At 65.9% G+C, this 98,162-nt stretch carries 82 protein-coding genes, 3 tRNA genes and 1 pseudogene; 46 read left to right on the forward strand and 40 right to left on the reverse strand.

The features are described 5' to 3' along the window. Nucleotides 1-582, reverse strand: a 582-nt coding sequence (locus AAHB16_RS25350; protein WP_342052291.1) for an FUSC family protein, incomplete at its 3' end; no start/stop codon positions are given. A gap of 125 nt (nt 583-707) precedes the next feature. On the opposite strand from AAHB16_RS25350, the gene AAHB16_RS25355 reads away from it, so the two are divergent. Further along, nucleotides 708-1,613: a LysR family transcriptional regulator gene (locus tag AAHB16_RS25355; protein ID WP_342052292.1), complete on the forward strand. Its 906-nt coding sequence runs from the start codon at nt 708-710 to the stop codon at nt 1,611-1,613. Between the two features lie 29 nt (nt 1,614-1,642). Here the strand turns inward: AAHB16_RS25355 and AAHB16_RS25360 are convergent, their stop codons facing one another. Then, the gene (locus AAHB16_RS25360) at nt 1,643-3,196 is read right to left on the reverse strand and encodes an acetyl-CoA hydrolase/transferase family protein (RefSeq protein ID WP_342052293.1); all 1,554 of its coding nucleotides are present in this window, start codon (nt 3,194-3,196) and stop codon (nt 1,643-1,645) included. A gap of 230 nt (nt 3,197-3,426) precedes the next feature. Between AAHB16_RS25360 and AAHB16_RS25365 the strand changes: the two genes are divergently transcribed. The 4 genes from AAHB16_RS25365 (at nt 3,427) to AAHB16_RS25380 (ending at nt 10,059) form a co-directional block, all read left to right on the forward strand. Then, on the forward strand, nt 3,427-5,496 hold the full coding sequence (locus AAHB16_RS25365; RefSeq protein ID WP_342052294.1) for an FUSC family protein: 2,070 nt from the start codon (nt 3,427-3,429) through the stop codon (nt 5,494-5,496). Nucleotides 5,497-5,685: 189 nt separating this feature from the next. After that, entirely contained in the window at nt 5,686-7,329 is a 1,644-nt protein-coding gene (locus AAHB16_RS25370; RefSeq protein ID WP_342052295.1) for a hypothetical protein, read from the forward strand. A gap of 1 nt (nt 7,330) precedes the next feature. Next, complete coding sequence (locus tag AAHB16_RS25375; protein ID WP_342052296.1) at nt 7,331-9,334, forward strand: hypothetical protein; 2,004 nt, start codon at nt 7,331-7,333, stop codon at nt 9,332-9,334. Between the two features lie 38 nt (nt 9,335-9,372). Continuing rightward, nucleotides 9,373-10,059: a hypothetical protein gene (locus tag AAHB16_RS25380; RefSeq protein WP_342052297.1), complete on the forward strand. Its 687-nt coding sequence runs from the start codon at nt 9,373-9,375 to the stop codon at nt 10,057-10,059. A 53-nt stretch (nt 10,060-10,112) separates the two neighbouring features. Here the strand turns inward: AAHB16_RS25380 and AAHB16_RS25385 are convergent, their stop codons facing one another. Further along, complete coding sequence (locus AAHB16_RS25385) at nt 10,113-10,367, reverse strand: translation initiation factor 1 (protein WP_342052298.1); 255 nt, start codon at nt 10,365-10,367, stop codon at nt 10,113-10,115. A 185-nt stretch (nt 10,368-10,552) separates the two neighbouring features. Between AAHB16_RS25385 and AAHB16_RS25390 the strand changes: the two genes are divergently transcribed. From AAHB16_RS25390 to AAHB16_RS25420, 7 genes are all read left to right on the forward strand, one after another. Beyond that, entirely contained in the window at nt 10,553-12,028 is a 1,476-nt protein-coding gene (locus AAHB16_RS25390) for an argininosuccinate lyase (protein ID WP_342052338.1), read from the forward strand. A gap of 176 nt (nt 12,029-12,204) precedes the next feature. After that, on the forward strand, nt 12,205-12,564 hold the full coding sequence (locus tag AAHB16_RS25395; RefSeq protein WP_342052299.1) for a Zn-ribbon domain-containing OB-fold protein: 360 nt from the start codon (nt 12,205-12,207) through the stop codon (nt 12,562-12,564). 8 nt (nt 12,565-12,572) lie between these two features. Next, nucleotides 12,573-13,718, forward strand: coding sequence for a thiolase family protein (locus AAHB16_RS25400; protein ID WP_342052300.1), 1,146 nt, complete (start codon nt 12,573-12,575; stop codon nt 13,716-13,718). Between the two features lies 1 nt (nt 13,719). Next, a complete protein-coding gene (locus AAHB16_RS25405) occupies nt 13,720-14,475 on the forward strand; it encodes an SDR family NAD(P)-dependent oxidoreductase (protein ID WP_150371790.1) in 756 nt (251 codons plus the stop codon). An 8-nt stretch (nt 14,476-14,483) separates the two neighbouring features. After that, nucleotides 14,484-15,287: an enoyl-CoA hydratase/isomerase family protein gene (locus AAHB16_RS25410; protein ID WP_342052301.1), complete on the forward strand. Its 804-nt coding sequence runs from the start codon at nt 14,484-14,486 to the stop codon at nt 15,285-15,287. Nucleotides 15,288-15,339: 52 nt separating this feature from the next. Next, on the forward strand, nt 15,340-16,329 hold the full coding sequence (locus AAHB16_RS25415) for a Bug family tripartite tricarboxylate transporter substrate binding protein (RefSeq protein ID WP_342052302.1): 990 nt from the start codon (nt 15,340-15,342) through the stop codon (nt 16,327-16,329). A gap of 13 nt (nt 16,330-16,342) precedes the next feature. Continuing rightward, nucleotides 16,343-17,542: a CaiB/BaiF CoA transferase family protein gene (locus AAHB16_RS25420; RefSeq protein WP_342052303.1), complete on the forward strand. Its 1,200-nt coding sequence runs from the start codon at nt 16,343-16,345 to the stop codon at nt 17,540-17,542. Between the two features lie 52 nt (nt 17,543-17,594). On the opposite strand, the gene gcvA is transcribed toward AAHB16_RS25420, so the two are convergent. The 4 genes from gcvA to AAHB16_RS25440 all read right to left on the reverse strand — a co-directional run bounded on the left by gcvA (nt 17,595) and on the right by AAHB16_RS25440 (nt 23,912). Continuing rightward, a complete protein-coding gene (gene gcvA / locus AAHB16_RS25425; protein ID WP_150371787.1) occupies nt 17,595-18,479 on the reverse strand; it encodes a transcriptional regulator GcvA in 885 nt (294 codons plus the stop codon). A 66-nt stretch (nt 18,480-18,545) separates the two neighbouring features. After that, nucleotides 18,546-19,427 (reverse strand): glutathione-dependent disulfide-bond oxidoreductase, encoded by an 882-nt coding sequence (gene yghU / locus AAHB16_RS25430; RefSeq protein ID WP_342052304.1) that lies wholly within the window; start codon nt 19,425-19,427, stop codon nt 18,546-18,548. A gap of 133 nt (nt 19,428-19,560) precedes the next feature. After that, on the reverse strand, nt 19,561-22,746 hold the full coding sequence (locus AAHB16_RS25435; protein ID WP_342052305.1) for an efflux RND transporter permease subunit: 3,186 nt from the start codon (nt 22,744-22,746) through the stop codon (nt 19,561-19,563). Beyond that, nucleotides 22,743-23,912, reverse strand: a complete 1,170-nt coding sequence (locus AAHB16_RS25440; protein ID WP_342052306.1) for an efflux RND transporter periplasmic adaptor subunit — start codon at nt 23,910-23,912, stop codon at nt 22,743-22,745. The genes AAHB16_RS25435 and AAHB16_RS25440 overlap by 4 nt, the downstream gene beginning before the upstream one ends. A 225-nt stretch (nt 23,913-24,137) precedes the next feature. Between AAHB16_RS25440 and AAHB16_RS25445 the strand changes: the two genes are divergently transcribed. Beyond that, nucleotides 24,138-25,046 carry a LysR family transcriptional regulator gene (locus AAHB16_RS25445; protein ID WP_223851438.1) on the forward strand — a complete coding sequence of 303 codons (909 nt, stop codon included), beginning with the start codon at nt 24,138-24,140 and terminating at the stop codon, nt 25,044-25,046. A 90-nt stretch (nt 25,047-25,136) separates the two neighbouring features. Continuing rightward, the gene (locus AAHB16_RS25450) at nt 25,137-25,952 is read left to right on the forward strand and encodes a TlpA disulfide reductase family protein (RefSeq protein WP_342052307.1); all 816 of its coding nucleotides are present in this window, start codon (nt 25,137-25,139) and stop codon (nt 25,950-25,952) included. On the opposite strand, the gene AAHB16_RS25455 is transcribed toward AAHB16_RS25450, so the two are convergent. Next, entirely contained in the window at nt 25,949-26,497 is a 549-nt protein-coding gene (locus tag AAHB16_RS25455; RefSeq protein WP_342052308.1) for a type 1 glutamine amidotransferase domain-containing protein, read from the reverse strand. The genes AAHB16_RS25450 and AAHB16_RS25455 overlap by 4 nt on opposite strands. A gap of 201 nt (nt 26,498-26,698) precedes the next feature. On the opposite strand from AAHB16_RS25455, the gene AAHB16_RS25460 reads away from it, so the two are divergent. The 4 genes from AAHB16_RS25460 to dapA all read left to right on the forward strand — a co-directional run bounded on the left by AAHB16_RS25460 (nt 26,699) and on the right by dapA (nt 31,641). Continuing rightward, nucleotides 26,699-27,289, forward strand: a complete 591-nt coding sequence (locus AAHB16_RS25460) for an RNA polymerase sigma factor (protein WP_342052309.1) — start codon at nt 26,699-26,701, stop codon at nt 27,287-27,289. A 20-nt stretch (nt 27,290-27,309) separates the two neighbouring features. Further along, complete coding sequence (locus AAHB16_RS25465) at nt 27,310-28,140, forward strand: FecR family protein (RefSeq protein ID WP_342052310.1); 831 nt, start codon at nt 27,310-27,312, stop codon at nt 28,138-28,140. A 100-nt stretch (nt 28,141-28,240) separates the two neighbouring features. Then, nucleotides 28,241-30,691, forward strand: coding sequence for a TonB-dependent siderophore receptor (locus tag AAHB16_RS25470; RefSeq protein WP_342052311.1), 2,451 nt, complete (start codon nt 28,241-28,243; stop codon nt 30,689-30,691). A 74-nt stretch (nt 30,692-30,765) separates the two neighbouring features. Then, nucleotides 30,766-31,641, forward strand: coding sequence for a 4-hydroxy-tetrahydrodipicolinate synthase (gene dapA, locus AAHB16_RS25475; RefSeq protein ID WP_342052312.1), 876 nt, complete (start codon nt 30,766-30,768; stop codon nt 31,639-31,641). Here dapA and AAHB16_RS25480 read toward each other — a convergent pair. From AAHB16_RS25480 to AAHB16_RS25515, 8 genes are all read right to left on the reverse strand, one after another. Continuing rightward, complete coding sequence (locus tag AAHB16_RS25480; RefSeq protein WP_342052313.1) at nt 31,618-32,304, reverse strand: Fe2+-dependent dioxygenase; 687 nt, start codon at nt 32,302-32,304, stop codon at nt 31,618-31,620. The two genes, dapA and AAHB16_RS25480, sit on opposite strands and share 24 nt — an antisense overlap. A 35-nt stretch (nt 32,305-32,339) precedes the next feature. Further along, nucleotides 32,340-34,562 (reverse strand): TonB-dependent receptor, encoded by a 2,223-nt coding sequence (locus AAHB16_RS25485; RefSeq protein ID WP_150371776.1) that lies wholly within the window; start codon nt 34,560-34,562, stop codon nt 32,340-32,342. A 289-nt stretch (nt 34,563-34,851) separates the two neighbouring features. After that, nucleotides 34,852-35,508 (reverse strand): 3-isopropylmalate dehydratase small subunit, encoded by a 657-nt coding sequence (gene leuD, locus AAHB16_RS25490; protein ID WP_342052314.1) that lies wholly within the window; start codon nt 35,506-35,508, stop codon nt 34,852-34,854. Further along, on the reverse strand, nt 35,501-36,919 hold the full coding sequence (leuC, locus tag AAHB16_RS25495) for a 3-isopropylmalate dehydratase large subunit (protein WP_150371774.1): 1,419 nt from the start codon (nt 36,917-36,919) through the stop codon (nt 35,501-35,503). The genes leuD and leuC overlap by 8 nt, the downstream gene beginning before the upstream one ends. A gap of 37 nt (nt 36,920-36,956) precedes the next feature. Beyond that, nucleotides 36,957-37,919, reverse strand: a complete 963-nt coding sequence (locus tag AAHB16_RS25500; RefSeq protein WP_342052315.1) for a tripartite tricarboxylate transporter substrate binding protein — start codon at nt 37,917-37,919, stop codon at nt 36,957-36,959. Between the two features lie 130 nt (nt 37,920-38,049). Then, the gene (locus AAHB16_RS25505) at nt 38,050-38,979 is read right to left on the reverse strand and encodes a dihydrodipicolinate synthase family protein (RefSeq protein WP_342052316.1); all 930 of its coding nucleotides are present in this window, start codon (nt 38,977-38,979) and stop codon (nt 38,050-38,052) included. Then, entirely contained in the window at nt 38,976-40,316 is a 1,341-nt protein-coding gene (locus AAHB16_RS25510) for an MFS transporter (RefSeq protein ID WP_342052317.1), read from the reverse strand. Before AAHB16_RS25510 ends, AAHB16_RS25505 begins: the two co-directional genes overlap by 4 nt. A 53-nt stretch (nt 40,317-40,369) precedes the next feature. Next, on the reverse strand, nt 40,370-42,112 hold the full coding sequence (locus AAHB16_RS25515; RefSeq protein WP_342052318.1) for an IlvD/Edd family dehydratase: 1,743 nt from the start codon (nt 42,110-42,112) through the stop codon (nt 40,370-40,372). 130 nt (nt 42,113-42,242) lie between these two features. Here AAHB16_RS25515 and AAHB16_RS25520 point away from each other — a divergent pair, with 130 nt between their 5' ends. Next, nucleotides 42,243-43,190 carry a LysR family transcriptional regulator gene (locus tag AAHB16_RS25520; RefSeq protein WP_150371770.1) on the forward strand — a complete coding sequence of 316 codons (948 nt, stop codon included), beginning with the start codon at nt 42,243-42,245 and terminating at the stop codon, nt 43,188-43,190. Between the two features lie 6 nt (nt 43,191-43,196). On the opposite strand, the gene zigA is transcribed toward AAHB16_RS25520, so the two are convergent. Continuing rightward, a complete protein-coding gene (gene zigA / locus AAHB16_RS25525; RefSeq protein WP_342052319.1) occupies nt 43,197-44,390 on the reverse strand; it encodes a zinc metallochaperone GTPase ZigA in 1,194 nt (397 codons plus the stop codon). Between the two features lie 232 nt (nt 44,391-44,622). Here zigA and AAHB16_RS25530 point away from each other — a divergent pair, with 232 nt between their 5' ends. Continuing rightward, nucleotides 44,623-44,964, forward strand: coding sequence for a helix-turn-helix domain-containing protein (locus tag AAHB16_RS25530; RefSeq protein WP_223851437.1), 342 nt, complete (start codon nt 44,623-44,625; stop codon nt 44,962-44,964). A gap of 37 nt (nt 44,965-45,001) precedes the next feature. Beyond that, entirely contained in the window at nt 45,002-46,345 is a 1,344-nt protein-coding gene (locus AAHB16_RS25535) for a type II toxin-antitoxin system HipA family toxin (protein ID WP_342052320.1), read from the forward strand. A gap of 24 nt (nt 46,346-46,369) precedes the next feature. Here AAHB16_RS25535 and AAHB16_RS25540 read toward each other — a convergent pair whose 3' ends face one another. Next, on the reverse strand, nt 46,370-47,056 hold the full coding sequence (locus AAHB16_RS25540) for a ProQ/FinO family protein (RefSeq protein WP_342052321.1): 687 nt from the start codon (nt 47,054-47,056) through the stop codon (nt 46,370-46,372). A gap of 220 nt (nt 47,057-47,276) precedes the next feature. Between AAHB16_RS25540 and rpoD the strand changes: the two genes are divergently transcribed. Then, entirely contained in the window at nt 47,277-49,292 is a 2,016-nt protein-coding gene (gene rpoD / locus AAHB16_RS25545; RefSeq protein WP_342052322.1) for an RNA polymerase sigma factor RpoD, read from the forward strand. A 43-nt stretch (nt 49,293-49,335) separates the two neighbouring features. Here the strand turns inward: rpoD and AAHB16_RS25550 are convergent, their stop codons facing one another. Beyond that, nucleotides 49,336-50,952, reverse strand: a complete 1,617-nt coding sequence (locus AAHB16_RS25550) for a GMC family oxidoreductase (protein ID WP_263364774.1) — start codon at nt 50,950-50,952, stop codon at nt 49,336-49,338. A 192-nt stretch (nt 50,953-51,144) separates the two neighbouring features. On the opposite strand from AAHB16_RS25550, the gene AAHB16_RS25555 reads away from it, so the two are divergent. Beyond that, nucleotides 51,145-52,053 (forward strand): LysR family transcriptional regulator, encoded by a 909-nt coding sequence (locus tag AAHB16_RS25555; RefSeq protein WP_150371763.1) that lies wholly within the window; start codon nt 51,145-51,147, stop codon nt 52,051-52,053. Here the strand turns inward: AAHB16_RS25555 and AAHB16_RS25560 are convergent. The 3 genes and pseudogenes from AAHB16_RS25560 to AAHB16_RS25570 all read right to left on the reverse strand — a co-directional run bounded on the left by AAHB16_RS25560 (nt 52,050) and on the right by AAHB16_RS25570 (nt 55,011). After that, nucleotides 52,050-52,826: a substrate-binding domain-containing protein gene (locus tag AAHB16_RS25560; protein WP_342052323.1), complete on the reverse strand. Its 777-nt coding sequence runs from the start codon at nt 52,824-52,826 to the stop codon at nt 52,050-52,052. The two genes, AAHB16_RS25555 and AAHB16_RS25560, sit on opposite strands and share 4 nt — an antisense overlap. A gap of 55 nt (nt 52,827-52,881) precedes the next feature. Continuing rightward, a pseudogene (locus AAHB16_RS25565) lies at nt 52,882-54,039 on the reverse strand (class II fumarate hydratase); the annotation flags it as partial. 6 nt (nt 54,040-54,045) lie between these two features. Further along, entirely contained in the window at nt 54,046-55,011 is a 966-nt protein-coding gene (locus tag AAHB16_RS25570; RefSeq protein WP_342052324.1) for a LysR substrate-binding domain-containing protein, read from the reverse strand. Nucleotides 55,012-55,128: 117 nt separating this feature from the next. Between AAHB16_RS25570 and AAHB16_RS25575 the strand changes: the two genes are divergently transcribed. From AAHB16_RS25575 to AAHB16_RS25585, 3 genes are all read left to right on the forward strand, one after another. Continuing rightward, nucleotides 55,129-55,752: an isochorismatase family protein gene (locus AAHB16_RS25575; protein ID WP_342052325.1), complete on the forward strand. Its 624-nt coding sequence runs from the start codon at nt 55,129-55,131 to the stop codon at nt 55,750-55,752. Between the two features lie 238 nt (nt 55,753-55,990). Then, nucleotides 55,991-57,064, forward strand: coding sequence for an alkene reductase (locus AAHB16_RS25580; protein WP_150371759.1), 1,074 nt, complete (start codon nt 55,991-55,993; stop codon nt 57,062-57,064). Nucleotides 57,065-57,217: 153 nt separating this feature from the next. Beyond that, nucleotides 57,218-57,694 carry a nuclear transport factor 2 family protein gene (locus AAHB16_RS25585; protein WP_342052326.1) on the forward strand — a complete coding sequence of 159 codons (477 nt, stop codon included), beginning with the start codon at nt 57,218-57,220 and terminating at the stop codon, nt 57,692-57,694. Between the two features lie 240 nt (nt 57,695-57,934). Here AAHB16_RS25585 and AAHB16_RS25590 read toward each other — a convergent pair whose 3' ends face one another. Then, a complete protein-coding gene (locus tag AAHB16_RS25590; protein ID WP_150371757.1) occupies nt 57,935-58,225 on the reverse strand; it encodes a hypothetical protein in 291 nt (96 codons plus the stop codon). A gap of 81 nt (nt 58,226-58,306) precedes the next feature. On the opposite strand from AAHB16_RS25590, the gene AAHB16_RS25595 reads away from it, so the two are divergent. Then, nucleotides 58,307-59,179 carry a LysR family transcriptional regulator gene (locus AAHB16_RS25595; protein WP_121490896.1) on the forward strand — a complete coding sequence of 291 codons (873 nt, stop codon included), beginning with the start codon at nt 58,307-58,309 and terminating at the stop codon, nt 59,177-59,179. Nucleotides 59,180-59,190: 11 nt separating this feature from the next. Here the strand turns inward: AAHB16_RS25595 and AAHB16_RS25600 are convergent, their stop codons facing one another. The 8 genes from AAHB16_RS25600 to hpnD all read right to left on the reverse strand — a co-directional run bounded on the left by AAHB16_RS25600 (nt 59,191) and on the right by hpnD (nt 66,600). Further along, entirely contained in the window at nt 59,191-60,132 is a 942-nt protein-coding gene (locus AAHB16_RS25600) for a VOC family protein (RefSeq protein ID WP_150371756.1), read from the reverse strand. 24 nt (nt 60,133-60,156) lie between these two features. Then, the gene (locus AAHB16_RS25605; protein ID WP_150371755.1) at nt 60,157-60,969 is read right to left on the reverse strand and encodes an SDR family NAD(P)-dependent oxidoreductase; all 813 of its coding nucleotides are present in this window, start codon (nt 60,967-60,969) and stop codon (nt 60,157-60,159) included. Then, on the reverse strand, nt 60,966-62,351 hold the full coding sequence (locus AAHB16_RS25610; protein WP_191002209.1) for an MFS transporter: 1,386 nt from the start codon (nt 62,349-62,351) through the stop codon (nt 60,966-60,968). The genes AAHB16_RS25605 and AAHB16_RS25610 overlap by 4 nt, the downstream gene beginning before the upstream one ends. 54 nt (nt 62,352-62,405) lie before the next feature. Further along, complete coding sequence (locus AAHB16_RS25615; protein WP_109581080.1) at nt 62,406-63,140, reverse strand: GntR family transcriptional regulator; 735 nt, start codon at nt 63,138-63,140, stop codon at nt 62,406-62,408. 43 nt (nt 63,141-63,183) lie between these two features. Further along, nucleotides 63,184-64,206, reverse strand: a complete 1,023-nt coding sequence (locus tag AAHB16_RS25620; protein ID WP_109581079.1) for a zinc-binding dehydrogenase — start codon at nt 64,204-64,206, stop codon at nt 63,184-63,186. An 11-nt stretch (nt 64,207-64,217) separates the two neighbouring features. Then, nucleotides 64,218-65,162, reverse strand: coding sequence for a fumarylacetoacetate hydrolase family protein (locus AAHB16_RS25625; RefSeq protein WP_342052327.1), 945 nt, complete (start codon nt 65,160-65,162; stop codon nt 64,218-64,220). 19 nt (nt 65,163-65,181) lie between these two features. Next, a complete protein-coding gene (locus AAHB16_RS25630; RefSeq protein ID WP_109581077.1) occupies nt 65,182-65,643 on the reverse strand; it encodes an SRPBCC family protein in 462 nt (153 codons plus the stop codon). A gap of 114 nt (nt 65,644-65,757) precedes the next feature. Next, on the reverse strand, nt 65,758-66,600 hold the full coding sequence (hpnD, locus tag AAHB16_RS25635; RefSeq protein ID WP_150371477.1) for a presqualene diphosphate synthase HpnD: 843 nt from the start codon (nt 66,598-66,600) through the stop codon (nt 65,758-65,760). Between the two features lie 270 nt (nt 66,601-66,870). Here hpnD and AAHB16_RS25640 point away from each other — a divergent pair, with 270 nt between their 5' ends. The 5 genes from AAHB16_RS25640 to AAHB16_RS25660 all read left to right on the forward strand — a co-directional run bounded on the left by AAHB16_RS25640 (nt 66,871) and on the right by AAHB16_RS25660 (nt 73,393). Beyond that, entirely contained in the window at nt 66,871-68,049 is a 1,179-nt protein-coding gene (locus AAHB16_RS25640) for an efflux RND transporter periplasmic adaptor subunit (RefSeq protein ID WP_342052328.1), read from the forward strand. Between the two features lie 10 nt (nt 68,050-68,059). After that, nucleotides 68,060-71,182 (forward strand): efflux RND transporter permease subunit, encoded by a 3,123-nt coding sequence (locus tag AAHB16_RS25645; protein ID WP_342052329.1) that lies wholly within the window; start codon nt 68,060-68,062, stop codon nt 71,180-71,182. A 45-nt stretch (nt 71,183-71,227) separates the two neighbouring features. After that, nucleotides 71,228-72,163: a LysR family transcriptional regulator gene (locus tag AAHB16_RS25650; protein ID WP_342052330.1), complete on the forward strand. Its 936-nt coding sequence runs from the start codon at nt 71,228-71,230 to the stop codon at nt 72,161-72,163. A gap of 86 nt (nt 72,164-72,249) precedes the next feature. Further along, complete coding sequence (locus AAHB16_RS25655) at nt 72,250-72,681, forward strand: CidA/LrgA family protein (protein ID WP_342052331.1); 432 nt, start codon at nt 72,250-72,252, stop codon at nt 72,679-72,681. A gap of 1 nt (nt 72,682) precedes the next feature. After that, a complete protein-coding gene (locus tag AAHB16_RS25660) occupies nt 72,683-73,393 on the forward strand; it encodes an LrgB family protein (protein ID WP_150371482.1) in 711 nt (236 codons plus the stop codon). A gap of 7 nt (nt 73,394-73,400) precedes the next feature. Here the strand turns inward: AAHB16_RS25660 and AAHB16_RS25665 are convergent, their stop codons facing one another. The 7 genes from AAHB16_RS25665 to AAHB16_RS25695 all read right to left on the reverse strand — a co-directional run bounded on the left by AAHB16_RS25665 (nt 73,401) and on the right by AAHB16_RS25695 (nt 80,848). After that, nucleotides 73,401-73,811: a DUF3830 family protein gene (locus AAHB16_RS25665; protein WP_150371483.1), complete on the reverse strand. Its 411-nt coding sequence runs from the start codon at nt 73,809-73,811 to the stop codon at nt 73,401-73,403. A 55-nt stretch (nt 73,812-73,866) separates the two neighbouring features. Beyond that, nucleotides 73,867-75,189, reverse strand: a complete 1,323-nt coding sequence (locus tag AAHB16_RS25670; protein WP_446718136.1) for an amidase — start codon at nt 75,187-75,189, stop codon at nt 73,867-73,869. Beyond that, nucleotides 75,087-76,112 (reverse strand): ABC transporter ATP-binding protein, encoded by a 1,026-nt coding sequence (locus tag AAHB16_RS25675; RefSeq protein ID WP_342052332.1) that lies wholly within the window; start codon nt 76,110-76,112, stop codon nt 75,087-75,089. Before AAHB16_RS25675 ends, AAHB16_RS25670 begins: the two co-directional genes overlap by 103 nt. A gap of 15 nt (nt 76,113-76,127) precedes the next feature. Beyond that, nucleotides 76,128-77,210, reverse strand: coding sequence for an ABC transporter ATP-binding protein (locus AAHB16_RS25680; RefSeq protein WP_342052333.1), 1,083 nt, complete (start codon nt 77,208-77,210; stop codon nt 76,128-76,130). Between the two features lie 2 nt (nt 77,211-77,212). After that, complete coding sequence (locus tag AAHB16_RS25685; RefSeq protein WP_150371487.1) at nt 77,213-78,100, reverse strand: ABC transporter permease; 888 nt, start codon at nt 78,098-78,100, stop codon at nt 77,213-77,215. A gap of 31 nt (nt 78,101-78,131) precedes the next feature. Beyond that, nucleotides 78,132-79,082 (reverse strand): ABC transporter permease, encoded by a 951-nt coding sequence (locus AAHB16_RS25690; RefSeq protein ID WP_150371488.1) that lies wholly within the window; start codon nt 79,080-79,082, stop codon nt 78,132-78,134. Between the two features lie 71 nt (nt 79,083-79,153). Beyond that, nucleotides 79,154-80,848 (reverse strand): ABC transporter substrate-binding protein, encoded by a 1,695-nt coding sequence (locus AAHB16_RS25695; RefSeq protein ID WP_411859811.1) that lies wholly within the window; start codon nt 80,846-80,848, stop codon nt 79,154-79,156. 146 nt (nt 80,849-80,994) lie between these two features. On the opposite strand from AAHB16_RS25695, the gene AAHB16_RS25700 reads away from it, so the two are divergent. Further along, the gene (locus AAHB16_RS25700) at nt 80,995-82,242 is read left to right on the forward strand and encodes a Zn-dependent hydrolase (RefSeq protein ID WP_342052334.1); all 1,248 of its coding nucleotides are present in this window, start codon (nt 80,995-80,997) and stop codon (nt 82,240-82,242) included. Between the two features lie 40 nt (nt 82,243-82,282). Here AAHB16_RS25700 and AAHB16_RS25705 read toward each other — a convergent pair whose 3' ends face one another. Further along, complete coding sequence (locus tag AAHB16_RS25705) at nt 82,283-83,056, reverse strand: IclR family transcriptional regulator (RefSeq protein WP_342052335.1); 774 nt, start codon at nt 83,054-83,056, stop codon at nt 82,283-82,285. A 246-nt stretch (nt 83,057-83,302) separates the two neighbouring features. Here AAHB16_RS25705 and AAHB16_RS25710 point away from each other — a divergent pair, with 246 nt between their 5' ends. The 6 genes from AAHB16_RS25710 to AAHB16_RS25735 all read left to right on the forward strand — a co-directional run bounded on the left by AAHB16_RS25710 (nt 83,303) and on the right by AAHB16_RS25735 (nt 88,246). Next, nucleotides 83,303-84,013, forward strand: a complete 711-nt coding sequence (locus AAHB16_RS25710) for a GntR family transcriptional regulator (RefSeq protein ID WP_150371493.1) — start codon at nt 83,303-83,305, stop codon at nt 84,011-84,013. 32 nt (nt 84,014-84,045) lie between these two features. Continuing rightward, the gene (locus tag AAHB16_RS25715) at nt 84,046-84,723 is read left to right on the forward strand and encodes a DUF2848 domain-containing protein (protein WP_150371495.1); all 678 of its coding nucleotides are present in this window, start codon (nt 84,046-84,048) and stop codon (nt 84,721-84,723) included. 45 nt (nt 84,724-84,768) lie between these two features. Next, nucleotides 84,769-86,100 carry an amidase gene (locus AAHB16_RS25720; RefSeq protein ID WP_342052336.1) on the forward strand — a complete coding sequence of 444 codons (1,332 nt, stop codon included), beginning with the start codon at nt 84,769-84,771 and terminating at the stop codon, nt 86,098-86,100. A 99-nt stretch (nt 86,101-86,199) separates the two neighbouring features. Continuing rightward, nucleotides 86,200-87,525, forward strand: coding sequence for an MFS transporter (locus AAHB16_RS25725; protein WP_150371499.1), 1,326 nt, complete (start codon nt 86,200-86,202; stop codon nt 87,523-87,525). Nucleotides 87,526-87,620: 95 nt separating this feature from the next. Then, nucleotides 87,621-87,707, forward strand: a tRNA-Leu gene (locus AAHB16_RS25730). 179 nt (nt 87,708-87,886) lie between these two features. Further along, nucleotides 87,887-88,246: a VanZ family protein gene (locus AAHB16_RS25735; RefSeq protein WP_150371500.1), complete on the forward strand. Its 360-nt coding sequence runs from the start codon at nt 87,887-87,889 to the stop codon at nt 88,244-88,246. Here AAHB16_RS25735 and AAHB16_RS25740 read toward each other — a convergent pair. Further along, nucleotides 88,243-89,091 (reverse strand): 23S rRNA (adenine(2030)-N(6))-methyltransferase RlmJ, encoded by an 849-nt coding sequence (locus AAHB16_RS25740; protein WP_150371502.1) that lies wholly within the window; start codon nt 89,089-89,091, stop codon nt 88,243-88,245. The two genes, AAHB16_RS25735 and AAHB16_RS25740, sit on opposite strands and share 4 nt — an antisense overlap. A 112-nt stretch (nt 89,092-89,203) precedes the next feature. Between AAHB16_RS25740 and mnmC the strand changes: the two genes are divergently transcribed. The 7 genes from mnmC to AAHB16_RS25775 all read left to right on the forward strand — a co-directional run bounded on the left by mnmC (nt 89,204) and on the right by AAHB16_RS25775 (nt 98,075). Further along, the gene (gene mnmC, locus AAHB16_RS25745) at nt 89,204-91,273 is read left to right on the forward strand and encodes a bifunctional tRNA (5-methylaminomethyl-2-thiouridine)(34)-methyltransferase MnmD/FAD-dependent 5-carboxymethylaminomethyl-2-thiouridine(34) oxidoreductase MnmC (protein ID WP_342052337.1); all 2,070 of its coding nucleotides are present in this window, start codon (nt 89,204-89,206) and stop codon (nt 91,271-91,273) included. A gap of 187 nt (nt 91,274-91,460) precedes the next feature. Next, entirely contained in the window at nt 91,461-92,816 is a 1,356-nt protein-coding gene (tig, locus tag AAHB16_RS25750; RefSeq protein ID WP_150371506.1) for a trigger factor, read from the forward strand. Nucleotides 92,817-92,923: 107 nt separating this feature from the next. Then, nucleotides 92,924-93,574: an ATP-dependent Clp endopeptidase proteolytic subunit ClpP gene (clpP, locus tag AAHB16_RS25755; RefSeq protein ID WP_150371508.1), complete on the forward strand. Its 651-nt coding sequence runs from the start codon at nt 92,924-92,926 to the stop codon at nt 93,572-93,574. A 164-nt stretch (nt 93,575-93,738) separates the two neighbouring features. Further along, the gene (clpX, locus tag AAHB16_RS25760) at nt 93,739-95,019 is read left to right on the forward strand and encodes an ATP-dependent Clp protease ATP-binding subunit ClpX (protein ID WP_150371510.1); all 1,281 of its coding nucleotides are present in this window, start codon (nt 93,739-93,741) and stop codon (nt 95,017-95,019) included. Between the two features lie 287 nt (nt 95,020-95,306). Continuing rightward, complete coding sequence (gene lon / locus AAHB16_RS25765; protein ID WP_150371512.1) at nt 95,307-97,718, forward strand: endopeptidase La; 2,412 nt, start codon at nt 95,307-95,309, stop codon at nt 97,716-97,718. Nucleotides 97,719-97,895: 177 nt separating this feature from the next. Continuing rightward, nucleotides 97,896-97,971, forward strand: a tRNA-Val gene (locus AAHB16_RS25770). A 27-nt stretch (nt 97,972-97,998) separates the two neighbouring features. Further along, nucleotides 97,999-98,075: transfer RNA gene (locus AAHB16_RS25775), tRNA-Asp, on the forward strand. Nucleotides 98,076-98,162 lie beyond the last annotated feature (87 nt).

Below are 98,162 nucleotides of genomic sequence, written 5' to 3' on the forward strand. Positions count from 1 at the left end.
CCCCCCCCCCGCGCCGGGATTTCCCGCGGCGATATCGCGTGCCCATGCGTTCGCATCGTCGAGCCACTGCTGCGCGCGCGCCCGCAGCGCCGGCGCCACGCGCGCGGGAAAGACGATAGCCCCCACCAGCGACGCGCACACGATACCGATGACGATTTCCTCGACGCGCGAGACCGCCACATCGAAGATGTCTGCCGGATGCATGACGGTCGGCAGCGCGACGATGGGCAGCGTATAGGCGGCCAGCAGAAAGACGTAGCTGCGCGGCGATCGCTGCAGCAGCGACAGATAGACCAGCAGCACGATCCATAGCCCGATCGCGCCGGTCAGCACGATCGGCATATTGACGAGCTGCGGTACGGTGATCACCGCCGCCGCCGCGCCGAGCACGGTGCCGGCCACGCGGTAGGCGGCCTTCGACCGCGTTGCGCCCGTGAGCGGATTCGCGACGAAGTAGACGGTGGCCATGGCCCAATGCGGGCGAGGCAGACCGAAGTAAAGCGCGATGTAGAGGGCCAGCATCGCGGCCACGAATGCCTTCAGCGAGAACAGCCACTGTCGGGCATTTGGCCAGTGCGCCATAACGAGTCACGCGCCGGCGGTCCGGCGCGATTGCGGGGGTCGAGATGGGAAGTGTAGTTGCCGTGCGGACATTCCCAGCATGATTTAAGATTCGGCGATCCAGTCGAAATTTTCATAGAATCGCCATGCCCATCGACATCCGCGCGCTGCGCTATTTCGTCGAGACCGCGCGCCTCAAGAGCTTTACGCAGGCGGCTTCCTCGCTCTATGTCACCCAGTCCACCATCAGCAAGATGGTCCGGCAACTGGAGGACGAGGTCGGGCAGCCGCTGCTGATCCGCGAAGGCAAGTCCGTGCGGCTGACCGATGTGGGCAAGGTCGTCTACGACCGGGGTCAGGAAGCGCTGGGCGTGGTGCACCGGCTGACGCTGGAAGTGGCCGACCTTTCGTCGCTGGGCCGTGGCCAGCTCGAGGTGGGCATTCCGCCGATGGTCAATCTGTTCTTCTCGCCCGCTGTCAGCACGTTCCGCAAGCGCTATCCGAATCTGCAACTCACGCTGGCCGAACATGGCGGGCAAGTGATCGAGCAACGCGTCGCCAGCGGCGAGATCGAGGTCGGGGCGACGGTGCTGCCCGGCGACAGCGGACTGGCGCTGGAGACGCGGCAGTTCGCCAAGTACCCGATCTGGGCCGTGGGACCGCGCGATGCGGCATGGGCCAGGGGCCGCACCGTGCGGCTGCAGGCACTGAGCGAGGAGCCGCTGGTGCTGCTGACCGACGCGTTCTCGCTGACGCGCATGCTACGGCAGGCGTTTCTGGAGGCGCGCATCGAGCCGCGCGTGGTGGCGCAAAGCGGCCACTGGGACTTCCTCGCGTCCATGGCGGCCGCCGGTCTGGGCACGACATTCCTGCCCGAACCCCTGCTGGCGCGGCTGGAGTCGCGCGACGGGCTCGCCGTTGCGCGCCTGATCGAGCCGAACGTGGACTGGGCAATGGCCCATATCTGGTCGCCCGGCCGTTACCTGTCGCATGCGGCCAGAGCGTGGCTGGAGGTCTGCAAGGAAGTCATGGGACCCGCGCCGAAAAAGTAGGCCCCCGCCGTGGCCCAGCGAGGACAGCGTCAGGCCGCGAGCGGTTCCACGGCTGTCAGCAACGCGGCGTCGCGTACGGGTACGACCGCCGGTGCCGGCAGCATTGTGCCCGTATCCCGATACCGCAGATGCATCGCAAAGGCTTCTTCCAGCAAGTGCGGGGTCTGGCCGCCTCGCGCGCAGGCCCGATCGAAATAGTCCTGCAACGGCCCCCGGTAGCTGGGATCGACGCAGTTCGCGATGATCGCGCGCGCCCGTTCCCGGGGCGCAAGGCCACGCAGGTCCGCCAGCCCGTGCTCGGTCACGAGGATATCGACGTCATGCTCGGCATTGTCCACGTGCGAGACCATCGGCACGATGCTCGAGATCTTGCCGCCCTTCGCCACCGATTTGGTGACGAACACGGACAGCGACGCATTGCGCGCGAAGTCGCCGGAGCCGCCGATGCCGTTCATCATATGCGTGCCGCCCACGTGCGTCGAATTGACGTTGCCGTAGATATCGCATTCGAGTGCCGTGTTGATGGTGATCAGCCCAAGCCGGCGAATGACTTCCGGATGATTGCTGATCTCCTGCGGCCGCAGGACGATGCGCGACTTGTACCGCTCGATATCGCCGAGCACCTTCTGGTAGACCGGCGCCGACAGCGTCATCGACGAGGCCGAAGCAAAACGCAGCTTGCCGGCATCGAGCAGCGCGATCGTGCTGTCCTGCAGCACCTCCGAGTACATCGTCAGGTCATGGAACGGCGAATCGGCAAGACCGTGCAACACCGCGTTGGCGATGGTGCCGATACCGGCCTGCAACGGCTGCAGCGACGACGGCAGGCGGCCGGCCTCGACCTCTTTCACGAGCAGGTCGATAAGATGGCGCGCGATGCGGCGCGTGTCGTTGTCGGGCGCCGATGCATTCGACGGGCTGTCGTCGCGCTGCGTGATGACGATCGCTGCAATCTTTGCCGGATCCACGGGGATATACGGCAGGCCGATGCGCTGCTCCACCGCGATCAGCGGGATCGGCTGGCGGTAAGGCCGCGCCACGGGCAGTGCCACGTCGTGCAGGCCTTCGAGGCCGGCCGGCATGTTCATATTGATCTCGACGATCACCTTGCTGGCCTGCATCGCGAAGCTGGCCGAGTTGCCAACCGAGGTGGTCGGCACGATGCCGCCCGACTCCGTGATGGCGCAGGCCTCGATCACGGCGACGTCCACCGGGGCGATCTGGCCGCTACGCAGCAGTTCGGCGGTTTCTCCCAGATGCTGGTCGATAAACATCACCTCGCCGTTGTTGATCTTTTCGCGCAGGGTCGCATCGGACTGGAACGGCAGGCGCCGCGCGAGCACATGGCTTTCCGCGAGCACCTTGTCGACGTCGTTGCCCAGTGAAGCACCGGTGATCAGCGTGATCTGCAGCGGGTCGGTTTCGGCGCGCCGCGCCAGGGCGAATGGCACGGCCTTGGCGTCGCCCGCGCGGGTGAACCCGCTCATGCCGACGGTCATGCCGTCCTGAATGAGGCCGGCGGCCTGTTCCGCCGACATGACCTTGTCCTGGAGGTTCGCCAGCCGGATCCGATCGCGATACATCTTGTCTCCTTCTGCGGCGCGGGGGCGCCTTTTGCATGAGTTGAGTGTAGCGAGGGCGATGTATTCCGGCGGCGACATAAACGACTGGAAAGCAGTCGGGATTTTCATGGTTGGGGCGGATCGCGCGGGGGCGGGGCACCCCCGACCATGGTCGAGCTTGCCGGAATGCTTCAGGTATCTAGAATGAGGTAACAGCCACATCGCCCCCCTCCCGACACGCCAAAGGTTCCATGGCCCTCATCGGCAAGCTCGTTTCCCTGGTCAGCCGTCGCACGCTACGGTCGGAGGGGCATGTCTTTGCCGTGACGCCCGAGCGCATTGCCGTGGCGGAAGGCATTCACACCGCGCTGGCGATGGCCCCGATGCTTTGCGCGGCCGTGCTGCTCGCGCGTCCCGAGATTGCATTCGGGGCGGTCGCCGCGTTCTGGAACGTCCTGTGCGACCCGCAGGGGCCGAAGGATGAACGGCTTCGGACGATGGGCATGTTCACCGCGCTGGGTACCGTGGTGCTGCCCGCGTCCGCGTACCTCGCGCACTGGGGTTATGGCGTCAGCCTCGCGACGCTGTTCGTGCTGGTCTTTCTCTGCGGGCTCACGCGCTCGTACAAGCCCGCGCTGGGACCGATGCCCGCGCAGGCAGGCCTCATTGCCTCGCTTGCGGTGGTCATCGGCATTGCCTCGCCCGCGGAACTCTCCGGCGCCCTTGCGCAGGGCGGCTACTTCCTGCTGGGTTCGTTATGGACGATGCTGTTCTGCATCGTGCTCTGGCCGCTGCCGTTCCGGCAGTCCGCCTGCCTGACGCTCGCCACGATCTTCGCGCGGCTCGACGATATGGCTGCCCATCTGGAGTCGCTCGACGCGCGGCCGGGCATGGATACCGAAGGCTGGGACGAGTTCGATACCGTCTATCGCCGTGGCGTGCGCATGTCGATCGAGCGTGGCCGCGCGCTGGCGGCGCATGACCCGCGCACGGGCCCCGTGCTCGGCCCCGGTATCGATGCGGCGGGCCGGGTCTTCTCCGCGCTGATCGCGCTGGGGCATTCGCGGCGCAATCCCGAGGTGGCCATTCGAGACGACTGGCGGTCGCTGCTCCAGAGCCTGCGGCAACTGCTGCAAAGCCTGAGCGATCTTGCGCAGCAGGAGATGCCGATGGCCGACGTGCCGATCGCGCAGGCCCATGCCCTCGTGCGGCAGACGGCGGGCCGCAACGATCAGGCCGCGCGCGCGGTGTCGTTTGCCGCGCGGGCCATCGCGCGGCTTGGCGACCGTGGTCCTGTGCCCGTGCCGGTAACGAGCCACGCGGCAACGGCGGCCCCCACTGTGGCGTCCCCCAGCGCCGCACCCGTGGCCCCTCCCTCGGCAACCTTTCATCTCGACGCGCTGGTCTGGCGTCATGCGTTGCGCGTGGCTACCGCGTCGGTGCTGGCTTATCTGATCTGCACCGCGTTCAACGTGACGTTCGCCTACTGGGGCGCAATCGCCGCGATCGTCGTCACGCAGCCGATCTCGGCCAATACGTGGATACGCGTGGTCGAGCGCGCGTGCGGCAGCTTTCTCGGCGGGATCCTCGCGGCCTACCTGCTGACGCATGTCTCCACGCCGCTGGCGATGACGCTCGCCATCCTGCCGCTGGCGGCCATCACGGTATCGCTGCGGCTCGTGAACTACGGCCTGTTCGTCGTGTTCCTCACGCCGATGTTCATGCTGCTGTCGGATTTCATCCGCCCTACCGAGGGGTTGATCCTTGCGCGGCTGACGAACGAGTTCGTCGGCGCATGCGTCGGTGTCGCCGCGAGCTTCCTGCTATGGCCGGGGCGCGCCGGCAACGGACTGCCCGAGGCGATCTCGGCGGTGATCTCGACAAACATGGCATTTGCGGCCGCGGTAGCGCGCCTTGGCCCGAGCCACGCGGCCAAGCTCGACCAACTGCAACGCGAGGCCGGCATGGCGAGCACGCGGCTGGAAACCGCGCGTGAACGCATGCTGCTGGAGGGGCGCTGGCGGTCGGCGCGGCTGGACCGCCTGCACGAGTTGATTCACGCGGCGCGCGTGGTGTGCGGCGCGGCGGCCGTGATCGAAGTGCTGCGCACCGGCGAACCCGACGTGCGCGACCGGCAGCGTGCCGATCACTACGACGCCATCGCGGCCAGCATGCTCGGTGCGCTGAATGCCGCCGATAGCGGTCCGCCGCGCGTGGATCTCGACGCCCCCGCCGACGACCTCGACCACGCGGTGCGCAACCTCATCACGGCATTCGACGGCTATATGCGTTCTGCAGTGCAAACCGCTGCAACCGTTTGATTGCAGGCCTAATCGGCAGCGATCGCGGATTCCGCGCCCCACTCTAGTGGGGCGCATAAAGCACACGAAAACCGTATCATCACCGCGCACACAGCGCCGAAACCACACTCCCGGAAACGCCCTGCAAATCAGCCAGCACGACTGGTTGTGGCGGCGCTCGTCCCTCCATTCGTAAAACCATCCTGATCAATGAACGCATTCCAAAAAACGCTGCTCGCAACGGCCGCGTCATTCGTGCTGACCGCGCCCGCCGCACAGGCGATGGATATCGAGGCGCGTGGCGTCGGCACCGCGACGATCACCGACGATCTGGCATCGGTTCGCACGGCAGCGATGCGGCAGGCGAAGCGCAACGCGGTACTCGCGGCGCTGGACAAGGTCGTGGGTGCGGGCACGAGCAAGAACCCCGACGTACAGGCCAAGCTCGACGACCTCGTCGTGCAGGTGGGCGAGGAATCGTTCTACAGCCCCGTGCCGAGCTCGGTGGACGGGCAGTTCCGCGTCAGCATCACGCTGCGCATGGACGACAAGGAACTGCGCACGCAGATCAGCGATCTCGGCCTGGCCCTGAACACGACCGCGACGCGCAGCCAGCCCATCCTCGTGATGATGGACGAGTTTTTCACCACGCCGACGAACCTGCGCGCGCCGCTGGAAGAACTGACCGAGTTCCGTCACGAGGAAGGCAGCAGCTATAGCGACAAGGAAGCGGCATCGAGCTCGCGCAAGGCCGCCTATGCCGCGAACAGCAGCTCCGCCTATGCCTCGAAGGAACAGGCCGCTTTCGCCGTGAAGGAAGCATCGGCCGGCCGCGTGAGCGCGGCGCGCGATACGCAGGTGGCCGGTGCCGCGCGCGACGGCTACGGTGGCGAAGCGGCCGTGGCCGGCCGCGATACCGCGCGCTACGACGCCGCCAGTGCCAGCAGCCGCCAGGCCGCCGGCGCGGCATCGCGTCAGGTCGCCGCGGCCAGCACCAGCAGCGTGGCATCGGCGTCGTCGTCGCAGTCCGCCTACTCGCGCAACGTCGCCGCCGAGGACCACAACAACACGTACTTCCGCAAGCTGGTCAAGTACCAGCCGCAGAACACGGGTCCGGACAGCAAGAACTACACGTACAACGAGCTCAAGGGCCAGCTTGGCGACCTCGACATCAAGGTCATCGACAACGCGCTGTTCAAGAGCAAGTACTTCGGCAATCGTGCGATCACGCTCGACCAGCTCGAGAACGGCGCGGAACTCGCCAGGTACACGGAGTTCGCGCGGCAGGAAGCGACCGCGGACTACCTGATGATCGGCTCGTCCGTCATCTACGACGTGGGCGTCGACCGCAACTCGGGCCAGCCGGCCTGCACGGGCGTGGCCAGCACCAAGACCTTCTCGACGAAGACCGGCGAGGACATCGGCTCGGCCACGCAATCGGAGGCCGCCATCGGTATCTCTTCCGACGACTGCCGCGCGAAGCTGGCGGGCAAGCTCGCCGCGAGCCTCGGCAATCAGGTGGGCAAGCGCATCCAGGACTTCGTCAAGCGCCGCACGATGTACGGTGCAGAGTACGTGATTCGGCTGACCGGCGGCACGCTGACGCTGATGAACCGTACCGCGTTCAATCAGGCACTGAAGAACGTGCCGGGCCTCGAGAAGCCCACGCAGCGTCAGGCCGGTACCGACAAGCTCGAGGTGGTGGCCACCTACCGCGGCACCGATCCGCTGGACCAGGCCGTGGCGATGGCGCTCGGCGGCAATCCGATGTTCGCCGGGCTCGACTCGATGGTCGACGGCAATATCGTGACGCTGTGCATGAATGGCTGCGTCAAGACGAAGGCGGCACGCTGAGATGCGCAAGACATCGCTGACAACGACGGCGGCCGTCGCCGCGCTGCTGCTCGCCAGCGGCGGCGCATCGGCCGCGCCGGGCGTGGGACTGTACGTGGTGCCCGGCATTTTCTTCGACGATGCCGGCACCGGCAGCAGCAAGATCGATCCCGCATTCCGGCCCGCGCTCGATATCCGGCAGAGCGTGGCGCAGCTACAGCAGCGCGCGCAGGCCCACTTCAGATCGCTGGCGCCGACCATCGACAGCAAGAACCGCCTGCGGACGCTGGCGCTGTCGGTACAGGTCACGCGCGCCTCGCGCTACCAGATCGACAAGTCCGACGGCACGACCGATATCTATCTGCCGGTCACGCTGAGCCTGTACTTCAGCAATCCGATGACGGGCGAGGTGCTGCAGTCGTTCAGCCAGACGCGCTACGACGTGTTGACCGCGTCGCGCGCGCTGGGCCAGCCCGCCATCGAGGCCAGCGTGGCCAATGCCTATCGCAATGGCTTCACGACGCTGCTGGACACGATGCTCGCTTCCGCCGCGCGCCAGTTCAACCCGTACGTCGTGGAGACGCGCGTCGCCGATACATGGCGCGGATTCGTGATTCTCGACAAGGGCTACCGGGCGGGCATCGGCAAGGGCGACGTCATGAACGACGGCGCCAGCGAGATCCGCGTGGAGCATGCCGGCGCCGACTATGCGGTGGCCGTGCCCGTGCTGGGCAACCCGAAGGACGGTGCGGTATTCAGCCGGGCCGGCACGATGGCGCTCTCCGATGTGAAGAAGCCGCGCGTGCTGGCGCTCGTGAGCGACGGCAACAACGACCTGTCGGATGCGGTGAGCACGCAGTTGTTCACCGACAAGCTCGGCAGCGGCGCGCCGTTTGCCACGCTGCCTCTCAATGCCAACTTCAGCCAGGTGCAGGCATCGATCGACAGCAATACCGGCATCGGCCACGACGTCAGCGGCAAGCGCGCGCTGCCCGACTACTTCATCCGCATGGTGGTGCCGCCCGCGCGGCAGTACACGCTGCCGACCAACCTCGCCTACAAGACGCAGCAAAGCTATCAGGCCTGGGCGTTCGCGGAGCTGTTGTCGCGTGACGGCCGCGTACTGTACGCGGCGGACGTCACGCAGCGTATCGACGACACCGTGACGGACAAGGCCGGCTTCAATGCCGCGGACCGCCGCGAGGTGGTGCTCAAGAATGCGCTGAACGATCTGGCCGACCGCTTCGGCAAGGAAGTCCGCTTCCAGCCGCTGTCGCTGAAGGTGACGGCCGCGGCCGCCGATAGCTTCCAGATCGACGATGCGGCCGGCGCGCTGCAGAACGGCGACACCATCCGCGTGTATCACGGCATCGGCAAGCCGGGTCCGTTGACCGAGGAGGCGCTGGTGCCCACGTGGGATGCCACGGTCACCGGCCGCGACGGTTCACGCGTGACCGCCACCCCGGTACTGCCGATCGCCGGCAAGCCGCCGCGCCCCGAGGCCGGTGACGTGGTGCTGGCGGAAAGCGTCGCGGGCGCCGGCGGCGGCGGCCAGCGTCTGGCCTATTGCCCCGCCGAGAAGAGCCAGATCGGCTCGGTGGCGATGGACCGCTTCAATCTGCTGGCTTACGCGGGCGCGGCATCGGCCAGGGTCGTGATGATCAATCCCGCGCTGGCGGACCTCGTCAAGGGACGCGTGGGCGGTCAGTCGGGTTTCGCGCGCGACCTGTCGCTGCGGCCGGGCACGTATGACCGCTGCATCGAGGCGCTGTATCGCATCGATCCACGCGAGCGCAAATGCGAGGACGGCTCCTGCGCGCAGGGCTACAACGTCCGCCTCGCCTACCGGCAGCGTGCCGGCGGCAGCGTGGTGGGACAGGCGATCCTCGAGCATGGTTTTGTTTCGAACGGCTATCCCGCCGCCGCCGATGCAGGCGACGTGGCGGCATTGCAGGCCATGGACCTGGACCGCGATACCCGCACGAGCCTCGACGGCGTCATGACGCAACTGTTGAACCCCAACTGAAATTGATCCACCCGAGAACGAAAGAAGGAAACGTCAACGTGAAGAAGACCTCTGTAGCACTGGCCGCGCTCGTGAGCGGCGCCCTGTTCGTGTCCGCGCCTGCCGCCATGGCGTTCGGCCTTGGCAATATCACCTCGGCGATTCCGGGCGTGGGCGGCGGCTCCGCCGCGGCTGTGTCCGGTGGCGACATCGACGCATTCATCCAGACCGCGAACGACGCGAACCAGATGATCAGCACGTCGTCGGCGCACATCTTCAAGGCACTGGCAAGCAAGGAAGAGATCGCCGAGCTGGAAGCGCGCATGGCCGCCGCCAACGCGATTGCCGATCCGGCCGAAAAGGCGGCGGAAGTCAGCAAGATCAAGAGCGATGAAGCCACGGCCGTGCAGAAGGTACTCGCGAGCAAGGATGGCGAGGCCAAGCTGGCCTCGATGAACAAGGCGCAGATGGCCTCGTTCGGCAACGCCGCCTTCACGTTCATGCTGGGCGTGCTCAAGGACAAGCAACTGGCGGACGGCAGCACGGCGCTGGTGTCCGGCGTGTCGTCGAACCCCACGCTGCTTCCGCGTCTGGGCGCGCTGAAGGATGTGGCGTCGTCGGTGAGCTCGCAACTGAGCAACACCGCGAAGATTGGCGAAGGCCTGGTCAAGCTCGCCAAGGCAGGCAAGATCGCCTCGCTGCCGACGTCGGCTTCCGAAAAGCCGAAGAAGGTCGAGGAGATCTAAGCGTCGGGAAAGGCATGGCTCGGCAGAGCCGTGCCTTTTTTGATGCGGAGAGACTAGATACGGAAGGCCGGGTCGCCGTAGCGCTGCAGCAGCGCGGCGATGTGATCGAGGTCGGTCGTATGCGGCGAGCGCACTTCCACGACTTCCGACTCGCCACCGTAGGTCGCCGTCACGCGGCGGCGTGCCGTGAGCACGCGGTTTTCAGGCGCTGGCGCGGTCACTTCGGACCACGGTTCGACGCGATGTGTACCACTGATCCAGCCGTCGGCCGTCAGGTGCAGTTCTTCCCACTCTTCGATTTTAAGCATCGCGGATTCTAACACGCCCCCCTCCTTGCCGCCCGGGCCATCCATACGCGCAACATATGGATAACGACCCCATCGATATTTGTCATCGAATGTGGATGCGATATAGTCCTACGCTACCTTCCAAGGCTTTGCGCGCGCCGCACTCCCCCATGTTCAAATCGAAAATCATCGCTCTTGCCACGCTGATGCTGGTGCAGGCGATCCCGGTCCACGCCCAGCAGGCCAAAGACCGCGACGAGTTCTACTGGCTCGGCGAGATCAACAAGGCGACGGCCGTCATCAATTCCGAGCAGGGCCTGCTGGACAGGCAGACCGCGCAGCGCATCGCCGTGGGCCTCGACAAGGTTCTCAAGGACGGCGACCAGCCGGGCGGCAAGCGCCCGTCCACCGTCATCACGTTCGAGCCGCTGCTGATCAAGGCCGGCGGTGTGGAAGTCACGCTGCTGCATGCGGGCCGTTCGAGCCAGGACATGCATGCCACGTACCGCGCGGCCATCCTGCGCGACGACATGCTGAAGCTCGCGGCGCAACTGAATACCACGGCGACCACCGTCGTGCGACTGGCGGAGCAACATGCCAAGACCATCGTGCCGAACTACACCAATGGCGTCGCGGCGCAGCCCAACAGCTATGGCCATTACCTGCTCGGTTTCGCTGCCGCGCTGGATCGCGATGCGCAGCGCATTCGCGAGGCCTATGCGCGCCTCGACCAGTCGCCGATGGGTACGACGGTCCTGAACGGCACGAGCTGGCCGCTCGATCGCGCGCGCATGGGCAACTACCTCGGCTTCTCGAAGATCGTCAACAACGCTTACGACGCCCACCAGATCGCGGCCGTCGACCAGCCCGTGGAAGCCGGCGCGATCGTCACCAGCATCGCGCTGCATGCGGGCAGCTTTATCGAGGACGTGATGGCGCAGTACGCCAACTCGCGTCCGTGGATCCTGCTGCGGGAAGGTGGCGGCAATACCTACGTGTCCAGCGCCATGCCGCAGAAGCGCAATCCGGGCCTGCTCAACGGCACGCGCGCCGAAGCCTCCACCGCGATCACGCTGGCCATGGGCCCCGTCATGCGCGCGCACAACCTGCCGCCGGGCATGGCCGATGCCAAGGAGGTCAAGCCGAACAAGGAGATGGTCCAGAGCGCCATCAAGGTGCTGCAGGGCTGGGACCGCATCCTCAACGCGCTGGTCATCGACCGCGACCGCGCGCTGGACGAGCTGAACAGCGACTGGACGGCCTCGCAGGAACTGGCCGACGTGCTGATGCGCAAGTACAAGCTGCCGTTCCGCGTGGGCCACCACTTTGCCTCGGAAGTCGTCGACTACGCGAAGGCGAAGAACATCCGCCCGAGCGATTTCCCGTATGCGGAGGCGCAGCGCATCTACGCACAGGCCATCAAGGAGTTCGATACCGCGAACGGTCCGGCGACCCTGCCGATGAGCGAGCAGGAGTTCCGCGAGACGCTCGACCCCGTGGCCATCGTCAACCATCGCGCGACGGCCGGCGGTCCGCAGCCCGCGGAGATGGACCGCATGCTGAAGGAAGCGAAGCAGACGCTTGCCGAACAGGCCGCGTGGATTCAGGAGAAGCGCACGAAGATCGATGCGTCGCTCGCGCGGCTCGATCGCGACTTTGCGAAGCTGGCCGGCCAGCCCTGAGTGGCCGCGGCCATCCGCCTGAAGCCCGCCTCGCGCGGGCTTTTTTACGCGCATCGATTGCGTTTTTCTCAATCGAAGGCGGCAGAAATCTCGTTTGTCGGCATGGCGTCCGGCCACCAATATCGAGTCAACGCACGGCACCCGCCGCCCGCAAAGACCGATAAAGGAGACCGCCCATGTCAGCCTCAGCCGTCCCGCCCAACCTGTGGAGCGCCGACGCCCCGCCCACGCTGCTCGCCTCCCGCGACCATGCCACGGGCGAGTATGTATTCCCCGCCCTGCCCGATCACTCGCCGCTGGCCTCGCGCCATGCCACGGTGCCGGTGACGGGCGCGGGCACCGTGTACAGCTACACGATCATTCATCCCTCGGTGAAGACCGGACTCCAGCCCTATGCGCTCGGTTACGTCGACTTCGACGGTCCGGTGCGGATCTTTGGCCGGCTGGTCGGCAAGGACCGTCCCAGCATCGGCGACCGGTACATGGCGCGGGCCGACGATACGTTCGGCTACGTGTTTGTGGCAACTCAGGAGTGATGGCGATCATGCAAGACATCTACATTTCCGGCGGCGCCATGACGTCCTTCGGCCGGCACACGGGCGTGCTCGCCCCCGAGCTGGCGCAGCAGGCCATTCTCAAGGCCGTCGATGACGCGGGCGTCGCCCTCGACGGTATCGAGGCCGTGTACTGCGCCAACGTGCTGGGCGGCATGATCCTCGGCCAGCTGATCGCGCGCGATCTCGGCCTGCGCGGCATTCCCGTCTACAACGTCGAGAACGCCTGTGCCAGCGGTGCCACGGGCGTGCATCTGGCGCGCCATGCGCTCATGGCCGGACAGTATGCGACCGTGCTCGTGTTCGGCATCGAACAGCTGACCGCGCTTGGCGGCGGCACGATTCCGATGCAGCGCAACGATATCAAGACCGACCTCTACGCCACGGCCGGCATGGTGCTGCCTGCGGTCTACGCGATGCGCGGCACGCGCTTTCTGCACGAGCGCGATGCCACGCGCGAAGATCTGGCCGCGGTGGCCGTCAAGAATCGGCACCACGGCTCGCTCAACGAACTCGCACAGCAACGCACCGAGACCACCGTGGACGAGGTGCTGGCCTCGCGCATGATCGCCGATCCGCTAACGCTGCTGCAGTGCTGCCCGTCGCAGGTGGATGGTGCCGCGGCCGTCGTGATGACCACGCGCCGGCCGACGCAGCGGAAGCCCGTCAAGGTGCTCTCCTCCGTAGTGGTGTCGGGCGTGCGCGAGCAGGCCGACGACGACATCCTCGATGCCGAGATCACCGCGCGCGCCGCGCGGCAGGCGTACGACCAGGCCGGCGTGAGCCCGCGCGACGTCAACGTGGTGGAGTTGCACGATGCGTTCACCATCGCCGAACTGCTCTACTACGAGGCACTGCAACTCGCCGCGCCCGGCGATGCGGTGCCGCTGCTGCGCTCGGGTGCCACGCGCCTGGGTGGGCGCGTGCCCGTCAATCCGAGCGGCGGCCTGCTCGCCAAGGGGCATCCGCTCGGGGCCACGGGCATTGCGCAGATGGTCGAGGTGATGTGGCATCTGCAGGACCGCGCCGGCAGCCGGCAGGTCGCCGATGCGCGCATCGGCCTGACGCAGTGCACGGGCGGCGGTATCGCGGGCGTCGATCATGCCGCGTCGTCGGTGCATATTCTGGGAGTGTGAGATGAACGCGGACATCCAGCAGGTTGCCGTCGTCACCGGGGCGGCACGCGGTATCGGCCTTGGCATCGCCACGCGGCTCGCGTCACAGGGCATGGCTGTGGCGCTGCTCGATCGCGACGCCGCCGCGCTCTCCGATGCCGTGGCGGGCCTGATCCAGGCGGACTGCCGCGCAATGGGCGTGACCGTCGATCTGACGGACTCGGCCGCCGTTAACGGCGCGTTCGCGCATATCGAAGCGACGCTTGGCCGCATCGACTGCCTCGTCAACAATGCCGGCGTCGTCCGCGACATGCGCTTTCTGAAAATGCGCGACGAAGACTGGGACCTCGTCGTCGATACGAACCTGCGCGCGCCGTTCCTATGTTGCCGTGCCGCCCTGCCCGGCATGGTCGACCGTGGCTATGGCCGCATCGTCAATATCTCGTCGCGCGCGTGGCTCGGCGGCTTCGGCCAGGCCAACTATTCGTCCGCCAAGGGCGGCGTGGTCAGCCTGACGCGCTCGCTGGCCATCGAGTTCGCGGGCAAGGGCGTCACGGTCAATGCGGTGGCGCCGGGCATCGTCGATACGCCGCTGTTCCGCAACTTCGCGCCGGACGTGCAGGCGCGGCTGCAGAAGTCGGTGCCCGTGCAGCGCATCGGCACGGCCGAGGACATCGCCAACGCGGTGAGCTTCTTCGCGAGCGCCGACGCGTCGTACGTGACGGGCCAGACGCTGTACGTCTGCGGCGGCCGCAGCCTGTCGTCGCCGAGCGTGTAGGAGCCGCCATGACCGTACACCTACATATCGACGGCGCCGTGGCGCTGCTGACGATCGACCGGCCCGATGCGCTCAACGCGCTGAACGTGGCCACGCTGCATACGTTGCGCGACATACTGTGCGAGGTGCGCGACCGGTCCGAGCTTCGGGCGATCGTGCTCACCGGCAGCGGCACGCGCGCGTTCTGCGCGGGCGCGGATCTCAAAGGCACGCAGTCATCGCCCGCGTCGTACGCCGAAGCGTTGTTCCACGCACCGGATCCCGCGGCCGAGCTCGGGCTCTATCTGCGCCTGATGGACCTGAGCGCGCTGCAATGCTGGAAGCCGATGATCGCGGCCGTCAATGGCCATTGCCTGGGCGCGGGGCTGGAGATCGCGCTGCAGTGCGACCTGCGTATTGCGTCGGCGGAAGCCAGCTTCGGGCTGCCCGAGGTGCGCGTGGGATCGATTCCGGGCGTATCGGGCCTGCACCGGCTGCTCAAGGCCGTGCCGTCGGCGCATGCGATGCAGATGGTGCTGACCGGCGAACGTATCGATGCGGCCGAGGCCGCGCGCATCGGCCTGATCTCGGAGGTGACGGCGCCGGGGCAACTGGTCGATCGCGCGATGGCGCTGGCCTGCAAGATCGCCGGCAATGCACCGCTGGCGGTGCAGGCGGTCAAAAAGCTCGCGCGCCAGACCGCGCACCTGAGCGACACCGATGCGCAGGAGCTCACCGAACTCTACTGGGGCGCGCTGCGCGATACGGCGGACCGGATCGAGGGGCGCGCGGCGTTCGCCGAGAAGCGTCCGGCGGCGTTCTCGGGACGCTGAGTCGCACGCGCATAGCCGCCGATACAAACCTATACCCATACCGGAGACAACCATGAACACCCTTCCGCGCATGGCGCGCGCACTAGCCTGCTGCGCCGTTGCAACGCTCGTCTGCACGACGATGCCCGCCTCGGCACAAGGCAACTATCCGAACAAGCCGATCACGCTCGTCGTACCCTTCGCCCCCGGCGGCGGCAACGACATCCTCGCCCGCCTCATCGCCCCGAAAATGAGCCAGCAGCTGGGCCAGCCCATCGTCATCGAGAACAAGCCCGGCGCGGGCGGCAACCTCGGCGCCGACTACGTCGCGCATGCGGCGCCCGATGGCTATACGGTGGTCATCGCGTCGAGCCAGATCACGATGAACCCGTATCTCGGCATGAAGGTGCCCTTCAATATCGAGCGCGACTTCGAGGCCGTGGGCAAGATCGGATCGGTGCCGCTGATGCTGGTGTCGAACCCCGAGCAACCGTACCGCACGCTCAAGGAGTTCATCGACTACACGCGCGCCAATCCGGGCAAGGTCAGCTACAGCAGCCCGGGGCCGGGCACGCCACAGCATCTGGCGGGCGAGGTCTTCGCACGGCTCAACAAGACCGAGCTGCTGCATGTGCCCTATCGCGGCACCGGGCCGTCGATCGCCGATCTGATGGGCAATCAGGTGCAGGTGTCGTTCGCCACCTATGCCTCCGCCTCGCAATACGTCAAGACGGGCAAGCTGCGCGCGCTCGGTATCGCGGGCCAGCACCGCACCTCGCTGATGCCGGACCTGCCGACCTTTACCGAAGCGGGTCTCAAGGGCTACGACGTCGAGCTCTGGTATTGCATGCTCGCCCCGGCCAGGACCCCGCGCGCCGTGGTCGACAAGCTCAATGCCGCGTTGCTGAACGCGCTGAAGGCGCCCGACCTGGCCGAACAGTTCCGTAACCAGGGCTTCGAGGTCAAGGGCTCCTCGCCCGACGAGCTCAAGGCATATATCGGCCGGGAGTTGCAGCGCTGGCAGCGCGTGATCTCGGAGAACAACATCAGGGTCGCGATGTGACCGGGAGCCCATCATGCTAGGCAATGCACTGGACGGCCTGACCGTGATCGACTTCACGCAGATCGCCGCCGGCCCGATCTCCACGATGCTGATGGCGGACATGGGGGCGCGCGTGATCAAGGTCGAGCCGCCCGGCGGCGAGCTGGGCCGCGGCCTCGGCCCGGGCTGGCTCGGCGACGACAGCACGCTGTTCCATGCGTTCAATCGCAACAAGTCCGGTATTGCGCTGGACCTGAAGACGCCCGAGGGCGTGGCGGTGGCCCGGCGGCTGATCGCGGAGGCCGATATCGTGGTGGAGAGCATGCGGCCCGGCGTGATGGATCGGCTCGGCCTTGGCTATGCGCAACTGGCCGCCGATCACCCCGCGCTGATCTATTGCTCGATCTCGGCGTACGGCCAAACCGGCCCCTATGCGGATCGCGCGGGCGTCGACGGCATTCTGCAGGCGGACTCGGGGCTGATGAGCCTGATCGGCATCGATGGGCTCGAACCCTGCAAGGTCCAGTCGCCCGTGGTGGACGTGATGACGGGCTATGTGGCGGTGATGGGCATCCTTGCCAAGCTCGCGCAGCGGCAGCGGGATGGCAACGGCGGCCACCTCGACGTGAACCTGCTCAATGCGGCGCTGGCCCTCCAGCAATCGGCCCTGGCCGGGTATCTGGCCGATAGCGAACTGCCCGTGCGTGCGGGCAGCGCGGCGCCCTATTCCGCGCCCAATCAGGCGTTCCGGACGCGCGATGGATGGATCATGGTGGCGGCCTATATGCCGGCGCGATGGCGGAGCCTGTGCAGGGTGCTCGACGTACAGGCGCTCACCGACGATCCGCGTTTCGCTACCTCGCCGCTGCGGGTCGCGAACCGCGCGGCACTCGTCGGCGCGCTGACCGCCGTGTTCGTGACCAGAACGACGGACGAATGGCTGCCCGTGTTGCAGGCCGCGGATATCCTCTGCGCGCGGGTGGCCACGTATGCCGACGTGGCCGCGCATCCGCAGGTGGCGGCCAACCGCATGATCGCCGAGGCGCGGCATCCGGTCTTAGGCACGATTCGCATGCCCGGGTTTCCGGTATGCAGCGCCGAGGTCAACGATCGGCCGCATCGGCATGCGCCGGCGTGCGGGCAGGATACGGTGGCCGTGTTGCGGGCGTTTGGATTCGCCGAGGCCGAGATCGACGCGCTGGCCGATCGGCGGGCCATTCAGTGCGCGGCGTGACCCATGATGTGGCGCGACCCATGAGGTGGCGTGACTCATGAGGTGGCGTGACTCAGGCCTGCGCGAACTGCGCCAGCAGCCACTTGCGGAACGTGGCCATGCTGGCGCTCTCCGCGCGATCGGCCGGGGTCAGCAGATAGTAGGTGTAGTCGCCCATATCGACGACCTTCCTGAACGGCGTCACGAGCTTGCCCGACGCGAGGTCGTCCTCGACCAGAAAGCGTTGCGCGATCGCGAAGCCCTGCCCTTCGAGCGCGGCCGCATACGCCATCGCCGAGCTCTGATACGTCATGCCGCTGCGCGCATCGACCCGATCGCCGGCCTTCGCGGCCGTGAGCCAGCAGGCCCAGTCGTCGGGCCGCGCGATGGAGTGCAGGAGCACCTGCCGCTGCAGATCCGCTACGCCGCGCACGCCCCTGGCAACGGCGGGACTGCAAACTGGCACGAGCAGATTCGATACGAGGCGGTAGGCATTGGCCCCGGGCCATTTGCCGTCGCCGAGCCGGATCGCGCCATCGATATCCTCGCGCCGGAAGTCCACGGGGTCGAGCGAGGCGGTCAGCAGGACCTCGATGCCCTTGTTGGCCGCATGAAAGCTGGAGAGCCGCGGAATCAGCCAACGCATCGCAAACGTGGTGTAGGCCCGCACCTTCAGCTGCGTGCGGCGCGTGCGATGCGTGAGCCGGCTGGTGGCGCGCCGCAGCCCGTCCATGGAACTGGTAACGGCGCGGTAGTACTCCTCGCCCTCGCGCGTCAGCGTGATTTCGCGATGGCCGCGTACGAACAGCGGCACGCCCAGCGCTTCCTCGAGCGTGCGGATCTGCCGGCTTACCGCGCCAGCGGTCACGTGCAGCTCGGTGGCGGCAACGGTAATGCTGAGGCGGCGCGCGACGATTTCGAAGGCGCGAATGGCGTTGAGCGGCGGCAGGCGGTCCATGCCGGGATTCTGGTCCCCGCTTGAGAAAATCTCAATCGAGGGAAACCCGGCCCGGATGGCCCGGTGCTATGCCAGCCCCAATGCCGAGAAGTCCGACGCGTCGTGCCGCTCGCGCAATTGCTGATCGGCCGGCCCATTGGTCCGATTGACGAGGCGCCCGCGCTTGACGGCCGGGCGCGCCGCGACCTCGTCTTTCCATCGCTGCACATGGCGATAGCTTTCCGTCGAGAGAAACTTGCCGCCCTCGCCGTAGAGTTCGTTCTGCGCCAGCGCGCCATACCAGGGCCATACCGCGATATCGGCGATGGAGTATTCATCGCCGGCAAGGAACCGGTGGTCCGCGAGGTGACGGTCGAGGACATCGTACTGGCGCTTGACCTCCATCGCGAACCGATCGATCGCGTACTGGATGCGGATCGGCGCATACGCATAGAAATGCCCGAAGCCGCCGCCCAGATACGGTGCCGCGCCCACCTGCCAGAACAGCCAGTTCAGCGCTTCCGTATGGGCCTTGTGGTCCTTCGGCAGGAACGCGTCGAACTTGCGCGCGAGATAGAGCAGGATGGCGCCGCTCTCGAACACGCGCGTCGGCGTGGGGGTCGAGCGGTCCACCAGCGCCGGAATCTTGGAGTTCGGATTGACCTCGACGAACCCCGAGCCGAACTGGTCGCCATGGAAAATATTGATCAGCCACGCGTCGTACTCGGCGTCCTGGCGCCCGAGCGCCAGCAGCTCCTCGAGCAGGATCGTGATCTTCTGGCCGTTCGGGGTCCCCTGCGAGTAAAGCTGCAGCGGATGCCTGCCGACGGGCAGCGCCTTCTCGAAGGTGGCGCCGGCGGTCGGCCGGTTGATATTGGAGAACTGCCCGCCGTTCTCGTTCTCCCAGGCCCAGACCTCGGGCACCACGTATCCGGCCGGGAAATTGTTCATGCGTTCGTCATCGCTCATGTCAACTCCTGTTCAATGGGTCTCACGATATCAGTTCGGGACAAAAAAGTTCGGCCAGCCTCGCATATGGGCGATAAAGCGTTCGCTCAGGCCGCCCTTGCGGAGGTAGTCGGTCGTGACCGCATGCGATGGCTCATGCCTGCCCCTCCGAAGATGTCAGCACGGGCGCTTCGTGATGCGCGGCCGAGTGCAATGGCTTGCCGCCGCCCAGCACGCGCACCATGACATAGAACAGCGGCGTCAGGAACAGCCCGAACAGCGTGACGCCAAGCATCCCGAAGAACACGGAGATGCCCATCGCCTGCCGCATCTCCGCGCCGGCGCCCGTCGAGGCGACCAGCGGAACGACGCCCATGATGAACGCCAGCGACGTCATCAGGATCGGGCGCAGCCGCAGGCGGCTGGCCTCGATCACGGCCTTGACCGTCGCCATGCCCGCCATCTCCAGCTCGCGCGCGAACTCGACGATCAGAATGGCGTTCTTGGAGGCGAGCCCCACCAGCACGATCAGGCCGATCTGCGTGAAGATATTGTTGTCCCCCTTCGTCAGCCACACGCCAAGCAGCGCGGAGAAGATGCTCATCGGAATGATGAGAATGACGGCCAGCGGCAGCGTCAGGCTCTCGTACTGCGCGGCCAGCACGAAGAACACGAGCAGCACGCACAGCGGCAGGATCCAGACCGCGCTGTTGCCGGCGATGATCTGCTGGTACGTCAGGTCCGTCCATTCGTAAGTCATGCCCGGCGGCAGCGTTTCCGCGGCAATGCGATCGATGGCGGCCATCGCCTGGTCCGACGAATAGCCGGGCGCGGGCGCGCCGCTGACGTCGGCGGCCGTAAAGCCGTTGTAGCGGAGCACCTGGTCGGGCCCGTAGGTCTGGCCGATCTTCGCGACCGAGGCGAGCGGCACCATCTGGCCCGACTCGCTGCGGATATGCAGCTGGCCGATATCGTCCGGACGCGAGCGGAACCTGCCGTCGGCCTGCATGCGCACCTGATACACGCGGCCAAGGAAATTGAAGTCGTTCACGTAGTACGAGCCGAGGAATGCCTGCAGCGTGCTGAACACCGCGGGTGTATCGACGCCGAGCTGCTGCGCCTTGGCGCGGTCGATATCGACCTTGAGCTGGGGCACGTTCACCGTGTAGGTGGAGTACAGCGGGCTCAGCTCCGGCGCTTCGGCGGCCTTCTTGATAAAGGCCTGCGTCGCCGTGTAGAGCGCCTCGTAGCCGAGGTCCCCGCGGTCCTCGATCTGCAGCTTGAAGCCACCGAGGGTACCGAGCCCATAGACCGGCGGCGCCGGGAAAATCGCCGCGAAGGCATGGCCGATCTGGCCGAACTCGCGCGTGAGGTCGGCGGCGACCCGGTCGGCGCTGATGCCCTTGCGTTCCGCGAATGGCTTCAGCAGGACAAAACTCAGCGCCGTGCTTGAGCTCTTGGTCACGCCATTGATCGACAGGCCGCTGTAGCTGGACGTGCCCATGACGGCCGGATGCCTGAGCGCGATGGCGTTCATCTGGTTCATGGTCGCTTCCGTGCGGTCCAGCGTCGACCCTTCGGGCAGCTGCGCCAGGCTGACGAGGTACTCCTTGTCCTGCGCGGGCACGAAACCGCCCGGCACATGGTTCGTCAGCCACCACGTGCCGGCCAGCAGCACGCCGTAGACGACGAGCATGGCGCCCTTGTGCCTGACGATGCGGCCGACACGGCCGCCATACCCTTCGGAGGTACGGTCGAATATGCGATTGAAGCGCGTGAAGAAGCGGCCGAACAGCTTGTGCGTGAAGCGGGTCACGGCGTCGGGCGCGTCGCCATGGGCCTTCAGCAGCAGCGCGGACAGCGCCGGCGACAGCGTCAGCGAGTTCACCGCGGAGATCAGCGTGGAGATGGCGATGGTGACGGCGAACTGCTTGTAGAACTCGCCGGTCAGGCCGCTGAGGAACGCCAGCGGCAGGAACACGGCCGACAACGTGAGCGCGATGGCGACAATGGGCCCGCTGACCTCCTGCATGGCGCGGTAGGTCGCCTCGCGCGGACCGAGGCCGCGCGCGATATTGCGCTCCACGTTCTCCACGACCACGATGGCATCATCGACCACGATGCCGATGGCCACCACAAGGCCGAACAGCGACAGCGTGTTGATGGAGTACCCCGCGAGCATCAGGAACGTCAGCGTACCGACGATGGAGATCGGCACCGCGAGCAGCGGGATGATCGATGCGCGCCACGTTTGCAGGAACAGGAACACGACCAGCACCACCAGCGCGACCGATTCCAGCAGCGTTTCCAGCACGGCGTCGATACCGGTCTGCACCGCGCGGCTCGGCTCGTAGACGACGCGATAGGCCAGGTCGTCCGGGAACTCCTTCTCCAGCTCCTTCATGAGCTGATGCACCTCGCGCGAGATCTGGAGCGAGTTCGCGCCCGGCGCTTCCTGCACGGCCAGCGCGATGGCGGGCGCGTTGTTCAGCGTCGCGCGAATGCCGTAGTCCTCGGCCCCGAGTTCCACGCGCGCCACGTCGCCCAGGCGCGTAATGGCGCCGCGCGCGTCGGACTTGATGACGATGCGCCGGAACTCCTCGGGCGACTTCAGGCGCCCGTCGGCGTTGACGGTGAGCTGGAACGCCGTGTCGGGGGATGCGGGCGAACTGCCGATGGTGCCGACCGCCGCCTGGATGTTCTGGCGCCGGATGGCGCTGGCGACATCGCTGGCGCTCAGGCCACGCTCGGCCAGCGCGGCCGGATCCAGCCACACGCGCATGGCGTAGCCGCCGGGGCCCCACAGCACGACGTCGCCGACGCCCGCAATCCGCGCCAGGCGGTCCCTGACGTGCAGGATTGCGTAGTTGCTGATGTAGCTGTCGTCATAGGTCCCTTTCGGCGACACCATATGGACCGCGATGGTGATGACGGGCGAACTCTTGACCGCGGTGACGCCAAGCCGCTGCACGTCCTCGGGCAGCCGGGGCAGCGCCTGTGAGACACGGGTCTGCACGAACTGCTGGGCCCGGTCCGGATCGGTGCCGAGCTTGAACGTCACGGTAAGGAACAGGTGGCCATCGGCGCTGGCCTTCGAGTCCATGTAGAGCATGTCCTCGACGCCGTTGACGGACTGCTCGAGCGGCGCGGCAACCGTTTCCGCGATGGTCTTGGCGTTGGCGCCCGGGTACTGCGCGTGCACGACGACCGAAGGCGGGATGACCTGCGGGTACTCCGACACCGGCATATGGAAGGCCGATACGATGCCCGCGAGCAGGATCAGCGCGGACAGCACGCACGCGAAGATCGGCCGGTCGATAAAGAACTTCGAGATATTCACGACGCGCTCCCGTCGGTGGCGGGCGCAACCGGCGCCTCTGCCGCCTCGACAGCCGACACGGCCGTGCCCGGCGGCGCGCGGAAGGCCCCGTCAACGATCACCTTCGCGCCGGGTGCCACGCCACTGCGCAGCACGCGCTCCTTGCCCTGCAGGCCGCCCAGTTCGACAAAGCGCCGTTCGACCTTGTTCTGCGCGTTGACCACGAGCACATACTTGCGGTCCTGATCGGTCCCGACCACGGCGTCGTCCACGGTCACGGCATCGTAGGGCTTGCCGCCCTGCAGGCGGACGCGCGCCTGCAGCCCCGGCAGCATTTCCGGGCTGACCTTGTCGATGCGCGCGCGCACGCGGACCGTGCCCGAGCGCGTATCCATCTGGTTGTCGAGCGCGACGATGGAGGCCGAGTACGAGAAGGCGTTGTCGTCGGCGAGCCCGACCCGGACCACCGGCTGCGCGCCGGCGCGCAGCGAGGGCGCGATGAGCCGGAGGTAGCTCTGCTCGTCGACGTTGAACGCGGCGTACAGCTTGCCGTCGGACACGATACGCGTCAGCGGCGCCGCGTCGCCGCCCGCGCCCACGACATTGCCGGCCGTGATTTCCGCGCGGGACACGCGTCCGGCGATCGGGGCGCGTATCTGCGTATAGCCGAGCTGCAGTTGCGCATGGGCCAGCGCGGCCTGCGCGCCTTTCAGCGCGGCGGCCGCTTCGCGCGCGCCGTTGTCGAGCGCATCGAACTCCTTGCGGGCGATGGCATTCGATTCCATCAGCCTGCGCGCGCGGGCCTGCTCGATGTCCGCCAGCCGCCGGCGCTCCTCGATGCCGGCGAGGTTCGCCTGGGCCTGCCGGACCTGCGTCTCGAACGGGGCCGGGTCGATCGTGAACAGCAGGTCGCCCTGACGCACCTGCTGGCCGTCCTTGAAATGCACGGTCAGCAGCGTGCCGGGCACCCTCGGCCGGACATCGACGACGTCGACGGCCTCGAGGCGCCCCGGATATTCCTGCGCGTCGGTGACCGGGCGTTGCAGGGCCGGTCGATAGGTGACCGTGGGCAGCGCGGCGGGCGCCCTGGCATGGGCCTGGGGAGGCTGCCGCCACAACACGGTGCCAGCAACGGCGACTGCGGCGGCCGCGATGGCGGCCAGATGAGATGTCTTGAGGGGGGACATACGACTTGGGGGCAGAGGAAATTGGTTTGCAGTCTGCATCCGCCACGCGTCGTCTTCCAGACCTCGATTTGGCTATGTTTATTGCCTGATATAGAATTATTGCCGTTTGCGGGTAACGGGATGGCTCGATTAAATGTGGCATGAAGCCCGTTTGTCTTTGCGCTTATTGCCTGCTGAGCAATAGATTTCGTCCCTGAGAGAGCTGCCGTGGATCGCCTCCAGTCAATGCAGATCTTCGCCCGCGTGGTCGATATGCACAGCTTCAGCCGCGCCGCGGAAAGCCTGTCCCTGCCTGCGTCGCGGGTCACCCGCGCGGTCAAGGAACTCGAGTCGTTCCTGGGCGTGAGGCTGCTCCAACGCACGACGCGCCATATCAGCCTGACCCCGGACGGCACGCAGTACTACGACCACTGCCGGCGCCTGCTGGCCGATATCGAGGCGGTCGAGGCCAGCTTTCCGGGCAGTGCCGGCCGGCCCCGTGGCCGGTTACGGGTCGATATGACGCTGTCTCTCGCGCGTCTGGTGGTGCTGCCCGCCCTCAAGGACTTTCAGTCGCGCTTTCCCGATGTCGAGCTCACGCTGACGATGAACGACCGCACGGTGGAGCTGATTCAGGAAGGCATCGACTGCGTGATCCGGACCGGCACGCCCGACGACTCCCCCACCCTCGTGGCAAAGCGCATCGGCGCGTTCGACTGGGTCACATGCGCCTCCCCGGAATACCTGGCGCGGCATGGCACGCCCAGAACGCTCGAGGATCTGGCGGACCACCACGCGGTCGGCTATCTGTCGAGCCGCACGGCCCGCACGCTGGACTGGCATTTTGTGGTGGATGGCGAAGACCGGAACATCAGCATGCGCGAGCACCTGATCGTCAACGACACCGACGGCTACGTCGCCTGCGCGCTCGAAGGCCTCGGCATGATTCGCGCGGGCAGCTACATGGTGCTGCACCACCTGGCCAGCGGCCGCCTGCAGCGCGTACTCGGCGAGTTCACGTCGCCCTCGGTACCGCTATCGGTCCTCTATCCGAGAAACCGCCACCTTTCCCCGACGGTCCGCGCGTTCGTGGACTGGGTCGCCGCGCTCGTGCGCGAGGTGGAACCGGGGTGGCATATGGCGGCGGCGCGCTGAGCCGATCGGGCAAGTTTGTGAGACGAACGAGTCGGCGCGCCGTCTGCGTTCCCTCTACACTGCCTCCTCCCCGCACAGGTTGGAAATGCAATGAAGATTGGCTCGCTGTTGCTGCCGGAAGGCCCGCTTATTCTGTTTCTCAGCATCCTCGTCGCGCTGGGCAGCGTGCGGTGTCTGGTGAAGGACACCTCGCGCGTGGAGCGGCTGATCTATCTGGTCGTGGTCTTCGGGCTCGTGGTGGCACGACTGATCTTCGTGCTCAGCTATCTGCCCGCGTACCAGGCGACGGGTCTCGCCGGCGTGCTCGATATTCGCGATCGCGGGTTCGATCTGACGGCGGGCGCCGTCGCGGGCGGCGGTCTGCTCGCGTGGTGGCTATTCCGCAAGCGCGCGCTGCGCAAGCCGCTGCTGGTCGCGGCCGCGGCCGGGGTGGTCACGTGGAGCACGGCGACCGTCGGGGCGAGCATCATGGCGCCCGTGGCGACGCTACCCGCGATGCTGCTTGCCGACAGCGTCGGCAATGCGCAACCGCTGGCGCGCGGCGACGGCAAGCCGATGGTGGTCAATCTCTGGGCCACATGGTGTCCGCCGTGCCGCGCGGAAATGCCCGCGCTGGCGTCGGCGCAGAAGGCCCATCCGGAGCTGAACGTCGTCTTCGTCAATCAGGCCGAACCGCCCGAGGTGGTGCAGGCATTCCTGGAAGACCACGACGTCCGCATTCAGAACCTCATGTACGACGCGCGGCTGTCGCTCGCCCGCGCGACGGGGGTCAAGGGATATCCGACGACGCTGTTTTACGACGCCGAGGGACGGCTTGTGAGCACGCATATCGGCGGTTTCTCGCGCGCGACGTTCGAAGATGCGATCCGGCGTGCCTATCCGTCGCGCACAAAGGAAAAGTCCTAACCGCGCCGGGCGAACGCTTCGATCGCCGCGCGGCTGAACGCGGGGATATCGTCGGGGTTGCGACTCGTCACGAGGTTGCCATCGACCACGGCTTCTTCATCGACCCACTCCGCCCTGGCATTCGTCAGGTCCGTCCGTAGCGACGGCCACGAGGTCATCCTGCGGCCCTTGACCGCGCCCGCTTCGATCAGCGTCCAGGGCCCGTGGCAGATCGACGCGATCGGCTTTTTCGCGTCGACGAATGCCTTGACGAACGCGACCGCTTCCGGCTGCATGCGCAGGGTATCGGGATTGATGACACCGCCCGGTAGCAGCAGCGCGTCGAACTGCTCGGGCTTTGCCTGGGCTAACGGTACATCCACGGGGACGGTCTCGCCCCAATCGGTGAAGTTCCAGCCCTTGACCTGCTTGTCCTGCGGCGACACCACGCTGGTCTGCGCCCCTGCCTCGTCCAATGCCTTGCGTGGCGCGAGCAATTCGACTTGCTCGAACCCGTCGGTGACAAGAATCGCGACCTTTCTGCCCTTCAGTGTTTGTTCGCTCATACGGTGCTCCTGTGGTTAGACGCAGTGTCGTCACGCATCGCGCATGCCAACGCGCCTTACCCGCCAGCGCGCGTGTAGCGACCCCCGATGTCCCCAGCCCGATTGCACTTTGAGGACCAGGCTTTGTAAATCTGGCGGGTCCAGGTCATGGCTTGCAAATGCGAATCATTGTCATTTATACTTCGCGCGGTTCAGACTTCGATGTCTTCCGACCCGGCCGTGCTGCGCGACCCCGCTCACCCTCCGCCCTCCTCGCCCTCGTCACTCTTCGCCGCGCTGCTTCGCCATTACGACGAACTGGTCGATCATGTGCGCCGGCGCTTCGGGGACAAGCACTTCGCGCGCGACGTGCTGCAGGACGTCTGCGTGCAATTGCTCGAGCGTCCGCCGGCCGGCCATGTCGGGAAGCCCCTCGCCTTTCTCCGGCACGTCTCCACGCATCGCGCGATTGACCGCTATCGCGCCGAGTCGACCCGGCAGACCCATGCCGACGCCTGGGAAGCGGACGCGGGCGGCGCGGCAGAAAGCCCCGACATTGCCGACGCCATCGCATACCGGCAGACCGTCGATCGGCTCGAGCAATGCATTGCCACATTGCCGCCCCGCTGTCAGGAAGTGTTTATCCTGCATCGCCTGCATGGCCTGCCGCAGCAGGAAGTCGCGGTAAGATTGGGCATCTCGCGCGGCATGGTGGCGCGCCATATGGCGCGTGCCATGACCCTGCTGGCGCCGGAACTGGCTGCCCTCGGCGAACCGCTACCGACGTCGGCGATGCAGGATCTGCCGTCGTGAGTCGCACAGCTGCCCCATCTATGCCCAATTCTTCCAGGCGGTCGCCCGATCGGCTGTCTCCTTACGAAGACGCCCTGCGCGAACGCTTTCCTTCCGTCGAAGCCATTACGGCCGCCGCCGGCGCGCGCCATCGCAAGCGCCGCCGCCAGACTGCCGCCGCGGCCGCCGCGGTGTTCGTGCTGGCTGCGGGCACATGGGTGGCCGATCCCGTCTATCGCACCGAGCAGTTCACCGCCGAGTCCGCGTCGCGCAACGTCACGCTCGCCGATGGCAGCCGCACGACGCTCGACAAGGACACCCGCCTGACCGTGCAGTGGGGGTTGCGCTCGCGCACGCTGTCGCTCGATCGGGGCGAGGCGGTCTTCACGGTCGCGCATGGCCCGCGCGCCTTCGTCGTGACGGCCGGCGACACCCGTGTGCGCGATATCGGCACGGTGTTCGACGTCCAGCGGCTGCCGCAACGCACGCGCGTCACCGTGCTGGAAGGCGCGGTGGAGGTCGAGGCCGGTGGCCAGATCCGGTCATTGCGGGCAAGCCAGCGCGTCGATGTGTCCGCGGATGGCCGTCCGGGCAAGACGATGACCGTGGACGTCGACCGCGCGCTCGCGTGGCAGCGCGACAAGTTCTCGTTCGATGGCGCGACGCTGGCCGATGCCGTCGCGGAAATGCAGCCCCACGCGCCATCGCCCATCGTGATCGACGACGCGCGCGCGGGCCAGCTGCGGCTCTCCGGCGAGTTCGATCGCGACCAGGTGGCCGCGATTCTGCGGCTGCTGCCGGGCATCCTGCCCGTGACGGTCCGTGGCGATGCGGACGGCAGCACGCACCTGTCTTCGCGGCAGCGCCCCTGACCGGGAAAAAAATTTTTCGATATAGGTGTACAAGCAGGCGGCGACGTACGGCAACTCCATGAACAGGCCGAATGGTTCGGCCCGTCATCAGGGAGTTTTCGTGAAGTCCACCGTCTGCCGCCGGCGCTCTGCCCGCGCTTCCCGTCTCGCGGTCCGCCCGCTTACGGTACTCGTACCTGTGCTCGCGGCGATGCTCGCCGCCGGCGCCATCGCGCAGGGCGTGGCCCGCGCCATCGACATCCCCGCGCAGCCGCTCGCGCAATCCCTCGCGGCCCTCGCGCGCCAGTCCGATACGCAGATCCTGTTTGCCACATCACTGGCGGATGGCCTGAGCGCGCCCGCCGTTCGCGGCACGCTGACGGTGGAAGACGCTCTCGCCCGCATGCTGGCCGGATCGCGCCTGCGCGTCGTCAGCAACGGCCCGCGTACCTTTACCGTGGTGCAGGCGCCCGCCGATACCAGTGCCGCCACGTTGCCGATGGTCACGGTCAGCGCCAGCGCGGCGGATCTGTCCGGGTACGCGGACGGCGTGGTGCCGCTCCGCGCCAGCGGGAGCAAGACGAGCACGCCGCTCATCGACACACCGCAGACCATCAACGTGGTCACGCGCGAGCAGATGGACGAACAGGGCGTGCAGAGCGTCATGCAGGCGCTGCAGTACACGCCGGGCGTGGTCAACCAGTATGGCGACACCGACCTGCGCTACGACTGGCTGGCGGTGCGCGGCTTTGTGCCGCTGCGCTACCTCGACGGCCTGCGCCTGCCCTATGGGGCGCGCGGCTATTCGCAGCCGCGTATCGACCCCTACGCGCTGGAAAGCGTCGAGGTACTGAAGGGGCCAGCGTCGGTGCTCTATGGACAAAGCTCGCCGGGCGGCCTGCTGAATCTGGTCAGCAAGCTGCCGCAGGCGCAGGCCTCGCGCGAGGTCGTGCTGCAGACGGGCAGCCATGACCGCGCACAGGGCGCGTTCGACTTCACGGGCCCCGTCGACGAGGACGGCAAGCTGCTGTATCGCGTGGTGGGGCTCGCGCGCGATACCAATACGGAGATCGACTACATCGACGAGCGCCGCGTGATGGTCGCGCCCAGCCTGACGTGGCGGCCCAGCACCGATACGTCGCTGACGCTGATGGCGCAGTACCAGAAGATCCGCTCCGATGGTGGCGGCGCGCCGCCCGCCCTGCCCGCGGCCGGCACGCTGCTGCCGAACCCGAACGGCAGCATTCCGACCAGCCGCTTTATCGGCGAGCCCGGCTACGACAAGTTCGAGAGCGAGCAGATGATGTTCGGCTACAAGTTCGAGCATCGCGCCAACGATACGTGGCAGTTCCGGCAGAACGCGCGCTACAGCTATATCGATACGGATTCGCGGCGCGTGCAGGGGCTGGCCATGAACCCCGACCTGCGCACGGAGAGCCGATACGGCTGGGCGTTCCCCGAGCGTAGCGGCGTGTTCTCCATCGACAATCAGGCGGAAGCGAATTTCCGTACCGGTCCCATCAGGCATACGTTGCTGATGGGGGTCGATTATCAGTATGAAGATGCGCGTTACGAGGAGTCGCAGCTGGTACTGGTGCGGGCGCTCGACGTGTTCAATCCCGTGTACGGCGCGCCGGTCTCCCGCCCGCCGCTGGGCACGCGCGTGGACCAGTCGCGCCATCAGGTGGGCGGCTATCTGCAGGACAGCCTTGCGATCGACCGCTGGACGTTTCTGCTGAGCGGCCGCTATGACTGGGCCGGCAGCGATACCGATACGCTCACGGCGCAAACGGGCAACACGGTGAGCACGCGGCAGAGCGACAACGCCTTTACGGGACGCGCTGGCGTGAGCTATCGCTTCGACAACGGCATTGCGCCGTTTGCAAGCTTTGCCACGTCGTTCCAGCCGCAGGCGGGCACGGGGCGCACGGGCACGCCGTTCGAGCCCACGCGCGGGCGCCAGACCGAGGTGGGCGTGAAGTACCAGCCCAATGGCATCAACGCGTTCGTCACGCTGTCGGCGTTCGATCTTCGGCAGACCAATGTGCTGACGCCCGATCCGCTGAACACCAACTTCAACACGCAGAGCGGCGAGGCGCGGGTGCGCGGCGTGGAACTCGAGGGCAAGGCCAGCCCGATGCGCGGGCTGGATGTCGTGGCATCGTATGCGTACTCGAATACCGAGGTGCTCAAGGCCAATGCCAATGCACGAGGCGTGACGATCGCCGGCAACGCATTGCCGTTCGTGCCCGAGCATCAGGCTTCGCTGTGGACGTACTACCAGTTCCAGCAGACGCCGCTGCAAGGACTGGGGATGGGTCTGGGCGTGCGGTATATCGGCAGGTCGTATGGCGATGCGGCCAACGTCTATCGCGTGCCGGCCGCCACGCTGTTCGATGCGGCGCTGAGCTACGATCTGAGCAAGTCGGTGCTGCAGCTGCGCGGTGTGAAGGTGGCCGTCAACGCGACGAACCTGTTCGATCGCCGCTACGTCAGCACGTGTATCTCGTCGACCGGTTGCTACTTCGGCAGCCGGCGCACGGTGCTGGGGACGGTCAGCTACAAGTTCTGATCGCCGTCTCGAGCGCCTCCCCTGCTCTGCCGCTTGCCTGTGCGGTTTCCGAATCGGTCGATCCGGAGCAAACAATGCAGGAAGTGGAATCGATTTACGACGGTATCTGGCTGCCTCTCGTCACGCCTTTTCGAAACGACGAGCTCGATCATGCCGCGCTGCGGCGGCTAGTCGGCCATTATCGCGACAGCGGACTGGCGGGGTTCGTCGTGTGTGGCAGCACGGGCGAAGCGGCGGCGCTCGACGAAGCCGAACAACTGGCCGTTCTCGACACGGTGCTGGCCGAGGCCGGCACGTTGCCGGTCATCATGGGGTTGGCCGGCAATAACGTCCGGCATGTGCTGGCCCGTCTGGACCGGATCAACGAACGTCCCGTGGCGGGCATCCTCGCGCCCGCACCGTATTACATCCGCCCGTCGCAGGCGGGATTGCAGGACTACTTCCGGACCCTGGCCGATCGCTCGCGCGCGCCGCTGGTGCTGTACGACATCCCCTATCGCACCGGCGCCACGCTGACCGCGGAAACGATCCTCTCGCTGGCCAGCCACGCCAATATCCGCGCGATCAAGGATTGCGGCGGCAACGCCGGCACCACGCAGACGCTGATCGCCGACGGCCGCCTGGCCGTCCTCGCGGGCGAAGACCATCAGCTGCTTTCCACATTAAGCCTGGGCGGCCGGGGCGCCATCATCGCATCGGCCCACATCCACCCGGAGCGCTTCGTCGCGCTATGGCGCGCGGTCACCGAACAGCAACTCGACGTCGCCAGACACCACTTTCACGCGTTAATGCCGACGATCGGACTGCTATTCGCCGAACCGAACCCGGGCCCGCTCAAGGCCCTGCTGGCGGCACAGGGATGGCTGACGAACGAACTGCGCGCACCGATGACGCCGGCCTCGGCAGCGCTCACCGAGCGGCTGCGCTCAAGTCTCGCTCCACTGGCGTAGCAGGTTGTGATAGCAACCCACCAGGCTGCGCCGCGCGCGTTCGTCAGCGTTGGTCTGGTTCAGCGTCTGGATCGCATTGTCCATGTCGAACAGCAGCGCGCGCTGCGTGTCGTCGCGGACCAGGCTCTGGATCCAGAAGAAGCTGGCGAGGCGCGTGCCGCGCGTGATGGGAGTGACCTGGTGCAGGCTGGTGGCCGGATAGACCACCATGTCGCCGGCGGCCAGCTTGACCGCGTGCACGCCGTAGGTGTCTTCCACCTGCAGTTCGCCGCCGTCGTAGCTCGCGGGATCCGACAGGAACAGCGTCGCCGAGATGTCCGTGCGCAGCTTGCGGCCGTTGTGCGGGTGGATGCGCACGCTGCCATCCACATGCGCGCCGAACGTCATGCCCTCGCTGTAACGGTTGAACATCGGCGGGTAGACGATATTGGGCAGCGCCGCGCTGATAAACAGCGGATTGCGCTCGAGCGCGGACAGGATCAGGTTTTGGCACTGGGCCGCCACCTCGGACCGCTCGTCGATCTGCTGGTTGAACTTGACCGGCGCCCCCGAATAGCCCGCGGTGACGCGGCCATCGACCCATGCATCGCCCGCATGTTCGAGCTGCTGGACGAGGACGGCCAGCTGTTCGGAATGGAGGACCTTGGGAATGCAGACGAGCATGGGTTGTTCCTGGTACCGGGGGTTCGCCCGATACTTTACATCCGATACGTGAAGGACAACATGGCGGTGCGGCCCGTTCCCGGTACCGAACGGCCGCCATCCGACTGGATCAGCGCATCGTAGTACTTCTTGTCGAAGATATTGAACAGGTTCAGGCGCACATCGTACTTCGGCTGGTGGAACGCGATCATGCCGTCCCAGCGCACGAACCCGCCGACCTGCACGGTGTTGGTGTTGTTGGCATAGCGCTGCGACATGTAGAACGCCCCGCCGCCCACCTCCCAGTTCGGCAGGACCGAATAGCTGGTCCATGCCGTGGCCGTGTGCTTGGGCGTGTTGGTCGGCACCTTGCCCTGCGTGTTGGCCGCGATACCGTCCTTGATCTCGGCATCGAGGTACGTGTAGCCCGCGAACACCTGCCACTTCGGCGTAATGCGACCCGTGACGCCGGCACGGAAGCCATCCACCTGGATCTTGCCCGTCAGCGCATACGTGGTGGCATCGATCTGGCTACGCGCATTGTCCTTCGTGATGCGGAAGATAGCCGACGTCAGCGACAGGTCGCCGCCCATCAGATCCCACTTGCCGCCCGCCTCGTAGGCCTTGTTCTTTTCCGGGTCCAGCGATTGCTGGCCGACCGTGCCCACCAGCTGCTCCAGCGACGGATTGAACGACGTGCCGTACGACACGTAGTACGACTGCTGCTCCGTCGGCTGCCAGATGCCGCCCAGCCGCACGCTCGTGAAGTGGACGTCCTGGTTCGCATTGGCCAGCGCGGTACTGGCCGCCGTGTTGAGCGAGTTGACGGAGTTGCTGATGCTGGCGATGTACTTGTCGTAGCGCACGCCGGCCACCGCCTTCCACTGCTTGGTGAACTCGATGGAGTCGTTGGCGTAGACCGCCACCGTATTGGCCGAGCCGCCCTGCAGGTTGCCGGTTCGCGTGGGCACGCTGCCCGGCGAGTCCTGATACGTCGGATCGACGACCGGCGTACAGGCGACAAAGCCCGACGTACCCGTGGCCGGGTTCAGCGGCGTCGCGCCGCAGCTGCCGTTCCGATAATAGTTCTGGTTGTTGTAGCCGTCGTGGCCAAACTCCACGCCGGTCAGCAGCGTGTGATTGACGGGGCCGGTGTCGAACTTCGCGGTCAGCTCGGTCTGGTTGTAGATCGAGTAGTCGCGGATGCTGCGGTCATGGCTCTGCTGGCGCACGTAGAGCTGCGACAGCGGCAGATTCGTCGTGGTGAGCGCGGTAAAGGCGCCTGCCCCATTGATCGTGCCGACCGCATTCGGCGCGGTCTCGCGCGCATCGGTCTCCACGTAGTTGAACGCGGTGTAGTTGCGCAGCCGCAGGTTCGGCGAGAACTTGTGATCGATGCCGCCGTTCAGCGACACGATGTTCTGGCGCGTATGGTCGTTGTTGAAGCCGTAGTACGTGTTGCGGTCCACCTTGACCGGATGGCCGTTGATCGCGGGCAGGCCGTAGTCGGGCATGTCCTCGTTGTGCTGGAGCAGCGCGGACAGCGTGATCTCGGTCGAGGTGCCGATGCCATAGCGCCACGACGGCGCGATACCGAAGTCCTGCACGGTCATCTCGTCGCGCGTGCTCGGCTTGCCATCCTGCGCCATCGCCGAAATGCGGAAGGCCGAGGTATCGCCGGTCGGCGTGTTCACATCGGCCGTGGCCCGCACGAGGCCGTTGGTCGTGACCGAGCCGGTCACTTCCGTGGCCGCCTGCAGCTTCGGCTTCTTCGTGACCTGATTGATCACGCCACCCGTGGACCCGCGCCCGAAAAGCATCGACGACGGCCCCATCAGCACTTCCACCTGGTCCAGCGCGAACGTATCGCGATAGTACTGGCCGCGATCGCGGAAACCGTCGAGGTAGATATCGGTCCGCGCGGAGAAGCCGTTCAGGTTGATGTTGTTGCCGATCTGGCCGCCCTCGGCACCGCCGATGGTGATGCCGGGCACATTGCGCAACGCGTCGGCGAGCGAACTCACGCCCTGCGATTCCATCAGCGCCTTGTTCACGACCGTGACCGATTGCGGCACGTCGCGCAGATCCTCGGGCAGCTTCGAGAGCGACGTGGTACCCGCATTGAAGTCGTCGCGCGACGCGGCGCCCTGCACGGTCACGGGCTTGAGCACCGGGGCGCTCGCCTCCGCGGCGGGCGGCGTCGGGGCCTGTTGGGCAAAGGCAGTGGGCGCGGCGAACAAAGCGAGCAGCGCGGTCGCAACAGGCGTGCGGCGAATCATGGTGTCGGTGTCGGGGGCAAGGGAGAGATGAGGCGAAACGGAATATAAATGCGTACCGTTCTCATTTCAATTCGCGTCACATGGCGTTGTGGCCGCGACACAGACAGGATGTATCTTGGTTGAATGTTTTAATAACAGGACAATTGTGGGAGGTGATGCGCGCGATGCCGGGTTTTGCCGCGTGTTCCGGCCAGATATCGGCTTCGGCGCGTAAAGCAAGCGGCCCGCATGGAGCGGGCCGGAGCGATACATTCAGCCTTCAGGTGACGCCCATTCAGGTGGCGCCCATTCAGGTGGCGCCCAGCCGGTCGCGTGTGCGGCGCGCGACATTCTGGGTCCACGGGTACGCAGACCAGTATCCGTCCGCGAACCGCTCGATCTCGGCCTTGTGCCGGAGCGACAGGCCAATCATGTCGAGCCCCTCGAGGAACATATGACGGTGCCGATCGGAAAGCTGGAAATCGAACTCGCCCACGGGCGTCTTCACACGCATCGTCCCGATATCGATGGCGATCTCGTTGGCGCTGTCCGCATCCACGGCATTCATCAGGGACTCGATGACCTCGCGCGGCAGCATGATCAGCAGCAGCCGGTTGTTCATCGCGTTGGAGTAGAAGATCTCTCCATAGCTGGGCGCCAGCACGGCACGGATGCCGAATTGCTGCAGCCCCCACACCGCATGCTCGCGGCTGGACCCGCAGCCGAAGTTCGCGCCGCTCACGAGAATGCTCGTGCCCGCATACTCGGGACGATTGAGCACGAAGTCCGGGCGCGGTTGCCCGCTGGCATCGAACCGATGGTCGTAAAGGATGCCCTTGTCGAGCCCCGCCTTGTCGATGCCGCGCAGGAATTGCTTTGGAATGATCTGGTCGGTATCGAGGTTCTCGAAGCGGATGGCGGCCGCCTTGCCGGCAATATGGGAATGGTCGGGCGCGTGATCAGACATGGGCGATCTCCAGTTTGCGGACGTCGGTAATCTTTCCGGTAATGGCCGCTGCGGCCGCCATCGCCGGACTCATCAGGTGGGTAATGGCCCCCCGCCCCTGCCGCCCTTCGAAATTCCGGTTCGTGGTGGACGCGCACCGCACTCCATCGGCCAGTACGTCGTCGTTCATGGCCAGGCACATCGAGCAGCCGGGCTGCCGCCATTCGAAGCCCGCGGTGGTCAAAATCTCCGCGATACCTTCCCGCTCGGCCTGCGCCTTGACCGCGCCCGAGCCCGGCACGACCATCGCCCGCACGCCCGACGCCACATGCCTGCCGCGCACGACGCCCGCGACGGCCCGCAGGTCCTCGATCCGCCCGTTCGTGCACGAGCCGATAAACACATGCTGGATCGGCGTGCCCTCGAGCACCGCGCCCGGCACCAGATGCGTATAGGACAGCGCGCGCTCGACGGAGCGCTGGTCTGCCTCGTCCATCTGGTCCTCGGCAAACGGAATGCGGCCGGAGACGGGTACGACCTGATCGGGACTCGTGCCCCATGTCACGTACGGTTCGATATCGCTGGCATCGAACACGAAGTCCAGATCGAACACGGCATCGGTATCGCTCTTCAGCGTGTCCCAGTACGCCAGCGCCGCGCTGCGTTGCGCCTCGTCCATGTCCGGCGCGCGACGGAGCACGTAGTCCGTGGACACGGCATCCGGCGCGATCAGCGCACCGCGCGCGGCCGCTTCGACGGTCATATTGCAGAGCGTGAAGCGCGCCTCGACGCTGAGGTCGCGAATCGCCTCGCCGCAATACTCCACGACGTAGCCACGCGCGCCCTGCGCGCCGATCTGGCCGATGATCATCAGGATCAGGTCCTTCGCCGTGGTGCCGGCCGGGAGCTTGCCGTCCACGCGAATCCGCATGGTCTTCGCCATCCGGTAGACCAGCGTCTGCGTCGCCAGCACGTGTTCGACTTCCGACGTGCCGATGCCGAAGCCCAGCGCCCCCAGCGCCCCATACGTGGTGGTATGGCTGTCACCGCAGATCACGACCATGCCCGGGCGGATCATGCCGTGCTCGGGTGCGATCACGTGCTCGATACCCTGCAGCGTGTCGTTGGTATCGAACAGCGGAATCGCGTGCCGCTCGCAGTTCGCGCGCAGGTTCGTGGCCTGCAGCGACGACGCGGGATCGGCAATCACGCGAATCTTCGTCGGATGCGTCGGAATGATGTGGCTGACGACGGAGACGTTCTGGCCCGGGATCAACACGTCCCGGCCCTGTTCATGCAAACCCGCGAACGCCTGGGGACTCGTGTACTCGTTCATCAGGTGCAGGTCGCAGAACAGCAGGACGTTGTCGTCGTCGATCCGCGTGACGGTGTGCGAGTCGACGAGCTTGTTGTAGAGGGTGCGTGGGGACATAAGGACTACCTGGGGTTCGCAGGTTGTTGAGCGACGATTATTCGGCGGTGATGCCGCGCTGCTTGATCAGTTGCGCCCACATCGGCAACTCCTTCTCCAGGCGGGCGCGGGCGGCTTCCGGTGTGGTGGGCATCGGATCGAAGCCCTCCTTGACCATCCGGTCCTTCGCGTCGCCGTTCAGCGCCGCGTTCAGGGTGGTGTTGAGCCTGTCGATCACGGCCTTCGGCGTGCCAGCCGGCGCGAAGACCATGAACCACGTCTCGAAGTTGTATCCGGGCAGGCCGGCTTCCGCGGCGGGGGGCACATTCGGGAGCAGCGGCGAACGCTTCGACCCCGTGACCGCCAGCGCCGTCAGCTTGCCGGCCAGCACATGCTGCTGCGCGGCCGAGATGACCGGGAAGCTCATATCGACCTGTCCCGCGATGGTGTCCACGAGCGCCGGGCCACCGCCGCGATACGGCACGTGGACGATCGAGACATTGGCGACGGACTTGAACAGTTCGGCCGACATATGGAACGTGCTGCCATTCCCCGCGGAGCCGTAGGTCATCTTGTCCGGCTTCGCCCTGGCGAGCGAGATCAGCTCCTGCAGGTTCTTTGCCGGCACCTTGTTGTTGATCACGAGCACGTGCTGCGAACCGGCCACCATGCCGATGGGCGCCAGATCCTTGAGCGTGTCGTACGGCATCTTCGGGAAGAGTCCCGGATTGATGGCCAGCGAGACCGTTTGCAGGCCGATGGTGTAGCCATCGGCCGGGGATTTTGCTACCGCATCCACACCGATATTGCCGCCGGCGCCCGCGCGGTTATCGACGACGATCGTGCCGCCGAGACTCCTGGACCACGCATCGGTGACGAGCCGCGCCGCGATATCGGCGCTGCCACCCGGTGCGTACGGCACGATCAGACGGATCGGGCGCTGCGGGAACGACTGCGCCGAGGCAGTCGTCATCATGGCGGCATACGCCAGGCATGCGGCGGTAAGACGGACGAGCTTCATGAATGTCTCCTTCTGTGGGTACGGCTTGTTATGAAGGAGATGCTAGCACCTGAATCCGACGCCGCAATGCGGCCGGAATCAATTCATTCGTTCCTGAATTTCATCAATTGCCGAGGACGCCTTGCCGGGCTTATGCCCAACGCAGCACCAGCGGGTCGAGCCGTTTCGCGATCTGCAATAGCTCGGCGCGCGTCGCCGCGGGCATCGTCGGCATGGGGTGCCTCGGGGCTTCGGAGGCAATGATGCCGCCGGCTTTCATCAACGCCTTGGCCGTCAGAATGCCGCCCTGGCGGTTCTCGTGATTGATCAGCGGCAGCCAGCGCTGGTAGCGCTCGAACGCCAGATCGGCATTCCCCTCGCGATGCGCCTCGATGATGGGCCGAATACCATCGGGGAAGCCCCCGCCCGTCATCGCGCCCGTGGCCCCCGCCGCGAGGTCCGCAAGCAGCGTGATGGCCTCTTCCCCATCCCACGGCCCTTCCACGGCATGGCCGCCCAGCGCGATCAGTTCCCTGAGCTTGTTGGCGGCGCCCGGCGTTTCGATCTTGAAGTACGACACCTGCTCGATCTCGATCGCCATGCGCGCGAGAAACGGTGCCGACAGCACGGTGCCACTGGCCGGCGCGTCCTGGATCATGATCGGGATATCGATCGCATCGGACAGCTTGCCGAAGAACTCGTAAATCTTCGGCTCCGGCACGCGGAACGTGGCGCCGTGGTACGGCGGCATGACCATGACCATCGCGGCCCCGAGGGCCTGCGCCTGCCGGCTGCGCGCGATGCAGATCTGCGTGCTGTAGTGCGTGGTCGTCACGATGACCGGGACGCGCCCGGCCACATGCTCGAGCACCGTACGCGTGAGGACGTCCCGCTCCTCGTCCGAGAGCGCGAACTGCTCGGAGAAATTGGCGAGGATGCAGAGCCCATCGGAACCCGCGTCGATCATGAAGTCGACCGCGCGCTTCTGGCTCGCAAGGTCCAGCTCGCCGGAGTCGGTGAACGTGGTCGGCACGACCGGGAAAATGCCCCGGTATCGGGCGTTTTGCGAGGGGTGAATCATTTGCGCTCCTGTTTGTCCAGTGCTGCCCGCACCACGAATGTCATGATTACCGCGAACACGAGCATCGCCGCCAGAAAATACAGCCCGGCCGCAATGCTCCCCGTCATATCCTTGATCACGCCGATCCCGAACGGCCCCAGATACCCGCCAAGGTTGGCCAGCGAGTTGATGGTGGCGATGCCCACCGCCGCGCTCGCGCCCGTCAGGAACTGACCCGGCAACGCCCACACCACGGCCTGGATCGAGTAGATCGAGAACGCGGTCAGGCAGATGAACAGGAACTGCAGGGCCGGCGTCTGCACCCACGCACTGGCGGCCATCGTCACCGCCGCGGCGGCCGATACCACGACGATATGCCAGTAGCGCTCCCCCTTGCGATCCGAATGGCGCGGCACCAGATACAGCCCCACTACGGCGAACAGATACGGCACCGCGGACAGCAGGCCCGTCATGGCATCGGTCACGCCGAACTGCTTGATGATGGTCGGCAGCCACAGCGACAACCCATAGATACTGAGCGGAAACGGCAGAAACAGCAACGACAGCAGCAGTACGCGCTTGTCCTTCAGCGCGGACAGCGGATTGCCGTGCGCCTTGAGCGCGAAGGTCTTGCTGTCCACCGACAATTCGCGCTCGATCCATGCGCGGTCCTTTGCCGGCAGCCACTTCGCATCGGCCGGCGATTCCGGAATCAGGCGCAGCGTGGGCAGGCACAGCAGCACCGCCGGCAAACCGCTGACGATAAACAGCGTCTGCCAGTTGGACAGGCCGAAGGCGCCGGGCATCGACAGGATCCATCCGGCGATCGGACCGGTGACGATCAGCGCAATCGGCTGCGCCAGCACCAGCAGTCCGATGATGCGCGCGCGATGGCGCATCGGGAACCATTTGGTCAGGAAGTAGAGAATGCCCGGATACAGGCCCGCCTCCGCCGCGCCCAGCAGAAAGCGCAGCAGATAGAACGTGGTCGCGTTATGGATCAGCGCCATCGCCATCGTGATGACGCCCCACGTGAACAGGATGCGCGCGAACCAGCGGCGCGCGCCGAACCGCTCGAGCGCGAGATTGCTGGGGACTTCGCAGAGGAAGTAGCCGATGAAGAACAGTCCGGCACCGAGCCCGTAGGCCGCATCGCTGATGCCGATGGCCGCGTTCATATGCAGCTTGGCAAAGCCGACCACCGAGCGATCGATATACGCCACCACATAGATCAGCGCGAGAAACGGAATCAGCTTGCGGGTGAGCATGCCGATGATGCGGGATTCCTCATCGGGGGCGGCGGTGGCGGTGTCGTCGGGCAGGGGAAGCGGTACCCCGGGATTGGATTGGCTACGCATTCTGGTCTCCTCGTTGTTGTCGTCGTTGTTGTCGTCGTTGTTCTGGCAATCGGTCAGTGAGAGTGCCGGGGCACATCCGCCCCGCGGCATCCCACAAGAAAATCGAGATCGCAGCCTTCATCGGCCTGCAGCACGTGCTCCACGTACAGCCGCTGATAGCCCCCCTGCCCCGCGCGCGTGTCCGGCTGCGGCGGCCTGAAGCCCTCCATGCGGTCGGCCAGTTCTTCCTGCGTGACGTCGAGGTGCAGCCTGCCGGCCTCGCAATCGAGCTCGATCCAGTCGCCATCGCGCACGGCCGCGAGGGGGCCGCCGGCCGCGGCTTCCGGTGCAACGTGCAGGACCACCGTGCCATAGGCCGTGCCGCTCATGCGCGCATCGGAAATCCGCACCATGTCCTTGACGCCCTGACGCAGCAGCTTTGGCGGCAGGCCCATATTGCCCACCTCGGCCATGCCCGGATAACCCTTGGGTCCGCAGTTCTTCATCACGAGGATGGAGTCGGCATCGACATCGAGCGATTCATCGACGATGCGCGCCTTGTAGTGCTCGAGGTTCTCGAAGACCACCGCGCGGCCGCGATGCTTGAGCAGCGAACGCGTGGCGGCCGAAGGCTTGAGCACCGCGCCGCGCGGCGCCAGATTGCCGCGCAGCACGCGGATGCCGCCATCCTCGATCAACGGGTTGTCCAGCGTGCGAATGACCTCGTCATTGAAATTGGGCGCGGTCTTCACGTTGTCCCAGAGCGACTGGCCGTTGACGGTCAGCGCATCCGGATGCGGCAGCAGGCTGGCCTCGCCGAGCCGGCGCAGCACGGCCGGCAGCCCGCCCGCGTAATAGAACTCTTCCATCAGAAAGCGGCCCGACGGCATGAGGTCGACGATGGTCGGCGTATCGCGGCCGATGCGCGTCCAGTCCTCGAGCTCCAGCGGCACGCCGATGCGTCCTGCAATCGCCTTGAGGTGGATCACCGCGTTGGTGGACCCGCCAATCGCGGCATTGGCGCGAATCGCGTTCTCGAACGCTTCCCGTGTGAGGATCTTCGACAGCGTGAGCCCCTCCGTGGCCATCTCGACGATGCGAATGCCGGACATATGCGCGAGCACGTAGCGGCGCGCATCGACGGCCGGAATGGCGGCGTTGTGCGGCAGCGTGACGCCGAGCGCCTCGGCCATGCACGCCATCGTGGACGCCGTGCCCATCGTGTTGCAGGTACCGGCCGAGCGCGACATGCCCGCCTCCGCCGACAGGAAATGATGCAGATCGATTTCGCCGGCCTTCAGCGATTCATGCAGTTGCCAGACCGCCGTGCCGGAGCCGATGTCCTTGCCGTCGAGCTTGCCGTTGAGCATCGGGCCGCCGCTGACGACGATGGCGGGCACGTCGCAGCTGGCCGCGCCCATCAGCAGCGCGGGCGTGGTCTTGTCGCAGCCGGCGAGCAGCACCACGGCGTCGATCGGATTGCCGCGAATGGCCTCCTCGACGTCCATCGCCGCCAGATTGCGCGTGAGCATCGCGGAGGGGCGCAGGTTCGATTCGCCGTTGGAGAACACGGGAAACTCCACCGGAAACCCGCCGGCCTCGTAGATGCCGCGCTTGACGTGCTCCGCGATCTTGCGGAAATGCGCGTTGCAGGGTGTGAGTTCCGACCACGTATTGCAGATACCGATGATCGGCCGGCCATCGAACTCGTGATTGGGAATGCCCTGGTTCTTCATCCAGCTGCGGTACATGAAGCCGTTCTTGTCGGCGGTGCCGAACCATTCGGCTGAACGGAGCTTTTTCTTCGATTCCGGCATGGGGATTCCTGACGAACTTTGGGGTTGCGGCAGTGTACAAACGCGACGAATATCCTTCTAATGAAGAATCGCGCGCTTGCGATATCGTTTTCAGCATTGGTGGTAACCCTAGTCGCCCCCCGCCCCCCGTATGAGCACATCTCCGTGGTATGTCCGCGCCCGCCTGAAAACCCGCCAGCTGATGCTGCTGGTCGCGCTGGACGAAGAAGGCAATATCCATCGCGCCGCGGATGCGCTGAACATGACGCAGCCCGCGGCATCGAAGCTGTTGCGCGAACTGGAAACCATGCTCGACGTGCCGCTGTTCGAACGCCTGCCGCGCGGCATGCGCGCCACGCTCTACGGCGAAGCGATGATCCGCCATGCGCGCGCGGTGGTCGGCAGCCTCGATCAGGCGCAGGAAGAAGTCATGGGGCTGAAGGCCGGCCAGCGCGGCCATGTGTCGGTGGGCGTGATCACCTCTCCCGCGGTAACGCTGCTGCCGCCCGCGATCGCCGCGCTCAAGCGCGACAACCCGGGCGTGCGCGTATCGCTGGAGATCGAGAACAGCAACGTCCTGCTGGACCGCCTGGCGCAGGAGAAACTGGATCTGGTCGTCGGCCGCCTGTCGGCGGAACACGACAAGCTGCCGTTGCGCTACGCGCCGATCTCGGACGAGCCCGTATGTGTGGTCGCGCGGCCGGACCATCCGTTGCTGCGAGAGAAAGCGTTATCGCTGGCGAGCGTGGAAAACGCCCAGTGGATCGTGCCGCCGGACGGCACGGTGCTGCGTCACCGCTTCGAGGTCATGTTTCGCCGCGCGAGCCTGGTCCCGCCGCGCGACGTCGTGGAAACCTCCGCGCTGCTGTTCGTGACGCGCATGCTGGAACTCAGCGACATGCTGGCCGTGCTGGCGGCGGACGTCGCCGAATACTATGCGCGCCACGGCACGCTCGATATCCTGCCCCTCGAGGTGCCGTGCCATATGGACGACTATGGCTTGATCACGCGAACGGATCGGTTGCTGTCGCCGGCGGCGGAACGGATGGTGGAGGCATTGCGTGGCGCGGCGTACGAACGCTACGGGGTGAGCTGGTAGCCGATATCAGGGCCAGTCGGGAAAAGGGTTGCGCCAGCCGATCCAGACGTCGGGGCCCTGTTCCATCTCGTCGTCGGTCAGCAGGCAGGCGTCGAGGCTTGCGCGTAGTTCGCGTTCATCCATGCCCATGCCGATCAGCACGATCTCCTGACGCGCATCGCCGACGCCATCGTCCCATTTCGCGCGAATCACGGCGACAGCCTCGGGGTCTTCCGGCCACTGCGCGCGCGGCACCGCGGCCCACCAATGCCCGGCCGGACCATGCCGGGCTGCGGCCCCCGCCTGAGACCACATTCCCGCGAGCGTCGGATGGCTGGCCAGCCAGAAAAACCCTTTGGACCGCACGACGCCCGGCCACTCGGCGTCAACGAAATCGCTGAACCGCTGCGGATGAAACGGCCGACGGGCCGCGTAGACAAAGCTGCGAATCCCGTATTCCTCCGTCTCCGGGATATGAGCCCCTCGCATTTCCTGCAGCCACCCAGGCGCCTTCGCGGCTTCGTCGAAGTCGAACAGCCCGGTGCCGAGAACACGGTCCAGCGGAACGCGGCCGAACTCGGAAACCTCGATACGCGCCCGCGGATTGAGCGTGCGCAGCATCGCCATCAACCGCTCGCGCGTTTCGCCGGTGACGAGGTCGATCTTGTTGACCACGAGCACGTCGCAGAACTCGACCTGATTGATTAGCAGATCCACAACCGTGCGTTCATCCTCGTCGCCCAGCGACTCCCCGCGCGCCTGGAGGTTGTCGCGCGACGCGTAGTCACGCAGGAAATTGAAGGCATCGACGACGGTAACCATTGTGTCCAGATGCGCCACCTCATTGAGACTGCGCCCGTCCTCCCCCTCGAAGGTAAAGGTCTCCGCCACCGGCAACGGCTCCGAAATCCCCGTCGACTCGATCACCAACTGATCGAACCGCCCTTCCCTGGCCAGCCGATCGACCTCGACCAGCAGGTCCTCGCGCAGCGTGCAGCAGATACACCCATTGCTCATCTCGACAAGCTTCTCCTCCGTCCGCGACAGATTCGCACCCCCGCCCCGAACCAGCGCGGCATCGATATTCACGTCGGACATGTCGTTGACGATGACCGCCACGCGGCGCCCCTCGCGGTTGTTGAGGATATGGTTGAGCAAGGTGGTCTTGCCGGCGCCGAGGAAGCCGGAGAGAACGGTGACGGGAAGTTTGGCGGGGAGCATGGGATGGGGTGGAGGACGGCAAATGCAACTTGATTGCGCTTATGATAAATGCAACTTTGTTGCATTACAAGCGATCTCGCGCGGCGTCTTCCCAACACCGATGATGTCTGCAATCCGAGTCCTTAACCAATTTAGCGACTGGGATTGCAGACAATATTGCCATCATGCCGTTCATCGCCCATAATGTCTGCAATCTCAGTCCATATCTCACTTTAGGACTGTGATTGCATACATGAAACATAACGAAATCCCGCTTGTTCCGCCCCCGCGCCTTGCCGAAGCCCGGCAGCTCGGCGACCGCATCGTGCAATTGCGCCAGGCACTGAAATTAAGGCAGGCCGACGTCGCGATCCGCGCAGGGTTGTCCCGCTCGACCGCGGTCCTGATCGAGAAGGGAGACCCCGGCAGAACGCTCGCCCAGATTCTTCGCTATGTCCATGCCATGGCGCCCACCGTCTCCCTCGGCGCTTTGCTCTCGGGGGACATCCCCGCGCTGGTGGCTCTGCAGGCGAACAGCCTGCCGCAGCGCGTTCGCGCGCCAACCAAGGCCGACCTTCGCAAGCTCGATTTCTGAAAGGGGAAACGTGGTAACTCGTCGCGCAGTGAGTGAGGTGGCCGTGTTCGCCCATGTCGCCGACCGACTGGAAGGCCGTCACCATTTCGTACCGGCAGGCATCCTGAGCCGCCATCGCGAAATGGCACTTTCCTTTGCCTATGGCACGCGGTACGTCAACCGCGCGGAAGCCATCGAAGTCGACCCCGTAGCGTTGCCGCTGGAACGCGCGCGGCAGGCGCCCGGAAGTCCGTGGTCGCCATTGCCCAACCTCGAAGAGTTCGGCGGCATCCGAGACGCGGCCCCGGACTCCTGGGGCCGCCGCGTCATCGAGGCAAAGCTCAACGTACCGCCGAATTCGCTGGACGAATTCACATACCTTCTGGAGGCGGGCAGCGATCGCGTCGGTGCGCTGGATGTGCGGCAAACGCTGACGGCGCCGGCCTCGAACGTCGCGGGGAGCTTTTTCGATCTCGAGTATCTGCTGCAGGCTGCCGCAGCGGTCGAAGAAGGGGAACCCATCCCCAGAAAGCTCGTGCCCTACCTTGCCGGCGCACCGTCGGCGGGCGGCGCGCGGCCCAAGGCTTCCGTGCGAGACGAATCCGGCGTGCTATGGCTGGCCAAATTCCCGTCGAAGAACGATCGGATGGATATGGCCGTATTGGAAGCGGGGGCGCTTGAGCTGGCCCGGGCGGCTGGCCTGACCGTACCGCCCGTGAAGGTGATTCAGGTCGCGAAACAACCGGTGCTCCTGATTCGCAGGTTCGATCGATACTGGGCCCGCGCCGGAGAGCCTCTGGCCGCCATGGCCCGCGGCTACGATACGGACCCGCGCGACCCGCGCGATGGATGGACCGAGGGGCGCATCGCGCAAGTCAGTGCGCTCACCCTGATGGGCTGCTCGGAAATGGAGTCCATCACCAAAGGCTACAGGGATCTCGCGCAAACCATCCGTGAGCGAGTGCATCCGCGCTGCGTCGTGCGAGACACGGAAGAACTGTTTGCCCGGCTGGTGTTGAACATCTTTCTCACGAACGATGATGACCACCTGCGCAATCATGCGTTCTCTTACGACACCGAAATCAAAGGCTGGCGCCTGAGTCCTCTCTATGACGTCGTGCCCCGCCCTTCCGTCTCACAAGACAGGCGGTTGCATCTGAACGTCGGCGCCGAAGGGAAACTGGCCACCCTGGACAACGCCATGAGCGAGTATCGGGCGTTCGTCAGCGACCGGCCTGCCGCCATTTCGATCGTTCGACGGGTGTGGAGTGCGGTCAGGGCGTGGAAAGGTGTCTATGAAGGCGTGGGGGCGACGCCGACGCTCATTGCGGCCCTCGAGCAGGCAATCCGGCCCCTCGCGGACATCGCGAGTGCCGGGCTCGAGGCGGAAATCCGGCGCTGATCCCGCCCCGGGCGGGATCGCCCTTCAGGCGTCGCCGGACGACTCGGGCTGCGCCGGCTCCGGCTGCGACGGCTCCACGGGCGGCGTGGCAGCCGTTGCCGGCTCGGCGGCAGCGGATTTCGCCGGCGCCTTGGCCTTGCCCTTCGCCGGTCCCTGCTTGGGGCGACCGGAAAGCAGCTGCTTGCTGCGACGCGCGTCGGCTTCGGTGACCGCGCCGACCGGCTGGCCGGCCAGATCCACCCGCTGCGCACCGACGGTCAGGCACGCCCAATAGCGCGCGCCACGGCACCACGTACGAATGGCATCGCGCAATTCGGCCTCGGTCAGGCCGAGTTCCGTCGCATGCGCCAGCACATCCTCGAAAATACCGATCTTGAGCGGCACCTTGGGGGCGGGATTCTTCGGGAAGGCGATCGGAAAGCGCTTCTGCAGCTTGCCGAACGTCCGTACGACCGGATCGACGGGCGCGCCGGGTTTCGCAGCCTTCGGGGCATTGCCCTGCGCGCCGGCCGGTTTCGTGCGCTTGCCGCCACTGCCGCCCTTCACATCTCGGGCGTCACGAGCGTTTTGACCGTCCTGAGCGGCCCGGGCGTCCTTCGCGTCCTTGGCCAGCGGCGGACGGCGTGACGGACGAGGCGCCTTTGCCCGCGCCTCGTTCTTCGCCTGTTCGGTCAGTTTTGCCTTGAGTGCTGCTAGTTGTTCGAAGCCCATTGCGTCTAAAACTTGAGAATATCGCGGGACTATAGCAGGCTGGCGTGTCGGTGGGCGGCGAACGCACTTCCGCCGCCTCAAATGCAAGGCGGCCGAGAAATCACTGTATCTCCGTTGCACCGCAACACCGCCGCCCGTATCATGCGCGATTCCAAATTTTTACGCACACTGATGGTTGTGGCCGTTCGCGGATGATTGGCCACATAGCCAGGAGCATGTATTGAGTGATCCAGATCGTGACTTTGACGCCTCGAGTTTGATTTCGAGCATTGAAAAGCCCAGCCGCCGCCGGCCGGCGGGCAAGACGCAGGCGGCAGCGGCACTATCGGACAAGGCATCCCTCGCCCGCCAGGACCCCGAGCGCCAGGCCCAGATGCGTGCGCTGATCGCGCTGGGGCGCGAGCGCGGCTACCTTACCCACGCGGATATCAACGATCATCTGCCCGATAACGTGACGCCCGCGGCGATGGATACCATCGTCAGCACGTTCAGCGACATGGGCGTGACGATCTACGAGCAGGCCCCGGACGCCGAGACGCTGCTGTTGAGTGACGTCGTGCCCACCGCGGCCTCCGACGATCAGGCGGACGAGGAGGCCGAGGCCGCCCTGTCGACCGTCGACTCCGAATTTGGCCGCACCACGGATCCGGTCCGGATGTATATGCGCGAAATGGGCTCCAGCGAGCTCCTGACCCGCGCCGGCGAGATCGAGGTGGCCAAACGCATCGAAAGTGGCCTGCACGACATGATTCAGGCCATTGCCGCCTGTCCGTCCGTCGTCTCCCTGATCCTGGCCGATGTGGACCGCATCGTCGCCGGAGAGCTGCGCATCGACGAGCTCGTCGATGGCATCAGCGAAGCCATCGACGGCGAAGTCGTGGATGCAGGCGACACGACCCCTGCGTCCGACGAGGCAGTTGCCGAGGCAGACGATGCCGACGCCGACGCGTCCGATGTCGACGATGCATCGGACGATGACGACGCCGGCGCCGGTGACTCGGAGAAAGCGAACGCCGCCCGCCTGGAACAGCTCACGGCCGACAGTCTGGCGATCTTTGCGCGCGTGCGCGCATTGTTCGAGCAGATGCCCAAGGTACCCGTCACCGGCGAGACGCGCTCGGCGGCGGTGGAAAGCGTGCGCGCCGAAATCCAGCGCGAACTCGTGCCGATCCGCTTTACGGCGAAGATGATCGATCGCCTGTGCGTGAGCGTGCAGGATCAGGTGGCGGAAGTGCGTGCGATCGAACGCGCGATCCTGGAGATCGCGGTCGAGCGATGCGGCATGCCCCGCGAGGCGTTTATCGAGTCCTTCCCGGGACACGAGACGGACCTCGAGTGGACCCACCGCGCGGCTGCCACCTCGGACCAGTATGGCCCGGCGCTCCTGCGGCACCTGCCTTCCATTCAGACGAGCCAGCAGAAACTCATCGACATCGAGGCGAAGGCCGCCCTGCCGCTCCAGCAACTCAAGCAGATCAACCGTCTGATGGGTGCCGCCGAGCGGAAGATGCGGCAAGCCAAGGCCGAAATGATCGAGGCCAACCTGCGGCTGGTCATTTCCATCGCCAAGAAGTATGTGAACCGCGGCATGCAGTTCCTGGATCTGATCCAGGAGGGCAATATCGGCCTGATGAAGGCGGTGGACAAGTTCGAGTACCGGCGCGGCTGGAAATTCTCCACGTACGCGACGTGGTGGGTCCGGCAAGCCGTGACGCGGGCCCTTGCCGATCAGGCGCGGACCATTCGCGTCCCCGTGCACATGATCGAGACGATCAACAAGCTGAACCGGATTTCCCGCGAAATCCTGCAGCAGACGGGGCAAGAACCCGATCCGGCCGTGCTCGCCGAACGCATGGAGTTGTCCGAAGAGAAGGTGCGCGGCATTCTCAAGATCGCCAAGCAGCCTATCTCGCTCGAGACACCGGTGGGCGAAGAAGGCGACACGACGCTCGGCGACATGATCGAGGATAGCGCGACGAGTTCACCGGCCGATGCGGCCGTGCTGGCAGGCCTGCGCGCGCAGATCGATGCGGCGCTCGGCGACTTGTCGCCGCGCGAAGCCAAGGTCGTGCGAATGCGGTTCGGGCTCGATACCAATTCCGAGCACACGCTGGAAGAGGTCGGCAAGCAGTTCGACGTAACGCGGGAGCGGATCCGGCAGATCGAGGCCAAGGCGATGCGCAAGCTGAAGCATCCGAGCCGTGCCGACAAGCTGAGGCTGTTTCTCGAACGCTGAAGGGGGGCGGAGCCGGTAGCGCCGGCCCGCTCCGGTCTTTTCCCTAGGCGCGCCCACCGTCCGCGCGCACCCATTCCGCCGCCTTCTCGGCCATCATCAGCGTCGGGCTGTTGGTATTGCCGCTCGTAATCAACGGCATGGCGCTGGCATCGACCACGCGCAGCCCGGCGATGCGGCCGCCCTGCCCGTCGCGCACCCGCATCCGGCTGTCGAGCACGGCCTTCGGATCGCCATCCGCGCCCATTGCCGCCGTGCCGACGGGATGGAAGATCGTGGTGGCGATATCTCCCGCCAGCCGGGCCAGATCCTCGTCCGTCTGATATCGCGGGCCGGGTTTGTATTCCTCCGGCTTGTAGCGGGCCAGCGCCGGCTGCCCGACGATGCGCCGCGTCACGCGCAGCGAGTCCGCGGCCACCTGCCGGTCACCAGCCGTCGACAGATAGTTCGGCGCGATCGCCGGTGCCTGCCGGAAATCCGCACTGCGGATGCGCACGGTGCCTCGGCTGGTGGGATTCAGGTTGCAGACACTGGCGGTGATGGCCGGGAACGTGTGCAGCGGTTCGCCGAAGGCCTCCAGCGAGAGCGGCTGCACATGGAACTGAATATTCGGCCAGACATGCGCCGGCGAGCTCCGGGTGAACGCACCGAGCTGCGAAGGCGCCATGCTCATCGGGCCGCTTCGCGACAGCAGGTATTCCAGGCCGATGCGCGCCTTGCCCCAGAGGCTGGACGCCAGCATGTTGAGCGTGGGTGCGCCCGCGATCCTGTAGACCGCTCGAATCTGCAGATGGTCCTGCAGGTTTTCGCCTACCCCGGGCAGATCCGCAAGGACCTCGATCCCGTGTTCGCGCAGCAGTCCGGCGGGGCCGACGCCCGAGCATTGCAGTATCTGCGGCGAGCCGATGCTCCCCGCGCACAGCAGCACCTCGCGCGTCGCACGCACGACGACGAACTGCCGTCCATCCCACACCCGCGCGCCTGTACACCGCAGGCGCCCATCCGGCTGCCGCTCGACGAGCAGGCGCGACACCTGTGCGCCGGTCCACAGTTCGAAGTTCGGCCTGTCGTGGCAGGTGGGCCGCAGGAATGCCTTGGCGGTATTCCACCGCCAGCCGGCTTTCTGGTTGACCTGGAAATACCCGACCCCCTCGTTGTTGCCGCGGTTGAAGTCCGCCGTATGTGGCACGCCGGCCTGAACGGCGGCTTCGGCGAAGGCATCGAGGATGTCCCAGCGCAGGCGCTGCTTTTCCACCCTCCACTCGCCGCCGTGGCCATGGTGTTCGGCGAAATCCGGATCGTCGCCCCCGGTATCGCCGAGGTAATGATCCTCGTGCCGCCTGAACGCCGGCAACACGTTGGACCACCGCCAGGTGGCGTCGCCAGTGAGCTCGGCCCATTGGTCATAGTCACGCGCCTGGCCGCGCATGTAGATCATGCCGTTGATGCTGGAACTGCCGCCGAGCGTCTTGCCGCGCGGATAGCGGAGCTGCCGGCCGTTCAGGCCCGGGTCGGGTTCGGTGTTGTAGAGCCAGTCGGTGCGCGGGTTGCCGATGCAGGAGAGGTAACCGACCGGGATGTGGATCCAGTGATAGTCGTCCTTGCCGCCGGCTTCGATCAGCAGCACGCGCCGGGTCTTGTCCGCGCTGAGCCGGTTGGCCATCAGAGCACCGGCGGTGCCGGCGCCGATCACGATGTAGTCGAAGGTGGGTGCGGGAGTGGCGTTGGTCTGCACGATGCGGCGTCTCCGGAATCAGCTTGAATCGCTCTTGAGATGGCGAGTGCGTGCAGTGTGTCCCCGGAATGCCGATGGATCCATTGAGTTTCCGCAATCAAAGATATAAATTGCGCAAATATGAACCCAGCCAATCTCGACCTGCAGACGCTTCGCCTGTTCGTTGCCGTGGCGCGCGAGGGAAGCGTGTCGCGGGCCGCGGAACTGATGCACCGATCGCAACCCGCGGTCAGCCTCCAGCTCAAGCGGCTGGCCGAAATCACGGGTCTGACGCTGTTCCAGCGCACCGCGCATGGGCTGGTCCTGAGCGTCGATGGCGCCGCGCTGCTGCCGCAGGCCGAGCGCGCATTGCATGCCGTCCAGGACTTCGCCAATGCCGTCAACCGCCTGCACGGCACCGTGCGCGGCGCGCTGCGCGTGGGCACGATACTGGAGCCGTCATTTATTCGCCTGGGCGACTGGCTTGGGCAACTGGTCCAGTCGGCGCCGCAGATCGAAACGGAACTGCGCCACGGGATGAGCGGCAGCGTGCTCGCGCAAGTGCAGCAAGGCAGCCTCGATGTCTGCTTCTACCTGAGTCCGGATCTGGAGACCACGGAGCGGCTGCAGCCGGATCTCATGGTCCGCACGCTGACGCGCTTCGAATACCGGGTGGTCGCGCCGGCGGGCTGGGGGTCTCAGGTAACGGGGGCCGACTGGGAAGCCCTCGCGAACCTCCCCTGGCTGGCGACGCCGCCGGAATCCGTGCATGCGCGCCTGCTTGCGCGCGTCTTCGATCCCAGGGGACTGGCGCCGCGCCGCACGGCGCTGGTGGATCAGGAGGCGTCCATGCTCGATCTGATCAAATCGGGTGTCGGACTTGGCCTCGTCCGCGATGCCACCGCCATACGCGAGAGCCAGACGTCAGGGCTGGTCGTGGCGGATCGTGTCCGCATCGGCTGCCAGCTGCAGTTCGTCTGCCTGGCTTCCCGCCAGAACGAACCGTTGATCGTGGCGGCGCTGGATCCGCTGACGAGGGTGTGGGGTTAGGTGCTGCCGCGCGGCACGATCTCGAAACCGAGGTCCTCGGCCAAGGACTGTGTGCGCGCTTCCTCCTGCCGCGCCACGATCAGCTCCGCGCTCCGCACGCCAATGCGGTAACGCGGAAAACGCACCGTGGTGATCGGCGGCACCGACTGCTGCATGAGTTCGTTGTCGTCGGACCCCGCGATGGCAATATCCTCCGGCACACGCAACCCACGGCGTGTGCATTCGAGAATCGCACCGGCCGCGAGCACATCGCCGGCCAGGAACAGGGCCTGTACCGAGGTATCGCGGCGCATGAGTTCCGCCAGCGCACGGCTACCGTTCTCCAGGCCCTCGTCCACTTCCAGCACCATCGCCGGATCGATCTCGATGCCCGCCACGCGCAGCCCTTCGAAAAACCCGTCGCGCCGCTCGCGCAGGCGCTCGTTACCGCTGACGGGAAGACTCGTAAAACCAAACCTGCGATATCCCCGCGATAACAGGTGGTCCGCCATGGCCCGCCCCGCTTCCCGATTCGAGTAGCTAACGGCCATATCGATCGGCTGCGTCGTCAGGTTGCCCGTTTCGACGCATGGCACGCCGGCATCCTGGAGCAGATGGCGGGCCGCTTCCGTGTGCGTGGTGTTGTGCAGGATGAGGCCGCAGGGTCGCTGTGACAGGTAGGCGGAGATCAATGCTTCCTCGCGCTCCAGCGAATACCCGCTGTCCGAAATCATCAGGTGCAGGCCATGGCGCTGCAGGACATCGGAGATGCCCTGGATCGTCTCCGCATACAACGCGTTCCTGAGGCTGGGGATGATCAGGCCGACCAGGTTCGGCCAATGCCTCGGCCTGCGTGGGATTGACCTTGCCCGGCATGATGGAGGACCCCGGCTCGTTGGTCGGGATGATCAGTTCGGCGAAGCCTGCCCGCGGGCCGCACGACATCAGCCGAATATCGTTGGCGATCTTGAAGAGGGAAACCGCCAGCGTGCGCATGGTGCCCGACAGGTGCACCAGCGCGTCGTGCGCACCCTGCACGGTGAACTTGTTCGGTGCCGTCACGAACGGAAGGCCGGTCAAACGTGCGATTTCCGCGGCGGCATTGCGCGCGAAGTCCGGCGTGGAGTTCAGCCCCGTACCCACGGCCGTGCCGCCCAGGGCAAGCCGGTAGACGCCCTTGAGGGCATCGTCGAGCCGCTCGAGGTTGTCGCTCAGCATGCCCTCGTAGCCGGACCATTCCTGGCCGAGCGTGATGGGCGTGGCGTCCTGCATGTGCGTGCGTCCGATCTTCACGATGTCCATCCATGCCTTGGCCTTGATGCCGATGGCATCGCGGAGCGCCGACACGGCGGGCATCAGGCGTTGCCTGACGTTCATGGCGGCGGCCATGTACATCGCGCTGGGGAACGAGTCGTTGGAAGATTGCGCCATGTTGACGTGATCGTTCGGGTGCACCGGCGTCTTGCTGCCCAGCGGTGTGCCCGCGATCTGGCTGCACCGGTTGGAGATGACCTCGTTCACGTTCATGTTGAACTGGGTACCGCTGCCTGTCATCCAGACGTGCAGCGGGAACATGTCGTGATGCTGCCCAGCAATGATTTCGTCGCAGACCTGGACGATGAGCCTGTGCTGCAGCTCGCCGAGCCTGCGGTCCGCGAAGTTCACGTTCGCGGCGGCCTTCTTCAGGATCGCGTACGTGACGATCATTTCCCGTGGCATCAAATCGCCGCCGATGCTGAAGTGCTCGAGTGAGCGCTGCGTTTGGGGCCCCCAAAGCTTGTCGGCGGGCACCTTCACCACGCCCAGACTATCCGTTTCATCGCGAAATCCCGCAGCCGCAGCGGGCTGCACCGTGGTGGCCAAAGCCGAACTGCCCGCCACGGCGAGAGAGGCAAGCACGGTCGACTGCATCATTTGTCTGCGGTTCATTTTCTGCTCCTGAAGGTTGGTGTCATCGACATCCGGTCGATTGCATTTCACCAACCCCCGGTTACCCGACAGTTGCATCGCGTATTACAGATGTAATGGAGCTGAGGAGGGCGCCCCCGTATGCGAGGCGCGGGTACGTCGCCATTGCGTGACAGGCAGGTGCGCGACCAGATAGCCGATGAGACTCCGCACGGATGGCAGCCGCCCGCGTGGACGGTGATAGAGGAGTTCGATGAGGTGGTCGGGGCCGCTCACCGCCGGCAATACGGATTCGACCAGGCCTTCCCGCAACGGTCCGGCAACGATCGGTTCAGGCAGCATGGCGATGCCAATTCCCTGCACGGCGGCTTCCAGCAGAACCCGCAGATCATTGGACTGCAGTCGCGCGACATGCGCGATCGCCACCGCCTCGCCACCGGGGCCAGTCAATGTCCATCGGCATTGGTCGTCATGGACGTCACCAGGCCTGCACAGCGTGTGCAGCTGCGAGACATCTTCGGGGGATGTGGGCCTGCCATGGCGATTCAGGAACGCGGGGCTGGCAACGAGGATCTGCCGGGCAGTCGCCAGCTTGCGCACGACGAGGCTGTCGGCGATCAGGCCGCCGGACGAGGCGCGCAATGCGATGTCGAACCGCTCGGCGACCAGATCGACATCGCGATCCGTTGCCTCGAGGACGACGTTGACCTTGGGATGCGCGGCCAGAAAGCCGGCGAGTATCGGTGCGAGGTAGCTCTGCGCCATGACTTGCGGGCAGCTGATTCGCACGGTTCCGGCTGGCTCGGTACGCAACGCCTCGACGCTTTCGTAGGCCGCCCGTGCGCGCTCGAGCGTCGCATGACAGTGCTCGTGAAAGCGTTGCCCCGCTTCGGTCAACGCGATGCGCCGTGTCGTACGAAGCAGCAGCCGCACACCAAGGCGTGTCTCGAGCGACGCGACCCGTCTGCTCAGGCGGGTCTTCTCGATGCCCGTGGCGCGGGCGGCAGCCGAGAATCCATCGTGCTCGACGACGGCGGCAAAGTACGCGAGGTCATTCAGGTCTTCGTGCATGAGTCCGATTGGTGCATGCATGCACCGGTGTTTGGCGTTCCGGAGGACTTATCAGGAACGTGTGGGGAATTTAGGCTAATGACTAACCCTCAGCCTGGCAACTCAAGGAGAAACGCCATGACCTATGAACGATTCACTCCCGATAACGCCGCCGTCCTGCTGGTCGACCATCAGACGGGCCTGTGCAATGGCATCCAGGATCAAAGCCTCACCGAATTCAATTCGGCAGTCACCGCGCTGGCCAAGCTCGCAAAGACCTTCGCGTTGCCCACCATCGTCACGACGAGCGCCGCGGATGGCCCCAACGGCCCGGTGCTTCCGATCATCACGGAACTCTTGCCGGAGGCGCCCGTGATCCATCGTCCGGGCGAGATCAACGCGTGGGACAACCGAGAGTTCGTCGCGGCGGTCGAAAAGACGGGCCGAAAGAAACTGATCATTGCCGGCGTCTCCACCGAGGTTTGCCTGGCCTTCGTTGCCATGTCCGCCGTCAAGGCAGGCTACGACGCCTACGCCGTCATCGATGCCTCGGGCACCTGGAGCAAGCTCGTACAGGAAGTGGCCATCGCCCGCATGGCTCAGGCTGGCGTCGTACCTGTTACCTGGGTTGCGGTGGCAGCCGAATTGCAGGCCGACTGGCGCAATCCTGTGAGCAAGCAGATGGAAGGCGTCATGGGCGCGCACCTGCCCTTCCACGCGAACGTCGTCGCGACCTTTGAAGCCGCATCGAAGCGCACCTGAAGCGAATTCGCGAAACCCGTCCTCCGAAAAGTCGCGGGGGCAACGCAGCCTCCTTTGCCCTTGCGCATCCCCACTCTTGATCGGAGGGAAATACTGCCTTTCGCAGCGAGTGGATGTGCCCGACGCTTGAATCGGCGACCATAACCGTACCACTGAATCACGCGAACGGTGGTGGCGCTCTCGACCGTACGAGTAGCCTTATCCAATAAGATGCGCACGAGTCGGGAGGGTGGCGGGAATGGCGGATCTGTTTGACGGGGTGGAACTGGGCCGTTACAGACTTCAGAACCGTATCGTCATGGCACCCATGACACGGTGCCGTGCCTTGCCCGATGGCACGCCCGGGGAACTCTCCGCCAGGTATTACAGCCAGCGCGCGAGCGTTGGCCTCATCGTCTCCGAAGGCACTCAGCCTTGCGCCGACGCGCAGGGATATCGTGCCACGCCAGGTATCTATACCGATGCCCATGTGGCTGGATGGCAAAAGACGACGCGCGCGATCCGCGCGCAAGGCGGGCGCCTTTTCATCCAGCTCATGCATGCGGGGCGCATGTCGCACCCCGATGACACACCACACCACCGGCCGGGTGTGGCGCCGTCCGCGATCGCTCCGCAGGCGCAGATGTTCACACGGAAAGGCGTGCAGGACATCCCCACGCCCCGTCCACTCGATATCGGGGAGATTCAGCAAACGATCCGGGATTTCCGCCACGCGGCGCGCCGTGCAATGGATGCCGGCAGCGACGGGGTGGAAATTCACGGGGCGGAAGGTCTGCTCCTCCAACAGTTCCTCGCGCCAAGCGCCAATATCCGTACCGATGCGTATGGCGGATCCCTCCAGCATCGCGCGCGCTTCGCAATAGAGATCGCCACCGCCATCGCCGACGAAATCGGTCCGGACAGGACTGCGATCCGACTGTCGCCGGGGCTCAGGACGCGCGGTATCGATGAAGGTGCCGAGGCACCGGCACTCTATCGTTATCTGGTTACAGAACTCGACCGGCTCGGTCTGGCTTACCTGCACATCGTTCATCACGGCGACGACGCGATGCTCGAGGATATCCGCCAGCGCTGGCGCCGGATACTGATCCTCAACCGACCGGGACGGCCCCTTGCCGAGATCGGCATCGACGTCAAATCCTCTCGGGCAGACATGGAAGCCTATGGGCGTCCCATCCTCGCCAATCCGGACTTCGTCGAGCGCCTCCGGACCGGAGCGCCGATGAACGAGGCGCAGCGCTCGACGTTCTACGGAGGTTCGGCGATGGGATACACGGACTATCCAACGATGCGCATGCCGCAGTACTTCTGACAAACGGGATGTCGATATCGGCGCAGCGGGCAGACGGCGTCGACGCTCCGCTCCTCGGCGCCCAAGTTTTTTCCACCCGACTACTATCGCAGATGCCTTCACGCAGTAACCGGGAGTCGTTTCTCTGTAGTCGTTTCCATTCAAGGAGCCCTCATGTCGAACACCGAAGTCCGCCAACCTGTCCCGCCCTTCACCCGGGAAACTGCCCTGGTCAAGGTCCGCCTCGCGGAAGATGGCTGGAACACCCGAGATCCGGAAAAGGTGTCGCTCGCCTACACGAAGGATAGTGCCTGGCGTAACCGCGCCGAGTTCGCCAACGGACGCAAGGAAATCGTCGAGTTCCTGACGCGCAAATGGAACAAGGAGCTGGACTACCGGCTGATCAAGGAACTGTGGGCGTTCGAAGGTAACCGGATCGCCGTTCGCTATGCGTATGAATGGCACGACGACTCCGGCCACTGGTACCGTTCGTACGGCAACGAAAACTGGGAGTTCGACGAGAACGGTCTGATGCAACGGCGTTTTGCCTGCATCAACGATCTGCCCATCAAGGAGACCGATCGCAAGTTTCATTGGCCCCTGGGCCGGCGGCCCGACGATCATGCAGGGCTGACGGATCTCGGCCTCTAAAGTCACACCGTCGTGAGCTTTGGCGATGTCCGGATCGGCGTACCCCCTCCCGACGAGCAGTCGGACATCGCTCCTTTTTGATGCCTGCTTCCGCAACGCCTCGCATGGCGGGCACGTTACGCGAATTGCTGTCCGAGAGAGACGATCGAGATATAACAATCTTTTAAAAAAATATCGAAAGACGATCCAACTCGATGCAATCACTTGTCGCCCGGATGCCGTTACGCAGTAACGGTACTCTCACGCCCCCGAACTGATGTCTTCCGGTTCTGGTGTATGTTGCGCACCCGCCCGCTCCTCGAAAAACATTTCACGCTCTTCCTCGCTGAGCCGTTCGAGCAGCGTCGCCGCGCGCTCGTTGATGATCTTCTCCAGCGTCTCGGCAAGCGTGAGATGGTAGTAACACGCAAGCCGCTCCACGTTTCGCTTCGTCGAGATCGAAACGTAGCAGTTGATGCGCTCGTGCCGCCCTCCCGTGCCGGTTCTTTTCGACCGGTAGATGCGTTGCCGTTCTGCGTTGGTTTTTGCCATGATGCAGCGATGATCATCGCCTTTTCAACGCGGATAAATATGGTATTTTGGAAAGTATTGATCCAACAATGAAGCAATCACATGGATGACTACCTAAACGACATGGCTCTCTTCGTGGAGGTCGTCAAAGCCAAGGGATTTCGGAAAGCTGCAGAGACGGTACGGATGCCCAATTCGACGCTATCGCGCCGGATCACCATCCTCGAGAAAGCCATTGGCCTGCGCCTGCTCCACCGCACCACGCGCAAGCTGGAACTCACCGAAGCGGGTCAGATCTACTTTGCGCGCTGCAAGCGCATCGTCGACGAAGCGCGACTGGCCCACGAACATCTGGGCGAGATGCTGGCGCAGCCCAGTGGCCTGCTGCGCGCCTCCATGTCGGTGGACTTCTCCCAGACCTATCTGGCACCGCTGATCGCGGAGTTCTCGCGGCTTTATCCCGCCATTTCGTTCGACTTCGACTTGACGCCGCGTCGGGTGGATATGGTCAGCGACCCTTTCGATGTGGCAATCCGCATGGGCGAGTCCGGCGACTCGCAACTGATTGCACGCCCCATCACGACGCTGATCCCCGAACTGTTCGCCTCGCCAGACTACCTGAAGAAGCATGGGGAGCCGACCAGGCCCGAAGACCTCAGCTCCCATCAATGCCTCACGATGTTACGGGCTTCCACCTGGACGCTCACCGACGGCGGAAACAGCATCACCGTGCCCGTGGGCGGCCGGTTCACGCTCAACAATGTCGGCTTGCTGCGGCGCTTCGCGACACTGGACCTGGGCATCGCGATGACGTCGAAGGGCGTGATGGCGGACGAGGTCGCAAGCGGCAAGCTGCGGAGAATTCTGCCGGATTGGCACGGGCTGCCACAGACGGTGTACGCGATCACCGAGACACGCCTGCTTCCCGCGAAAACTCAGCGTTTCATCGACTTTCTGCGGGAACGGCTGGCGTAGACGATACCCGGTTAGGGCTTGACGTTATGGCGGAACCGTTCGGTCGCGGGTTCGCCCCATTGCGTCACCATCCCCTCCTTCGCTTCCCAGACGCCGGTCGGCGCGCTCGCCGACAGCCGGTCCGAGTCCGCCCAGTGCTCGTGCGCATACCCCAGCGGATCGTTCCAGTAGTCGAACAACTGGCTGCCCAGCAGATGGCGGCCAATCCCCCATAGATGTTCGTAGCCGAGCGACTGCAGGAAGTGGTGGTCCGCCATCACCGCGTCGATATCCTGCGATTCGAACGAGACGTGCTGCAGGCCGACGTCGTCCGAGCGCATGGGCAGAAACGCGTGGTGGTCTACATATTCGTCTCCCTTGTCCACACGCAGGAACGACGCAATCTGCGCCTCGCCGGTGGCGCGGAACACTTCGTCGGACGGTAGCATGCCAAGGGTGTCGCGGAACCAGGCCGCGGTCTCGGCGACCCTCGGCGTGCCCAGCACGACGTGCGCAATGCGCTTCAACGGCGTGGCCTTGCCCCGCGGCAAGCGCAGCAGCTCCCTGCGCCGGAGCGGCTCGCTGCCGGTGTTGACGGGCTGACGCGCTACCGCGATGGCTGCCGGTGTCGCCATGCCGAACACGATGTCCACCGCATAGCCATTGGGCTCTTGCAGACGCACGCGCTGGCCGCCACCGGGCTCGTCGATGGCCTCGACGGCACAACCGGTCGCCTTGGCCAGCGTATGGAGATCGGCCTCGCTCTTCGCCGCGAAGGCAAACCCCAGCAGTCGCGCGGGCCCTTCCTCGAGGATGTAGCAGTGATGGACGGGGTCCGTGCCGCGCAGATAGACGCTCGAACCCTGGCGAGCCGCCGGAATCAATCCGAAGTCCACGAGGAACGCCTCGATTTTCGAGACGTCGGGAACGCTGCGGCGAATGTACAGCAGCTCATTACACTTGATGATGCTCATGCCGATGCCTGTAGCTGATAAAGATTACTGGGAGAGCTTGCCGCCGTTGACATGCAGCGTCTGCCCCGTGATGAAACGGGATCCGGAGCCGAGCAGGAACAGCAGCGGCGCGACGACATCGGCCGGCACCGCGATACGCCGCATCGGAATCGCGTCGAGGATGCCGCGCGCGCGCTCCGCGCCGAACCACTGCTGGAGGTCGACTTCGCTGGGCGCATCGTTGCCGGTACCGCCCGCGAGGAACGCCGTGTTGACCAGTCCCGGGGCCACGCAGTTCACGCGTATCGGCGCCCACTCTTTCGCGAGCGTGCGTGCAAACGAGATCAGTCCCGCTTTCGACGCGCTATAGGCGGCAAAGCCGGGTTCTGGCGAGACCCCGAGACCCGACGCCACGAACACGACGGAGGCATGGTCTTTCAGTAGCGGACGCGCGCATCGCGCGACGAGAAACGCCCCACGCAGATTCACATCCATCGTGAGATCCCACTGCGCGGGCGCGTGATCGAGGGCCGGCATCGGCCGCTCGCCGACGCCCGTCACATAGGCGATGCCATCGATACCGTCCCACTCGCGCCCGATCCGCGCAAATGCGTCTTCCACCGATGTATCGCTGCGCACGTCGATTGCCGAGCAATAGCCGGCGAGGTGATCGGGCCTGGCCGCGATCGCCCGCTCGGTATCGACACCGTAGACGTGCACACCGATCGCTTCGGCTGCGCGGCACAGTTCGGAACCGATGCCGCCGTGGCTGCCGACGACCACCAGCCGGAACCGCGCCGGCGGTGCCAGACGCTCGTAGGAAATGTCCGCGAGCGTGGATTCTGCCGTGGATGTCATCGGCTTGCTCCCTGCACGACCGTCAGCGGCGCGGCGCGATAGCGCTTCAGCGTCGCCGCGGCAACGATCGCGGACGCCAGCGAAGCCAGCGTGCAGACGAGGATGATCGCGTGTCCGATGGCGTTGGCCTGTCCGCCGAAGACATGCACCGATACCCACGCGACCACGACGGAGGCACCGCCCAGTCCGATCAGATTCATCAGCAGGAACAGGATGCCCGAGTTGATGGCCCGCACACGATTCGGCGTCACCATCTGCGCCGAAGCGGTGATGGCACCGAAGTAGGAGTTCTGCACCAGGAAATAGAAGAACGCGGCTACCAGTGCCCCGCGCGGCGTCTCGAGCATGGGCCCGAACAGCGGCACGAGGATCAGCACGGAGGCGATGAGCACGGTGCGCATATGCGCGTCCGCATATCCCTTGCGCAGCAGCCAGTTGGTCAGCGTCGGTCCAAGGAATGTGCCCGCCACCGAACCAAGCACGAGCGCGATGCCAAGCCCCTGCCCCGTCGCGCTCGGCGTCATGTGATAGGTGCGGATGAAGTGGCTCGGCAGCCAGCCGAGATTGGCGAACATCACGATCGACAGCAGCGCGGCGCAGGTATAGAGCGGCGTCAGATGGCGGCGCAGCGCCCAGATCTGTCCGTACGCCTCGCGCACGGTCGGCAATGGACTGTCGTCGAGCCGTTTCGGTTCACGCACGGCAGCGAGCAACACGACGGTCAGCAGGATCCCCGGGAGCCCAACCGCAATGAACACCAGCTGCCACGCACTGAACTGTCCGCCCAGCGCATGCCCGGCGAACTTCGAAGCGTAGTCGAGCGCGGTGCCGCCTACCAGCAGCGCGAGGCTGCCACCCAGCATGGCCCCCATCGAGAACAACGCATTGGCCCGCACCAGGCGCTTGCCCGGGAACAGATCGGCCAGCAGCGAGTACGCGGCGGGGGCGAGCGCGGCTTCGCCGATCCCGACACACATACGCGCCAGGAACAGTTCACCGAAGGTCTCGGCGAACGCGCACGCGACCGTGGCCGCGCTCCAGAACGCCATGCCCGCCGCGATCAGCACGCGCCGGCTGCTCTTGTCAGCCACGCGTCCAAGCGGCAATCCCAGAATGCAGTAGAACAGCGCGAACGAGAAGCCCTGGAGCAAGCCGATCTGCACGTCGTCGATCTGCAGCGATTGCTTGATCGGCCCCACCATCAGCGCCATCACCTGCCGGTCGACGAGCGAAATGATGTAGGCGAGGATAAGGATGGAAAGCGTCATGTAGGCCCGAAACAGCGCGGGCCGGCCCGGCTCCTCCACGGCCCGTGGCGAGGCGGAAACGGCACCAATGTCGCGCGCGGGCGCGAGTTGGGCCAACTGTGAACTTTCGTTCATAGGCATAGCGTCTTCCTCCTGATGTGGAAGCCGTCGGCGCGTCGAGTGCTGCCGCTAGGCTTCCGTGCGGCCTTGTTCGGCCGTCGCAATCATCACCACGTTGCGCGCGGTCTGATTGATATGGTCGCGCAGGATTGCGCAGGCCAGTTCTGTTTTCCGGTCGAGCGCCGCGTCCATCATGCGGCGGTGCTCGTCGTCGGTGTTGCGGGGTTCCTTGCGATTCATCACGGAGAATCGCCGATACCGTTCCGACTGGTCGAAAAGGCTCGAACACGTCGCGAGCAGCCGTGGCGAATCCGCTGCCGAGAGCAGCGCCATATGAAACATCTTGTGCCGCTCGGTCCATTCCTCGTCGGGGCCCTGACCGCTGGCCAATGCCCGTGCCCGCAAGCGCTCCAGCTGGTGAAACTCCGCGACGATGCGCCCTTCCCAAGCGACGTCGCCGCTCGCGATGGACTGCGCCAGCGCGGCGGGCTCCACCAGCAGCCGGAAGTTGGTGATGTCGTTCAGATCCGCGGGCGACATGGCCGCCGCGCGAAAGCCCTTGTTGTCGTCGTTCGTCACGAGCCCTTCGGCCACCAGCCGGTTCAGCGCCTCACGCAACGGGCTACTCGACAGCGAGTGTTCCTGTTGCAGGACTTCGATGCGCAGCTTGGTTCCCGGCGGGATTTCTCCGCGCAGGATACGGCGACGCAGCGTGATGAACGCCTGTTCCGATAGCGGCCGGCCTTTCGCGGTGGACGGTACCGATCGGGCTGACTGGGCGGGAACTAGCTCTTCGATTTTCATGATGTCTTCGACCTATGGATGGGCTTGCCGGCGCACCCTCTTCTCACTGCGCTGGCGACAGGACAATTTTCCCTTCAATGTCGCCGTCCTCCAAGCCCCTGTGCGCGAGCGCCGCATCGGCCAGCGGCATGGAGCGTGCGAACTCCGCCCGGATCTTGCCGGTGGCGCCAAGCTCCAGCGACTTGACGAGGTCGCCGGCGGTCAGGCCGGTGGACCCGTGGATCGTGAGCTGCTTCTGGTAAAGCTCGGTCACATTCAACGGCACCGTGCCGCCGCCGTGGGAGCCCGCCGTGACAAGCCGGCCACCGCGCGCCAGCGACGCGAAAGCCTTGGGAAAGAGTTCCGGATCGGCGATGTTCTCGAACACCACGTCGACACCGCGCCCTTCCGTGATGGCCTTGATCTCGGCGACGAGGTCGTGGGCCCGATAGTCGACACCGTAATCGGCGCCAGCCGCCATGGCCCGCTGGACGCGCTCGATGCTACCGGCACCCGCGATGACCGTGGCGCCCAGGGACTTGGCGATCTGCACGCCCGCCATTCCCAGCCCTCCGCTGGCGCCCATGACCAGCACCGTCTCGCCAGGTCGCACCTTTGCCTTGGTCTCAAGCAGGTGGAGCGCCATCGGTGCATGACGGCCGATCACCGCGGCGCTGGCAAAGTCCAGCGCTTCGGGCACGCGCTGTGTGGCGCTTGCCGGCACGACGACGAATTCGGCATAGCCACCCCACACCGATACGCCAAGCAGTGTGGGCGGCGTGGTCGCGGTGGCGGGACGCAGCACCGGCATGGTGGCGACGCGATCGCCCGCCTGGCGATCGGTCACGTCACGCCCGATGTCCTCGATCACGCCCACCGGATCGGCCCCCAGCACATGAGGCAGCTTGACAGGCCGGCCATAGCGGCCCGCGCGCACGGCCAGGTCGAGCGTCCGGTTGACCGTCACCGCGTGGACCCGGATCAGGACTTCGTCCGGCCCAGGCACGGGACGCGGGACATTCACCAGTTCGAGCACTTCCGGACCGCCGAACTCGCGCATCATCACTGCATTCATCGTCTTGCTCATGGCTGCCCCTCTCAGGCCTCGATACTGACTTCCAGGACGCCAAGCCCCGCCACGCTCGCAGACACGCGGTCGCCCTTGCGCAGAAAGTGACCATGGCTGCTGCCGACGCCCGCGGGCGTTCCCGTCAGGACGACGTCGCCGGGCCACAGCGTGATGCGCGCCGACAGGTCACGGATCTGCTCGGCCAGCGAGAAGATCATCTGGTTCGTGTTGGAGTCCTGCTTGGTTTCGCCATTGACCGACAACGCGAGGTCGAGCTGCTGCGGGTCTTTGACGTACTCCGCCGGCACCAGCCAGGGCCCGATGGGACACGCGCCGTCGAAGCTCTTGTGCGACAGCCAGTCCATGCGGAACGGCGACTTTTCGGGCAGGTCCACGCGGCGGCTCAGATCGCGCGCGGAGAGATCGATCGAGACGGCATACGCGGCGACGTAGTCCAGTGCTTCCTCGAGAGAAAGATTCTTCCCCTGCCTGCCGATGACCGCCGCCAGTTCCACTTCCCAATCCACGGACGACGCACCCTCGGGCAGCTTCACCACGGCGTCGGGGCCGACCACCGAATGGGAGCTCTTCACGAAATGCCACGAACGCTCGCCCCGCTTGCCAGACATCACGGTATTGTTGACTCGCGCCATTTCCGCGGCATGGTCGGCATAGTTTGCACCTGCGCCATAGATCGCGCCCGGTGTGCCGACCGGCGCGAGCAGGCGCACTTCGGCCAGTGCGAGTGGCGCGGTGCCATTCGTGGCCGAGGCGTCGAAGCGTCGCAGCAGGTCCTTCACGAGGCTCCAGTCGCCGAGCACTTCGGACATCTCCGCATAGCGGGGCGTCGCGCTGACTTCGGCAAGATCGAAGACCTGCTGCCGCACCAGAATGCCGACCCGCGTTCCGCGCCCCCCCTCGTATGAAACGAGGACCGGACGGCTGGGCTCGCTGGCGGATGCGTGATTGATCATCTTGTTCCGGCTCCGCGTCTCAGATCTCGCCTGCCGCGACGCGGCGGCGTGTCTCGGCGATCGTTGCGCCGACGGCGGCGATATAGCTCTCGCGCACTTCCTCACCCTTGCGGCGCTCTTCCGCCGAGCCGGCCTCCACGCCGTCGAAGCACAGCGCGAAGGTGAACGTCAGCACGAGACCTTGCTCGGCATCGCTCAGCACGTTGGTGATCCAGCCGTTGTCCGCCGACTCGATGCGCTCGAACAGCACCTGCACTTCCGGCGTGAACGTGATGCGCTCGCGCACGGTCATGTTGCGCAGCGTGATCTGACGAATGAAACCGTCGTCGAAACGTTCCTGCACTACACAGTCTTCCATTGCGGGAACGAAGGGCACCGCATACTCGGCCTTCTGCACGAGGCCTTTCCACATCTGGGCTCGGGTCAGACGAATCGCCTCGCTGGCAGGGTTGACGTCGAAGCTGGCTGAAATCGCGTACATCGCTTGGTCTCCAATTCGGAATGGTCTAGATGCTCTGCGCGGGGGCGTCACCGCCACCGCCGCTGGCGGCGCGGGCGGGGGGCCCGCGGGGGGGGGGCCGTCGTGCGGACGCGATCACGCAAATTTCATCCACGTGCGCCATGCGATCCACAGCTTGCGCAGCGGTGTCAGCGCGATGCGCTGATGCAGCACCTGGAAGTCGCTGGCCTCGATTTCGTCGAGCAGCTTGTGCGAGATCGCGCTGAGCACGAGCGCGGCACGCTGCGCGCGGCGGTCCCGGCGCGGCAGCAGCGCCATGGCCTCGTCGCGCAACGCGCGGGCGCGCGCGGCCTGTTCCTTCATCAGCGCGACAAAGCGATCGGAGTGGCGCGACTGCAGGATATCTGCCGCGGGGACTTCGAAGCGCTGGAGCGTATCGACGGGAATGTAGATGCGGCCGCGCCGCGCGTCCTCGCCGATATCGCGCACGATATGCACGCGCAGCAGCGAGAGCCACAGCTTTTCCGCATGGGCGAGCGTGGCATCGTCCTGATACCCGAGCACGCGCGCGTTCAAACGGCCGAATGCACCGGCCACGCACTGACAGAATCGCTGCAGGCCGATATCGTCGAGATAGCGCGACTGGTTCAGATCCATCTCCATGCCGTCGAGCACCTCGCTCATGTCGGCCTCGGTCAGCGCCGAGCGATGGGGAAGCAGCGCCTGCGTGATCGGGTGCGTCGGCGGCTGCGACGGATCGTCGCGGAACAGCCGGCGGATCTCGCCGCGCCACCAGTCCAGCCGCTGGTGGGCCACGCCCGCGTCATGCGTGTCGTGGACGAGGTCGTCCAGCTCGCGGCGCCATGCGTGCAGGGCCGTGATCGCACGCCGGCGATCCTGCGGCAGGAACAGGAAGCTGTAATACAGGCTGGAGCCGCTCTGGGCGGCCTTGTCTTGACAATACTGATCGGGCGTCACGCCGGCCTCGGACTTTGTGGGGGCTGCGGGCCAGCATTTAACCATAGGTTGCGCCGCGCATGCGGCCGGCGGTGGCTTGTCAACCGCTCGCGCCCCCAATCGCGCGTTCGGTCGCACTGGCGTTTGACGCACCTCGGGCGGATCGTTATATTACTGACCGGCAAGTTATTTACTGGTTTTCGCAACGATTTTTCGATCGATCCCTTGATGCCTGCACCGCCTTCCGGGCCTCGGTCCGACTCTCCCCGGTATCCCGTCCCTTCCGCGCGTATGGGCGGGGTGCTGATGGCGGGCGCGCTGGCACTGGCGCTCGCGGGCTGCGGCAAACCGAAGGAAGCGGAGCCGGAGGTACGCCCGGTCCGGCTGATGCAGCTGCATCCGGCCGCCGGACAGACCGCGTTCGAGTTTTCCGGCGAGGTGCGGCCCCGCGTCGAGTCGCGGCTCGGCTTTCGCGTCAGCGGCAAGATCGCGGCGCGCCTCGTGGACGTGGGCGCCAACGTGCGCAAGGGCCAGCCGCTGGCGCGGCTGGATCCCACCGACCTCGCGCTGGCCGAGCAGGGCTCGCGGGCGCAATACGACGCGGCCAAAACCGATCGCGATCTCGCGGCTTCCGATCTCAGGCGCTACAACGAACTGTTCAACCGCGGCTTCATCAGCGCGGCCGAGCAGCACCGCCGGCAGGCCACCTTCGACGCCGCGGCCTCGCGCCTCCAGCAGGCCGAGGCCGGGCTGCGCAACCAGGCGAACCAGACCGGTTACGCGGTGCTGGCCGCCGACGCCGATGGCGTGGTCACCGCGATCGATGCCGAAGTGGGGCAGGTGGTGACGCCGGGACAGCCCGTGATTCGCGTGGCGCAGACGGCCGAGAAGGAGGTGGCGATCGGCCTGCCCGAGGATCAGGTCGAGATGCTGCGCGCGGTCGGCGACGTGACGGTCCATACGTGGGCCGAGCCCGATCGCAAGCTGCCCGCGCGCGTGCGCGAAATCTCCGCCGCGGCCGATCCGGTGACGCGGACTTACCCCACGCGCGTCTCGGTGCCGAATCCGCCGGCCGATCTGCGCATCGGCATGACGGCCGTGGTGACGTTCCTGCGGACCGCGGAGACCGCCGCGATCCGCGTGCCGCTGACCGCGTTGCTGCAGGATCAGGGACGGAACTTCGTCTGGATCTATGAGCCCGCGAAGGTGGAACCGAAGGCCGAAACGAAAGCGGAACTGCGGGCCGATGGCAAGGTGCCCGACGAAAGCGCGCGCGGCACGGTGCGTCCGGTGCCCGTGACGCTGGGCGAGGCCATCGGCAACGATATCGTGGTACGGCAGGGCCTCGCGCCGGGGCAGACCATCGTCACGGCGGGTGTCCATCTGCTCAAGGCAGGGCAGACCGTCAAGCCGATGCAGAGCGTGACACCGGCCACGCCCGTTGCCGCCTCGGGCGGCGGCCCGAACTGACGGGCCGCGCATGGATCATTCGCGCTTCAATCTGTCGCGGTGGGCACTCGAGCACCAGCCGCTCACGCGTTATCTGCTCGTGGTGCTGCTGATCGGCGGGCTGCTAGCGTTCTTCCAGCTGGGTCAGGACGAAGACCCGCCGTTCACGTTCCGCGTGATGGTCGTGCAGGCGTTCTGGCCCGGTGCCACGGCCGAGCAGATGGCCGTGCAGGTGACGGACAAGATCGAGCGGCAGCTGCAGGAGGTCCCATACGCGGACAAGATCCGCAGCTTCTCCAAGCCCGGCGAGACCACGGTGATCTTCCAGCTCGCCGACGATTCGCCGGCGAAGGACACCGCGCAGATCTGGTACACGGTGCGGAAGAAGATCGGCGATATCGTGCAGACGCTGCCGCAGGGCGTGCGCGGGCCGTACTTCAACGACGAGTTCGGCGATGTCTATGGCTCCATCTACGCGCTGTCGGCGGACGGGTTCACCTACAAGGAGCTGCGCGAATACGCGGACCTCGTGCGGCAGGCGCTGCTGCGCGTGCCGGCCGTGGCCAAGGTCACGCTGCTGGGCCTGCAGGACGAGAAGGTCTATATCGAGTTCAACCAGGCGCGCTTCGCGCAGCTGGGGCTCGATATCAACGCCATCGCCAACCAGATCACCGAGCAGAACAATCCCACCGGCAGCGGCGTGCTGGTGACGCCCACCGACAATCTGCAGGTGCGGCTCACGGGCCAGTTCGCCGATGTCAGGGACCTCGAGGACCTCGTGCTGCGCGGGCCCAACGGCATCGCCAATATCCGCCTTGGCGATATCGCGCACGTCTATCGCGGCTATATCGATCCGCCCGCGTCGCGTATGCGCTTCAACGGCAAGGACGTGATCGGGCTCGGCATCTCGATGGAGAAGGGTGGCGACATCATCGCGCTCGGCAAGGCGTTACGGCACGTGGTGGACGGCCTGCGCGGGCAGTTGCCCGTCGGCGTCGAGATGGATCAGGTCCAGGACCAGCCGCAGGCCGTCAAGCGTTCGGTCGGCGAGTTCGTGCACGTGCTGATCGAGGCCGTGGTGATCGTGCTCGGCGTCAGCTTCGTCTCGCTGGGTCTGCATACGAAGCCGCTGCGGCTCGACGTGCGGCCCGGCCTCGTGGTCGCGCTCACGATTCCGCTGGTGCTCGCGGTGACGTTCCTGTTCATGGATATCTTCGGCATCGGGTTGCACAAGATCTCGCTGGGGGCGCTGATCGTCGCGCTCGGGCTGCTGGTGGACGACGCGATCATCGCGGTCGAGATGATGGTGCGCAAGCTGGAAGAGGGCTTCTCCAAGATGGAGGCGGCGACGTTTGCCTATACCTCGACGGCCATGCCGATGCTGACGGGCACGCTGATTACCGCCGCGGGCTTTCTGCCCGTGGGGCTCGCGCGTTCGACGGTCGGCGAATACACGTTCGCGATCTTTGCCGTGACCGGGCTCGCGCTGGTGCTGTCCTGGTTTGCCGCCGTGTACTTCACGCCGTACCTCGGCTATCTGCTGCTGAAGACGCGGACCGACAAGGGGCAACAGGGCGCCGGCCATCACGAGGTATTCGATACGCCGTTCTACGCGCGCTTTCGCCGGCTCGTCGATTGGTGCGTGACGTGGCGCAAGACCGTGATTGCCATCACGCTCGTGGCGTTTGCGTTGGGGTTCTTTGCGTTCAAGTTCGTGGAGAAGCAGTTCTTCCCGGACTCCAGCCGGCCCGAGCTGATGGTCGAGTTGTGGATGCCCGAGGGCACGAGCTTCGCGAACATGGAGGCCGAGGCGAAGCGCTTCGAGCGCGCGATGCAGCAGGATCGCGACGTGCAGAGCCTGACCACGTTCGTGGGCACGGGCGCGCCGCGCTTCTATCTGCCGCTCGATCAGATCTTTCCGCAGAGTAACGTCGCGCAGGTCATCGTGATGCCGAAGAGCAGCGAGGTGCGCGACGCGCTGCGGCAGCGCGTGGTGAACGTGCTGGCCACGCAGTTTCCGCAGATGCGCGGGCGCGTGAAGCTGCTGCCGAACGGGCCGCCGGTCGCGTATCCGGTGCAGTTCCGGGTGATCGGGCCCGATGCGGCCACCGTGCGCAAGCTGGCGGACCGGGTCAAGGCCGTGATGAACGACAACCCCAATACGGTTGGCGTGAACGACAACTGGAACGAGAACGTGAAGATGCTGCGTCTCGAGATCGACCAGGACAAGGCGCGGGCGCTCGGCGTCACCACGAATGCGATTGCGCGGGTGACGCAGACCGTGCTGACGGGCGTGGCCGTGGGGCAGTATCGCGATGCGGACAAGCTCATCGACATCATCATGCGGGCGCCGGTCAACGAGCGCGATGCGATGTCCGACCTCACCAACGCGCTCGTGCCGACCAATACGGGGCGCGTGGTGCCGCTGACGCAGATTGCGCGCGTGACGCTGAAGTCCGAGCCGGGGGTGATCTGGCGCGAGAACCGCGACTTCGGGATTACCGTGCAGGCGGACGTGGTGGAAGGCATTCAGGGGCCGACCGTGACCGCGCAGATCAATCCGAAGCTCGATGCGTTGCGGGCCAGTCTGCCGCCCGGCTATCTGATCACCATCGCCGGGGCGGAGGAAGAGAGCGGCAAGGCGGGCGCGTCGATTGCCGCGCAGCTGCCGCTCTGCATCTTCCTGATCTTTACGCTGCTGATGCTGCAGCTGCACAGCTTCTCGCGCGCCGTCATGGTGTTTCTGACCGGGCCGCTGGGGTTGATCGGCGCGGCGGCGACGCTGCTGCTGCTGCATGCGCCCATGGGGTTTGTCGCGCAGCTCGGGATTACGGCGCTGCTGGGCATGATCATCCGAAATTCGGTGATTCTGGTCGATCAGATCGAGCAGGACATCGCGGCGGGCGCCGCGCCGTGGGATGCGATCGTGGAGTCGGCGGTGCGGCGGTTCCGGCCGATCATCCTGACGGCCGCCGCCGCGGTGCTGGCGATGATTCCGCTGTCGCGGTCGCTGTTCTGGGGGCCGATGGCCGCGGCGATCATGGGGGGGCTGATCATTGCCACGGTGCTGACGCTGCTGTTCCTGCCGGCGTTGTATGCGGCATGGTTCCGGGTGCGGCGGCCCGAGGCGCATGGCGGCGTGATGGCCGGTTGAGTGGATGGCGACGGTATGATTCGGCGTTGACTGGAGAATCCACGCATGCCGAGCCGGCCGCCGAAAGAGAACTGGGACGACTTCCGCTATTTCCTCGCCGTGGCCCGCACCGGGACGCTCAGTGCCGCGGCCGAGCAGCTGGGGACCGAGCACACCACGGTGGCGCGCCATGTCCAGTCGCTCGAGCGCGCGTTGAACAGCCGGCTGTTCCACAAGAGCAACGTCGGCTACGAACTCACCGAAGCCGGCAACCGGTTGATGGAAGCCGCGCAGGGTATCGAGAGCGCGCTCGTGGCCACGCGGGCCGTGGCCGAGGGGGGCCATGAGATCGGAGGCACCGTGCGCATCGGCGCGCCCGACGGGTTCGGAACCTATTTCCTGGCGCCGCGCATCCACAAGCTGCTCGAGAAAAACCCGCGGCTCGAGATCGAACTGATTGCGGCGCCCCGGCTATTCAGCCTGGCCAAACGCGAGGCCGATATCGCGATCGGGCTCTCCAGCGCCGAGCATCTGCGCGTGGCCTCGCGCCGCCTGACCGAGTACAGCATGCTCGTCTACGGTGCCCGCGGCTACCTGAAGTCCGCGCCGCCGATTCGCGACCAGCGGGATCTCGCGGGACATCCGTTCATCGGATACATGGAAGACCTGCTGTTCACGCCGGAGCTCAATTTCCTGGGGGTCACGGAGGTACCGCTGCATCCGCGGCTGCGGTCGTCGAACCTGGTGACGCAGGTGCAGGCCACGCTGGCCGGCCGCAGCCTCTGCATTCTGCCGGCCTACGTCGCCGCCAACTTCTCCGAGCTCGTGCCGGTGCTGGCCGACGAGGTGCGGGTGCAGGCCACGTTCCACATGCATGTGCACGTCGATCACCAGCGCGCGGCGCACGTACGCGAGGTGGCGCGGTTTATCGCCGACGAGGTCGATGCCCATCGCGCCACGTTCCTGGGTCCGGCCGCGACAAGAAAGCCGGGAACCAAATAGGCGAGGCCCGCCATTGTGCAAATTTGCACAATGATTGGGGAAACGTCGTCTTGGCGGCGCATGGGCCGCGACCAATAATCAACCCCATGAAAACCCTGATATCCCTCGCGCTGACGCGGCGGCTGGCGCCGCCCGCATCGATGCGCGTCGCCCTGCAGATCTCGATGATGGTCGCGATCTGGTTTGCCGCGTCCGAGCTCACGCGCGTGACGGGCCTGGGCATGTCGCCCGGGGTAGTGGGTCTGCTGGCCGTGCTCGCGCTGCTGCTGTCCGGCCGCGGCAACGTGGTCTGGTTCCGCGATGGCGCCAACTGGCTGCTCGGCGAACTCGTGCTGTTCTTTATCCCCTGCGTGGTGGCCGTCATGCAATACGGCCAGCTGTTCCGCACACAGGGCGTGCAGATCGTGATCGCGGTGGTCGTGGGCACGGTGCTCGTGATGGCCGCCACCGCGCTGGCCGTCCACGTCGGCTGCCGCCTCGAACGGTGGATTGCCGCGCGCCGGGGGCAGGAGTCCTGAGATGAGTCCCGATTCGCATGCCTACGCCGCGGCGTTCTGCATCGTATGGACGTGCGCGCTGTACTTCGCGCTCAAGCCGTTCTATCAGCGCCGCCCGCGCATCTGGCTGTCGCCCGCGATCCTGGTGCCCGCGCTGACCATCGGCCTGCTGCTGACCACCGATATTCCTTATGGCGACTATGTGGCCGATACGCATTGGCTCGTCTGGATGCTGGGCCCCGCGACGATTGCGTTTGCCGTGCCAATCTACGAGCAGCGCGCGATCGTGCGCCGCCACTGGCTCGCGCTGAGCCTCGGCGTGGTCGTGGGCATGCTGGTGGCGGTGGTCAGCGCGCGATGGCTCGCGGGCATGTTTCACTTCGATCCGACGGTGTCGAGCAGCCTGATGGCGCGCTCGATCTCCACGCCGTTCGCGATGGCCGTGGTCGAGCAGACCGGCGGCTCGGCCGAACTCGTGTCGCTGTTCACGGTGATCACGGGGCTCGTCGGCATGATCGCCGGCGACGTCGTGCTGGGGTTGATGCACCTGTCGCCGGTGGCGAACGGCGCATCGCTGGGTGCCTCCGCGCACGGCTTTGGCACCGTGCGCGCGCGGCAGCGCGGATCGGAGGAGGGCGTGGTCGCCAGCCTGACGATGGTGCTGGCGGGCGTGTTGATGGTGCTAGTCGGCCCGCAGCTTACTCACGCCGTCCTGACGGTGTTTCCGTATTGATTCCGTACTAAGCCAGTTCGAACACCACGTCCTGCGCGCCTTCCCAGAGGACCTTGGTCCCGAGCGCGCGCAGATTCTCGCGGCCTTCGACGATCGTGAGGAAGTGGTTGCCGGCCAGCTGGCCCATCTTGCTCGCGAAACAGCAGCTGCCGTACGCGAGAATGATCTCGGTCTCGCTGTAGCCACCGGGATAGAACAGGATGTCGCCGACCGACGGATGGCTCGTGTGGTTCTCGAAGCCGACGCCGAGCTTGAATTCGCCAAGTGGAATCCAGCAGCCTTCGCCGCTCCAGCGCACGTGAATCAGCTTCTGACGATACGGCAGCAGCTTCATGAACGCGGCCACGGTTTCGGGCGCGTCCGGGTTGGTTTCGGCGATAAAGGTGTGGCCAGCGGCCGTGATGCGGATTGTCGTCATGAGTCAGAGTATGGGTGCTCCCTTCCCCCGATGGGAGAAGGGAAAACCTTAGGTTTCAGGCCCAGCTTGCCAGCAGCGTCTCCGCCACGGCGATAAGGCTGCGATCGCTGCCCTTCGGGCCGATCAGCGAAATGCCATAGGGCGCGCCTTCTCGGCCCGACAGCGGCAGGCTCAGCTGCGGGAAGCCGGAGAGCGGCGTCAGGCACAGCATATGCGCGGCGGCCATGCGGTAGTCCTCGAACAGTTCCATCGGGGACGTGCGCAGCGGCGCGATATCGGGCATCGTCGGCAGCACGAGCACGCCGTCGCTGCCGAGCAGGCGGCCGAAATGCGCGGTGAACTCGGCACGGATCTGGCTCGATGTCTCGAACTGCTCGGCGCTGACCTGCTTGCTGAACGCGAAGCGTCCGGCGATGTCCGGGCCGAGCTCCAGCCCGTACTGCTCGATCAGCTCGCCCTGCGCCTGCCACGCTTCCCAGCCCTGCACATAGCGGAAGGCCCAGTACAGGTCCGACAGCGGACGGTCCGCGACGGTCACGGCCGTGCCCGCGCCGAGGATTGCCTCGATGCGCGAGACCGTGGGCGCGAGCGCGGCGCGCGCTTCGTCGGTCGGCAGCGGCATGAGGTCGCTGGCAATCAGCACGCGCGGCCTGGCCGGCAGCGGGGTGGCATCGGCGCCCAGCAGCACGTCCGCCACGCGCGCGAACGTGCCGATATCGCGCGTGAAGAAGCCGCACGTATCGAGCGTTTCGCACAGCGGTTGCGTCAGGGCCAGCGAAATACGGCCATGCGTCGGGCGAATGCCGAACAGCCCGCAGTGGCTGGCCGGGGCGCGGACGGACCCGCCCGTATCGGTGCCGAGCGCGAAGTCGCAGAGGCTGTTCGATACGGCCGATGCGGAGCCCGACGAGGAGCCGCCCGTGATGCGATCGGGCGCGCCGCCGTTGTACGGGCTGCCGTAGTGGAAGTTCTTGCCGTTCATCGAGAACGCCATCTCGTCCGTATGGCTCTTGCCGATAAACTTCGCGCCCGCGTCCAGCAATTTCTGCACGGTGGGGGCCGTCGTGGTCTTGATGCCCGAGCGCGCGAGCACATGCGGATTGCCACCGCCGGTCGGATAGCCCGCCACGTCGAACAGATCCTTGGCCGCGAAGGTCAGGCCCGCAAGGGGGCCCTCCGGCGCGTTGGGGACGGCGACGTCGGGGTAGGGCATGAACGCACGGGCGGGATGGGTGGCAAAGGTCATGACGAGTCGATCCTCTTTGTGGTGGGAGTTCAGGCGGCGGCCGTCGCCGCGGTGGCGGGTTCCGACACCAGTACGCAACTGACGCGATGGCCGTTGCCGAGCGATACCGCGCGGGGCACGTCCTTCAGGCATTCGGGCCGGGCATGCGCGCAGCGCGGCGCGAACGTGCAGCCCGGCGGCAGCGCGGAGAGGTCAGGCGGCGCGCCGCCGATCGTCTCCAGCCGTTCGCCGCGCGCCATGCCGTGCTGCCGGCTCTTCAGCAGCGCATTCGTATAGGGATGGCGCGCCTCGCGCATCAGCGTGCGGATGGGACCCTCCTCGACGATGCGGCCACCGTACATCACGGCCACGCGGTCCGCGATCTCGACGGCCGCGCCGATATCGTGCGTCACGAAGACGATCGACAGGCCCAGCTCGCGCTGGAGTTCGCGCATGAGAATCAGCACCTGGATCTGCACGGTCGCGTCGAGCGCGGTGGTCGGTTCGTCCGCCAGCAGGATCTTCGGCTGGGCCGACAACGCCAGCGCGATCATCGCGCGCTGCCGCATGCCGCCCGACATCTCGTGCGGGTAGGCCGCCAGCCGCCGCTCGGGGCTCGGGATGCGTACCGACTCGAGCGCCTTCAGCGCGCGCGCGCGGGCTTCGGCCTTGGTGACCCTGGCATGCGTGCGAATGCATTCGACGATCTGCTGGCCCACGGTATAGACCGGGTCCAGCGCCAGCAGCGGTTCCTGAAACACCATGGCGACCTTGCCGCCCCGCAGGCGCGACAGCGTGCGCTTGTCCATGGCCAGCACGTCCTCGCCGTCCACGCGGATCTCGCCTTCCATGCGCGTGCGGCGCGGCGGATGCAGGCGCATGAGCGCGCGCAGCGTGACGCTCTTGCCGGAGCCGGATTCGCCGATCAGCGCCAGCGATTCGCCGGCATGGACCTCGAGCGAGACGCCGTTGACGGCCTGGATGGTCTTGCCGCCGCCATGGAAGGTCACGCGCAGGTCGCGGACCGACACCACCGGCTGGCTTGGGGTCGTGGCGGGAGATTGGGTTTCGGTCATCGTCTGTCCTCCCATTCAGGGCGTAGCCGCATGCAGGCCCGGCGTCATGCGCCGGAGGGGCAGCGAATGGCCGCCATCGGGCATGGCCATCAGGCACGACACGGGGTGTCCGGCCAGCGCGTCGGTCAGCACGGGCGCGCGGCGTTCGCACACCGGCTCCGCGCGCGCGCAGCGCGGATGAAAGCTGCAGCCCGAAGGCGGGTTGATCGGGTTCGGCGGATCGCCGGCGAGCGGCGCGGCGAGCGTGCGGTGATCGGGGTCCATCGACGGCATCGATGCGAGCAGCGCGCGGGTGTAGGGGTGGGCCGGATTGGCATAGATCGATTCGGTATCGCCGACTTCGACCACCTTGCCGAGGTACATGACCATCACGCGGTCGCACAGGTAGCGAATGACGTTCAGGTCGTGGCTGATGAACACGTACGTCAGGTCGAACTCGGCCTTGAGGTCGAGCAGCAGGTTCAGCACCTGCGCTTCCACGGACTTGTCGAGCGCGGACACGGCTTCGTCGAGAATGACGAGCCGCGGACGCAGCGCCAGTGCGCGCGCGATATTCACGCGCTGGCGCTGGCCGCCGGACAGCTCGTGCGGATAGCGGCCCGCAAACCGTGCCGGCGCCAGTCCCACACGTTCGAGCAGATAGCGCGCGCGCTCGGCCGCCTCCCGCGCGCTCACGCCATGCACGCGCGGCGTAAAGGCGATGGATTCCTCGATGGTCAGGCGCGGGTTCAGCGACGAGTAGCTGTCCTGGAACACCATCTGCACCTGGCTACGGAACGCCTTCATCGGCAGCTGCGGCGAACCCACGCCCTGCGCGTCGAAGATCAGTTCGCCGCTGTCCTGCGCGGTCAGCTGCATCAGCAGGCGCGCGGTCGTCGACTTGCCGCAGCCGGATTCGCCGACGACGCCGAGCGTTTCGCCCTTGAGGACGTCGAAGCTCACGCCATCGACGGCACGGACCTCGCCGGCATGGCGAAAGGGGATGGCCGACTTGAGCGGGAAATGCTTGACGAGGTCGCGGGCAATGACCAATGGCTGTGCCGGGCCGCCGACGTCGCGCGCGGCAGGCAGAGCGGTCGCTTCCAGAGTGTCGTTCATGTTCAGTCCTTGATTTCCATGGCCGAGCGAATGCCATCGGCCAGCAGGTTGAAGGAGATCGACGTGAGGAAGATCATCGCGCCAGGCAGCGCGGCGACCCACGGCTGCGTATAGATCGCGGTGCGCAGCGTATTGAGCATCAGGCCCCATTCGGGCTCGGGCGGCTTGACGCCGAGGCCGAGGAACGACAGACCCGAGGCCAGGATCATCGACACCGAGATCAGGCTCGTGGCATAGACGAAGATCGGGCCGAGCACGTTGTTGAGCACGTGCGCGCGCACGATGGTCAGCGCGGAGGCGCCCGACGCGCGCGCCGCATCGACGAATTCGCGCGCCCGCACCTGCGTGGTCACGCTTTCCGCCACGCGCACGATCTGCGGCACGAACACGATGGTCAGCGAGAGCAGGGCATTGCCGACGCCGGCGCCCAGCGTGCCCGACAGCGCGATGGCCAGCAGGACCGACGGAAACGCGTAGAGGATGTCGGTGAGCCGCATGATCACGGTATTGGTCAGGCCGCCCGCGAATCCGGCGACGATGCCGAGCGCGCTGCCGATGACGAACGCGAGCAGCACGGGCGTGATGCCCATGAACAGCGAGAGCCGCGCGCCGAGCATGAGGCGCGAGAGCATGTCGCGGCCCAGTTCGTCGGTGCCGAGCGGATAGTGCTCGGTGCCGATGGGTTTGAGGCGCTTGAGGATCGACGAGGCATACGGGTCGGCCGGCATCAGCTGCGGCGCGAACAGCGCCATCAGGATCAGCGCGATCAGGATGAACGCGGCCACCATCGCGAGCTTGTTGCGCAGCAGGCGGCGGCCGACGGTCGCCCAGTATCCGGGGGAGCGCTGCACGGCGAGCGGCGCCGTGCGTTTGTCGAGGGTCAGGTCCATGAGGCTCTCCGCGAATCGGAAAAATGGAAAATCAGTTGCGCTCGATGCGGGGATCGAACATCGTCTGCAGCGCGTCCACGATCAGGTTCAGCAGCACGAAGAACACGGCCAGCACGAGGATGGTCCCCTGCAGCAGCGGGAAGTCGCGCTGGAAGATCGCCGAATTCAGCAGGAAACCCGTGCCCGGCCACGAGAACACGGTCTCGATCAGGATCGAGCCGCCGAGCAGGTAGCCGAGCTGCAGGCCCATGACCGACAGCGCGGTGGGCGCGACGTTCTTGACCACATGGCGGAATACGGCGAGGTCCGACAGGCCGCGCGCGCGCAGGCCGACGATGAACTCGTTGGAGAGAATTTCCGCCACCAGCGCGCGGATCGTGCGCGCGACGATGCCCATCGGGATCACCGACATCGTGATGGCGGGCAGCAGCATGTACTGGAAGTGCTCCCAGTCCCACGCCCAGTCGCCCGAGCCGCCGGGACCCGCGCCGGTCGCGGGCAGCCAGCCCAGCAGCACCGAGAATGCGATGACGAGCACCATGCCGAGCCAGTAGTGCGGGATGCTGACGCCGAGCACGGACAGGAACGAGGCCACGCGGTCCGACACGGAGTCGCGCATATAGCCCGCGACGAAGCCGAACAGGCAGCCGAACGTGAAGCCGATGAGCGTGGCCACCGAGGCCAGGCGGATCGAGTTGATCACCGCTGTCGACACTTCGCTCATCACGGGCCGGTTCGTCGCGATGGACGTGCCGAGGTCGCCGTGCAGTGCACGCAGCAGCCAATGGAAAAACTGTTCGAGGAAGGGCTTGTCGAAGCCGTACAGCGCGGTCAGCTGGCGGCGGAGCTCTTCCGAGGCATCGGGAGGCAGCACCGACACGAGCGGGTCACCGGGCGCGATATGGACCAGCGAGAAGCACAGCAGAGCCACGCCGAGCAGGATCGGCAGCGCGTAGAGGAGGCGGCGGAGCAGATAGATCATCGTGGGGCCATATCGTTATGTTCTGGTGCGGCCCCTCTCCGCGAAGAGAGGGGCCAGGGGGTGAGGCAGGGTCAATCCATCGACATCGTGGCGATATCGATGAACCAGCTCTGCGGCTGCACCACGCCCTTGACCTTCTTCGAGATCGCGCGCGGGCCGACGTCGTGCGCGATCAGCACGAACGGCGACTCCTCGACGATGCGCGCATGCAGCTTGGCCAGCGCGGCGTCGCGGCCCTTCTCGTCGAACGAGGTGCGGGCGTTCTCGATCAGCTTGTCGAACTCGGCGTTACCGAAGTAACCCCAGTTGTTCGAGACCGGCGGCTGGGTCTTGGTGCTCACGAAGCGGACCATCGCGAAGAACGGGTCCATGGCCGCGAAGCTCACGTTGATCGCGTTGGCGCCATGCGCGCTCGGATCCTTCGCGCCGATACGCCAGTTCGTGAACAGCGTGTTCCATTCCACGACGTCGAAGTCCACGTCGAAGAAGCACTCCTTCAGGTTCTGCTGCACGTACTCGTTCATCGGCAGCGGCTGCATCTGGCCCGAGCCCGATGCCGACACCTGTACCTTGACCTTCACCGGCTTGGCGGCCGAGTAGCCGGCTTCCGTCATCAGCTTGCGCGCGGCGTTCGGGTCGTACTTGATGTCGAACTTGGGGTTGCCCCACCACGGGTTGCCCGGTTCGACGATGCCCTTGGCTTCGGCCATGTAGCCGCCCAGCAGCGTCTTGAGGCCCGCGCGGTTCACGCAGAGGTTCGCGGCTTCACGCACGCGCTTGTCGAGCCACGGCGAGTTTGGCGCGAACGACAGCTGCCACGGCCACATATGGGGCTGGGCGTTGGCGTACACCTCGAAGCCGCGGCTCTTGATCTGCGCGATGGCATCGGGGGCCGGTGCCTCGATCCAGTCCACCTGGCCCGACAGCAGCGCGGCGGTACGCGCGTTGGCTTCCGGCATCGGCACCATCACGACCTTGTCGATCTTGGGCACGCGCTTCGGGTCCCAGTAGCTGGCGTTCTTCGCGAGCTCCAGGCGTTCGCGCGGGACGAAGCGCGTCATCTTGAACGGGCCCGTGCCCGAGGCGTCCGCCGCGAACGCGACCCATGCCTGCTTGCTGCGCTCGGCGGCGTCGGTCACCGAGGCCGGCACGGCGGCCAGCTTCTTCTCCCACTGCGTGGGCGACGCCATGAACAGGTTCGACAGGTTGTACGGCAGGAACGAGTCCGGCTCCGACGTCACGAGCTCGACGGTCATGTCGTCGATCTTCTTCGCGCTGCGCAGCGTGGGCATGCGCGAGGCCGTCACGCCGACCTGGCTCGGGTCGAACTGCTTGGCGGTCTTGTCGAGGACCTTGTTGACGTTCCACACCACGGCGTCGGCATTGAACGCGGAGCCGTCGTGGAACTTCACGCCGGGACGCAGCTTGAACGTCCACTTGGTCTTGTCCTTGTCATCGACCTTCCACTCGGTGGCCAGGCCCGGAATCAGCAGGCTCGGACCGTTGCTCTTGGAGAGGTCCCATGCGGTCAGCGCGTCGTACATCGGGATGCCGGTGAACCGGTTTCCCTCGAAGCCCTGATCGGGCTGGCCGAGCGTGCGCGGGATATCGGCGGCGGTCATGCCGATGCGCAGCGTCTTCTCAGCGGCCGCGGCCACGCCGGGCAGTGCGAGCGCGCAGAAGGCAAGCGCGGCGGCCGTCGTGGCGACGATCGTGCGGATACCGGAGGGGAAACCTTTCGCGTGGGAGGACGGATGGTGGTTCACAGGCAGAGCTCCTGAGGGTGGGGAAGGGCGTGCCTTGGAGCTAGCAAGTCATGTGCCACGTGCGTCGGTACCGATGGTCTGCTTCTTGCTGACGGACAGAGCCTGCGGGCATTCGACGCCCGACCTCACCGACACAGAGAACTCACATGGACACCCTTCACACCCCACGCATCAATGGCGCACGACTGTGGCAATCGCTGATGGACCTCGGCGCGCTCGGCGCCACGCCCAAGGGCGGCGTCTGCCGCATCGCGCTGACCGAGGAAGACAAGCTCGGCCGTGACCTGGTGGTGCGCTGGTGCCGCGAGGCGGGCCTCGCTATCCGCGTGGACGAGATCGGCAACGTGTTCGCGCGCCGTGCGGGAAGCGATCCGGCGGCGGCCGCCGTGGCCACCGGCAGCCATATCGACACGCAGCCGTCGGGCGGCAAGTTCGACGGCAACTTCGGCGTGCTGGCGGGCCTCGAGGTCATGCGCACGCTCAACGACCTTGGCGTGGTCACGCGCGCGCCGCTGGAAGTGGCCATCTGGACCAACGAGGAGGGCACGCGCTTCACGCCCGTGATGATGGGCTCGGGCGTGTTTGCTGGCGTGTTCGACGCGGGCTTCGCGCGCGAACAGGCGGACCGCGCGGGCGTGACCGTGGGCGATGCGCTCGACGCCATCGGCTACCGCGGCGCGCAGCCGGCCGGCGACGTGCCCGGCGGGATGTATGCCGCGTATTTCGAGGCGCATATCGAGCAGGGCCCGGTGCTGGAGGCGGCTGGGCTGCCCATCGGCGTCGTGTCCGGCGCGCTGGGCCAGCAGTGGTACGACGTGGTGGTGACGGGGCAGGACGCCCACGCGGGCCCCACGCCGCTGGCGCTGCGCCATGACGCGATGCTGGCCGCCGCGCGCATGGTGGAAGCCGTCAACCGCATCGCGCGAGACGAGGCGCCGCATGGGCGCGGCACCGTGGGCTACCTCGAGGTCAAGCCCAACTCGCGCAACGTGATTCCGGGCCGCGTGGACTTCGCGGTGGACTTCCGCAACCTGTCGCAGGACGGGCTGGACCGCATGGATGCCGCGATGCGCGCGGCGTTCGCGGGCATTGCCGAGGCGGCCGCCGTGCAGGTGGAAATCCGCCAGGTGGTGAAGTTCGAGCCGTGCGTGTTCGCGCCCGAATGCGTGGAGGCCGTGCGCAAGGCTTCGGCGCTGCTGGGCCTGCCGAGCATGGACGTGGTCAGCGGCGCGGGGCACGACGCGGTGTACGTGGCGCAGCGCGCGCCGACGGGCATGATCTTCGTGCCGTGCAAGGACGGCATCAGCCACAACGAGCTGGAGGACGCGCTGCCCGAGCATATCGAGGCGGGCGCCAACGTCCTGCTGCAGGCGATGCTGACCGTAGCGGGCTGACCCTGGCGGGAAGGGGCGAGACGCCCCTTTTATCCCGCCCTCAGTGTCCGATCGAGCGGGAAATCGCCCACGCGCATTCCACGACGAGGGGCCCCAGCTTCCGCTGCGCCTCCTCCATCGTCCACCGGCTGACCGGCGGCGACACATGCACGGCCCCCACCGCAATGCCCTGGCTGTTGATGATCGGCGCGCCAACGCCCATATCGCCGAGAAACAGCTCCTCTTCGTTGTACGCATACCCCACGCTCCGGCACGCCACGACGCGGGAAAATATCGTCTCCACATCCGTGAGCGTCGCCGGCGTGCGCGCATGCCGCGTGGACGCCTCCAGCATCGCGCGCACCTGCGCATCGGGCAGCGTGCTCAGGTAGGCGCGGCCCGAGCTCGTGCAGTACATCGGAATGCGCATGCCCACGGGCGTCAGCACGGGCATGTGCTTGGCGGTCATGAGCTGCGCCACGTAGACCATATCGAGCCCCACGGGCTCCGTGAGGTTCGCGGTCTCGCCGCTGGCATTGGCCAGCTGCGACAGATACGGGCTGGCGATCGGAATCAGCGCATCGGCGGACAGGTAGTTGTAGCCGATCTCCATGACCTTCGGCGTCAGGCGAAAGCGCCGCGTCTGCGGATGCTTGTCGACGTAGCCAAGCTGCTCGAGCGTATGCACGGTGCGTTGGGCAGAGCTTTTGGTCATGCCGGTGAGCGACGCGAGTTCCACGAGCGTCAGGGTGCGATGCACGGCGGTGAACGCGCGCAATGCCTCGAGACCTTTCTCGAGGGACTGGTTGAAGAGCGGATCGGGCCGTTCGGACATGACGAAGCCATCGACAGAAAAAGGGCACCAACGTCGTGACCCGCTGCACCACGATGGGACCGTATTGCACCAAGATATGTGCGTATCGATCATCGATACGATGCGGGTCCCTGACCTTAGCGAGTTCAATGCCTGCGCCCCGTGGATCGTGGCTTCCTCCGCGTAAACCCTGATAAAACTCCGTCTTGTGCCCAGTGAAATATCACACTAGTATCACAACAACTTAAGACACACCGCAGCGATCCAATGACGCGTCCCATCCGACTGGTAGCGAACGACACCGCCGACGCGAGCGAAGCCAGGCTTCCGCTCACGCCCGCCCAGAGCGGGGCGGCCATGCGCGAGCAGGCGTATATCGAGATCAAGCGCCGGATCATCGCGTGCGAGTTCCGCCCCGGCGAGCCGCTCAACGAGGCGCAGGTGGCCAACCTGCTGGGGCTGGGCCGCACGCCCGTCCATCAGGCGCTGCATCGGCTGGAGGTGGAGGGCCTCGTCCAGATCCTGCCGCGCAAGGGCATTCTCGTGACGCCGCTGTCGCTGAACGACGTGCTCGACATGATCGAAGTGCGCGCGACCAACGAGGTGCTGTGCGCCACGCTGGCCTGCGAGCGCGGACACGACAGCGATTTCAAGGCGATGCGCGACATCGTGGACCGCTCGCCGGACCTGATCGCGCGCCGGGACATTCCCGCGCTGGCCTCGCTGGACCTCAAGTTCCATACCGCCATGTCGGCCGCATCGCGCAATCGCGTGCTGGCCGACCTGCTGCGCAGCCTGCACGAGAAGCAGGCGCGCTTCTGGTTCCTCTCGCTGTCCGACCCGCAGCACCTCGAGAACGTCTATCAGGAACATCTGGAGATCGTGGACGGACTCGAGCGCCGGGATATCCCGGCCGTGCGCGAGGCGATCCGCGAGCATATCGACGAATTCCGGAAGAACATCATCCGGACACTCTGAACGACCCACTCTTTCGCAACAGGATTCACGCAATGCCGACACTGCAATTCCAGGTAGCCGGCGGGGGCGCACTCGCCCTCGACATCGAACGACTGATCATCGCCGGCTGGACCGGCCGCGACGCGGACGCGGTGCAACACCACATCAAGGAACTCCAGGACATCGGCGTGAAGCCGCCCTCGACCGTCCCTTGCTTCTACCCGCTGGCCGCCTCGCTGCTGACCACGAGCGACGTCCTCGAAGTGCCGCGCGACGACTCGTCGGGCGAGACCGAGTTCGTGCTGCTGCAGGGCCAGGATGCGCTGTATATCGGCATCGGCTCGGACCATACCGACCGCAAGGTCGAGGCGTACGACGTCACGGTCTCCAAGCAGATGTGCGGCAAGCCCGTCGGCCGCGAAGTGTGGCGCTTCGACGAGGTGGCCGATCACTGGGACAGCCTCGAGATGCGCTGCTGGCGCGTGCGCGACGGCAAGCGCGCGCTGTATCAGGAAGGCAAGGTCACGCGCCTGCTGGACCCGCGCGACCTCGTCCAGCGGCTGACCGGCGAGGACGCGCTGCCCCCTGGCACCGCGATGTTCTGCGGCACGCAGGCCGTGATCGGCGAGCTGGGCCACGGTGAAGCGTTCGAGGTCGAACTGCATGACCCCGTGCGCAACCGCACGCTGCGCCACGCGTACCGCGTGGAAAGCCTGGCCGTCGCGGACTGACGCGCGGGCAACACCCATCATCACGAGGCTCATCAAGGGAACGACATGGACCACACGTCTACGATCGCCGCGCTTGCGGCCGAACTCGCGGCAGGCCGCACGAGCAGCGTCGCGCTGACCGAAGCCGCGCTCGCGCGCATCCAGCAGCATCAGCAGGCCGGTGGCACCGCCTTTATGCAGGTGGATGCGGAAGGCGCGCTTGCCGCGGCCCGCGCGGCCGACCAGGCGCGCGTGGCGGGGCTCGTGGCCTCGCCGCTGGCGGGGTTGCCGGTTTCGATCAAGGATCTGTTCGACGTGCGGGGCCAGGTCACGCGCTCGGGCTCGAAGGCACTGTCGGGCGAGCCCGCCACGGCCGATGCGCCGGCCGTGGCGCGTCTGCGCGCGGCCGGGGCCGTGCTGATCGGCCGGACCAATATGAGCGAGTTCGCGTTCTCGGGCCTCGGCCTCAATCCGCATTACGGCACGCCGCGCACGCCGCTGGACCCCGAGCGTATTTCCGGCGGGTCCACGTCGGGCGGTGCGGTGAGCGTGGCGGAAGGCATGGCCGTGGCCGCGCTCGGTACCGACACGGGCGGTTCCATCCGCATTCCGTCGGCATTCTGTGGGCTCACCGGCTTCAAACCGACGGCGAAGCGCGTGCCGCTGGATGGCGCGGTGCCGTTGTCCACGTCGCTCGATTCGGCCGGCCCGCTCGCGCGTTCGGTCGCCTGCTGCGCGGCAGTGGATGCGGTGCTGTCGGGCGAGACGCTCGATACGCGCCCGGCCACGCTGGCGGGGCTGCGCCTGTATGTGACGCGCGATTTCGTATGCGATGGCCTCGACGACGACGTGGCGCAGGCGTTCGATGCCGCGCTGGCAAAGCTGTCGTCGCTGGGCGCGCAGATTGTGCCATTTGCATTTCCGGCACTGCGCAGGCTGCCCGAGATCAATGCCGCGGGCGGTCTGACCGCCGCCGAAGCGTGGCAATGGCACAAGCAGCTGCTGGCCGAGCGCGGCGATCAGTACGATCCGCGCGTGGCCATGCGCATCCGCCGCGGCGAGAAGCTGAGCGCCGCCGACTATATCGAGTTGCTGGTCGCGCGCCGCGGCATGCAGGCGGAGGCCGCGTACATCCTGCGCGATGCCGACGCGTGGCTGATGCCGACGGTCGCCGTGCGTCCGCCGCGGCTCGATGCGCTGCAGACCGACGAGGCGTTCTTCGCCACCAACGGCCTCGTGCTGCGCAATGCCAGCGTGATCAACTTCCTCGACGGCTGCGCCGCGTCGCTGCCGCTGGGGCAGGCGGCCGGACTGGGAATCGGCCTCGGCGTGTGCGGCCTGCACGGGCAGGATGCGCGCGTGCTGCAGGTGGCCGGCGCCATCGAGGCCGCGTTGTAACGGTTCCCGCAACGCTCCAGCACAGCGTTCGCCCATCTGTCGCCCGAGGGCCGCGCCAATGTAGCGCGGCCCCGCGTACCACACCAAGGAGTTGAAACAATGTCTTCCACGTTAGCCGGCGCCCCGGGCGTCGCCGACGGGCTGCCGCCCGCCGAACTCGCCCGGCAGCGCAACGACGCGTACCGCAAGATCACGGTCCGCCTGATTCCGTTCCTCGTCTTCCTGTTCATCCTCGCCTGGATCGACCGCGTCAACGTCGGTTTCGCCAAGCTCCAGATGCTGCAGGACCTGCAGTTCAGCGAAGCCGTCTATGGCTTCGGCGCGGGCATCTTCTTTATCGGCTACTTCCTGTTCGAAGTGCCGAGCAACCTGCTGCTCGAGAAGATCGGCGCGCGCAAGACGCTCGCGCGCATCACCATCCTGTGGGGCCTGGCCTCGATGGCGATGATCTTCGTCAAGACGCCGACGCAGTTCTATGCGCTGCGCTTCCTGCTCGGTATCTTCGAGGCTGGCTTCTTTCCTGGCGTGGTGCTGTACCTCACGTACTGGTTCCCGGCCGAGCGCCGCGCGCGCATCAACGGCCTGTTCATGACCTCGTTCGCGATCGCGGGCGTGGTGGGCGGCCCGCTGGCCGGTTTCATCATGACCACGATGGACAATGTGGATGGCCTCGCCAACTGGCAATGGCTGTTCGTGATCGAGGGCATTCCGTCGGTGCTGGCCGGTATCGCCGTGCTGATGTACCTGCCGGAGAAGCCCGTCAACGCCAAATGGCTCACCGCCGCCGAGCAGACGCTGGTCACGCGCGACGTGGAAGCGGAGGCCCGCGACCCGGCCAAGCATTCGTCGCTGCGCGACGCGTTCTCCAACTCGCGGGTGTGGATCTGCGCGGCCATTTACTTCTGCGTGGTCAGCGGCAACGCGACCATCGCGTTCTGGTCGCCGTCCATCATCAAGGAGCTGGGCGTTCAGGGCAACCTGCAGATCGGCCTCGTCTCGGCGATTCCGTTTATCGCCGGCACGATCGCGATGGTGCTCAACGGCATCCACTCCGACCGCTCGGGTGAACGCCGCATGCACTGCGCGATGGCCACGCTGCTGGCAGCCGCGGGGCTGACGATGACGGGCATGTTCCTGCAGAGCGCGACGCTGGCGCTCTGCGCGCTGACCATCGCGTCCATCGGCATCCTCGCCGCCTTCCCGGTGTTCTGGTCGCTCCCGTCGGCCTTTCTGGCCGGCACGGCAGCGGCGGGCGGCATCGCGCTGATCAACTCGATCGGCAACCTGGCCGGGTTCGTGGCGCCGTACATGATCGGCTGGTTCAAGACGACCACGGGCCAGCTGTCGTCGGGCCTGTACTTCGTCGCCGCACTGGAAGCCTGCGCCACGGTGCTGGTACTGGCGTTCATCCGCGTGAAACGGTGATCGAGCGGGGAGGGGACTGGATTCCCCTCCCGCGTTGCGCTACAATCCGCAGCCTCGTTTTCGGCCATGTGGCACAGGCCAGCGAGACAGGGACTGCGAGGGTGGCGAAATTGGTAGACGCACCAGGTTTAGGTCCTGACGCCAGCAATGGTGTAGGGGTTCGAGTCCCCTCCCTCGCACCAAAATCCTCCAGAATCCTCCTGAATCCTCCTGAATCGGTTCTGCATCCCTTCCGAATCCTCTTCGGATTCTCTGCGCCCACGAACCGGGGTGCGCCCACGAACCGGGGTGCGCCCACGAACATATCGCGGCGCCGACTTGCGGTAACGTTACGTTCGTGTCTTCTTTTCTGAGCCCGGCCATGACCACGACGCTTCGCTCGATCGGGATGTTTCGTCTGATGTTCTGGGGCTGTGCGGCGGCCATTCTCGTGCTGGCGCTGTTGCCCCCGTCGACGCCGATGCCCACGACCGGGTGGGACAAGTCGAATCATATGCTCGCGTTTGGCACGCTGGCGGTGCTGGGGTCGCGCGCCTGGCCGGGGCGGATGTGGGGGATTTTGCTCGGGCTCATCGCGTATGGCGTGCTGATCGAGATTCTCCAGAGCTTGACACCCTACCGCGATGCCGATGCGATCGATGTGGTGGCCGATACGATCGGGGCGTTGATCGGGTTTGGCGTCAACGCCCTGATGGCGCGCTTTGGCGCGCGGTCCGCCTAGCTGTCCAGCGATTCCAGCGTAAACGACGCCCCGTCGTCCTGTCCTAGCATTTCCACGAGTTTAGGCAGCGCAGCCTCGAGGTCGGCCTTCAGGGTCCACGGCGGGTTGATCACGAACATGCCGCTGCCGTGCAGTCCGAGGCCGCCAGGAACCGGGTGCTTGACGGTCAGCGACGCATGGACCCAGCTCTTGACCGGCAGGCGCTTCAGTTGCTCGGGCAACTGCGTCGACTCGCGGCGCTGTACCTGCGGATACCAGACCGCATACATGCCCGTGGCAAAGCGCTGCAGGCCGTCCTGCACCGCGCGCACGGTGCGCGCGTAGTCGTTCTTGTCTTCGTAGGCGGGGTCGATCAGCACCAGCGCGCGGCGCGGCGGTGGCGGCAGGATGGCCTTGAGGCCTTCGAAGCCGTCCGCGTCATAGAGCATGACTCGGCGGCCCGCGCCGCGGAAGTTGTCGCGCAGGACCTGGATCTCGGTCGGATGCAGCTCGAACAGCCGCAGGCGGTCGGCATCGCGCAGCATCTGCCATGCGAGCCAAGGCGAGCCCGGATAATGGTTGAGTTCGCCGTCGGGGTTCAGTTCGTCCACCTGCTCGAGATAGGCCTCGAGCATCGCCGGCAGTTCCTCTTCCGATTCCCATAGCGGCCCGATGCCGGTCTCGAACTCGGCGTTCTTCTGCGCGTAGGCATGTTCCAGCGAGTACCGCCCGGCGCCCGCCTGCGTATCCACGTACCAGAACGGCTTGTCCTTGCGCGTCAGATAGTCGAGCAACTGCACGACGATCGCGTGCTTGAGCACATCGGCGTGGTTGCCGGCATGGAAGGCGTGGCGGTAGCTGAACATGGCATAAGCGGGCGGACGCGGCGTCGGCGATCGCCCGGGGCGGGGCACAAGGGGCCGCTATGCTACCATCCGCCGCCCCCGATTCCCTCAATGGAAAGCGATAATCGCGCCCATGCCGCGTGCTCTCGAGCCTGCCGAGCCGATCGTTGACGGTGACGGCACCCCCTATTCCCCACGCTACGGCGACGTGTATCACAGCAGCCGTGGCGGCCTCGCGCAGGCGCATCACGTGTTCCTGGGCGGCAACGGGCTGCCCGAACGCTGGCGCGACCGCCGGCAGTTCGTGATCGTCGAGACCGGTTTCGGGCAGGGGCTCAATTTCCTGGCGACGTGGCAGGCCTGGCGTGACGATCCGCAGCGCTGCGGTCGGCTGCATTTCGTCTCCATCGAGAAACATCCATTTACGCGCGACGGTCTGCGGCAGCTGCACGCGGGGCTTGGCGCATTGTTGCCGCTGGCCACCACGTTGCAGGCCGCCTGGCCCGACGTGTTGCCGGGGCTGCACCGGCTCGAATTCGAGGGCGGGGCGGTGACGCTGACGCTGGCGTTCGGCGATGCGGAGGCGCTGCTGCCCAGGCTGGCCGTGGGCGCCGATGCGTTCTATCTCGACGGGTTCTCGCCGTCGCGCAACAGCGATATGTGGTCCGACACGGTGTTTCGCGGCCTGTCGCGGCTGGCGCGCGCGGATGCGACGCTGGCGACGTACACGGCCGCGGGCTTCGTGCGGCGCGGGTTGCAGGCGGTGGGATTCGCGGTGCGCAAGGTACCGGGATTCGGTGGCAAGCGCGATATGACCGTGGCGCGGTTCGCGCCCGCCTGGAAGACGCGCCGCCATGCGCCGCCCGCGGCGGCATCATGGCCCGAACGGCATGCGATCGTGATCGGGGCGGGGCTCGCGGGATGCGCGGTGACCGAGCGGCTGGCCACGCGCGGCTGGCGGGTGACGCTGATCGATCGCCATGCGGGGCCGGCGCGGCAGACGTCCGCGCATCGGGCGGCGGCGATGCATCCGCATGTGTCGAGCGACGACAGCCTGCTGTCGCGGCTGTCGCGGGCGGGCAATCTCTACGCGTTGCGCGCGTGGGAGGCGCTGGCCGCGGCCGGGCATCCCGTGGGGTGGCATGGCTGCGGTGTGCTGCATGTCGGCGAGGACGCGGCGGACAACGCGGCGCAGCATGCCGCGCTGGCGGCGCTGGGCTTTCCGGAGTCGTTCGCGCGCTGGATGCCGGCCGAGGAGGCCGCTGCCGTGCATGGCGCGGCGGTGCCGGCCGGCGGGCTGTGGTTCGCGCAGGGCGGCTGGGTCGCGCCGCCCGATATCTGCGCGGCGCAACTCGCCCACGCGGGCCCGGCCGTGACCGCGCGCTTCGGCTGCGAAGCCGCGCGCCTCGCCCGCGTGCCCGCACCGCGCGGCCCCTCGGTGGACGCGGTGGACACGGAGGACACCGTGCCGGACTGGTGGCAGGTGCTCGCCGCCGACGGCAGCGTCATCGCCTCCGCGCCGGTCCTCGTGCTGGCCAACGCCTACGAGGCCGGGCAGCTCGTGCCGTCGGCCTACCGCGAGCTCCGGCGCGTGCGCGGACAACTGACGGACCTGCCGGCCGACGCGATAACGGCGCTCGGCAGCTGGCCCGACTGCGTGGTCACGGGCAACGGCTACCTGCTGCCGCGCGCCGAAGACGGCAGCGCGCGCGTGGGATCGAGCTACGACGCCGACGACGGGCCACTGGTCGCGCGGCCCGAAGTCCACGCGGACAACCTCGCGCGCGCGGCCGCGCTGCTGCCCGAACATGCCGGCAGACTCGCCACGATGGACCCGAAGCAACTCGATGGCTACGTCGGCGTCCGCACGGTCACGCACAATCGCCTCCCGCTGATCGGCCACCTGCCAGACGAGGCGCAGGCCCTCGCCCATGCCGCCGCGCTGCGCGGCGCGCACCTGCGCGATCTGCCGCGCCTGCCGGGGCTGTACGCGGCCCTTGCGTTCGCCTCGCGCGGCCTCACATGGGCCGCACTGGCCGGCGAACTCGTCGCAAGCCAGATCGAGGGCGAACCGCTGCCAGTGGAGAGCGACCTGGCCGACGCCGTCGATCCCGCGCGCCTGCTGCTGCGCGCATTGCGCCACGGGCAGGCCCCGGCCGCCACGGGCGTGGCCGGCGAGGGCGCGGATTCCCGGTCAGGGTAAAAACTGCCGGAAGCGGATCGAAATCATGCGATAATCCGCGTTTTCCGTCCGCACGGAGCCCGCCGGATGCGTATCTGGGGCCGTCGATGATCGACCCCGAAATTGGCGCCATCCCGGAAATTGGGTGCACGTGAGCCGGACGTGAAGTAGGCAGAGACAACAACATTTCTGGATTGGATCAACGACCATGTCGAACGTCATTGAAAATCTCGGCAAGCTGGACCGCAAGGTGACCCTGGCCATCCCCAAGGCTGAAGTGCAGAAGGAAACGCAGGAACGCCTGGTTCGCCTGTCGAAGACGGTGAAGATGTCCGGCTTCCGCCCGGGCAAGGTGCCGATGAAGATGGTCGAGAAGCAGTACGGCCAGCAGGTCGAGTTCGAAGTCCGCTTCGACAAGGCCGCACGCGCCTTCTTCGACATCACCCAGGCGCAGGACGTCAAGGTGGCCGGCCAGCCCAAGTTCGACCTGAAGACCGACGGCGTCGCTGACGACGAAGTGGCCTTCGAGGCAACGTTCGAGGTGTATCCGGAAGTCAAGATCGGCGAACTGACCGGCGCCGAAGTGACCCGCACGAAGACCGAGATCGGCGACGCCGAGATCGACAAGACCGTGGACATCCTGCGCAAGCAGCGCGTGCACTACCACGTGCGCGGCGAAGCCGGTGACCATGGCGACGGTGGCAGCGATGTCGCCGCCAAGAATGGCGACCGCGTGACCGTGGACTTCGTGGGCAAGATCGACGGCGTGGAATTCGCCGGCGGCAAGGCCGAAGATTTCGCGTTCGTGCTCGGCGAAGGCCGCATGCTGCCCGAGTTCGAAGCCGCCGCCATCGGCCTGAAGGTCGGTGAGAGCAAGACCTTCCCGCTCGCGTTCCCGGCCGACTACCACGGCAAGGAAGTGGCCGGCAAGACCGCCGAATTCACGATCACGCTGAAGCGCGTCGAGTGGGCCCACATGCCCGAAGTGAACGACGAATTCGCGAAGTCGCTCGGCATCGCCGACGGCAGCGTCGAGAAGATGCGCGCCGACATCCGTGAAAACCTCGAGCGCGAAGTCAAGCGCCGCACGCACGCCATGCTGAAGGACGAAGTCATGGAAGCGCTGATCAAGGTGAGCGAACTGGACGTGCCGAAGGCCCTGGTGGACCAGGACAAGGAACGCCTGGTCGAAATGGCCCGCCGCGACCTCGAGCAACGTGGCATGCCGAACGCCAAGGACATGCCGATTCCGGCCGACATGTTCACCCAGCAGGCCGAGCGCCGCGTGAAGCTGGGCCTGATCCTGGCCGAGATCGTCAAGGCCAACAGCCTGCAGGCCAAGCCCGAGCAGATCAAGGCCGAAATCGAGGACTTCGCGAAGAGCTACGAAGACCCGAAGGAAGTCATGCGCTGGTACTACGGCGACCAGCAGCGCCTGGCCGAAATGGAAGCCTACGTGCTCGAAAACAACGTGGTAAATTTCGTGTGCGAGAAGGCCAAGGTCACGGACAAGACGGTGTCGTTCGAGGAACTGACCGCCGAGTCGAATCCGCAACAAGCTTGATTCGGGCCTGATTCGCGTGAAGCGGCCGGCAAGGGTTTGGCCGGGGTTGAAAACCCCCGGCAGGGACCCAAGCTGGCCGTCATCCCCTGAATACCTGGAGAACCTGCATGACCCGCAATGATTTGCTAGACCGTCTGGCCACGACGCAGGCTTCGGCCCTGGAGACGCAGGGTCTCGGGCTGGTGCCGATGGTGGTCGAGCAGTCCGGCCGCGGCGAGCGCGCGTACGATATCTACTCGCGCCTGCTCAAGGAACGCGTGGTGTTCATGGTTGGCGAGGTGAACGACCAGACCGCGAATCTGGTCGTGGCGCAATTGCTGTTCCTCGAGAGCGAGAATCCCGACAAGGACGTGTCGCTCTACATCAATTCGCCGGGTGGCTCCGTTTCCGCGGGCCTCGCCATCTACGACACGATGCAGTTCATCAAGCCGGACGTGCAGACGCTGTGCATGGGCATGGCAGCGAGCATGGGCGCGTTCCTGCTGGCCGCCGGTGCCAAGGGCAAGCGGTCCGCGCTGCCGAACTCGCGCATCATGATCCATCAGCCGCTCGGCGGCGCGCGTGGCCAGGCCTCGGATATCGAGATCCAGGCGCGCGAGATCCTGTACCTGCGCGAACGCCTCAACAGCATCCTGTCCGAAGTGACGGGCCAGCCCGTGGAGAAAATCGCGCGCGATACCGATCGCGACAACTTCATGAGCGGCGACCAGGCGGTGGATTACGGCCTGATCGACAAGGTCATCGCGCGGCGCGGTTGAGCGCGCGTCGGCCAGCCTACCTTGGAACGAGGCCATGTGCCTCGTTTTTTGCTTTCAAGCAACACCGGTCGGCCCAATTGTTTTGGCGTATGATGCGTTTCATGCGTTTCCCGCGGAGGCCAGCCCGGCTCCGTGTGGCCACACTGCTAATGTGACTGAATCCTATGGCGGACAAAAAGAGTTCTTCCAGTGAAAAGCTTCTGTACTGCTCGTTCTGCGGCAAGAGCCAGCACGAGGTCAAGAAGCTGATCGCGGGCCCGTCGGTCTTCATCTGCGATGAATGCATCGACCTCTGCAACGAGATCATCCGCGACGAGGCAGCCGCGTCCGAAAAGGACGCCGCTGCCGCTACCCGTTCCGACCTGCCGACCCCGCACGAGATTCGCGAGAGCCTCGACCAATACGTGATCGGTCAGGAACAGGCCAAGAAGATCCTGGCCGTGGCGGTGTACAACCACTACAAGCGCCTGAAGCACCTCGGCAAGAAGGACGACGTCGAGCTGTCGAAGAGCAACATCCTGCTGATCGGCCCGACCGGTTCCGGCAAGACGCTGCTCGCCCAGACGCTGGCCCGCCTGCTCAACGTGCCGTTCGTGATCGCCGACGCGACCACGCTGACGGAAGCCGGCTATGTCGGCGAGGACGTCGAGAACATCATTCAGAAGCTGCTGCAGAACTGCAACTACGAAGTCGAGAAGGCGCAGCGCGGCATCGTCTATATCGATGAAATCGACAAGATTTCGCGCAAATCGGACAATCCGTCCATCACGCGCGACGTGTCGGGCGAGGGCGTGCAGCAGGCGCTGCTGAAGCTGATCGAAGGCACGATGGCTTCGGTGCCCCCGCAGGGCGGCCGCAAGCACCCGAATCAGGACTTCCTGCAGGTCGATACGACGAACATCCTGTTTATCTGCGGCGGTGCGTTCGATGGTCTGGAGAAGGTCATCATGCAGCGTTCGGACAAGACCGGCATCGGCTTTGCCGCGCAGGTCCAGAGCAAGGAAGAGCGTGACGTCAGCGAGGTGCTGCCGCAGACCGAACCCGAGGATCTGATCAAGTTCGGCCTGATTCCGGAACTCATCGGGCGTCTGCCGGTAGTGGCAACGCTGGCCAAGCTGGACGAAGCCGCGCTGATGCAGATCCTGGTCGAGCCGAAGAACGCGCTGGTCAAGCAGTACCAGAAGCTGCTGGCGATGGAAGGCGTGGAGCTGGAGATTCGTCCGGCCGCGCTGTCCGCGATCGCCCGCAAGGCCATCCGCCGCAAGACGGGTGCCCGCGGCCTGCGTTCGATCCTCGAACAGTCCCTGATGGACGTCATGTACGACCTGCCGAACTACAAGGGTGTGCACAAGGTGGTGATCGACGAAAACACGATCACCGGCGACGCGCCGCCGCTGCTGATCTACGAAGAACCGCAGCAGCCCAAGGTAGCCGGCTCGAACTGAGGGACGCGAATCGATGCCCATGTCGTCCGAGTGGTGGATGCCAGACCGGCGATAAATTCAAGGAGCCGTTCGCGTCGAAGCGAGCGGCTTTTTTTCTTCATTTCAAACGACGAACGGGAGCAAACGCGGGTATGCTGTTCAGGAGCGGGTCGCAAGTGCAGGGTGAGGCATGTGACGGAAATGCTTTTTTCGGCATATTGTTTTCTTGCACCGAAATCGATGATAGCTGTCTTGTAATCGATTCCCGCGGCCCTATTTACGCCTTAAATGACTGACTGGGGAAAATGATGTCCGGAACACAACTCCTCCCGGCTGAGCCGATTCGCCTCCCACTGTTGCCCCTGCGCGACGTGGTGGTGTTTCCGCACATGGTGATCCCGCTGTTCGTGGGTCGCCCGAAGTCCATCAAGGCGCTTGAGACTGCGATGGAGTCGGGCAAGAGCATCATGCTCGTGGCCCAGAAGACGGCGGCGAAAGACGAGCCGACGGCCGATGACCTCTACGAGGTCGGCTGCATCGCCAATATCCTGCAGATGCTGAAGCTGCCCGACGGTACCGTGAAGGTGCTGGTCGAGGGTACCCAGCGTGCGAACATCACCGAAGTGAGCGAGGACGACTCGCACTTCATGTGCGAAGCCGTGCCCGTGCCGCCCGCACCGGTCGAAAGCGCCGAAACCGAGGCCCTGCGCCGCGCGATCGTGTCGCAGTTCGACCAGTACGTGAAACTCAACAAGAAGATCCCGCCCGAGATCCTGACGTCGCTGTCGGGTATCGACGAAGCCGGCCGCCTGGCCGACACGATCGCCGCGCATCTGCCGATCAAGCTCGAGCAGAAGCAGAAGATCCTCGAGATGGTCAATGTGACCGAGCGTCTCGAGAGCCTGCTGTCGCAGCTCGAAGGCGAGATCGACATCCTGCAGGTGGAAAAGCGCATCCGTGGCCGCGTCAAGCGCCAGATGGAGAAGTCCCAGCGCGAGTACTACCTGAACGAGCAGGTCAAGGCCATCCAGAAGGAACTGGGCGAAGGCGAAGAGGGCGCTGACCTCGAGGAACTCGACAAGCGCATCAAGGCTGCCCGGATGCCCAAGGAGGCCAAGAAGAAGGCCGACGCCGAGTTCAAGAAGCTCAAGCTGATGTCGCCGATGTCCGCGGAAGCGACCGTCGTGCGCAACTACATCGACACGCTGGTCAACCTGCCGTGGCGCAAGAAGAGCAAGGTCAACAACGACCTTGCGAACGCCGAGCGCGTGCTGGATGAAGACCACTACGGCCTCGAGAAGGTGAAGGAACGCATTCTCGAGTACCTCGCGGTGCAACAGCGCGTGGACAAGGTGAAGGCGCCGATCCTGTGCCTGGTCGGGCCCCCCGGTGTGGGCAAGACCTCGCTGGGCCAGTCGGTGGCGCGCGCGACGAACCGCAAGTTCGTGCGCATGGCACTGGGTGGCGTGCGGGACGAGGCCGAGATCCGCGGCCACCGCAGGACCTATATCGGCTCCATGCCGGGCAAGATCCTGCAGAGCCTGTCGAAGGTCGGCGTACGCAATCCGCTCTTCCTGCTCGACGAAATCGACAAGATGGGCATGGATTTCCGTGGCGACCCGTCGTCGGCGCTGCTCGAGGTGCTGGACCCGGAACAGAACCATACGTTCCAGGACCACTACATCGAGGTCGACTTCGATCTGTCGGATGTGATGTTCGTGGCGACGTCGAACTCGCTGAACATTCCGCCGCCGCTGCTGGACCGGATGGAAGTGATTCGCCTCTCGGGTTACACCGAGGACGAGAAGGTCAACATCGCCGAGCGTTACCTGCTGCCCAAGCAGATCAAGAACAACGGTCTGAAGGTGGGCGAGATCGAGGTGACCGACGCGGCGATTCGCGACATCATCCGCTACTACACGCGGGAAGCCGGTGTGCGTTCGCTGGAACGCGAGGTCTCCAAGATCGCGCGCAAGGTGGTCAAGCTGCTGCTGCTGAAGAAGGAGTCGGGCTCGGTGAAGGTGGATTCCGAGAACCTCGACAAATTCCTCGGCGTGCGCAAGTACGACTTCGGTCTTGCGGGCAAGGAGAACCAGGTGGGCCAGGTGACCGGTCTGGCGTGGACGGAAGTGGGCGGCGATCTGCTGACCATCGAAGCCGCGATCATGCCGGGCAAGGGCAACATCACGCGTACGGGTTCGCTCGGTGACGTGATGAAGGAATCGGTCGAGGCCGCGCGCTCCGTGGTACGTTCGCGGGCACGTCGTCTGGGCATCACGGACGAGATGTTCGAGAAGCGCGACATCCACATCCACGTGCCGGAAGGCGCGACGCCGAAGGATGGTCCGTCGGCGGGCGGTGCGATGACGACGGCGCTGGTGTCGGTGCTGACCGGTATTCCGGTGCGTGCCGATGTCGCGATGACGGGCGAGATCACGCTGCGCGGCGAAGTGCTGCCGATTGGCGGTCTCAAGGAGAAGCTGCTGGCGGCCCATCGTGGCGGTATCAAGCTGGTGCTGATTCCGGAAGAGAACGTCAAGGACCTCGCCGAGATTCCTGACAACGTGAAGAACGCGATCGAGATCGTGCCGGTGCGGTGGATCGACAAGGTGCTGGAGCTCGCGCTCGAGCGCAAGCCCGAGCCGCTGCCCGAGGAAGTGGAGAAGCCTGCCGATGTGGCGGACAAGTCCAAGTCCACGGTCGAGATGACGCATCACTGATCGCGCATCGCCGAAGACGAGAAACGCCACGGGAAACCGTGGCGTTTTTTCTTGTGCGCAAGGCTTGGCAAATCGCAAACACCTGGATTACAATCGCGGCCTCGCAACGCAAACAGCGGCAATCGAAGCAGTACCTGCCGAGCCGTGCGAAGCGAGATTGACTCGTGTCACGCATGCGGGTGCTTAGCTCAGTTGGTAGAGCGGCGCCCTTACAAGGCGTAGGTCGGGGGTTCGAGCCCCTCAGCACCCACCACCGCTGCGTTGCATGGGTACCGATTCAGGAGTGGTAGTTCAGTTGGTTAGAATACCGGCCTGTCACGCCGGGGGTCGCGGGTTCGAGCCCCGTCCACTCCGCCAGTTTCAAGAAAACACCCGCGACAGCGGGTGTTTTTCTTTATGCGGAGTGGAGGGGGGGGGGGGGGGGGGGGGGGGGGCGGGGGGGGG

The sequence above is a fragment of the Cupriavidus sp. OTU4054 genome, from assembly GCF_038440175.1.
GTDB lineage: Bacteria > Pseudomonadota > Gammaproteobacteria > Burkholderiales > Burkholderiaceae > Cupriavidus > Cupriavidus pauculus_D.

Excerpts from the sequence above, each read along its gene's own strand:
- AAHB16_RS25480 (WP_342052313.1), bottom strand. The coding sequence starts at position 32,304 with ATGCTCGTCTGCATTCCCAAGGTCCTCCATTCCGAACAGCTGGCCGTC.
- AAHB16_RS25400 (WP_342052300.1), top strand. The coding sequence starts at position 12,573 with ATGCAAGACATCTACATTTCCGGCGGCGCCATGACGTCCTTCGGCCGG.
- AAHB16_RS25590 (WP_150371757.1), bottom strand. The coding sequence starts at position 58,225 with ATGGCAAAAACCAACGCAGAACGGCAACGCATCTACCGGTCGAAAAGA.
- AAHB16_RS25690 (WP_150371488.1), bottom strand. The coding sequence starts at position 79,082 with ATGATCTATCTGCTCCGCCGCCTCCTCTACGCGCTGCCGATCCTGCTC.
- AAHB16_RS25460 (WP_342052309.1), top strand. The coding sequence starts at position 26,699 with ATGTCTTCCGACCCGGCCGTGCTGCGCGACCCCGCTCACCCTCCGCCC.
- AAHB16_RS25555 (WP_150371763.1), top strand. The coding sequence starts at position 51,145 with ATGAACCCAGCCAATCTCGACCTGCAGACGCTTCGCCTGTTCGTTGCC.
- AAHB16_RS25390 (WP_342052338.1), top strand. The coding sequence starts at position 10,553 with ATGCTGGTGCAGGCGATCCCGGTCCACGCCCAGCAGGCCAAAGACCGC.
- AAHB16_RS25415 (WP_342052302.1), top strand. The coding sequence starts at position 15,340 with ATGAACACCCTTCCGCGCATGGCGCGCGCACTAGCCTGCTGCGCCGTT.
- clpP (WP_150371508.1), top strand. The coding sequence starts at position 92,924 with ATGACCCGCAATGATTTGCTAGACCGTCTGGCCACGACGCAGGCTTCG.
- tig (WP_150371506.1), top strand. The coding sequence starts at position 91,461 with ATGTCGAACGTCATTGAAAATCTCGGCAAGCTGGACCGCAAGGTGACC.
- AAHB16_RS25515 (WP_342052318.1), bottom strand. The coding sequence starts at position 42,112 with ATGCCGGAATCGAAGAAAAAGCTCCGTTCAGCCGAATGGTTCGGCACC.
- AAHB16_RS25530 (WP_223851437.1), top strand. The coding sequence starts at position 44,623 with ATGAAACATAACGAAATCCCGCTTGTTCCGCCCCCGCGCCTTGCCGAA.
- AAHB16_RS25725 (WP_150371499.1), top strand. The coding sequence starts at position 86,200 with ATGTCTTCCACGTTAGCCGGCGCCCCGGGCGTCGCCGACGGGCTGCCG.
- AAHB16_RS25675 (WP_342052332.1), bottom strand. The coding sequence starts at position 76,112 with ATGACCGAAACCCAATCTCCCGCCACGACCCCAAGCCAGCCGGTGGTG.
- AAHB16_RS25620 (WP_109581079.1), bottom strand. The coding sequence starts at position 64,206 with ATGAGCAAGACGATGAATGCAGTGATGATGCGCGAGTTCGGCGGTCCG.
- AAHB16_RS25585 (WP_342052326.1), top strand. The coding sequence starts at position 57,218 with ATGTCGAACACCGAAGTCCGCCAACCTGTCCCGCCCTTCACCCGGGAA.
- AAHB16_RS25595 (WP_121490896.1), top strand. The coding sequence starts at position 58,307 with ATGGATGACTACCTAAACGACATGGCTCTCTTCGTGGAGGTCGTCAAA.
- zigA (WP_342052319.1), bottom strand. The coding sequence starts at position 44,390 with ATGCTCCCCGCCAAACTTCCCGTCACCGTTCTCTCCGGCTTCCTCGGC.
- AAHB16_RS25715 (WP_150371495.1), top strand. The coding sequence starts at position 84,046 with ATGCCGACACTGCAATTCCAGGTAGCCGGCGGGGGCGCACTCGCCCTC.
- AAHB16_RS25735 (WP_150371500.1), top strand. The coding sequence starts at position 87,887 with ATGACCACGACGCTTCGCTCGATCGGGATGTTTCGTCTGATGTTCTGG.
- AAHB16_RS25710 (WP_150371493.1), top strand. The coding sequence starts at position 83,303 with ATGACGCGTCCCATCCGACTGGTAGCGAACGACACCGCCGACGCGAGC.
- AAHB16_RS25705 (WP_342052335.1), bottom strand. The coding sequence starts at position 83,056 with ATGTCCGAACGGCCCGATCCGCTCTTCAACCAGTCCCTCGAGAAAGGT.
- AAHB16_RS25440 (WP_342052306.1), bottom strand. The coding sequence starts at position 23,912 with ATGTCCCCCCTCAAGACATCTCATCTGGCCGCCATCGCGGCCGCCGCA.
- AAHB16_RS25670 (WP_446718136.1), bottom strand. The coding sequence starts at position 75,189 with ATGCCTGAAGGACGTGCCCCGCGCGGTATCGCTCGGCAACGGCCATCG.
- AAHB16_RS25445 (WP_223851438.1), top strand. The coding sequence starts at position 24,138 with ATGCAGATCTTCGCCCGCGTGGTCGATATGCACAGCTTCAGCCGCGCC.
- AAHB16_RS25540 (WP_342052321.1), bottom strand. The coding sequence starts at position 47,056 with ATGGGCTTCGAACAACTAGCAGCACTCAAGGCAAAACTGACCGAACAG.
- leuD (WP_342052314.1), bottom strand. The coding sequence starts at position 35,508 with ATGTCTGATCACGCGCCCGACCATTCCCATATTGCCGGCAAGGCGGCC.
- AAHB16_RS25455 (WP_342052308.1), bottom strand. The coding sequence starts at position 26,497 with ATGAGCGAACAAACACTGAAGGGCAGAAAGGTCGCGATTCTTGTCACC.
- AAHB16_RS25485 (WP_150371776.1), bottom strand. The coding sequence starts at position 34,562 with ATGATTCGCCGCACGCCTGTTGCGACCGCGCTGCTCGCTTTGTTCGCC.
- clpX (WP_150371510.1), top strand. The coding sequence starts at position 93,739 with ATGGCGGACAAAAAGAGTTCTTCCAGTGAAAAGCTTCTGTACTGCTCG.
- AAHB16_RS25370 (WP_342052295.1), top strand. The coding sequence starts at position 5,686 with ATGAACGCATTCCAAAAAACGCTGCTCGCAACGGCCGCGTCATTCGTG.
- yghU (WP_342052304.1), bottom strand. The coding sequence starts at position 19,427 with ATGAGCGATGACGAACGCATGAACAATTTCCCGGCCGGATACGTGGTG.
- AAHB16_RS25680 (WP_342052333.1), bottom strand. The coding sequence starts at position 77,210 with ATGAACGACACTCTGGAAGCGACCGCTCTGCCTGCCGCGCGCGACGTC.
- AAHB16_RS25600 (WP_150371756.1), bottom strand. The coding sequence starts at position 60,132 with ATGAGCATCATCAAGTGTAATGAGCTGCTGTACATTCGCCGCAGCGTT.
- AAHB16_RS25395 (WP_342052299.1), top strand. The coding sequence starts at position 12,205 with ATGTCAGCCTCAGCCGTCCCGCCCAACCTGTGGAGCGCCGACGCCCCG.
- AAHB16_RS25610 (WP_191002209.1), bottom strand. The coding sequence starts at position 62,351 with ATGAACGAAAGTTCACAGTTGGCCCAACTCGCGCCCGCGCGCGACATT.
- AAHB16_RS25360 (WP_342052293.1), bottom strand. The coding sequence starts at position 3,196 with ATGTATCGCGATCGGATCCGGCTGGCGAACCTCCAGGACAAGGTCATG.
- AAHB16_RS25385 (WP_342052298.1), bottom strand. The coding sequence starts at position 10,367 with ATGCTTAAAATCGAAGAGTGGGAAGAACTGCACCTGACGGCCGACGGC.
- mnmC (WP_342052337.1), top strand. The coding sequence starts at position 89,204 with ATGCCGCGTGCTCTCGAGCCTGCCGAGCCGATCGTTGACGGTGACGGC.
- AAHB16_RS25410 (WP_342052301.1), top strand. The coding sequence starts at position 14,484 with ATGACCGTACACCTACATATCGACGGCGCCGTGGCGCTGCTGACGATC.
- AAHB16_RS25740 (WP_150371502.1), bottom strand. The coding sequence starts at position 89,091 with ATGTTCAGCTACCGCCACGCCTTCCATGCCGGCAACCACGCCGATGTG.
- AAHB16_RS25630 (WP_109581077.1), bottom strand. The coding sequence starts at position 65,643 with ATGTACGCGATTTCAGCCAGCTTCGACGTCAACCCTGCCAGCGAGGCG.
- AAHB16_RS25575 (WP_342052325.1), top strand. The coding sequence starts at position 55,129 with ATGACCTATGAACGATTCACTCCCGATAACGCCGCCGTCCTGCTGGTC.
- AAHB16_RS25685 (WP_150371487.1), bottom strand. The coding sequence starts at position 78,100 with ATGGACCTGACCCTCGACAAACGCACGGCGCCGCTCGCCGTGCAGCGC.
- AAHB16_RS25720 (WP_342052336.1), top strand. The coding sequence starts at position 84,769 with ATGGACCACACGTCTACGATCGCCGCGCTTGCGGCCGAACTCGCGGCA.
- AAHB16_RS25520 (WP_150371770.1), top strand. The coding sequence starts at position 42,243 with ATGAGCACATCTCCGTGGTATGTCCGCGCCCGCCTGAAAACCCGCCAG.
- AAHB16_RS25665 (WP_150371483.1), bottom strand. The coding sequence starts at position 73,811 with ATGACGACAATCCGCATCACGGCCGCTGGCCACACCTTTATCGCCGAA.
- AAHB16_RS25450 (WP_342052307.1), top strand. The coding sequence starts at position 25,137 with ATGAAGATTGGCTCGCTGTTGCTGCCGGAAGGCCCGCTTATTCTGTTT.
- AAHB16_RS25365 (WP_342052294.1), top strand. The coding sequence starts at position 3,427 with ATGGCCCTCATCGGCAAGCTCGTTTCCCTGGTCAGCCGTCGCACGCTA.
- AAHB16_RS25700 (WP_342052334.1), top strand. The coding sequence starts at position 80,995 with ATGGACACCCTTCACACCCCACGCATCAATGGCGCACGACTGTGGCAA.
- AAHB16_RS25580 (WP_150371759.1), top strand. The coding sequence starts at position 55,991 with ATGGCGGATCTGTTTGACGGGGTGGAACTGGGCCGTTACAGACTTCAG.
- AAHB16_RS25570 (WP_342052324.1), bottom strand. The coding sequence starts at position 55,011 with ATGCACGAAGACCTGAATGACCTCGCGTACTTTGCCGCCGTCGTCGAG.
- AAHB16_RS25625 (WP_342052327.1), bottom strand. The coding sequence starts at position 65,162 with ATGATCAATCACGCATCCGCCAGCGAGCCCAGCCGTCCGGTCCTCGTT.
- leuC (WP_150371774.1), bottom strand. The coding sequence starts at position 36,919 with ATGTCCCCACGCACCCTCTACAACAAGCTCGTCGACTCGCACACCGTC.
- gcvA (WP_150371787.1), bottom strand. The coding sequence starts at position 18,479 with ATGGACCGCCTGCCGCCGCTCAACGCCATTCGCGCCTTCGAAATCGTC.
- AAHB16_RS25645 (WP_342052329.1), top strand. The coding sequence starts at position 68,060 with ATGGATCATTCGCGCTTCAATCTGTCGCGGTGGGCACTCGAGCACCAG.
- AAHB16_RS25655 (WP_342052331.1), top strand. The coding sequence starts at position 72,250 with ATGAAAACCCTGATATCCCTCGCGCTGACGCGGCGGCTGGCGCCGCCC.
- AAHB16_RS25640 (WP_342052328.1), top strand. The coding sequence starts at position 66,871 with ATGGGCGGGGTGCTGATGGCGGGCGCGCTGGCACTGGCGCTCGCGGGC.
- AAHB16_RS25375 (WP_342052296.1), top strand. The coding sequence starts at position 7,331 with ATGCGCAAGACATCGCTGACAACGACGGCGGCCGTCGCCGCGCTGCTG.
- AAHB16_RS25420 (WP_342052303.1), top strand. The coding sequence starts at position 16,343 with ATGCTAGGCAATGCACTGGACGGCCTGACCGTGATCGACTTCACGCAG.
- lon (WP_150371512.1), top strand. The coding sequence starts at position 95,307 with ATGTCCGGAACACAACTCCTCCCGGCTGAGCCGATTCGCCTCCCACTG.
- dapA (WP_342052312.1), top strand. The coding sequence starts at position 30,766 with ATGCAGGAAGTGGAATCGATTTACGACGGTATCTGGCTGCCTCTCGTC.
- AAHB16_RS25355 (WP_342052292.1), top strand. The coding sequence starts at position 708 with ATGCCCATCGACATCCGCGCGCTGCGCTATTTCGTCGAGACCGCGCGC.
- AAHB16_RS25650 (WP_342052330.1), top strand. The coding sequence starts at position 71,228 with ATGCCGAGCCGGCCGCCGAAAGAGAACTGGGACGACTTCCGCTATTTC.
- AAHB16_RS25660 (WP_150371482.1), top strand. The coding sequence starts at position 72,683 with ATGAGTCCCGATTCGCATGCCTACGCCGCGGCGTTCTGCATCGTATGG.
- AAHB16_RS25500 (WP_342052315.1), bottom strand. The coding sequence starts at position 37,919 with ATGAAGCTCGTCCGTCTTACCGCCGCATGCCTGGCGTATGCCGCCATG.
- AAHB16_RS25615 (WP_109581080.1), bottom strand. The coding sequence starts at position 63,140 with ATGAAAATCGAAGAGCTAGTTCCCGCCCAGTCAGCCCGATCGGTACCG.
- AAHB16_RS25505 (WP_342052316.1), bottom strand. The coding sequence starts at position 38,979 with ATGATTCACCCCTCGCAAAACGCCCGATACCGGGGCATTTTCCCGGTC.
- AAHB16_RS25510 (WP_342052317.1), bottom strand. The coding sequence starts at position 40,316 with ATGCGTAGCCAATCCAATCCCGGGGTACCGCTTCCCCTGCCCGACGAC.
- AAHB16_RS25605 (WP_150371755.1), bottom strand. The coding sequence starts at position 60,969 with ATGACATCCACGGCAGAATCCACGCTCGCGGACATTTCCTACGAGCGT.
- AAHB16_RS25550 (WP_263364774.1), bottom strand. The coding sequence starts at position 50,952 with ATGGCCAACCGGCTCAGCGCGGACAAGACCCGGCGCGTGCTGCTGATC.
- AAHB16_RS25405 (WP_150371790.1), top strand. The coding sequence starts at position 13,720 with ATGAACGCGGACATCCAGCAGGTTGCCGTCGTCACCGGGGCGGCACGC.
- AAHB16_RS25465 (WP_342052310.1), top strand. The coding sequence starts at position 27,310 with ATGCCCAATTCTTCCAGGCGGTCGCCCGATCGGCTGTCTCCTTACGAA.